This is a genomic window from Ferrovibrio sp. (assembly GCF_046297595.1).
GTDB lineage: Bacteria > Pseudomonadota > Alphaproteobacteria > Ferrovibrionales > Ferrovibrionaceae > Ferrovibrio.
Genome location: NZ_JBKBHT010000004.1, coordinates 223,413 through 336,913, shown reverse-complemented (window position 1 = coordinate 336,913; position 113,501 = coordinate 223,413). Strand labels below are relative to the sequence as shown.

General features: G+C 64.6%; 100 protein-coding genes, 1 other RNA gene, 1 pseudogene and 1 riboswitch (2 of these 103 cut by a window edge). Of the genes and pseudogenes, 32 read left to right on the top strand and 70 right to left on the bottom strand.

What is annotated here, in order from left to right; all coding sequences use genetic code 11:
- On the top strand, positions 1-811 hold the 3' end of the coding sequence (locus ACK4FJ_RS13580; RefSeq protein WP_409767232.1) for a PHA/PHB synthase family protein. 986 nt of this gene lie to the left of the window's left edge; the window shows 811 of its 1,797 coding nt (coding positions 987-1,797); its start codon lies beyond the left edge, outside the window; the stop codon is at positions 809-811.
- Positions 812-815: 4 nt separating this feature from the next.
- Here the strand turns inward: ACK4FJ_RS13580 and ACK4FJ_RS13575 are convergent, their stop codons facing one another.
- The 9 genes and pseudogenes from ACK4FJ_RS13575 to ACK4FJ_RS13535 all read right to left on the bottom strand — a co-directional run bounded on the left by ACK4FJ_RS13575 (position 816) and on the right by ACK4FJ_RS13535 (position 9,173).
- Entirely contained in the window at positions 816-1,349 is a 534-nt protein-coding gene (locus ACK4FJ_RS13575; protein ID WP_409767231.1) for a 2,4'-dihydroxyacetophenone dioxygenase family protein, read from the bottom strand.
- Between the two features lie 33 nt (positions 1,350-1,382).
- A complete protein-coding gene (locus ACK4FJ_RS13570; RefSeq protein WP_409767230.1) occupies positions 1,383-2,147 on the bottom strand; it encodes an SDR family NAD(P)-dependent oxidoreductase in 765 nt (254 codons plus the stop codon).
- Positions 2,148-2,159: 12 nt separating this feature from the next.
- A complete protein-coding gene (locus ACK4FJ_RS13565) occupies positions 2,160-3,611 on the bottom strand; it encodes an aldehyde dehydrogenase (protein WP_409767290.1) in 1,452 nt (483 codons plus the stop codon).
- 267 nt (positions 3,612-3,878) lie between these two features.
- Positions 3,879-4,355: pseudogene (locus tag ACK4FJ_RS13560) on the bottom strand (ABC transporter ATP-binding protein); the annotation flags it as partial.
- Positions 4,348-5,082 (bottom strand): ABC transporter ATP-binding protein, encoded by a 735-nt coding sequence (locus ACK4FJ_RS13555; RefSeq protein ID WP_409767229.1) that lies wholly within the window; start codon positions 5,080-5,082, stop codon positions 4,348-4,350. The pseudogene ACK4FJ_RS13560 and the gene ACK4FJ_RS13555, both read right to left, overlap by 8 nt.
- Positions 5,079-6,032, bottom strand: coding sequence for a branched-chain amino acid ABC transporter permease (locus ACK4FJ_RS13550; RefSeq protein ID WP_409767228.1), 954 nt, complete (start codon positions 6,030-6,032; stop codon positions 5,079-5,081). The genes ACK4FJ_RS13555 and ACK4FJ_RS13550 overlap by 4 nt, the downstream gene beginning before the upstream one ends.
- Complete coding sequence (locus ACK4FJ_RS13545; RefSeq protein ID WP_409767227.1) at positions 6,029-6,901, bottom strand: branched-chain amino acid ABC transporter permease; 873 nt, start codon at positions 6,899-6,901, stop codon at positions 6,029-6,031. Before ACK4FJ_RS13545 ends, ACK4FJ_RS13550 begins: the two co-directional genes overlap by 4 nt.
- A gap of 84 nt (positions 6,902-6,985) precedes the next feature.
- Entirely contained in the window at positions 6,986-8,197 is a 1,212-nt protein-coding gene (locus ACK4FJ_RS13540) for an amino acid ABC transporter substrate-binding protein (protein ID WP_409767226.1), read from the bottom strand.
- Positions 8,198-8,444: 247 nt separating this feature from the next.
- The gene (locus ACK4FJ_RS13535) at positions 8,445-9,173 is read right to left on the bottom strand and encodes a DUF1194 domain-containing protein (RefSeq protein ID WP_409767225.1); all 729 of its coding nucleotides are present in this window, start codon (positions 9,171-9,173) and stop codon (positions 8,445-8,447) included.
- Positions 9,174-9,352: 179 nt separating this feature from the next.
- Here ACK4FJ_RS13535 and ACK4FJ_RS13530 point away from each other — a divergent pair, with 179 nt between their 5' ends.
- From ACK4FJ_RS13530 to ACK4FJ_RS13515, 4 genes are all read left to right on the top strand, one after another.
- Positions 9,353-9,652, top strand: a complete 300-nt coding sequence (locus ACK4FJ_RS13530) for a hypothetical protein (RefSeq protein ID WP_409767224.1) — start codon at positions 9,353-9,355, stop codon at positions 9,650-9,652.
- Positions 9,653-9,739: 87 nt separating this feature from the next.
- A complete protein-coding gene (locus ACK4FJ_RS13525; RefSeq protein ID WP_409767223.1) occupies positions 9,740-10,666 on the top strand; it encodes a glycosyltransferase family 2 protein in 927 nt (308 codons plus the stop codon).
- Between the two features lie 7 nt (positions 10,667-10,673).
- On the top strand, positions 10,674-11,963 hold the full coding sequence (locus ACK4FJ_RS13520) for an O-antigen ligase family protein (RefSeq protein ID WP_409767222.1): 1,290 nt from the start codon (positions 10,674-10,676) through the stop codon (positions 11,961-11,963).
- Positions 11,964-11,965: 2 nt separating this feature from the next.
- Positions 11,966-12,886: a glycosyltransferase family 9 protein gene (locus ACK4FJ_RS13515; protein WP_409767221.1), complete on the top strand. Its 921-nt coding sequence runs from the start codon at positions 11,966-11,968 to the stop codon at positions 12,884-12,886.
- 21 nt (positions 12,887-12,907) lie between these two features.
- Here ACK4FJ_RS13515 and ACK4FJ_RS13510 read toward each other — a convergent pair whose 3' ends face one another.
- The 5 genes from ACK4FJ_RS13510 to ACK4FJ_RS13490 form a co-directional block, all read right to left on the bottom strand.
- Positions 12,908-13,372 (bottom strand): HPP family protein, encoded by a 465-nt coding sequence (locus ACK4FJ_RS13510; protein WP_409767220.1) that lies wholly within the window; start codon positions 13,370-13,372, stop codon positions 12,908-12,910.
- Positions 13,369-14,388, bottom strand: a complete 1,020-nt coding sequence (locus ACK4FJ_RS13505; protein WP_409767219.1) for a lysophospholipase — start codon at positions 14,386-14,388, stop codon at positions 13,369-13,371. Before ACK4FJ_RS13505 ends, ACK4FJ_RS13510 begins: the two co-directional genes overlap by 4 nt.
- Before the next feature lie 35 nt (positions 14,389-14,423).
- Entirely contained in the window at positions 14,424-15,866 is a 1,443-nt protein-coding gene (locus tag ACK4FJ_RS13500; protein WP_409767218.1) for a sensor histidine kinase, read from the bottom strand.
- Positions 15,866-16,348 (bottom strand): molybdopterin-dependent oxidoreductase, encoded by a 483-nt coding sequence (locus tag ACK4FJ_RS13495; protein ID WP_409767217.1) that lies wholly within the window; start codon positions 16,346-16,348, stop codon positions 15,866-15,868. Before ACK4FJ_RS13495 ends, ACK4FJ_RS13500 begins: the two co-directional genes overlap by 1 nt.
- A gap of 170 nt (positions 16,349-16,518) precedes the next feature.
- A complete protein-coding gene (locus tag ACK4FJ_RS13490; protein ID WP_409767216.1) occupies positions 16,519-17,292 on the bottom strand; it encodes an SDR family oxidoreductase in 774 nt (257 codons plus the stop codon).
- A gap of 79 nt (positions 17,293-17,371) precedes the next feature.
- Here ACK4FJ_RS13490 and ACK4FJ_RS13485 point away from each other — a divergent pair, with 79 nt between their 5' ends.
- Together ACK4FJ_RS13485 and ACK4FJ_RS13480 are read left to right on the top strand one after the other, a co-directional pair.
- On the top strand, positions 17,372-18,250 hold the full coding sequence (locus ACK4FJ_RS13485) for an SDR family oxidoreductase (protein ID WP_409767215.1): 879 nt from the start codon (positions 17,372-17,374) through the stop codon (positions 18,248-18,250).
- 156 nt (positions 18,251-18,406) lie between these two features.
- Positions 18,407-19,840: an aspartate ammonia-lyase gene (locus ACK4FJ_RS13480; RefSeq protein ID WP_409767214.1), complete on the top strand. Its 1,434-nt coding sequence runs from the start codon at positions 18,407-18,409 to the stop codon at positions 19,838-19,840.
- On the opposite strand, the gene ACK4FJ_RS13475 is transcribed toward ACK4FJ_RS13480, so the two are convergent.
- Entirely contained in the window at positions 19,837-20,697 is an 861-nt protein-coding gene (locus tag ACK4FJ_RS13475) for an acyl-CoA dehydrogenase (RefSeq protein ID WP_409767213.1), read from the bottom strand. The genes ACK4FJ_RS13480 and ACK4FJ_RS13475 overlap by 4 nt on opposite strands.
- 6 nt (positions 20,698-20,703) lie before the next feature.
- Complete coding sequence (locus ACK4FJ_RS13470; protein WP_409767212.1) at positions 20,704-24,177, bottom strand: hypothetical protein; 3,474 nt, start codon at positions 24,175-24,177, stop codon at positions 20,704-20,706.
- A 562-nt stretch (positions 24,178-24,739) separates the two neighbouring features.
- Here ACK4FJ_RS13470 and ACK4FJ_RS13465 point away from each other — a divergent pair.
- Both ACK4FJ_RS13465 and ACK4FJ_RS13460 read left to right on the top strand, forming a co-directional pair.
- Positions 24,740-26,656, top strand: coding sequence for a ribonucleoside-diphosphate reductase subunit alpha (locus ACK4FJ_RS13465; protein ID WP_409767211.1), 1,917 nt, complete (start codon positions 24,740-24,742; stop codon positions 26,654-26,656).
- A 172-nt stretch (positions 26,657-26,828) separates the two neighbouring features.
- Positions 26,829-27,380, top strand: coding sequence for a PAS domain-containing protein (locus tag ACK4FJ_RS13460; RefSeq protein ID WP_409767210.1), 552 nt, complete (start codon positions 26,829-26,831; stop codon positions 27,378-27,380).
- Between the two features lie 18 nt (positions 27,381-27,398).
- On the opposite strand, the gene ACK4FJ_RS13455 is transcribed toward ACK4FJ_RS13460, so the two are convergent.
- The 4 genes from ACK4FJ_RS13455 to ACK4FJ_RS13440 all read right to left on the bottom strand — a co-directional run bounded on the left by ACK4FJ_RS13455 (position 27,399) and on the right by ACK4FJ_RS13440 (position 32,274).
- On the bottom strand, positions 27,399-27,803 hold the full coding sequence (locus ACK4FJ_RS13455; RefSeq protein WP_409767209.1) for an SPW repeat protein: 405 nt from the start codon (positions 27,801-27,803) through the stop codon (positions 27,399-27,401).
- Between the two features lie 217 nt (positions 27,804-28,020).
- A complete protein-coding gene (locus ACK4FJ_RS13450; protein WP_409767208.1) occupies positions 28,021-30,489 on the bottom strand; it encodes a TonB-dependent siderophore receptor in 2,469 nt (822 codons plus the stop codon).
- Positions 30,490-30,668: 179 nt separating this feature from the next.
- Entirely contained in the window at positions 30,669-31,688 is a 1,020-nt protein-coding gene (locus tag ACK4FJ_RS13445) for a FecR family protein (protein WP_409767207.1), read from the bottom strand.
- 88 nt (positions 31,689-31,776) lie between these two features.
- Entirely contained in the window at positions 31,777-32,274 is a 498-nt protein-coding gene (locus tag ACK4FJ_RS13440) for an RNA polymerase sigma factor (RefSeq protein WP_409767206.1), read from the bottom strand.
- Positions 32,275-32,469: 195 nt separating this feature from the next.
- On the opposite strand from ACK4FJ_RS13440, the gene ACK4FJ_RS13435 reads away from it, so the two are divergent.
- The 4 genes from ACK4FJ_RS13435 (at position 32,470) to ACK4FJ_RS13420 (ending at position 35,129) form a co-directional block, all read left to right on the top strand.
- On the top strand, positions 32,470-32,892 hold the full coding sequence (locus ACK4FJ_RS13435; RefSeq protein ID WP_409767204.1) for an organic hydroperoxide resistance protein: 423 nt from the start codon (positions 32,470-32,472) through the stop codon (positions 32,890-32,892).
- 78 nt (positions 32,893-32,970) lie between these two features.
- The gene (locus ACK4FJ_RS13430) at positions 32,971-33,432 is read left to right on the top strand and encodes a MarR family winged helix-turn-helix transcriptional regulator (RefSeq protein ID WP_409767203.1); all 462 of its coding nucleotides are present in this window, start codon (positions 32,971-32,973) and stop codon (positions 33,430-33,432) included.
- Between the two features lie 140 nt (positions 33,433-33,572).
- Positions 33,573-34,532, top strand: coding sequence for a ribonucleotide-diphosphate reductase subunit beta (locus ACK4FJ_RS13425; protein ID WP_409767201.1), 960 nt, complete (start codon positions 33,573-33,575; stop codon positions 34,530-34,532).
- Between the two features lie 78 nt (positions 34,533-34,610).
- Positions 34,611-35,129 carry a GNAT family N-acetyltransferase gene (locus ACK4FJ_RS13420; protein WP_409767200.1) on the top strand — a complete coding sequence of 173 codons (519 nt, stop codon included), beginning with the start codon at positions 34,611-34,613 and terminating at the stop codon, positions 35,127-35,129.
- On the opposite strand, the gene ACK4FJ_RS13415 is transcribed toward ACK4FJ_RS13420, so the two are convergent.
- Positions 35,130-35,363 (bottom strand): hypothetical protein, encoded by a 234-nt coding sequence (locus ACK4FJ_RS13415; RefSeq protein WP_409767199.1) that lies wholly within the window; start codon positions 35,361-35,363, stop codon positions 35,130-35,132.
- Between the two features lie 133 nt (positions 35,364-35,496).
- Between ACK4FJ_RS13415 and ACK4FJ_RS13410 the strand changes: the two genes are divergently transcribed.
- Complete coding sequence (locus ACK4FJ_RS13410; RefSeq protein ID WP_409767198.1) at positions 35,497-36,453, top strand: M14 family metallopeptidase; 957 nt, start codon at positions 35,497-35,499, stop codon at positions 36,451-36,453.
- Positions 36,450-37,511 carry an AbrB family transcriptional regulator gene (locus tag ACK4FJ_RS13405; RefSeq protein WP_409767197.1) on the top strand — a complete coding sequence of 354 codons (1,062 nt, stop codon included), beginning with the start codon at positions 36,450-36,452 and terminating at the stop codon, positions 37,509-37,511. Before ACK4FJ_RS13410 ends, ACK4FJ_RS13405 begins: the two co-directional genes overlap by 4 nt.
- Positions 37,512-37,518: 7 nt before the next feature.
- Here ACK4FJ_RS13405 and ACK4FJ_RS13400 read toward each other — a convergent pair whose 3' ends face one another.
- Together ACK4FJ_RS13400 and ACK4FJ_RS13395 are read right to left on the bottom strand one after the other, a co-directional pair.
- Positions 37,519-38,265: an LrgB family protein gene (locus ACK4FJ_RS13400; protein ID WP_409767196.1), complete on the bottom strand. Its 747-nt coding sequence runs from the start codon at positions 38,263-38,265 to the stop codon at positions 37,519-37,521.
- Positions 38,262-38,654 carry a CidA/LrgA family protein gene (locus tag ACK4FJ_RS13395; RefSeq protein WP_409767195.1) on the bottom strand — a complete coding sequence of 131 codons (393 nt, stop codon included), beginning with the start codon at positions 38,652-38,654 and terminating at the stop codon, positions 38,262-38,264. The genes ACK4FJ_RS13400 and ACK4FJ_RS13395 overlap by 4 nt, the downstream gene beginning before the upstream one ends.
- A gap of 876 nt (positions 38,655-39,530) precedes the next feature.
- Between ACK4FJ_RS13395 and ACK4FJ_RS13390 the strand changes: the two genes are divergently transcribed.
- A complete protein-coding gene (locus ACK4FJ_RS13390) occupies positions 39,531-39,815 on the top strand; it encodes a hypothetical protein (RefSeq protein WP_409767194.1) in 285 nt (94 codons plus the stop codon).
- A 15-nt stretch (positions 39,816-39,830) separates the two neighbouring features.
- On the opposite strand, the gene ACK4FJ_RS13385 is transcribed toward ACK4FJ_RS13390, so the two are convergent.
- Complete coding sequence (locus tag ACK4FJ_RS13385; RefSeq protein ID WP_409767193.1) at positions 39,831-40,613, bottom strand: methyltransferase domain-containing protein; 783 nt, start codon at positions 40,611-40,613, stop codon at positions 39,831-39,833.
- A 46-nt stretch (positions 40,614-40,659) separates the two neighbouring features.
- Here ACK4FJ_RS13385 and ACK4FJ_RS13380 point away from each other — a divergent pair, with 46 nt between their 5' ends.
- Complete coding sequence (locus ACK4FJ_RS13380; RefSeq protein ID WP_409767192.1) at positions 40,660-41,166, top strand: thioesterase family protein; 507 nt, start codon at positions 40,660-40,662, stop codon at positions 41,164-41,166.
- A 96-nt stretch (positions 41,167-41,262) separates the two neighbouring features.
- Here the strand turns inward: ACK4FJ_RS13380 and ACK4FJ_RS13375 are convergent, their stop codons facing one another.
- The 5 genes from ACK4FJ_RS13375 to ACK4FJ_RS13355 are packed head-to-tail and all read right to left on the bottom strand — an operon-like array spanning position 41,263 to position 47,025.
- A complete protein-coding gene (locus tag ACK4FJ_RS13375) occupies positions 41,263-41,559 on the bottom strand; it encodes a cupin domain-containing protein (protein WP_409767191.1) in 297 nt (98 codons plus the stop codon).
- Between the two features lie 12 nt (positions 41,560-41,571).
- The gene (locus ACK4FJ_RS13370; protein WP_409767190.1) at positions 41,572-42,399 is read right to left on the bottom strand and encodes an RNA methyltransferase; all 828 of its coding nucleotides are present in this window, start codon (positions 42,397-42,399) and stop codon (positions 41,572-41,574) included.
- 4 nt (positions 42,400-42,403) lie between these two features.
- The gene (gene cimA / locus ACK4FJ_RS13365; RefSeq protein ID WP_409767189.1) at positions 42,404-44,011 is read right to left on the bottom strand and encodes a citramalate synthase; all 1,608 of its coding nucleotides are present in this window, start codon (positions 44,009-44,011) and stop codon (positions 42,404-42,406) included.
- 18 nt (positions 44,012-44,029) lie between these two features.
- A complete protein-coding gene (gene gltX / locus ACK4FJ_RS13360) occupies positions 44,030-45,355 on the bottom strand; it encodes a glutamate--tRNA ligase (protein ID WP_409767188.1) in 1,326 nt (441 codons plus the stop codon).
- Positions 45,352-47,025 carry an NAD+ synthase gene (locus ACK4FJ_RS13355; RefSeq protein ID WP_409767187.1) on the bottom strand — a complete coding sequence of 558 codons (1,674 nt, stop codon included), beginning with the start codon at positions 47,023-47,025 and terminating at the stop codon, positions 45,352-45,354. Before ACK4FJ_RS13355 ends, gltX begins: the two co-directional genes overlap by 4 nt.
- 158 nt (positions 47,026-47,183) lie before the next feature.
- On the opposite strand from ACK4FJ_RS13355, the gene ACK4FJ_RS13350 reads away from it, so the two are divergent.
- Positions 47,184-48,167 (top strand): NADP-dependent oxidoreductase, encoded by a 984-nt coding sequence (locus tag ACK4FJ_RS13350; RefSeq protein ID WP_409767186.1) that lies wholly within the window; start codon positions 47,184-47,186, stop codon positions 48,165-48,167.
- Between the two features lie 7 nt (positions 48,168-48,174).
- Here ACK4FJ_RS13350 and ACK4FJ_RS13345 read toward each other — a convergent pair whose 3' ends face one another.
- From ACK4FJ_RS13345 to ACK4FJ_RS13325, 5 genes are all read right to left on the bottom strand, one after another.
- Positions 48,175-49,968 carry a TRAP transporter permease gene (locus ACK4FJ_RS13345; protein ID WP_409767185.1) on the bottom strand — a complete coding sequence of 598 codons (1,794 nt, stop codon included), beginning with the start codon at positions 49,966-49,968 and terminating at the stop codon, positions 48,175-48,177.
- A gap of 37 nt (positions 49,969-50,005) precedes the next feature.
- The gene (locus ACK4FJ_RS13340) at positions 50,006-50,980 is read right to left on the bottom strand and encodes a TAXI family TRAP transporter solute-binding subunit (protein ID WP_409767184.1); all 975 of its coding nucleotides are present in this window, start codon (positions 50,978-50,980) and stop codon (positions 50,006-50,008) included.
- A 53-nt stretch (positions 50,981-51,033) separates the two neighbouring features.
- Positions 51,034-52,209, bottom strand: a complete 1,176-nt coding sequence (locus ACK4FJ_RS13335; protein WP_409767183.1) for a nicotinate phosphoribosyltransferase — start codon at positions 52,207-52,209, stop codon at positions 51,034-51,036.
- Positions 52,193-53,581 (bottom strand): class II 3-deoxy-7-phosphoheptulonate synthase, encoded by a 1,389-nt coding sequence (locus ACK4FJ_RS13330; RefSeq protein WP_409767182.1) that lies wholly within the window; start codon positions 53,579-53,581, stop codon positions 52,193-52,195. Before ACK4FJ_RS13330 ends, ACK4FJ_RS13335 begins: the two co-directional genes overlap by 17 nt.
- A 169-nt stretch (positions 53,582-53,750) precedes the next feature.
- Positions 53,751-55,157, bottom strand: a complete 1,407-nt coding sequence (locus ACK4FJ_RS13325) for an FAD-binding oxidoreductase (RefSeq protein ID WP_409767181.1) — start codon at positions 55,155-55,157, stop codon at positions 53,751-53,753.
- Positions 55,158-55,292: 135 nt separating this feature from the next.
- Here ACK4FJ_RS13325 and ACK4FJ_RS13320 point away from each other — a divergent pair, with 135 nt between their 5' ends.
- Complete coding sequence (locus ACK4FJ_RS13320; protein ID WP_409767180.1) at positions 55,293-57,626, top strand: ATP-dependent helicase; 2,334 nt, start codon at positions 55,293-55,295, stop codon at positions 57,624-57,626.
- Between the two features lie 2 nt (positions 57,627-57,628).
- Positions 57,629-58,540, top strand: a complete 912-nt coding sequence (locus tag ACK4FJ_RS13315) for a 50S ribosomal protein L11 methyltransferase (RefSeq protein ID WP_409767178.1) — start codon at positions 57,629-57,631, stop codon at positions 58,538-58,540.
- Positions 58,541-58,563: 23 nt separating this feature from the next.
- Here the strand turns inward: ACK4FJ_RS13315 and ACK4FJ_RS13310 are convergent, their stop codons facing one another.
- Both ACK4FJ_RS13310 and ACK4FJ_RS13305 read right to left on the bottom strand, forming a co-directional pair.
- On the bottom strand, positions 58,564-59,064 hold the full coding sequence (locus tag ACK4FJ_RS13310; RefSeq protein WP_409767177.1) for a DUF1127 domain-containing protein: 501 nt from the start codon (positions 59,062-59,064) through the stop codon (positions 58,564-58,566).
- Positions 59,065-59,510: 446 nt separating this feature from the next.
- Positions 59,511-59,873, bottom strand: coding sequence for a DUF1127 domain-containing protein (locus ACK4FJ_RS13305; RefSeq protein ID WP_409767176.1), 363 nt, complete (start codon positions 59,871-59,873; stop codon positions 59,511-59,513).
- 194 nt (positions 59,874-60,067) lie between these two features.
- Between ACK4FJ_RS13305 and ACK4FJ_RS13300 the strand changes: the two genes are divergently transcribed.
- Positions 60,068-62,074: an aminopeptidase P family protein gene (locus ACK4FJ_RS13300; protein WP_409767175.1), complete on the top strand. Its 2,007-nt coding sequence runs from the start codon at positions 60,068-60,070 to the stop codon at positions 62,072-62,074.
- 102 nt (positions 62,075-62,176) lie between these two features.
- Positions 62,177-62,881: a ribonuclease activity regulator RraA gene (locus ACK4FJ_RS13295; RefSeq protein WP_409767174.1), complete on the top strand. Its 705-nt coding sequence runs from the start codon at positions 62,177-62,179 to the stop codon at positions 62,879-62,881.
- 4 nt (positions 62,882-62,885) lie between these two features.
- Here the strand turns inward: ACK4FJ_RS13295 and ACK4FJ_RS13290 are convergent, their stop codons facing one another.
- From ACK4FJ_RS13290 to ACK4FJ_RS13275, 4 genes are read right to left on the bottom strand one after another with little or no spacing between them, the layout of a single operon-like run.
- Positions 62,886-63,569, bottom strand: a complete 684-nt coding sequence (locus ACK4FJ_RS13290; RefSeq protein WP_409767173.1) for a 3'-5' exonuclease — start codon at positions 63,567-63,569, stop codon at positions 62,886-62,888.
- Between the two features lie 2 nt (positions 63,570-63,571).
- Positions 63,572-65,677 carry an NAD-dependent DNA ligase LigA gene (ligA, locus tag ACK4FJ_RS13285; RefSeq protein ID WP_409767172.1) on the bottom strand — a complete coding sequence of 702 codons (2,106 nt, stop codon included), beginning with the start codon at positions 65,675-65,677 and terminating at the stop codon, positions 63,572-63,574.
- Positions 65,678-65,679: 2 nt separating this feature from the next.
- Positions 65,680-67,362, bottom strand: a complete 1,683-nt coding sequence (gene recN, locus ACK4FJ_RS13280; protein ID WP_409767171.1) for a DNA repair protein RecN — start codon at positions 67,360-67,362, stop codon at positions 65,680-65,682.
- Positions 67,363-67,366: 4 nt separating this feature from the next.
- A complete protein-coding gene (locus ACK4FJ_RS13275) occupies positions 67,367-68,182 on the bottom strand; it encodes an outer membrane protein assembly factor BamD (RefSeq protein ID WP_409767170.1) in 816 nt (271 codons plus the stop codon).
- 609 nt (positions 68,183-68,791) lie between these two features.
- Between ACK4FJ_RS13275 and ACK4FJ_RS13270 the strand changes: the two genes are divergently transcribed.
- Positions 68,792-69,193: a helix-turn-helix domain-containing protein gene (locus ACK4FJ_RS13270; RefSeq protein ID WP_409767169.1), complete on the top strand. Its 402-nt coding sequence runs from the start codon at positions 68,792-68,794 to the stop codon at positions 69,191-69,193.
- An 80-nt stretch (positions 69,194-69,273) separates the two neighbouring features.
- On the opposite strand, the gene lpxC is transcribed toward ACK4FJ_RS13270, so the two are convergent.
- The 17 genes from lpxC to ACK4FJ_RS13185 form a co-directional block, all read right to left on the bottom strand.
- Positions 69,274-70,233 (bottom strand): UDP-3-O-acyl-N-acetylglucosamine deacetylase, encoded by a 960-nt coding sequence (gene lpxC, locus ACK4FJ_RS13265; protein WP_409767168.1) that lies wholly within the window; start codon positions 70,231-70,233, stop codon positions 69,274-69,276.
- 165 nt (positions 70,234-70,398) lie between these two features.
- Complete coding sequence (gene ftsZ, locus ACK4FJ_RS13260; RefSeq protein WP_409767167.1) at positions 70,399-72,126, bottom strand: cell division protein FtsZ; 1,728 nt, start codon at positions 72,124-72,126, stop codon at positions 70,399-70,401.
- A 120-nt stretch (positions 72,127-72,246) separates the two neighbouring features.
- Positions 72,247-73,488 carry a cell division protein FtsA gene (gene ftsA, locus ACK4FJ_RS13255; protein WP_409739685.1) on the bottom strand — a complete coding sequence of 414 codons (1,242 nt, stop codon included), beginning with the start codon at positions 73,486-73,488 and terminating at the stop codon, positions 72,247-72,249.
- 19 nt (positions 73,489-73,507) lie between these two features.
- Positions 73,508-74,437, bottom strand: a complete 930-nt coding sequence (locus ACK4FJ_RS13250; RefSeq protein ID WP_409767166.1) for a cell division protein FtsQ/DivIB — start codon at positions 74,435-74,437, stop codon at positions 73,508-73,510.
- Complete coding sequence (locus ACK4FJ_RS13245; RefSeq protein ID WP_409767165.1) at positions 74,425-75,339, bottom strand: D-alanine--D-alanine ligase; 915 nt, start codon at positions 75,337-75,339, stop codon at positions 74,425-74,427. Before ACK4FJ_RS13245 ends, ACK4FJ_RS13250 begins: the two co-directional genes overlap by 13 nt.
- Entirely contained in the window at positions 75,332-76,270 is a 939-nt protein-coding gene (gene murB, locus ACK4FJ_RS13240; RefSeq protein ID WP_409767289.1) for a UDP-N-acetylmuramate dehydrogenase, read from the bottom strand. The genes ACK4FJ_RS13245 and murB overlap by 8 nt, the downstream gene beginning before the upstream one ends.
- On the bottom strand, positions 76,270-77,703 hold the full coding sequence (gene murC / locus ACK4FJ_RS13235; RefSeq protein ID WP_409767164.1) for a UDP-N-acetylmuramate--L-alanine ligase: 1,434 nt from the start codon (positions 77,701-77,703) through the stop codon (positions 76,270-76,272). The genes murB and murC overlap by 1 nt, the downstream gene beginning before the upstream one ends.
- Positions 77,700-78,869 carry an undecaprenyldiphospho-muramoylpentapeptide beta-N-acetylglucosaminyltransferase gene (gene murG, locus ACK4FJ_RS13230; protein ID WP_409767163.1) on the bottom strand — a complete coding sequence of 390 codons (1,170 nt, stop codon included), beginning with the start codon at positions 78,867-78,869 and terminating at the stop codon, positions 77,700-77,702. The genes murC and murG overlap by 4 nt, the downstream gene beginning before the upstream one ends.
- Positions 78,866-79,990, bottom strand: coding sequence for a putative lipid II flippase FtsW (ftsW, locus tag ACK4FJ_RS13225; protein ID WP_409767162.1), 1,125 nt, complete (start codon positions 79,988-79,990; stop codon positions 78,866-78,868). Before ftsW ends, murG begins: the two co-directional genes overlap by 4 nt.
- Positions 79,987-81,375 carry a UDP-N-acetylmuramoyl-L-alanine--D-glutamate ligase gene (gene murD, locus ACK4FJ_RS13220; RefSeq protein ID WP_409767161.1) on the bottom strand — a complete coding sequence of 463 codons (1,389 nt, stop codon included), beginning with the start codon at positions 81,373-81,375 and terminating at the stop codon, positions 79,987-79,989. Before murD ends, ftsW begins: the two co-directional genes overlap by 4 nt.
- A gap of 7 nt (positions 81,376-81,382) precedes the next feature.
- Positions 81,383-82,471: a phospho-N-acetylmuramoyl-pentapeptide-transferase gene (mraY, locus tag ACK4FJ_RS13215; protein WP_409767160.1), complete on the bottom strand. Its 1,089-nt coding sequence runs from the start codon at positions 82,469-82,471 to the stop codon at positions 81,383-81,385.
- Between the two features lie 16 nt (positions 82,472-82,487).
- Positions 82,488-83,918 carry a UDP-N-acetylmuramoylalanyl-D-glutamyl-2,6-diaminopimelate--D-alanyl-D-alanine ligase gene (locus tag ACK4FJ_RS13210; protein WP_409767159.1) on the bottom strand — a complete coding sequence of 477 codons (1,431 nt, stop codon included), beginning with the start codon at positions 83,916-83,918 and terminating at the stop codon, positions 82,488-82,490.
- Positions 83,918-85,408, bottom strand: coding sequence for a UDP-N-acetylmuramoyl-L-alanyl-D-glutamate--2,6-diaminopimelate ligase (locus ACK4FJ_RS13205; protein WP_409767158.1), 1,491 nt, complete (start codon positions 85,406-85,408; stop codon positions 83,918-83,920). Before ACK4FJ_RS13205 ends, ACK4FJ_RS13210 begins: the two co-directional genes overlap by 1 nt.
- Positions 85,395-87,221 (bottom strand): peptidoglycan D,D-transpeptidase FtsI family protein, encoded by a 1,827-nt coding sequence (locus ACK4FJ_RS13200; RefSeq protein WP_409767156.1) that lies wholly within the window; start codon positions 87,219-87,221, stop codon positions 85,395-85,397. Before ACK4FJ_RS13200 ends, ACK4FJ_RS13205 begins: the two co-directional genes overlap by 14 nt.
- Positions 87,221-87,727 carry a hypothetical protein gene (locus ACK4FJ_RS13195; RefSeq protein ID WP_409767155.1) on the bottom strand — a complete coding sequence of 169 codons (507 nt, stop codon included), beginning with the start codon at positions 87,725-87,727 and terminating at the stop codon, positions 87,221-87,223. The genes ACK4FJ_RS13200 and ACK4FJ_RS13195 overlap by 1 nt, the downstream gene beginning before the upstream one ends.
- Positions 87,724-88,743 carry a 16S rRNA (cytosine(1402)-N(4))-methyltransferase RsmH gene (gene rsmH / locus ACK4FJ_RS13190; RefSeq protein WP_409767154.1) on the bottom strand — a complete coding sequence of 340 codons (1,020 nt, stop codon included), beginning with the start codon at positions 88,741-88,743 and terminating at the stop codon, positions 87,724-87,726. The genes ACK4FJ_RS13195 and rsmH overlap by 4 nt, the downstream gene beginning before the upstream one ends.
- Entirely contained in the window at positions 88,740-89,144 is a 405-nt protein-coding gene (locus ACK4FJ_RS13185; RefSeq protein WP_409767153.1) for a division/cell wall cluster transcriptional repressor MraZ, read from the bottom strand. Before ACK4FJ_RS13185 ends, rsmH begins: the two co-directional genes overlap by 4 nt.
- A 356-nt stretch (positions 89,145-89,500) precedes the next feature.
- Here ACK4FJ_RS13185 and ACK4FJ_RS13180 point away from each other — a divergent pair, with 356 nt between their 5' ends.
- A complete protein-coding gene (locus tag ACK4FJ_RS13180; RefSeq protein WP_409767152.1) occupies positions 89,501-90,067 on the top strand; it encodes a hypothetical protein in 567 nt (188 codons plus the stop codon).
- A 12-nt stretch (positions 90,068-90,079) separates the two neighbouring features.
- Here ACK4FJ_RS13180 and ACK4FJ_RS13175 read toward each other — a convergent pair whose 3' ends face one another.
- From ACK4FJ_RS13175 to ACK4FJ_RS13155, 5 genes are all read right to left on the bottom strand, one after another.
- Positions 90,080-91,531 (bottom strand): PepSY domain-containing protein, encoded by a 1,452-nt coding sequence (locus ACK4FJ_RS13175; RefSeq protein ID WP_409767151.1) that lies wholly within the window; start codon positions 91,529-91,531, stop codon positions 90,080-90,082.
- The gene (locus ACK4FJ_RS13170) at positions 91,531-93,666 is read right to left on the bottom strand and encodes a TonB-dependent receptor (protein WP_409767150.1); all 2,136 of its coding nucleotides are present in this window, start codon (positions 93,664-93,666) and stop codon (positions 91,531-91,533) included. Before ACK4FJ_RS13170 ends, ACK4FJ_RS13175 begins: the two co-directional genes overlap by 1 nt.
- Positions 93,667-93,960: 294 nt before the next feature.
- Positions 93,961-94,157: riboswitch (cobalamin riboswitch) on the bottom strand.
- A gap of 34 nt (positions 94,158-94,191) precedes the next feature.
- An RNA gene (gene rnpB / locus ACK4FJ_RS13165) (RNase P RNA component class A) lies at positions 94,192-94,587 on the bottom strand.
- 50 nt (positions 94,588-94,637) lie between these two features.
- On the bottom strand, positions 94,638-95,402 hold the full coding sequence (locus ACK4FJ_RS13160) for an N-acetylmuramoyl-L-alanine amidase (RefSeq protein ID WP_409767149.1): 765 nt from the start codon (positions 95,400-95,402) through the stop codon (positions 94,638-94,640).
- A gap of 6 nt (positions 95,403-95,408) precedes the next feature.
- Positions 95,409-96,329: a DMT family transporter gene (locus tag ACK4FJ_RS13155; protein ID WP_409767147.1), complete on the bottom strand. Its 921-nt coding sequence runs from the start codon at positions 96,327-96,329 to the stop codon at positions 95,409-95,411.
- Positions 96,330-96,479: 150 nt separating this feature from the next.
- Between ACK4FJ_RS13155 and ACK4FJ_RS13150 the strand changes: the two genes are divergently transcribed.
- Both ACK4FJ_RS13150 and ACK4FJ_RS13145 read left to right on the top strand, forming a co-directional pair.
- On the top strand, positions 96,480-97,043 hold the full coding sequence (locus ACK4FJ_RS13150) for a winged helix DNA-binding protein (RefSeq protein WP_409767146.1): 564 nt from the start codon (positions 96,480-96,482) through the stop codon (positions 97,041-97,043).
- 86 nt (positions 97,044-97,129) lie between these two features.
- Entirely contained in the window at positions 97,130-100,786 is a 3,657-nt protein-coding gene (locus ACK4FJ_RS13145; RefSeq protein ID WP_409767145.1) for a hydantoinase B/oxoprolinase family protein, read from the top strand.
- A gap of 20 nt (positions 100,787-100,806) precedes the next feature.
- On the opposite strand, the gene ACK4FJ_RS13140 is transcribed toward ACK4FJ_RS13145, so the two are convergent.
- Complete coding sequence (locus ACK4FJ_RS13140; RefSeq protein ID WP_409767144.1) at positions 100,807-101,472, bottom strand: methyltransferase family protein; 666 nt, start codon at positions 101,470-101,472, stop codon at positions 100,807-100,809.
- Between the two features lie 334 nt (positions 101,473-101,806).
- Here ACK4FJ_RS13140 and ACK4FJ_RS13135 point away from each other — a divergent pair, with 334 nt between their 5' ends.
- Complete coding sequence (locus ACK4FJ_RS13135) at positions 101,807-102,919, top strand: DNA alkylation repair protein (protein ID WP_409767142.1); 1,113 nt, start codon at positions 101,807-101,809, stop codon at positions 102,917-102,919.
- 3 nt (positions 102,920-102,922) lie between these two features.
- On the opposite strand, the gene ACK4FJ_RS13130 is transcribed toward ACK4FJ_RS13135, so the two are convergent.
- On the bottom strand, positions 102,923-103,468 hold the full coding sequence (locus ACK4FJ_RS13130) for an AAA family ATPase (protein ID WP_409767141.1): 546 nt from the start codon (positions 103,466-103,468) through the stop codon (positions 102,923-102,925).
- Positions 103,469-103,714: 246 nt separating this feature from the next.
- Here ACK4FJ_RS13130 and ACK4FJ_RS13125 point away from each other — a divergent pair, with 246 nt between their 5' ends.
- The 3 genes from ACK4FJ_RS13125 to ACK4FJ_RS13115 all read left to right on the top strand — a co-directional run bounded on the left by ACK4FJ_RS13125 (position 103,715) and on the right by ACK4FJ_RS13115 (position 107,016).
- A complete protein-coding gene (locus tag ACK4FJ_RS13125; protein ID WP_409767140.1) occupies positions 103,715-104,662 on the top strand; it encodes a hypothetical protein in 948 nt (315 codons plus the stop codon).
- A 63-nt stretch (positions 104,663-104,725) separates the two neighbouring features.
- Positions 104,726-105,346, top strand: coding sequence for a TetR/AcrR family transcriptional regulator (locus ACK4FJ_RS13120; protein WP_409767139.1), 621 nt, complete (start codon positions 104,726-104,728; stop codon positions 105,344-105,346).
- A gap of 17 nt (positions 105,347-105,363) precedes the next feature.
- Complete coding sequence (locus tag ACK4FJ_RS13115; RefSeq protein ID WP_409767138.1) at positions 105,364-107,016, top strand: isovaleryl-CoA dehydrogenase; 1,653 nt, start codon at positions 105,364-105,366, stop codon at positions 107,014-107,016.
- 35 nt (positions 107,017-107,051) lie between these two features.
- Here ACK4FJ_RS13115 and ACK4FJ_RS13110 read toward each other — a convergent pair whose 3' ends face one another.
- The 6 genes from ACK4FJ_RS13110 to ACK4FJ_RS13085 form a co-directional block, all read right to left on the bottom strand.
- Entirely contained in the window at positions 107,052-107,948 is an 897-nt protein-coding gene (locus tag ACK4FJ_RS13110; protein ID WP_409767137.1) for a diacylglycerol/lipid kinase family protein, read from the bottom strand.
- Positions 107,949-107,950: 2 nt separating this feature from the next.
- Positions 107,951-108,607, bottom strand: coding sequence for an exopolysaccharide biosynthesis protein (locus ACK4FJ_RS13105; protein ID WP_409767136.1), 657 nt, complete (start codon positions 108,605-108,607; stop codon positions 107,951-107,953).
- Positions 108,608-108,672: 65 nt separating this feature from the next.
- Positions 108,673-109,680 carry a TerC family protein gene (locus ACK4FJ_RS13100; RefSeq protein ID WP_409767134.1) on the bottom strand — a complete coding sequence of 336 codons (1,008 nt, stop codon included), beginning with the start codon at positions 109,678-109,680 and terminating at the stop codon, positions 108,673-108,675.
- A gap of 187 nt (positions 109,681-109,867) precedes the next feature.
- Entirely contained in the window at positions 109,868-110,665 is a 798-nt protein-coding gene (locus tag ACK4FJ_RS13095; protein WP_409767133.1) for a TerC family protein, read from the bottom strand.
- Positions 110,666-110,793: 128 nt separating this feature from the next.
- Entirely contained in the window at positions 110,794-111,462 is a 669-nt protein-coding gene (locus ACK4FJ_RS13090; RefSeq protein ID WP_409767132.1) for a cation transporter, read from the bottom strand.
- Positions 111,463-111,465: 3 nt separating this feature from the next.
- On the bottom strand, positions 111,466-111,786 hold the full coding sequence (locus tag ACK4FJ_RS13085; RefSeq protein ID WP_409767131.1) for an ArsR/SmtB family transcription factor: 321 nt from the start codon (positions 111,784-111,786) through the stop codon (positions 111,466-111,468).
- A gap of 201 nt (positions 111,787-111,987) precedes the next feature.
- Here ACK4FJ_RS13085 and ACK4FJ_RS13080 point away from each other — a divergent pair, with 201 nt between their 5' ends.
- Together ACK4FJ_RS13080 and ACK4FJ_RS13075 are read left to right on the top strand one after the other, a co-directional pair.
- Entirely contained in the window at positions 111,988-112,950 is a 963-nt protein-coding gene (locus tag ACK4FJ_RS13080; RefSeq protein WP_409767130.1) for a hypothetical protein, read from the top strand.
- Positions 112,951-112,963: 13 nt separating this feature from the next.
- On the top strand, positions 112,964-113,501 hold the 5' portion of the coding sequence (locus tag ACK4FJ_RS13075; RefSeq protein WP_409767129.1) for an SDR family oxidoreductase. Its footprint extends 143 nt past the window's final position; only the first 538 of its 681 coding nucleotides appear in the window; the start codon lies at positions 112,964-112,966; the stop codon falls past the right edge of the window.

The following is a 113,501-nucleotide window of genomic DNA, read 5'->3' as shown; positions in this document are numbered from 1 at the left end:
TTGCCTGGGCGGCACGCTGCTGTCGGTGGCCGCCGCCGCCATGGCACGCGACGGCGACGACCGCCTGGCCAGCCTGACCCTGCTGGCGGCGCAGACCGATTTCTCGGAAGCCGGCGAACTGACGCTGTTCATCGATGAGAACCAGGTGACTTTCCTGGAAGACATGATGTGGCAGCAGGGCTATCTGGATACCAAGCAGATGGCCGGCGCCTTCCAGCTGCTGCGCTCCAACGACCTGATCTGGTCGCAGATGATGCACGATTATATCGTCGGCGAACGGCGCGGCATGATCGACCTGATGGCCTGGAATGCCGACCAGACCCGCATGCCCTATCGCATGCACAGCGAATACCTGCGCCAGATGTTCCTGAACAACGACTTTGCCGAAGGACGGCTGCGGGTGGATGGCCGGCCGGTGGCGCTGACCGATATCCGCGTGCCGGTCTTTGCCGTGGGCACCGAATTCGACCATGTGGCGCCCTGGCATTCGGTGTTCAAGATCGTGCGGCTGGCCGATACGGACGTGACCTTCCTGCTCACCTCGGGCGGCCACAATGCCGGCATCGTCAGCGAGCCGGGCAGGAACAACCGGCATTACCGGCTGGCCCAGCATCCCGAGCACGCCCCTTACATCGACCCCGACCGTTGGCTGAATGACACGCCGACGCAATCCGGCTCATGGTGGCCGGCCTGGTTCGACTGGCTGGCGCAGCACAGCAGCGCCCGCATCGCGCCGCCCGCCATGGGCAACACGGCTGCCGGCTACGCACCGCTGGAGCCGGCGCCCGGCTCTTACGTGCGCCAGCCCTGAACCTTCAACGATACAGGCTGTCGATATAGGCGGCGCCGATGCCGACCTTGTCGTAATGCGCCTTGCACATGGCGATATACTGGTGCACGTCGAAATAGCCGTTCGGCTCGCCGGCTTCGTCCAGCCAGATCAGTGGCCCGGTGACGATGAAAAACACCTTCATCGGGTCCTTGTGTTCGAAAGCCACCAGGGTATGGCCCTCGCCCGGCGTTTCGTAGACGAAATCACCGGCGGTGGCCGTCCAGTCATGCTCCAGATAACCCCATTTGCCCGAGATGGTGTAGGCGAACACCTCGTGGGGATGGTAATGCCGGTTCACCAGGCCGGCGCTTTTCGCCATCAGGATGTCGCACCACTTGTTCTGCGACGGCGAGATCCATAACGGCCGCGACGATACCGTGTCGGTGAAGGGCACGTAATATTTCTCGTCGTCGGTCGGCGCGTCGGCGATATAGGCCTCGGGCAGCGCATCGGGCTGGAACACCTTCTGGATCGGCTTGAGGTCTTTCCAGAATTCGTTGGTGGCGCGTTCGGGCATGGGGTTCCTCCGATTGTTTTGGCGATTGCTTTTTTAGATATGCATGCCGCCATCGGCCATGAAGACACTGCCGGTGGAGAAGCTGCTCTGGTCGCTGGCCAGGAACAGTACCGAACGCGCGACTTCCTCAGGCAAGGCATGACGGCCGAGCGGGATGATGGAATCGAGCAGCTTGGTGGCGTCGCGGCCGATAGCAGCCGAAAGCCCGGTTTCGATGTCCTTCTGGAAGCCGTTGTCGATCGGCCCCGGCGCAATCACGTTGACGCGAATGCCGCGCGGCGCGGCTTCCTTCGCTGCCGTGCGCATCAGGCCGATCACGGCATGCTTGGAGGTGGCATAGGCGCAGATGCCGGGATCGCTGGTCACGCCCACCACGCTGGAGGTGATGATGATGCTGCCGCCGCTTGCCATCTTCGGCAGGCCGTATTTGCAGGCCAGGAACGAGGCGCGCACGTTGACGGCCATCACCGCGTCGAACACATCCTCGGGATACTCGGTGATCGGGCTGATCACGCCGCTGATCCCGGCATTGGAGAACAGCACGTCGATGCGGCCCCATTTCGCCATGGTGGCGTCGATATAGCCGCGCGTGGCCGTCGCATCGGCCACGTCGGCGGCGAACACCGCCACGCGGTCGGCCGGTGCGGCCAGTTCGCGCTGTGCCGCCTCCAGCCGGTCCTGCTTCAGGTCCACCAGCATGACGCTGGCGCCCTCGCGCAGGAAGGCGGCGGCACTGGCCAGGCCCAGACTGCCGGCCGCGCCGGTGACGATGCAGACCTTGCCGCCCAGCAATGCCATGACGCGCCCCGCTCAGATCGGATAATGACCGGGCTGGGTCTCGATGGTGATCCAGCGCAGTTCGGTGAATTCCTCGATGCCGGCCTTGCCGCCGAAGCGGCCGTAACCGGATGCCTTGGTGCCGCCGAAGGGCATCTGCGCCTCGTCATGCACGGTGGGGCCGTTGATGTGGCAGATGCCGCTTTGGATTTGCCGCGCCACGCCCATGGCGCGCGCGATGTCGCGGCTGAACACGGCGGCCGCCAAGCCGTATTCGGTGTCGTTGGCGATGCGGATGGCATCCTGCTCGTCGCGCGCGCGCACCACGCAGGTGACCGGGCCGAAGGATTCCTCGTGATAGATCTTCATCTCGGGCGTGACGTGATCCAGCACGCTGGCCGACATGATGGCCCCATCGGCCTTGCCGCCGGCCACCAGCTTGGCGCCCTTGGCCACGGCATCGTCGATCAGATGCACCACCTTCTCGGCCGCCTCTCGGCTGACCACGGCACCCAGCGGCGTGTTGCCCTGGCGCGGATCGCCGGCCACCAGCGTCTGCGCCTTGGCAGCGAACTTGGCCACAAAGGCATCGCCGATCTTCTGGTCCACCACGATGCGTTCGGTGGACATACAGATCTGGCCCTGGTTCATGAAGGCGCCGAAGGCGGCGGCCTTCACGGCTTCGTCCAGGTCGGCATCCTCCAGCACCACGAACGGCGCCTTGCCGCCCAGTTCCAGCAGCACGGGCTTGAGATACCGCGCCGCCGTCTCGGCGATGATGCGGCCGACCTTGGTCGAACCGGTGAAGTTGATGCGCCGCACCGCCGGATGGGCGATCAGTGCCTCGACCACCTTCGCGGCATCGGCCGGCGCGTTGGTCACCACATTCACCACGCCCGGCGGCAGGCCGGCATCGGCCAAGGCCTCGGCGATCAGGCGATGGGTGCCGGGGCAGATTTCGGATGCCTTCAGCACAACGGTGTTGCCGCAGGCCAGCGGCATGGCCAGCGCGCGGGTGCCGAGGATCACCGGCGCGTTCCACGGCGCGATGCCGAGGATGACGCCGACCGGCTGGCACACCGCCATGGAGATGCAGCCCGGCTTGTCGGACGGGATCACCTCGCCGCCGATCTGGGTGGTCATCGCCGCCGCCTCGCGCAGCATGCCGGAGGCCAGATGCACGTTGAAACCGGCCCAGGCCGCCGTCGCACCGGTTTCCTCGGCCATGCGGGCGATGAAATCCTTGGCCCGCGCCGCCAGCGCATCGGCTGCCTTCAGCAGATGGGCGCGGCGCGCATTCGGCCCCAGTGCCGACCAGGCGGGAAACGCCTTCGCCGCCGCATCGGCAGCCTTGATGGCATCGGCCACATCGGCGGCTGCCGCGCGGCTGGCCACGGCCCCGCTCAGCGGATTGTGGCGCTCGAAGGTACGGCCGCCGACAGCGGCGACATCCTTGCCGTCAATCAGCAAATCGATGGTGAACATGCTTGCTCTCCCTTGGACTTGAGTATGTGTGTCGGCCGCGACACCCAGATAGGCACGCTGTACGGCCGGATCGTCGCGCAATGCCGCGGCACTGCCCTGTCCCACGATGCGGCCGTTTTCGATCAGGTAGCCGCGGTCGGCGATCGCGAGGCTGCGCTTGGCATTCTGTTCCACCAGCAGCACGCCGATGCCGGCCTCGCGTACACGTTCCAGCGCGCCGAACAGCTCGCCGCACATCAGCGGCGACAGGCCCAGCGAAGGTTCGTCCAGCAGCAGGATATCGGGCGCCGACATCAGGGCACGGCCGATGGCCACCATCTGCTGCTCGCCACCGCTCATGGTGCGAGCGGCCTGGTTCATGCGTTCGGCCAGGCGCGGGAACAGCGTCAGGACGCGCTGGAGATTCTCAGTTTCTTTAGCGCGCGCGCGCTTCGCGAAGGCGCCAAGCTGCAGATTCTCGCGCACGGTCAGTTCGCCGAAGATGCCGCGCCCTTCGGGCACCAGGGCCAGGCCGGCCTCGACGATCTGGTGCGCGCCGAGCCGGCGCAGGTCCTGCCCGGCCAGTGTGATGCGGGTGTCGGCTGCCGTGGGCTGCAGGCCGCCGATGGCGCGCAGCAGAGAGGTCTTGCCGCTGCCATTGGCACCGAGGATAACGACGATTTCGCGTGCGCCGACGCTGAGGCCGACATTGTCGAGGGCGCGGTGTTTGCCGTAGCACACCGAGAGGCTGGCGATCTCAAGCATCGGCATCCCCCAGATAGGCGCGCACGACTTCCGGGTCGGCCAGTACGGCAGTGGGCGTGCCGTCGGCGATCCTGCGGCCGGCATTCATCACCACGCAGCGGTCGCAGAGCGAGCGGATGGCATCCATCACATGCTCGACCATCAGGATGGCGATGCCTTCGGAACGCAGCGACCGGATCAGGTCGATGCCCTGCAACAGTTCGGTGGGGTTGAGGCCGGCCAGCCATTCATCAAGCAACAGGAGCTGCGGCTTGAGCGCCAGCGCGCGGGCCAGTTCCAGCCGCTTCTGGTCGATATAGGTGAGTTCAGTCGTCATCGTGTCGGCGCGGCCGGCCAGTCCGACGCGGGCCAGGATATCCTCGGCCTCGCGCGCGGCGGCACTCCCCCACAGATGCCGGGTGCCGAACGCGAGGCCGGCCAGCACATTCTCGCGGCACGACAGGGAGGCGAGCACACGGACGAGCTGGAAGGTGCGGGCCACGCCAAGGCGGGCGATCCGGTGCGGCGCCAGACCATGAATGGCGGCCCCGCGCAGCTGGATCGTGCCGGCATTGGGCGCGAGCGCCCCGGAGATCATGTTCAGCACGGTGGTCTTGCCCGAGCCGTTCGGCCCGAGCAGACCAAGAATCTCGCCGTCATTCACGGCGAATTCCACGCCATCGACGGCAACCAGGCCGCCGAAGCGGCGCGTCAAGCCGGAAACCTGCAGAAGCGTCTGCCCGCTCATAGCCGCTTCTCCCCGCCCAGGCCACGCCAAGAGCCACGTATGGCGCCACGGCCCTGCTCCAGCAGGCCGACGATGCCGCGCGGAATCGCATAGACGATCAGCATGAAAGCCAGACCGATCAGGATGCTGAAATGGTTCGGGAAGTTGGCCAGCAGATATTCAAACAGCAGCGCCAGCGGCACCACACCCAGTACCGGGCCATACAGCCGATGCACGCCACCCAGCAGGGCCATGATCAGCACCTGGAAAGACGTGACCGGGTTGAAGGCGATGGCCGGGTCGATATAGGTCCAGCGCGGCGCCATCACCGCGCCCGACAGCGTCATGAACACGGCACTGAGGGCAAATAGTGCTACTTTCGCCGTGGTGGTGTTGATGCCGACATGGCGCGCCACGGTCTCGTCGTCGCCAATCACCTGCAGGGCCAGCCCGAGCCGCGAGCGCCGGATCAGCATGCCGCAGAGGAAGACCAGAACGGCCAGACCAAGAAGCTGCCAGTAGATCTGCTCGGTGGTGATGTCGATGAAGACATACCGGCCGAGCGTGCGGGTGATGTTGACTTCGTACCAAGTGACCAGCTGGCGGATCAGCTCGGCCAGGCCGAAGGTGAAGATGACGAAATAGACGCCAGACAGGCGCAGGGTGGACAGGCCCACCACCAGCGCGACGACCAGGCCGATGATCAGCGCGATCAGCAGAACCAAAGGCCAGGCCAGCACCTCGCCGAACACCGCCACGGTATAGGCGCCGATACCGAAGAAGGCGACGGTGGCCAGCGAGACATAGCGCGTGGGACCGGAGAACAAAGCCCAGGCCGTGGCCAGCACGGTATAGTTCAGGATGCTGATCGCCAGCGACAGGCCATAGCCATCGGCATGGAACGGCACCATGGCCAGAACGGCCAAAGCGATCAGGGCGAGCGGCATGCCCAGCAGAATCTGGCGGTTCATCGGCCGGCTCCGCCGAACAGGCCCTGCGGCCGCACCAGCAGGATCAGCAGGAAGATCGTGTAGGTGGCCGCCAGCGTGAGGCCGGGATCGATCCAGGTGGCCACGAAGGTTTCGGTCAGCCCCAGAATGAGCCCGGCGACCAGCGCGCCCAGCATATTGCCGACGCCACCCATGATGACGACGATGAGCGCCTTCATGGTGAAGACCACGCCGATATTGGCGTTGAAAGTGAGGAACATCGAGGTCAGCACGCCGCTGGCCGCGATCAGGGCGCCGCCGAGCGCAAAGGCAATCGCGGCGGTGGCGCGGACGTCGATGGCGACCAACTGGGCCGAGACGGGGTCGACGGCCACGGCGCGCACGGCAGTGCCGGCGCGGGTGCGGGTCAGGCCCCAATAGAGCGCCAGCCCGATCACGGCGGCAAAGCCCAGGGCCAGCAGGCGGTTGGCCGCGATGGTTGCGCCGAAAACCTGCACCGGAACGGCGAGGAAAGAATAGCTGTAATAGGCGCCGCCGAACAGCACGAGCATCACGCCCTGCACCACGAAGAGCAGGCCGAAGGTGGCGAGGATGCTGTCGACTTCCAGCGCGTCGCGCGTCTTGGCGCGGCGCACCAGCGGCACCAGCAGGACCCGATAGATGGCATAGGTGATGAGCGTGGCTGCCGGCACAATGACGAGCAGGCCGGCCAGCGGCGGCAGGCCGGCCGCGGTGAAGAACCAGAAGGCGGCAAAGGCCGAGGCGATCAGCAATTCGCCGTAGGACAGGTTCATGATCCGCGCCACGCCATACTGGAGCGTGAGCCCCATGGCGATCAGCGCATACATGCCGCCCAGCGTGACACCGGAGAGCAGGGCTTCGACAAACATCAACGACAACCTTCGATACGGACCGCGTTCAACCGCGCGGAAGGATTCCGCGGCGGGCACATGACCCGCCGCGGAATGCGAGGGTTACTGTTTCCAGGCCGGCTTCGGGATGATCATCGGGCTGATGCCCGGACCCGCCGGCGCGACGCCGGTGAAGAAGCCCTTCTGCCACTGGCCGATATAGGGGTAGAAGCCCTTCGGCGGCATGTTGTCGACCAGCTTGATCTTGCCCAGCACGGTGTCGAAGGTGCCGGTTTGCAGCTCCTTGATGATCGCCGCCCGGTCGATCTTGCCGACGCGCTCGACCGCCTGTTCCAGCATCTGCAGCGAGACATAGCCGAGCTGGCTGCCCCAGTAGTCGGGATCGCGGTTATGCATGGCAACATGCTTCTTGCGGTATTCCATGGTGCCCGCATTGTTCGGGAACCACCCGCCGAGCGTCATGATGCCTTCGACATTCTCGCCGAAACGCTGCGGGAACAGCGGGAAAGCCGTGCCGACGCCGGTGAACATCACCTTGGGGGCGAAGTTGGCGATCTTGGCCTGATCGTTGATGGCCACCGTGTCGGGCGGATAGCTGAAGGCGATGAAGGTGTCGGCGCCCGAACGCTGGGCCTCGCTGATCATCGGCGCCATGTCCTGGGTGCCGATGGGATAGCTCTTGTCGTAGATCAGCTTGAAGCCAGCCTTTTCCAGGCCGGCGCGGGCGGCCTTCGACAGGTCGATACCGAAACCGTCGGCAATGCTGATCATCGCCACATTGGCGTTGATCTTGCCGGCCTTCTGCTCCTTGGTCAGCAATTCGACGAGGGCATCGATATACTGCACGCTGGTGCCGAGGAACCAGAAGCTGTTCGGCCAGCGCTTGACCAGTTCCGGCGCGCGGTCGGTCACGGCGCTGAAGGTAATCTGCGGGTAGCCGTATTTGTTGAAAACAGGACCGACCGCGAGATTGAGGCCGGTGCCCCAGGGCGGCAGCAGCAGGTCGACCTTGTCCTGGGTGATCAGGCGTTCGACGGCGCGCACGGCTTCTTCCGAATTCGAGCGGTCATCGTATTCGACCACTTCGATGGGCACGCGCTTGCCGCCGATCATCAGGCCGCCCTTGTCATTCAGTTCCTTGAACCAGAGCTGGTAATTCGGAATCTGCGTGATGTTGGCGCCACCGGCATTCGGTCCGGTCTTGGAAATCGCGTAACCGATCTTGATCTTGTCCTGCGCCATCGCGGTCGCGGCGGCGACAGTGAGCAGGCCGGCGGCCAGAACGGCCGAAAGCACTTGCAATCGCTTTTTCATGCTTACTCCTCCCATTGATCGCCGGCTCCGGAGGATGGTCCGGGCAAGGCGTTTCCGTTTCCCGTCACGATGCAGCAGGAAATCCAGCACAGAAGTAGCGCCGTTCCGTTCCGCCATCTTGCCCCAGAGTGAACTGAAACTTATCCCGGCGCGAATATCGCTGCCGTGATCCGCACGCTGCGGCGCACATATTCATTCGTGCAAGGCCACGCTGGAAACTCCGCCCGCAGACGGATTGTCGGCCTCGTCACGCGCGGGCCGGAGCACCAGCGCCGGCGATTTCCAGCACCAGCTTGCGGCGGATCGCAGTGGCAAAATCCTCGAAATCCCGCGCCGGCATCACGAAAGCGCCCGGGCCGCCGACCACATGGTCGCGGTAATAACCATCGATATCCGGTTCCATATGCAGGATCGGCAGGCCGTTGATCACGATGCCCGCCGACGCAGCCCGGTCCCGCGCACCATCGGGCGGCGGGCCGTTGTTGCTGCGCCCGTCGCCGGAGACATCGATCACACGGCGCACGGCATCGGCAGGACTGCGCCCGAGCAATGCCTGACCGAATTCAATCGCACCGGCAGGCGAAGTGCCCCCGCTGAAGATCATCCGCTCCACACGCTCGAGCGTGGTGGCGAAGGCCGCGATCCCGGCCTCGGTCTGCAGGATCGTCCAGGGGATCAGCTGCGCCTGCAGCCCATACCCCGACCACTGGAAATACGTGACGGCAATGGCGCCATGTATCCCGGCGCGGATCGCCTTGATCACCCTGGGATCGCGGAAGGCATCGCCATAACCGCGCTGCTGCAGGGCGTAATGCTCGGCATGCACGCTGCCCGAACAGTCGGCGGCCAGCACCAGCGCCATGTCGACCGCCCGGCGTTGGGCATGCAGCAACCCCGGGCCGGCCAGAGCCAGTCCGGCCAGGCCGAAGCCGCCGGCCAGTATGCCGCGGCGCTTCAACAGGCGACGAGACGACACGATCATCCCCCCGGATTGCCGGTCATGACCGGCGCCATGACAATCATGAAGTATGTCGCCCGGGGCGGGATGGCCAAACCGGCCCGGGCGCGAACAGGAGCGCAACAACCAACCTATTGAAAGGAAATAATTAAATACGTGTCTTTGCTGTGGATAAATGATCTGGTAACCTTAATAAAATGTCTAACATCACCGACATCATCCCGTCCCTGCCCATCGAGCGCGGCACCGTGACCCTCGCCACGGGCGGCATGCCGAAGTCGCGTGCCGAGATCGTCAGCGAGGGGCAAATGCCCGGGGTGGAAACCCTGCTTCAGAAACTGCTGGAAGTGCGTGGGGAGATCGGCGGGCCTGACAAGGCCAAGGCGGAACGGGAAGCTCCGGTGCGTGAGTTCCACGGCGCTCCGATCACCTATGACGGCTTTGCCAATGTGCAGCGCCGGCCGCCCGCCGAATCGATCTTTCTTATCATCGCCTGACCCGCGCCATCCCCTGCCCCGCTTGTAAACCGAGGCGAAAGCCTTTATTCGCGGCTATCCGCTTCCTTTTCCGCCCAGCGGTTCAGCATGTCCGGCCAACCTGAAATCAGTTTCGTGATTCCGGTCTACAACAAGGCCGACATCCTGCCCCACACGCTGTCGGCGCTCGCCGGCCAGCGCCTGTCCGTGCCGGTAGAATACATTTTTGTCGACGATGCCTCGCGGGACGGTTCCGCAGATATCCTGCAGGCCCGCGCCGATGCCCTGCCGGGCACCGTCGTGATCCGCAACAGCGACAATGCCGGGCCCAGCAGGCGCCTGAACCAGGGCGCGGCACAGGCGCGTGGCCGCTATCTATGCCTGATCGATGCCGACGAACTGATCGCCCCCGATGCCGTGGCGACGATGTTGCGCCTGATGCAGGAACACCAGGCCGACATGGTGCATGGCAAGGTAAAACATGCCGCACAGGCGGCGGCCGAACTGCATCCGCCGGCCATCGGCACCGCGCCCGCCATGGAAATCAATGACCGTCCGCTGGTCACCATCCTGGACGGCCGCGGTTTCGTGCGCATGGCCTGGCTGGTGGAGACCACCCTGTTCCGCGCCGCCGGCGGCTGCGACGAGCGCCTGTTCATCCAGGATGAATCGCTGCCGTTGCGCCTGGCATTGAAAGCACGGCGATTGATCGACCTGCGTGCCTACGTGATGTGGGCGCCGCGGGCGGAATCGCATCTGTCGTCCGACAAGCGGCAGCAGCATCACGACCGCTTCTTCGCCTATTACAACCTGCTGCGCGACACTGGCGGACTGGCACCGCAGGATCGGCGCAAGATTGCCGCCATCTGCGCCTCCATCGCCTGGAAGGCCACACGCCGGAGCGGATTGCGACTTGGAACGGCATCCGCCCTTGTCAGCTATGTGGCGGCGAAGATAGGCCTAGACGTATCAGACCGCTATCTCGATCGAGCCGCAGCGGCCTTCCGCGCCATGCCCAATATACGCAAGCCCTGAGATGATCATGACCATCAGCATGATGTCCGCCCATATCGCGCCGGCCGACGACTGGACCGGCAGGCTGCGGCAGATCGCCCTCGGCCTGTTCGCGATCCTGCCCGCCATGCTGCTGTTCTCGCGCGGCGGTGCCGAAATCGTGGTCGGATTGATCAATGTCGGCTATCTTGCCGTTCTGCTGGTTCGTCGCGAATGGCGCAGCGCGCTTTTTCCACCACTGCTGACGCTCCTTGCCACATGGCTGGCGCTGAACCTGCTCGTCTCACCCTTTGCCGTGGACCCCGCCGCTTCCTTTGGTCGCAGCACGAGCTGGCTGCGCTTCATTCTCCTGTTCGCGGCGGTCACGACATGGCTAATCCAGTCGCCGCGCGACGTGAAGTTTGTCGCCATGGCCTGGGCTGCCATCATCGGTTTTGCCATCCTGGACGGCCTGCTTCAGTTGCTTCGCGGGGTTTCGCTGACCGGGCAGCCGATTACAGGGAGCGGCCGCCTGACCGGGCCGTTGGACCGGCCGAATATCGGCATGTTCGTGGCCCGCATCGGCTTTCCGCTGCTCGCCGTTGGTGCCCTCCTGCTCGCGCGTGGTTCGCGCGTATCGGTACTGCGGGCCTGTGCCATCCTTGCACTGGCCGCGACGGCGTTCGGCTTCATCCTGCTGACCGGCGAGCGGGCCGCATCGCTGCTCACGCTGATCGCCATCGCGACCAGCGCAGGCCTGGCCATCCTGCTGGCGCCGCCACCCTACCGGCTCTATGGCCTGCTGCTGCTGGTCGCGACCGCGGGGGTGCTGGCCGCCATTGTACTCAACAGTCCGCGCATCATGAGCCGCGTCGCCGGTCTGCTGAACGTGCTGAACAATTTCTGGGACTCCCCCTATGGCGAATTGTTCGCCGCCGGCCTGCATGTCTGGCGCGAATTTCCGCTGACCGGCGCCGGCATGAAGAATTTCCAGATCGCCTGCCAGATCGTGCTGGGCGACACCCTGAAGGATGGCTGCCATCCACACCCGCATAATGCCTATATCGAATGGCTGGCGGAAACCGGCATCATTGGCAGTCTGGGTTTCCTCACTTTCCTGGCGACGCTGGGTGCCTTGTGCATCGATCTGCTGCGCCGGACGCCCACCCGGATCGTGGGCGCGTTGGTGACGGGCAGTCTGATGCTGCTGCTGTTTCCATTTACGGCGAGCCAGAGTTTCTTCAGCAACTGGCCTGCCATGCTGCTCTGGACCTCTTTATCGCTGGTCATCGCAACAGCACGGCTGGCGGCACGTCCCGATGCGAAATTCGCCGGCTGATCATGACGATCCTGGTGATCAAGCACTCCGCCCTGGGAGACATGATCCTCTCCCTACCCTTGCTGCGTGCGATCCGCCGGCACCATCCGGGCGAACAAATCGTGCTGCTGACCACGGCGCCGTATGTCGATTTGATGCGCAGCTCCGGCCTGGTCGACGAGATCTGGACCGATACACGGCCCAAGCTGTGGCGCATCGGCGAAACCTGGCGTCTGATCCGCCGCATCCGCGATGCCGGCTTCAGCCGCGTTTACGACCTGCAGGGCAGCCAGCGGACGAAATGGTATTACCGGCTGTTGCACCTCTCCGGCGCGCGCCCGGAATGGGTGGGCAACGCACCGGGCTGCGCCTATCACATTCCCGATCCGACTGAACCGATGCACATCACCGAATTGCGGCGGCGGCAACTGGCGCTGGTCGGTATCCCCGATCCGGGTCTGCCCGATCTGGGATTTCTGCAGAGCGACATCGCACGCTTCGACCTGCCGCCGCGCTACATGCTGCTGGTGCCGGGCGGTGCGCCGCACCGGCCGGCGAAACGCTGGCCGGCGGATCGCTTCGCCGAACTCGGGAACCGCCTGCTGCACAAAGGCATGACGCCGGTGCTGATCGGCCGCGCCGCCGAGCGCGGTGAAATCGACATCATCAAATCGGCCTGCCCCGAAGCCATCGACCTGTGCGAGCAGACCACCATCGCCGACCTCGCCACGCTGGGCCGTCATGCGGCGCTGGCCATCGGCAACGATACCGGGCCGATGCACATCATCGCCGCCAGCGGCTGTCCCTCGCTGGTGCTGTATTCCCACGAGTCCGATCCGCGCAAGGTATCGCCGCGCGGCGACTGGGTGCGGCTGCTGCAGCGCCCGAGCCTGCAGGATTTGTCGGTTGAGGATGCCGAGGCGGCATTACCGCCCCTGCGATAATCCCGACCAGAAGCCGCCCGATCAGAGCCAGCGGAGCGGCCAGCGCGGACCTGGGCGCAGGCGGCTCCAGGCAAACACCGCCGCCAGCATGATCAGCAGGGCCGGCAGCAGCGGATAGGCCAGGAACAGCCAGCTGCTTTTGAGATTGAGCACGATCAGCGGATTGGCCCCGGCCGGCGGATGCATGATGTTGAGCAGGCGCATCGCCACGGCGATGAGGGCGACACCCGCTCCCATGGTCCAGATATTGCTGCCGAAGACCTGCAGCAGCGCGATGCCGATGGCCGCCCCCAGCAGATGCGACACCAGAACGGCAACCGGCCGCGCGCCTTCATGAGTGGGGAAACAGAACAGCAGGATCGCCGTGCTGCCCAGCGAAGTCAGCGCCAGCCCATGCTCGGCGTCGATGAGCCACAATACCCCCGCCAGAGTCGGCACAATGCCAAGAGCTGCCCAGACCATTTCCAGAAACGCCGCACGCGTCATTTGCCATCCCCCGCTTGGCCATCCACCAATGCGCCTTCCTCTGGCCTGAACAACGGCAATACCCGGCGTTCCTCTCCCGATGGCAGGGCTGCGGCCGGGTCGGCGATCCATGCCGCCGTATCGCGCCAGACCGTTTCAGCCTGCAGATCACGCAACAGCATATGCCAACCGTTGCGATACACAAGAATACGCATGTCGATATCCGGCCGCGACCTGAACCGCTCGACAAAGCGTTCGACCGGCGGCTTGGGGATGATTTCATCTTTCAATCCGTACATCAGCAGAACCGGCAACCGTTCGGGTCGCGCGGCGGCGGCTTCATCCATCAGGTTGACCAGACCATGGATGGCGTCGACGCGGGTGGCCTTGATGAACAACGGATCGCGCGACAAGCGACGCAGCATCTCGATATTGTCGGAAGCCTGCACCTTCAGGCCCTGACCCGTGAAGGTTTTCCACGGAATGGTGTAGCTGGTGGTCCACAGGGCCACGCGATACAGCAGCGGCATGCTTTCCCGGCCCCAGACGGCGGGCGCCACCAGAATGGCGCCATCGGGCCGGGCGGCGACGCGTTCTAGCGCGTGCAGCACCACCGCGCCTCCCATGCTTTCACCCAGCCAATAAAACGGCACGCCTGGATGGCGCTGGCGCAGCAGACCACTCAATTCGGCCAGATCGTCGGCCAGCCGATCCTGTCCCGGCCAGAGGCCGCGATGAGGCGCCATGCCGAACCCGCGCTGATCCGGCGCATAGGTGGCGATGCCCTGTCCGGACCACCATTCGGCAGCCTCAGCGAAGGCGTTGCTGTAATCGTTGAAACCGTGCAGCGCGAGCACCACGGCCTTCGGGCTGGACGGCCCCCAGCGGCGCAGCGGCAATTCGCGGCCATCGCCGGCCTGCCAGCCTGCATCGCCGGCCAGCAGGCGCGGCGCGACCTCGGCATCGCCCGGCGGCTGCAACCGCGGCGCGCAGGCGGCGCAGAGCAGGATCAGCAGGATGAACGGCGTCGTGCGCAACCACCGCGGCAGGCGCCACGACTGGTGTCGGATCATCACGCAGCGGCGCCGGCGGGGCTGACCCGCGCGGCCGGAAAGACCAGGGTTGCCGTCGTGCCGTTTCTTTTGCGGCTGGCCAGATGAATACGACCGTCATGCAGTTCGATCAGCCGCCGGGTGATGGGCAGGCCGAGGCCGCTGCCGCCAGCTTCGCGCGCGCGCATGGAATCGCCCTGCGAAAAGGGTTCGAACACCTTCTGCAACTGGCGGTCGCTCATGCCGATGCCGGTATCGCGCACGCGGATCGCCAGATCGCCCTCGCCCAGCAGTGCAACAGCGATCTCGACCTGGCCGCCCTCGGGCGTGAACTTGATCGCATTGCTGAGCAGGTTGAGCAGCATCTGACGCAGCAGGCGATCATCCGCGCGCAAGCATGGCAGCGATGCCGGCAGGGCGCGTTCCAGCACCACGCCCTTGCCCTGGGCCGTGACCGTCACCATGTCGAGGGCCTGGTCGATAGCCTGACCAACATCGATCCTGCTTTCCACCAGTTCGAGCCGGCCTGCCTCGATGCGCGACATATCCAGCACGTCATTGATCAGCGACAGCAGATGCTGGCCGCTTTTCACGATGCCGTCGAGATAATCCTCGTAGCGTGGATTGCCGACCGGCCCGAAAATGCCCTGCCGCATGATGTCGGCGAAACCGAGGATGGCATTCAGCGGCGTGCGCAGTTCGTGGCTCATGGTGGCCAGGAAATTCGATTTCGTGCGGCTGGCCTCCTCGGCCTGGCGGCGGGCATTCTCCAGGTCCACCGTCATCGCGCGCATTTCGGTATGGGCCGCCTCGCTGGCGCGCAATTGCCGCATCAGGGCGTAAGCGAACCCAATCACCAGAAGCCAGGTGGCAACGCCGGCGACAATCATCACATCATACAGGCCGCTGAGCCTTTCGCGAGCATCGTCAACCCGCCGGATGCCGATGGCGTTCACACCGGCGGCGAAGGCACTGAAATCAGCATCAAGCCGGCGCATCGACACGGCGAGCGCATCGCCGGCCTGGCGGTTGCCGGCGAAGAGCGCGTCCAGCTGGCCGTCCCAGTTCCGGACCACGGGATCGATCCGGGTGAGCAACATGCTGAGATCTGGGTCGGCCATGTAGGTGGCGGATGCACGGCCGACCTGCAGCATGTCGAGACGACTGTGCAGGATATCGTAACGTCGGCGCACCTCGTCTTCAGTGGCGCCCGATGTGCCGTTCAAATACTCCAGCAACGCGGCGCGGAAGGCCTGGTGTTCATTGCGGAACTGCGCGCCTTCCCAGACGATGTTCTGGAAGGAAAAGCGATTGTATTCGCGCTGCTGGACATAGAAATAGGCCGCCAGCACCAGCGAGAGCCCAACAACCGTGGCCACCAGCACCAGCACGAAGCGGCGGCCGGCGCCGGCCAGTGCCTCGGGATGAGCCGCGATCTGCTGCGGCAGGAAACGGCGTGGCATCAATGGACCTCTAGCCGGCGCAACTGCCACACCGACCGCGCATAGACGCCATCGGCCTTGAGCGAGCGGTCATGATCATAGGGATAGATGATGAAGATCGGCCCCATGTCGCGCAGGGTCAGGTCGCGGTCGTCGGCGCGCAGGGCCAGGATCACATCGTAGCGTTCGGCATCCTGCACCGGCAGGCGCGCCGTGTAATCGTTATGCGCCGTGGCCAGCAGGCTGCCGCCCTGCGCCTGAACGGCGGACAGCAGCGTGCGCAACAGCACACCCTCGAAACGCATCACCTTCGGATGCCATGGCGTCGAGGTGACCACTTCGGTCATGCCGAGCTTTTCCAGCATGGCACGGTCGAACCGGGCCTCGCCCGACTTGCTATTGCCGCGACCGATCTTGCCGGTGACTGTCAGCAGCACCTCGCCCTGTGGCGGCGGCAGCGGTTCAGCGGCATGGGCCGGCAGGCCGACAGCCAGGACGATCAAAATGACAAACGCGGCTATTGCGTGCCACACGCAGAGGCGCGGCGCCCATGCAATCCTGTTCAATATCGAACCCCCGACCCGGTCGTGGCGGCGACATTCTGTCTACGCATCATGGGTTGGGAGTGGCACCCCCGCCGCAAAAAAGCAAGCGGACAGTGGCTATTTTACGCCTAGAGCGTGCGCGTCAGGCCGCCATCGACGTCGAGAATCGCCCCCTGCAGATAGCCCGAGAGCGGCGACGCGAGAAAAGCCACCGCCCGGGCAATTTCTACGGGTTCGCCGAATCGTGCCACCCCCATGGCCTTCGGCATCTGGGTCGCGGCCTCGGCTTCGCTCAGGCCCTTTTCCTGGGCAAAGCTGCGGATTCGCACCTGCAGCCGTTCGGTGGCGATGGTGCCCGGATTGATCGCGTTGACCCGCACGCCATCCTGCACGCCGCGATCGGCCAGCACCTTGGTGAGGTTGAGGCAGGCGGCATTGACCGAACCGCCGATGGCGAATTCGGCCGCGCCCGTGCGGCCGCCGACACCGACGATGTTCACGATGGCGCCCTGGCGCCGCATCAGCGGCGGCCAGGCCGCGCGGCTGAGACGCATGGCACCGAAGAACTTCATGGCATAGCCATCGGCCCAGTCTTCGTCGCTCAAGCTCAGAAAGTCGCCGCGCTTGGTGGCGCCGGCATTGTTCACCACCAGGTCGAGGCCACCGAAGCGCTCTGCCGCTGCGGCAACCACCTGGGCCGGCACGGCGGGATCGCGCAGATCCACCGCCTGCACCAGGCATTCGGTCTTCAGACCGGCGGCAAGCTGTTCAAGCTGGTCGGCCGAACGCGCCGCCAGCACCAGCTTCATACCCTCGGCAGCGAGGAATTCGGCGATGGCACGGCCGATGCCGCGACTGGCACCGGTGACGATGGCAACCCTGCCGGCTAACTGAAGGTCCATGATCCGAGCATCCTCTCCCGATGGCGTGATTCCGACCCTTTGGCTAATCTGAACGGCAACGACAAGCAAGGGAGGCGACATGTTCCGCAGCGATCTGTTCCAGGGCAAGCGTATTCTGATCACCGGTGGCGGCACCGGCCTGGGCAAGGCCATGGCCCACCGCCTGATGGAACTGGGCGCCGAGCTGCATATCTGTGGCCGCCGCGAGGGCGTGCTGCAGGAAGCCGCACAGGAACTGGCCGCCGCCACCGGCGGCAAGATCTTCTGCCATCCCTGCGACATCCGCGTGGCCCAGGCGGTGGACGAGATGGTGCAGGCGATCTGGCAGCAGCATGGCCCGCTGGACGGCCTGGTGAACAATGCCGCCGGCAACTTCATCGCCCGCAGCGAGGAGCTGAGCCCGCGCGGCTTCGATGCCATCGCCAACATCGTGCTGCATGGCAGCTTCTACGTGACGCAGGCCGTGGGCAAACGCTGGATCGCCGAGAAGCGCGGCGGCAGCATCGTTTCCATCGTCACCACCTGGGTCTGGACCGGCTCGGCCTTCGTGGTGCCGTCGGCCATGTCGAAGGCGGGCATCGCCGCGATGACACAGTCGCTGGCCGTGGAATGGGGGCCGAAGGGTATCCGGCTCAATGCCATCGCGCCCGGCCCCTTCCCCACCGAAGGCATGACCAAGCGCCTGGCGCCGACGGAAAAGCTGGAGAAGCAGATGATCGGCGCCATACCGATGCGGCGCGTGGGCAAGATGTCGGAACTGGCCAACCTGGCCGCCTTCCTGCTCAGCGACGAGGTCGGCTATGTCAGCGGCGAGGTGATCGCCATCGACGGCGCGCAATGGCTGAACACCGCCGGCGGCTTCGGCGGCCTGACCGAGTTGAACGATGCCGAATGGCAGGAAATCCGCGACAACATCGCGGCCACCAATGCGAAGGACAAGGCGCAGAGAACTGTCTAACGCGTGGTACAGCCATAAGCGGCACTGATCACCGCCGATTGATTGTTTGCATGTAAAACCATAGGCATTTCAACGAAATATCATCGCCGAAAGACTTCGCATTGACGTTGCGGAAGCGCAGAATGCGGCTTCCGCAACAGCCATGGGGCAGCAGCGATGAGCAGCGATACCGCAACCCGTCTGGAACATGACAGCCTGGGCGACATGGAAATCCCGGCCGCCGCCTATTTCGGCATCCAGACCCAGCGCGCGCTCGACAACTTCCACATCTCCGGTATCGGCATCAACCACTACCCCAACCTGATCCGCGCCTTCGGCATGGTGAAGAAGGCCTGCGCCTCGGCAAACAAGAAGCTGGGCTACCTGGAGCCGGAGAAATACAAGGCCATCGCCCAGGCCTGCGACGAACTGATCGACGGCAAGCTGCATCAATGGTTCACCATCGACGTCTTTCAGGGCGGCGCCGGCACCTCGACAAACATGAACGTCAACGAGGTGATCGCCAATCGCGGGCTGGAGCTGATGGGCTTCCACAAGGGCGAATACGGCCACCTGCATCCCAACGACGACGTCAACCTGTCGCAGTCGACCAACGACGTCTATCCCTCCGCCGTGCGCTTAAGCGTGATCCTGAGCCATGCCGAACTGATGAAGGCGCTGGACGGGCTGGCCTACGAGTTCCGCCAGCGCGGCGTGGAATTCGCCGACATCATCAAGCTGGGCCGCACCCAGTTGCAGGATGCCGTGCCGATGACGCTGGGCCAGGAATTCGAGGCCTTTGCTATCAACATCAAGGAAGACGTGGCGCGCGGCGACGAGATCGTGAAGCTGTTCCGCGAGATCAATCTGGGCGGCACGGCGGTGGGCACCGGCATCAACACCGAGCCGGAATATTCCAACCTGGCGATCGACGAACTGGGGCGGATCAGCGGCATCGAAATGGTGCGGGCCGCCAACCTGATCGAGGCGAGCTGGGACATGGGCGCCTTTGTGCTCTATTCCGGCATGCTGAAACGCATCGCCGTGAAGCTTTCCAAGATCGCCAACGATCTGCGGCTGCTCTCGTCGGGTCCGCGCGGCGGCCTGGGCGAAATCTCGCTGCCCCCCATGCAGCCGGGTTCGTCGATCATGCCCGGCAAGGTCAACCCGGTGATTCCCGAGGTGGTGAACCAGGTCTGCTTCCAGGTGATCGGCAAGGACATGGCGATCACCATGGCGGCCGAGGCCGGGCAGCTGCAGCTCAACGTGATGGAGCCGCTGATCGTCTACAACACGCTGTCGTCCATGCAGCTGCTGTCCCGCGCCGCGCGCACGCTGTCGGAGAAATGCGTTTCCGGCATCCAGGCCAATGTCGAACAGGCCAAGCGCCATGTGGAAGCCAGCGTGGGCATCGTCACGGCGCTGAACCCCTATATCGGCTACGAGAAATCGGCGGCCGTGGCCAAGGAATCGCTGAAGACCGGCCGTACCGTGCGCGAACTGGTGGTGGAGAAAGGCTGGCTGACCGAACACCAGCTCGACGACATCCTGGATGTGGCCAAGCTCACCGCGCCCAGGCGGCGCGGGCGCAAGATCGTGGCGCCAAGCTAGGCGAACCGCGCCTCGGCCGTCATCGCGAGTGCGCCGTCGATATCGGCGATCCAGAGTTTCAGCGCATCCGCGCCGTCCATGCGGCCGCAGAGGCTGAAGCGTCGACCGTCGATCACCGGGCGACGGCCGCGAAAACTGAATGACGTCAGCCGCCGGTCCGGCATCGCATCGCCGGCGAAATCGACCAGCAGGGTCGCCAGCAGCGGGCCATGCACCACGAGGCCGTCATAGCCTTCCACATGGCGGGCATAGTCGCGGTCGTAATGGATGCGGTGGCCGTTGAAGGTGAGCGCGGAATAGCGGAACAACAGCACCGGATCGGCGACGAAGCCTTCGTCCCATTGCTGGTCGGTCGGCGCCGGTTCGGGCGGCGGCAGGGCCGCGCCGGGCTTTTCCTCGCGATAGACGATGTCATGCCGGTCGGTGATGCAGAGCGCGGCGCCGTAATAAATCTCATGCCGCACGGTGACGAAGGCGAGCCGGCCGCTGCGGCCGCTTTTCTCGACCACATCCTCGACGGTGGACATGCGCCGCGCCGGCCGGCCGAGCGGCAGAGGATGATGAAACGCGATGCGGCTGCCGGCCCACATGCGCCTGGTCTGCGCGCCGTTCCATAACCGGCCGACATCGGGCAGGAACTCGCCCAGAGCCGGATGGCCGTCGCGGCCCAGCCGGGCGCGTGTGGCCATCGACCAGAAATACAGCCAGTGCCGCAACGGCGGCAGCAACGCGCCCGCGACCAGGCCGCTGTCGGCGCGATCCAGCGCGCGCGCCAGCGCGATGCAGCGTTCCGGTGAAATGAGATCGGCGGCCGTTTCCGAGCCGCCGATCCAGTCCTGCAACGATGTCTTGTCCATATGCCTTTACTGGCGGGCCTTGCCAACCGCCTCGCGCAGCAGCAGGTAGACCTTGCCGATATCGGCAGTGACGAAGGCCGAAGTGAGCAGCTCCTCGTGTTCCACGCCCTTGGCACCGGCCAGCACACGCTCGAATTCGGCGATGTAGCGGTCGGTGAAATCGCGGAACTCGCCGTCTTCCTGGTATTTGCCGCGAATCTTGTCGAGGTCGCGCTGGTCGATCAGCTTGCGGGTGAACAGGCCGCGCTCGCCCTTGTAGTAACGCCGCCACAACTCTTCCGACAGGTCGCGGTTGAGCAGGCGAGTGATGTCGATGGCCATCGAGTTGAGGTGGCCGGTGATGAAGGCCGCGGTCTTGAGGAACTGTTCGCCGCGCAGGGCCTGGGTGGCCTTGCGGAGCGCCTCGGCCTCCACACTGGCGGTGCGCGCCGCATCGGCCAGCGCCTGGGCATCGGCCTTCAGGCTGGCTTCGGCCGACGCCGCCTCGCTGGCGGCGCGGGCGGCGGCCGAGGCCAGTTCCTTGGCGCGCTGGCCCAGCGTCTCGGCCGTCTCGGCGGCGCGCGCGGTGGCGCGGTCGGTGACGGCACTGAACTCGTTGCCGGTGCGGGCGAGGCGTTCGCCGATCTCGGTCACCTTCTCGCTCAGGCGGGCAGCACGGGTATCGACCTCGTCGGCCTGGCGGCGGAAACCGTCGCTCATCCGGTCGGTCTGCTTCATCGCGTCCTCAACGATATTCGCCAGTTCGCGGGTGCGGTTGCGCAGCACCTCCGAGGCGTCGTCGATGCGGCCCGAGGCGTTGCCGACCGCCAGGTTGATCTCGCGGGCGCGGGCATCGAAGGTGGTGCCGACCTGCTCGATGCGGCTGACCGCTTCGTCGGACACGCGCGAGACCTCCTGGGCCTGGCGGCGGAAGCTGTCGCCGATATTCGCCGTCTTGAGGATGGCGGCATCGGAAGCCTCGGCCAGTTCCTGCACGCGGCCGCGGAAATTCTCGCGGATGCTCTCGGCCTGGCGGGTGAGCTCGGTGCTGAGCGCGGTGAGCGCGCCGGCCTGCTCGTGGATCGTGCTGCGCAGTTCCAGCGTGCGGTCGACCACACCTTGCGCCGCCTCGCCCAGTTCGAACGAACGGATGCGGGCGGTTTCGCCGGCAGTGTTGATGCTGCCGGTCGCCTTCTCGGCGGCGGCATTCAGGCCGTTTGCCTCGGCCTGGGCCTTTTCGCTCATCTCCACCAAAGCGGCGGTTTGCGCCGCCGCCTTCTCGGCCAGCAGGGCCATCGCCTCGGCCACGCCGAGCGAAAGATCCTGCAGGTCCTTGGCACGCGCCTGGGCCGTGCTGCCGGCCAACTGCGATTCCATCGCCGCCCGTTCGGCGGCGGCGCTGAGGGCGTGGGCCTGAGTCTGTGCGGTCTCGCTCACCTGGTGCAGGCGCTGCGAGGCGCGCTCGGCGGCCGACTGCAGCTGCACGGCATCCTGGCCTGCGCTTTCGCCGGCCGACCGCAGGCGCTGCGCAGTGCGGGCGGCGGCCTGGTCGAGGCCGTCGATCTGGTCGCGCACGCTGTCGCCGGTTTCGGTGATGCGCCGGCTGACGCCGTCGATGGTGACGACGAACTGCTCGGCATGCTGGCGCAACTGGCCGCCGGCGGCCGAAATCTGGTCGTCGGTGCGCTGCGCGGCCTGGGCCAGCAGGGCATTGGCCTGGGTCATGGTCTCCTGCACCTGGGCCGCCATGGCCAGAGCATCACGGCCAGCCTGGCCGAGGCTTTCGACGCGCTCGCGGATGCTGGCATCGGCCTCGCCGATCTTGGTCAGCGCGCGGCCCGAGGTTTCGTCCAGGATGTCGGCGCGCTGCTTCAGCTCGTCGCCGGCGCGCATGGCGCGGTCGGTGATCTGCTGCAGCGTGCTGGTCATGTTGGCGCCTTCGCGGCGCAGCGCATCGCCGGCCTGGGCCAGACGCTGGTCGGCCAGTTCGGCGGCGGCGCCAAGCTGGTCGGCCTGATGGCGCACCAGATCGCCGGTCAGCTTCAGGCGCTGTTCGGCCTGGGTAGCGGCTTCGGCGAAAGCATCGGCCTGACGGGTGGCGGACGCGCCGGCCTGTTCCAGCGCGCCGGTGCGGCCGCGCATCTCGTCGGCGGCAACACGCAGGCGCTCAGCCACACGGGCGCCCTGTTCGTCCAGCGCGCCAACTTCGGAACGCACGGTCTCGCCGATATCGCGGATGCGGCCGATGGTGGTGCCGGTGGCCTGCTCGATCTCGCGCACGCGTTCGCGCAGCACGGTGCCGGCGGCCTCGGCGCTGTCGATCACCTTCTGGCTGGCATTGCTGAACAGCTGAGTCTCGCGACCGAAGCTTTCGCCGGCGGCGGTGGCGCGGGCAACGGTGACCTCGGCGGCGGTGGTGATGGTCTGGGCGGCTTCGGCGAAGTTCATGCCGATGCGGCCCGCCTCGCCGCCGGCGCGGGTGACCGCCTGTTCCAACGCCACGATCTTCTGTTCAAGCTGGGCGGCAATCTGCTGCGCCACCTCGGCGGCGCGCTGCACCGCCTGGTCCATCAGCTCGCCATGGCGGCGCGAGAGTTCCTCGACGCGTTCGTTCTGGAACTGGATCGCCGAGGTGATGCGGGAAATCTCGGAAGCCTTGGTCTGGAAGATGCCGCGCGCGGTTTCCACCTCGCGCACGATCACATCGGCGGCCTGCAGCAGCACCTGGGCCTGGGTCGACACGGTCTGACCGATGCCGTTCACCTTGGCATTCATTTCTGTGCCAACCTTGTCGGCGGCCTCGACCAGCGCCTTGCTCTGCTCCTCGAAGCGGCCGGCCAGGCCCTTCACGGTGGCATCGAGGTCGCGGTTCACCTGTTCGGCGGCGGCCAGCAGGCCCTGCGAGGACTGGCTCAGCGTGCCGGTGATCTGCTTGGCCTGCAGGGCGACCTGTTCGCCGGCCCCGGCAGCGGCATTGATCAGCACCTGCTGCTGGCTGGCCATGGTCTCGCCCAGGGAGGCGATCTTGTCGGTAGCCGACTGGGCGGCCTCTTCCATCTCGCGGGCCTGGCGACGCAGCGCGCCGGCCAGGGCGGAAACGCGGCGTTCGGCTTCGGGCGTGGGATAGGTGAGGTCAAGCAGCACCTGGTGCAGGGCGGCGGCCTGACGCTTGATGGCACTGCCGCGCCACAGGTTGAGCAGCAGCAGCCACAGGAAAGCCAGCGGCGCGGCGATGCCGGCGATGAAGGCGCCGACCTCATGCGGCAAGGTGTGCCACAGATTCTGCCAGCCGATGGAGCTCTCGATATAAAGGGCACAGACGCCGATCCAGAGCAGGCTGACCGCCGCGCCAACCGCCACCATGATCCGGCGGCGGCGTTCCAGCGCCGGCATGCCGATCAGTTCGGCGGCTTCCGCCTCGGCGCGGTCGACCGCCACCTGGCTCGCGGCCTTGGCCGCATTCGCCGCCATGTCGGCGCGCGGATGTTTAATCAGCGTCATCGCAACCTCCCCCGCCAAGCCGGATCGTCATCCGGCCGGTCGGATCGCGTTAAGGCCCGCATTGAAACACCGATTCATGCGGGCACAAAGGCCGGTGCAGGCGAAAATCCCGCCCCGGTAGCACAACAGATAGGGGAGCAATGGTTAACACCGGCTTGCGGATGGGAGGGCCGGAATAGTTATCCACGCTATCCACAGGGCACTTTTTGCAATGCAGCGACCGTCAGCGACACGGCATAAAATCAGGGGGTTCACGCTACGATGAGTCCGTCAATAAGTTTTTTTACAGTCGTGTCACATACACTGTATTGACCCTCCCTTAACCCTGAGTACCATATGTTGTGTTCGCTGAAGCTGTTTCGGGTCGACGCTGCGCCGTCTTCGGATTCCGTTTTCCGGGTGTTTTCCGGGGTTTTCGAAGGTGCAAAGGCGGGGTGCGCAGCCGCCAGACAGTCGAAAGCGGGCCGATACTGGGATTCATAAGACACGGCCGGGCCGGCCAGCCACAAAATGTGGTGCCACGCATGTGGGGGCCGGGCCGCAAAAACGAGGGGAAGCCACCGTGCTGAACACTCTGCAAACCGAACGCGGCATCCGCATCGACGTCGACCGCAGCCGCGACCGCCTGCTGACCGATTTCGGCAAGGCCACCCTCGATGACCGTTACCTGCTGCCCGGCGAATCCTACCAGGACCTGTTCGCCCGCGTCGCCAGCCATTATGCCGACGACACCGCCCATGCGCAGCGGATGTACAGCTACATCTCGAAGCTCTGGTTCATGCCTGCCACCCCGGTGCTGTCGAATGGCGGCACCAGCCGTGGCCTGCCGATCTCGTGCTTCCTGAACGAGGCCAATGACAGCCTGGACGGCATCGTCGGCCTGTGGAACGAGAATGTCTGGCTGGCGGCCCGCGGCGGCGGCATCGGCAGTTACTGGGGCAACCTGCGCTCGATCGGCGAGAAGGTGGGCCAGAACGGCAAGACCTCGGGCATCATCCCCTTCATCCGCGTGATGGACAGCCTGACTCTTGCGATCAGCCAGGGCTCGCTGCGCCGCGGCTCGGCCGCCTGCTACCTGCCGATCGACCACCCGGAAATCGAGGAATTCATCGAGATCCGCCGCCCGACCGGCGGCGATCCGAACCGCAAGGCGCTGAACCTGCATAACGGCATCCTGATCTCGGACGCCTTCATGCGCGCGGTGGAGGCCGACGAGCAGTGGGCGCTGGTCAGCCCGCATGACGGCACCGTGCAGCGCACCGTGTCGGCCCGCGCGCTGTGGATCCGCATCCTCACCGCCCGCATCGAGACCGGCGAGCCCTATGTCGTTTATATCGACCATGTGAACCGCGCCCTGCCCGAGCATCACAAGCTGGCCGGCCTGCGGGTGAAGACCTCGAACCTGTGCAGCGAGATCACGCTGCCGACCGGCATCGACCAGCATGGCCAGCAACGTACGGCCGTCTGCTGCCTCTCCTCGCTGAACCTGGAATACTTCCATGAGTGGAAGGAGCATCCGCTGTTCATCGAGGATTGCCTGCGCTTCCTCGACAACGTGCTGCAGGACTTCATCGACAAGGCGCCCGACAGCATGGCCAAGGCGCGCTACGCCGCCCAGCGCGAGCGTTCGGTCGGCCTGGGCGTGATGGGCTTCCACTCCTTCCTGCAGGCCAATGGCGTGCCGTGGGAAAGCGTGATGGCCAAGGTGTGGAACCGCACCATCTTCAAGCATGTGAAGGACGCTTCCGACGCCGCCTCGCGCAAGCTGGCGGAAGAACGCGGCCCCTGCCCCGATGCCGCCGAATACGGCATCATGGAGCGCTTCTCGCACAAGATCGCCATCGCGCCCACCGCGTCGATCTCGATCATCGCCGGCGGCGCCTCGCCCGGCATCGAGCCGAACGTGGCCAATGCCTTCACGCACAAGACCCTGTCGGGCAGCTTCTCGGTGCGCAACCGCTATCTCGAGAAGGCGCTGGAACAGTATGGCAAGAACGATGTCGACACCTGGTCGTCGATCACCACCAATGGCGGCTCGGTGCAGCATCTGGATTTCCTGTCGGATGACGAGAAGGCCGTGTTCAAGACTGCCTTCGAGATCGACCAGCGCTGGCTGATCGACCTGGCGGCCGACCGCACGCCCTATATCTGCCAGGCGCAGAGCCTGAACATCTTCCTGCCGGCCAACGTGCACAAGCGCGACCTGCACCAGATTCACTTCCAGGCCTGGAAGAAGGGCGTGAAGAGCCTCTATTACTGCCGCTCGCTCTCCATCCAGCGCGCCGAGACAGTGTCGGGCAAGTCGGCATCGGAGACCGTCACGAACGTGGTCTCGATCCCGCTGGTCGGCAAGATCAACGAAGGCGAGCGGCCGCAGCGCGCGCCGGCGATCAACGAGCCGGAACTGCCGCTGGCCGCTGCCGCCTCGGGCGGCCCGCGCGAAGCGGTCGATTACGACGAGTGCCTGGCCTGCCAATAAAGCCAGTAGCGACCCGATGCAAAAAAGCCCGGCAATGCCGGGCTTTTTTAATGTGCGTTTCGTGGCCGTAACGTATGACCGTTGTCAAATCTTTAGTGCGTCTTACGCATTGTTAATTTCACATCCGTCTGCTGACGACGTTTGATGGGGCGTCAGACAGAAGGACGCCGTTATGATCACCATCGCTCCGATCAATCGCGAACGCAGCATTCCCGCCGATCAGTTCCTGGTCACTCATGCCGACATCAAGGGCGGCATCACCTATGCCAATGGATATTTCTGCCAGGCCCAGGCCTGCGGCGAAAAGGATCTGATCGGCCAGCCGCACAATCTGGTGCGCCACCCGGACATGCCCGCCGCCGTGTTCCACCTGATCTGGGAACGCATCCGCGAGGGGCGCGAAATCTTCGCCTATGTGAAGAACATGGCCTGCACCGGCGAATACTACTGGACGCTGTCGCACCTGACGCCGCATTTCGACGGCAATCGCCGCATCGACGGTTACCAGTGTTTCCGCCGCGCGGTATCGGCGGACAGCGTCGCGGCTGCCGACGAAGTCTACGAGGCGTTGCGGCTGATCGAACGCAACACCCGCACGCTGGAACAAGGCATCGCCGCCAGCCGTCAGCATCTTGAAGGCATCATGGCCCGCCTGGGCATGGATTATGACCAGTGGGTTCTGTCGCTGGTAATGCGCGACGAGGAAACCAGCCTGGCGGCCTGAGCTTCCCGGCAGCGTCCGTCAGTCCCGCCGGTCGCCCTGCCAGATCTCCACGCTGGCGACCGTGACGACGCAAATGCCTACGCCCAGATGGGCAATCATCGCGCCGTCATACCCTGTGAAGCCCAGCAACCAGGGCGAGGCGCCGGCCCACAGGCCCAGCATCGCGCTGATATAGGCTTCCCAGCGATCCAGCAGCGTGAGGGCCAGCGCGGACAGCGCGAAAATCAGAAAACCGACGATCACCGCATTCATCGTCGCCGCTTCCAAGCCACTGTAACCCAGAAGCCATGGCGAAGACGCGAGCAGGATGCCGAAGGCCATGTTGGCCCAGTCCTGCCAGCGCCGCGCTTCCGGCTCGTGATGCGGCTCGCGGTGGGGCCCGTGACGGGGCCCGTGGCGGCTCTCGTGACTGATATGAACCATGACGCACCTCCTCCGGGTCTCGCGGCAAAGCCGGGACCCGATCCAGGCCGGGCGCTGACTGTTCCCCCGTGCAGGCGCACGGCGTCCCTATTCAGATAGGGCGCGGCCGGCCTTTTCTCCAGAGGGGCGCAATAACGAAACAGCCGGCGCAGGCCTGAACAGGCCCGCGCCGGCTGCGACCGTAAACCGGGATACCGTGCCTTCGGTGGTGCCGGGATTACCAGCGATACCGCAACCCGGCAGTTATCGTGCGTTCATAGCCGTAAGCGCACCAGGTGCCGTAGTAGCAGGATGCGACATACTCCTTGTCGAACAGGTTTTTCACGTTCAGCGCGAGATCGACACCGGCAAACCGGTCCGACAGCGCGCCGAGATCGTAGGTCACCGCCGCATCGACAAGGGTGAAGTCTGGCACCGTGATCGAATTGTCCGGGTTTCGGGTATCACCCACATAGCGGACGCCACCGCCGATGCTCAGTCCCTTGAACTGGGTTTCGCGCGGCATGTGATACATGACCCAGGCAGCGGCCTGATGTTCCGGTACGGCGCCAAGTGTCCGGCCCACGGCCGCTGCATTGGTATCTTTCGTTACCTCGGCATCGATGTAGCTATAGGCGCCAATCAGGTCGATCTGTCTGGATAAGCTGTGACGCGCCTCGAATTCAAAGCCCTGCGACCGCGCCTCACCCGTCTGGATCGAGTAGTTCGTATTCACCGGATCGGGTGTCTTCACGTTGGTGCGCGTCACCTCGAACACCGCAGCGGTAAATATGCTGTTCGTACCCGGCGGCTGGTATTTCACACCCAGCTCATACTGCTCGCCCTCTTCCGGCTTGAACGGTTTGCCAAGACGGTCGGTACCACCCAGTGGCGTGAAGGCCTCGGAGTAGCTGATATACGGCGAGATACCGTTCTCGAACGCATAAAGCAGGCCGACCTTACTGGTCCAGGCCTGGTCCCGGCGCTTTTCCTGCGCTCCGGTATTGGCAGTCGTGGCAACCTGTTCGGCGGTATCATGCCGTCCACCCAACGTGAGCACGAAGCCACCCAGTTTCAACTGATCCTGCAGATACAAGCCATACTGTTCGGCATCGATATTGGTGCGATTGCGGGTCGGAACGGTGATCGCCGTCTGCCCATAGACCGGATTAAAGATATCCAGGGTCGGCGCGGTCCCGAAACCGACGGCATAATGGCCACGCATGGTCTGGTAATCCACGCCGCCGAGCGCCGTATGCGCGACAGGGCCGGTATCAAATCGCGCCTCGACCTGATTGTCGATCGCGTTGAATGTCGAGGCTTCGCGCGAAGTCGCGGTGCCGCGATTAAGGGTGCGGCCGTCAGACTGCACGCCATTCGCATACACGCTGTCATAGGCCATCGTAGTATGCTGCGAGCGGGCATTCGAGCGGATGCTCCACACATCACTCAGGCGCTTGTCGAATTCGTAACCCAGTGCGGTCTGGTGGCGGACGAACTTCTCGAAATTCGGATCGCCGTCGTAGAAGTCCATCGGCAGTTTACCGAAGGGGCTGCTGAACACCGTGCCCTGCGGCGGGATACCGCCATAGGAATTACCCTTCGGGTCGACCTGATAGAGGCCGAACAGCGTCAGGCTGGTATCTTCATCGGGCCGCCAGGCCAGCGACGGCGCAAGCGCGACACGCTGGTTTTCCGTCATGTTGATCTGGCCGTCCTCGGCGAGGCCGACCATGGTCATGCGGTAGAGCAGCTTGCCTTCGGCATCCACCTTGTTGGAGAAATCGGAGGTCAGGCGGTAGTGGTTGTTGGTGCCATACTCAATGCCCACTTCATTCAGCGGCGCATCAAGCGGGCGCTTGCTCACTTGATTGACGAGGCCGCCAGCCGCTGCCTGTCCATAGAGCGTGGAATTCGGACCCTTGAGGACTTCTGCGCGCTCCAGCAGATAAGGATCGAGCTGCGGCGCGATATAGTACAGATCCTGCTGCTTCAGGCCGTTCCAGTAGCGATGCGCGTCGAAGCCGCGGATGGTGAACATGTCATAGCGCGTGGCCACCGCGCCGCGCGTCTCCGGCGTGACGCCGGCGGTATAGCGCAGCACCTGGTTCAGGGTCTGCGCGTTCTGGTCTGCGATCTGGTCGCGTGGAATCACCGAGATCGACTGCGCCGTTTCCAGCAGCGGCGTATCGGTCTTGGTGCCGGTCCGCGCCCGCGCAGCCACATAACCGGCGATCGAATCCGTGGCGGTTTCCGCCTGGCCGCTGCGCGCTTCCACCGTTACCGGTGGCAGGACCGCCGCATCGCCACCGCGCGGCAGTTCGTACAGGGTGACGGTGGCCGGACCGGTGAAGCGATAGCCCATGCCGGTGCCGTTCAGCAGCCGGTCGAGCGCTTCCTGCGGCGTCAGGCTGCCGCTGACCGCCGTGCTGCGCAGCGACTGCATTCGGCTGCCATCGAACAAAATCTGTAGGGACGCGCGGTTGGCCAGCGCGAGCACGGCCCGGCTGAGATCCTGGGCCGGGATGTCGAATGTCAAACGCTGCTGCGCTGCTGCCGGCGTGGCCGGGCTCTGGACCTGAGCCTGCACGGCGGTTGTGGCGAAACCGAGACCCGCGGCCAGGGCCAGCGCGCTGACCGAAAGACTGAACAGACGACGACCGCCGAAGCACGGCCGGACAGGCCGCAGCGCCAATGTCGTATTCATGCTTGAAATCCCCCTGAGGTGACGCAACCAGATATTGCGCGAATGACAATCATTCGCGCTTTATCCCAATAGGACGCGTCACCGGAGAGTTTTGATAAAAATTTTATGCAGGGGCCGGGATTGGCAGGATGGTGCCGCCTGACGGCTTTCCGTTGCGGCGGCTATTTACCGCGCCTGCTTCAGCTGTGAACGACGACGATGAACGGCAGAGTGACAACCTGCAGGCCCAGTTCCTGGGCAATCACCTTCAGGGCGCCGTCCGGATCGCCGATGCGGAATACGCCCGAGACGACGCGGGCGGACAGGTCGTCGCTCGCCAGCAGGATCCGGCTGCGGCGATAGCGGTTGAGTTGAGCCACCACGTCACGCAGCGGCACCTGGTGGAAGACAAGATTGCCGCCCCGCCACGGCGCGATCTCCAGCGGATCGACATTGACCATGTCGGGCTCCGACCGCCGGTCGCGGCGGTAATGCAGGGCCTGCCCGGGCGACAGTACCGTCATGCGGTGATCGCCGTCCGACCGCGTCACCGCGACGCTGTGTTCGACCACGGCCACGCCATCGCCATCAGAGAGGCGCTCGACCAGGAATTGCGTGCCCAGCGCGCGGGCCGACAGCCGGCCGGTATCGACGATGAAGGGCCGGCCAGCCGCCACGTCCTGGGGCACCGCGCTGAAATAGGCGCTGCCGCCGAGAAGCTCGACCCGGCGTTCGGCAGTGCTGAAATGCAGTTTCACCGCGCTGGCCGGGCCAAGGTCCAGACGGCTGCCATCGGGCAGCGTGACGCGGCGGATTTCACCGGGTGCCGTGCTGTGGTCGGCGACCAGCGCAATGACCGGATTGCCGGTCCAGACGGTCGCCAGGCCGATCACTAGCAGCAGGCAGGCCGCAATCGCAAAAGCCGGCGCCAGCCAGCGTCGCATGGGCGGTACCGATGCCAGGCGCAGTTTTCCCTGCAATCCACGCTCATGCAAATCAGTGGTATGTCGCAGCAGATCACCCGGTGCCTGCTGCAGCACCGCTAGGGCGTCCCAGGTCTGGCGCATGTTTTCATAAGCCGCACGATGGTGCGGGCCGCGCCGCAGCCAGTTTTCGAATACCAGCGCATCGGCCGGCTCAAGCGGACCGGCCGCCTGCATGGCAAGCCATTCGATCGCTTCGCTCTCGATCTGGTCGGTTTTGTCGTCGTTGCTCGTCACGGGGCTGCTTGGCTGGTCGTCTGGCGTGGGGTCTAACCTATAAGACGTCTGAGCGGCGGGAAGTAGTAGGCCCTAATTTGTGTTCCGGCTAATGCCGCAACTTCTTCGTCAGAAAATCCATCGCCTGGTGCATGTGTTTCTGGACGGAGCTGATCGATACGTCCATCAGCAGTGCGGCATCGGCATAGGAATAACCCTCGATGCGGATCAGGATGAAAGCTTGGCGCGTGCGGGCCGGCAGCCGCTCGACAAGGCCGCGCAGCAGGACAAGACGCTCCTTCGCATCGGTTGCGTCTTCCGGCGACGGCCTGTTTTCGGGAATGGCGGCCATGCCGTCATGCGACACGGCCTGGGTCTGCTGTCGCCGCTTCATCCGCATGTGATCGATCGCCAGGTTGCGGGCGGTGCGATACAGATAGGCGCGCTCCTGCAGCACCGTGCTGGTTGCCGGCTGCTGGGCGAAGCGCAGGAAGGTTTCCTGCGTCAGGTCGGCGGCGGTTTCGATATCCTGCAGCTGGCGCACCAGATAGGCCTGGATCTCGGCCCGGTAGGCCAGGAACAACCGTTTCAAATCCTTCGGAGACACAACGCCGTTCGCCCTTCTGCTTGCCGGCGCAGTTTATTACGAGTGCGAATTATTCGCAATTAATATAGGCATTGCGGCTATTGCGGCCCTGGTCGTGATCTTCATCACGCCCTTTTTAATTGTCTAAAATTAAATTGTGTGCTATTAATTTTCTCACGACGCGCCACCCGGCCGTTGAACCCAGAGGAGCATCCCATGTCCATCACCCCGCTTTACAGCACCACCGCCACCGCCACTGGCGGCCGCGCCGGCAAGGTCACCTCTGCCGACGGCATCATCGACATGACCCTGGCCATGCCCAAGGAGCTGGGTGGACCCGGCAATGCCGCCAACCCGGAAACCTTCTTCGCCTCGGGCTATGCCGCCTGCTTCCAGGGCGCGCTGGGCCTGGTGGCCCGCAACCAGAAAATCGCCCTGCCCCAGGGCAATACGGTGAGCGTGACCATCGGCATCGGCAAGGACGAGACCAGTTTCGGCCTGAATGCCAAGATTGCGGTCGCCCTGCCCGGCATGGACAAGGCCCAGGCCGAGGCGCTGGTCGCCGCCGCCCACCAGGTCTGCCCGTATTCCAAGGCCACCCGGGGCAATATCGACGTGGCGCTGGAAACCACGGTCTGAACCGTGTCTGACCGACGCTGACAGCCTCGCGGCGCCGGATTGCCCACCAATCCGGCGCCGCCTATCCTTGGTCCGACCATGTCCGCCGACGAATCGATCAAGCTCGACCACCAGCTTTGTTTCGCGCTGTATGCCGCGTCGAATGCGATGACGCGGCTCTATCGCGACCGGCTGGAGCCGCTGGGCCTGACCTATCCGCAATACCTGACCATGCTGCTGCTGTGGGAACAGCAGCGGGCAGAGGCCGGGCCGCATACGGTAAAAAGCCTGGGCGAACGCCTGCATCTCGATTCCGGCACGCTCACCCCCATGCTCAAGCGCATGGAACAGGCCGGCCTGATCACCCGCAACCGCGCCGCGCAGGACGAACGCCAGGTCACCATCGTCCTGACCGAGCAGGGCCGCAAACTCGAGTCCGCCGTGGCCGCCGCCCAGCGGGAAATGGCCTGCCTGCTGCCGCTCAGCCTGCAGGACCTGGCCCGCCTGCGCACCGAGCTGCGCGGCCTGGCCGCCGGGCTGCAGGCCAGCGCCGGCAAATAATCCACAGGCCCGCCGCAAACAGGCGGATATCCACAGCCCGCACATCGCTCAGCCGCAACATATAGGGATAAACCCCTTGTCCCGACCACAAGATGTTGCAATATTCTCGGTCGCTGTTCGTTGTCGTGATGGGGGATTCGATGTCGCTTCTGGATGCCAAGCCGGTCTACAAGCCCTTCAAGTATCCGTGGGCCTATGAGGCCTGGATGACCCAGCAGCGCCTGCATTGGCTGCCCGAGGAAGTGCCGCTGGCCGACGACGTAAAGGACTGGCAGAAGAAGCTGACGCCCGGCGAAAAGAACCTGCTGACGCAGATTTTCCGCTTCTTCACCCAGGCCGACGTGGAAGTGAACAACTGCTACATGAAGAACTATTCGCGGGTGTTCAAGCCCACGGAAGTTCAGATGATGCTGTCGGCCTTCTCGAATATCGAGACCGTTCACATCGCCGCCTACAGCCACCTGCTCGACACCATCGGCATGCCGGAAGAGGAATATTCGGCCTTCCTCCGCTACAAGGAGATGAAGGACAAGTACGACTACATGCAGCAGTTCGGCGTGGATACCAAGGAAGACATCGCCAAGACGCTGGCCGTGTTCGGCGCCTTCACCGAAGGCCTGCAGCTGTTCGCCAGCTTCGCCATCCTGATGAACTTCCCGCGCTGGAACAAGATGAAGGGCATGGGCCAGATCGTCTCGTGGAGCGTGCGCGACGAGACACTGCACACCAACTCGATCATCAAGCTGTTCCATACCTTCCTGGAAGAGAACCCGGAAGTCTGGACCGAACAGTTCCAGCGCGACCTGTATGTCGCCTGCTCGACCATCGTAGAGCATGAAGACGCCTTCATCGACCTGGCGTTTGCCATCGACGGCGTGCAGGGCCTGACCGCGCAGGAAGTGAAGGACTATGTTCGCTGGACCGCCGATCGCCGCCTGCTGCAGCTCAAACTGCAGCCGATGTATCGCATCGAGAAGAACCCGCTGCCCTGGCTGGACGCGATCCTGAACGGTGTGGAGCACACCAATTTCTTCGAAAACCGCGCCACGGAATATTCCAAGGCCTCGACCCAGGGCAACTGGGAAGACGCCTTCGCGTAAGCAATACGCATCCCGATATGCGATGGCCGGGTCTGGAAGGAAATTTCAGGCCCGGCCATTTGCATTCATGATGCCCCAATGACCTACGCCATCCGCTCCGCCCGCCCCGATGAAGCCGGGCTGTTGCGCGAGATCGAACGCGCTGCCGCCCAGGCCTTCAGCGCTGTGGGCTATCCCGCCCTGGCAACCGGCGAACCAACGGCAGCCGAGGAATTCCGCGCGGCGGCAGCCGAGGGCATGCTGGCAGTGGCCGTGGGCAACAATGATCGCCCGGTCGGTTTCCTGCTCGCCGCCGAACTCGATGCCTGCCTCTATGTGCAGGAGCTGGATGTCCATCCCGACCATGCCGGGCATCGGCTGGCGGTGCGGCTGTTCGAGGCGGCGGATGCCATGGCGCGGCAGCGGCATCTGCGCGCCCTAACCCTCACCACCTTCCGCCATGTGCCGTGGAATGCACCCTATTACGCCCGGCTGGGCTTCGTGCCCATGACGGCTGCCGGAATCGGACCGGACCTGCGGATGGTGATCGAACGCCAGCGCGCCGCTGGCCTGGACATGGCCAACCGCGTGGCGATGCGGCGCCCCGTCAGCTCCTGATCAGGCGAGGATGTCGATAAAATAGCTCTGCTGCGCCAGGCTGGCACGCAGGGCGACGGCGTTGGCACCCTGCTGGCCCTGGGCGCCCTGCAGGATCGTGGCCGCCTGGGCCATCACATCCGGATCGAGGCTGCCGCTGCCCACGGCCTTAAGCGCAAGCTGCATGGCCTGTTCGGCCTGGCGCAGGCCATCGAGGGCGATGGCGGTGCCGCTGGAAAAGCTGATCGACGACATGGCGACAGGCTAGACCGGCGGTGAATTTTCCTCAACCCGGCATTCAACCCGCGTTGGCCGCTGGGCCGCGGCGCCGATATGAGGCTATAACGGTCATCCACAGACAGTTTCGATTCCCCATAAGCCCGGTCCGATGCCCGCCCTTCTCCCGCCCAATCCCCTGCTGCCGATCCCGATCTCTCATCACCGCGAAGGCAATACCGGCATTCCCTATGCCCACAGCTTCGATTCCGGCCTGCCCGGCCCGCATGCGGCGATCACCGCGCTGGTGCATGGCAACGAGGTCTGCGGCGCCCATGCGCTGGACCTGCTGCTGCGAGAAAAATTCCGCCCCGCGCGCGGCCGCCTGACCCTGATCTTCTGCAACGTCGCCGCCTATCTGCGCTTCGATCCAAACGAGCCGACTGCCTCGCGCTTCGTCGACGAGGACATGAACCGCGTCTGGGGCGCGGATGCGCTGGACGGCCCGCGCCGCTCCATCGAACTCGACCGCGCGCGCGAGATCGAACCGCTGATCGCCGAGGTCGACCTGCTGCTCGACCTGCATTCTATGCAGCAGCCCTCGCCGCCGCTGATGCTGTCGGGTCCGTTGGCCAAGGGCCGACGTTTCGCCGCCGAGGTAGGCGTACCCGCAACCGTGGTGGCCGATCAGGGCCACAAGGCCGGGCTGCGCATGCGCGACTATGGCGGCTTTGGCGATGCGGCCAGCGAGAAGAATGCCCTGTTGGTGGAATGCGGCCAGCATTGGGAACAGTCGAGCCGCGACGTGGCCGTCGAGACCATGCTGCGTTTCCTGCACCATACCGGCATGGCCGACGCTGCTTTCCTGGCGCGCCATGGCGTGCAGGGTGCGCCGGCGCCGCAGCGTTTCGTCGAGGTGACCGATGCCGTCACCATCGAAAGCGACAGCTTCCGCTTCGAGCAGGCCTATACCGGCCTGGAAACGATTCCGGCTTCCGGCACCGTGATCGCCCATGACGGCGCCAAGCCGATCCGCACGCCCTATGACGATTGTGTGCTGATCATGCCGACCAAACGACTCAAACCCGGCCAGACCGCCGTGCGTCTGGGCCGCTATATCGCGGCGTGAGCGCGGCGCGCGGCTTCGCCTCCTATCTGCCGGCGCTGCTGATCGGCGCCGTGGGCGGCGCGGTCTTCCTTTACTTACGCATGCCGCTGGCCTGGATGCTGGGCAGCATGGTGTTCGTGGGCATCGCCGTGCTGGCCGGGCTGAACCGCCGCCTGCCGCTGCGCGTGCACCCCCATCTGCGCGCCGCCATGATCGTGGTGATCGGCGTGATGCTGGGCAGCGCCTTCAAGCCAGACATGATCGAGCGCGCGCGCGAATGGCTCGGTCTTGTCGCGCTGATGCTGGTCTATGTGCCGGTGGCCACCGCACTGTGTTACGTGATCTTTCGCCGTTTCGCCGGCCTCGACCCAGTGACCAGCTATTTCTCGGCCACGCCAGGCGGCCTGCAGGAAATGACCCTGGTGGGCGAACATTACGGCGGCGACGGCCGCAGCATCATCCTGACCCATGCTTTGCGCATCTTCCTGGTGGTGATGACCGTGCCGGTCTATTTCCGCTTCATCGAGCGGCTGGACGTGCCGCCGATGGCCCAGGGCGCCCATCTCTGGCAGATGCTGCCGCTGGAAGGCGCGTTGCTGATCGCCTGCGGCGCGGCCGGCTGGTTCCTCGCCAGACTGCTGCGCATCCCCGCCGCCGTTCTGGTCGGCCCGATGCTGGTTTCGGCCATCGTGCACCTGCTCGGCTGGTCAAGCGCATCGCCGCCGCCCGAACTCGTCGCCGCCGCGCAGGTGGTGATGGGTGCCGCGCTCGGCTGCCGTTTTGTCGGCACGCCTTTGCGCGAGGTGGGACGTATCGCCGCCTGGGCCGCCTTCGCCACCTTCATCATGCTTGCACTGGCGCTTGGCCTGACCGTCGGTTTCGCCGAGCGGGTCGGCATCAACCGCGAGGCGTTGATCCTCGTGCTGTCGCCCGGCGGCATGGCCGAAATGAGCCTGGTGGCACTGGGCCTGGGCGTCGAGGTCGCCATCGTGTCGTCGATGCATGTCTTCCGTATCGCCGTGGTGGTGATCGCCGCACCGATGGCGTTCAGACTGCTGGGACTGAAGCGCGACTCCTGACCCTGCTTCAGCGCGGCAGCAGCAGCGACAGCAAAATCGGCACCAGGATCGCGGTGAGCAGCGCGTTGAGCCCCATGGCGATGCCGGCGAAAGTGCCGGCCAGCGGATGCACCTGGAAGGCGCGCGCCGTGCCGATGCCATGCGAGGCCAGCCCAACGGCGAAACCACGCGCCCGCCAGTCGCGGATCCTGAAGGCGTTCATCAGCGGCGTGACGATCATGGCGCCGAGGATGCCGGTCAGCATCACCAGAACGGCGGTGAGCGCAGCATCGCCGCCCAGCGTTTCGGAAATGCCCATCGCCACCGCCGCCGTCACCGATTTCGGCGCCAGCGATACCAGCACGTCATGCGGCACGCCGAAAGCCTGCGCCACCAGAACGGCGGAGGCCAGCGCCACCACCGAACCCACGACCAGCGCCGCCAGCATGGGCAGCATGGCGCGGAGCACGATCCTGCGATGCTCATAGAGCGGAAAGGCCAGCGCCACCGTCGCCGGCCCCAGCAGGAAATGCACGAATTGCGCACCTTCAAAATAGGTCTGGTACGGCGTGCCGGTCAGGTACAGCAGCGCGGCGATGGCAACAACCGAAAGCAGCACCGGGTTGACCAGCGGATGCCGGCCGGTGGCAGCCGACAGGCGGTCCATCAGCGCATAGGCGCCGAGCGTGACGGTGAGCCACAGGAGCGGCGTGCGCGAGAGGTAAACCCACAAGGCAAAATCAGTCTGGGCAAAATCGGATGCCGCCTGCGTCATGACGCACCCGCGTCTTCCTGCTCACCCAGCAGGCGGCTGACAGCGAGGAAGGTGAGCACGGTGGCCAGCAGGGCCAACAATGTAGAGACGACCAACGCCACAGCCAGGGCGACACCCCAGGCACCGAAGACATCCAGCCGCTGTACCACGCCCACGCCGGCCGGCACGAACAGCAGTGAAAGATGCGCTAGGATGCCGCGCCCGGTGGCCGGCAGGCGGTCGCTGGTCAGCTCGACCGACAGGCGGGTTGCGAAGCGGTCGCGCAGGGCCAGCAGGCCCAACATCAGGACCATGCCCAGTACGGGACCAGGCACCGGCACGGCCAGACCACACGCCAGCGCCTCGCCGGCAAGCTGGCAGAGCAGGATGACGGAAAAGGCGGCGATCATGGCATCCAAAACCTGTGGAATAGCCCTCCCAACATAAGATACACTTCAAATAGAATGGTCAATTTCGCAGTAGGCCTAGAGTAGGCCTAGGCTCACCAGTACGAACCCGTCAGTCCGTAATGTTGCTCCTTCAATGTTGCTCCTTCGCGCCGCCGTATTGTCCTTCGCCGCAGCCCTTCTCCTGATACCAAGCAGCGGTCGGGCATGTGGTGGGCACGGCCTGAGCCTTGAACAGGAAGCCAATCTGCTTGATCTAAACTGGTCAAGGCAGATGCAACTATCTTTATTTCAGCTTCAGATGAAGCGAAAATTATCAAGTTGCGACTTGGTCATTATTCGCGGTCCTATGTGGCAGAAGACAACGACCAGAGAACAGTTCCGGTATTGCTTTCAGATACCAAGCGTTGGCTCCTATACAGAACGGAACCATGGAGTATCGCTAAATATAAATTATATAATTCAGAATCCGATCAAACATTCGAATTGGATTGGAGAGTCGATCCTTTAAATTCATTTTCCTTTTCACCTGACGCCTGAGCCCTCGCTTTCCTGTCACGCCGCGCGCCCGAGCAAGCGATACACGTTCTTAACCTCGCCACGCTTACAAGCCGCAGTTTTTCCCATCCCAACGAAGATGGCTCCGGTTGGGGAATAACCTGGTCGAGCAATGGCAATGACCTGCTCGTCTCCTATGGTCGTATCCAAAACGGCAGGGCATGGGCCCTCACTCCCGAAACAGGCCGCTTTCGCACAATCGATAGCAGGCACGAATTCAGCAAGGATGATCCGACCCGTTCCGGTACTTGGTATTTTGAGGCCGGCACCGAAATTGGATTTAACTGTCCGCTTTGTTCGATTGCTCCGCCTATTCGACAAATGACGCTATCTGGATCTGTTGAAGTCATTACTGACGGCTACACACTGTCCGTTAGCAAGGCGCTTGAGGCTCCTCACATAATCTTTGAGCTTCCGAAGCCGCCGCCGCGAAATCCGAACGACCCGGTCCTCGCATGCACAACGGGCAATATCCGTCTCATTGATAAAATTGGCGACCAGTATATCCTGTTTTCGGCAAGCAATCTGATATGGATATATGGCGTCGTCGAGAACCGCAAAGGCCTGCTCAGCAGCAGCCCTGCTGCACATCTACTTCGGTGGTGATCTTTACTTTCCAGCCTAAAGCGGTTTCTGCGCGAGGATGAACAGGCGGCGGAAGGGAAACAGCGTGCGGCCGTCGTCTTCCTTTGGGTAGGCTGCCGCCACGCGCTGGCGGTAGTCGGCCTCGAAAGCGCTGCGTTCAGGTTCCTCCAGCCGGTCGAGGAACTGTTTCAGCCAGGTGCCCTTGGTGTATTCCGCCACCGGATTGGCGCCGGACAGTACCTGCATGTATTCGGTTTCCCAGATTTCCAGGCTGGCCGTGCGCTCGTGCAGCAGGCGCCAGTAGGCCTGCGGTTCGGCCACTGGGCGACGGCGCAGATGCGGCTCCAGCCGAGCCCGCCACGGACCAAGCTCGATGGCATCGACGATGCAGGTATGCGAGGGCGCGCCGAAATTGCGCGGCATCTGGATGGCGAGCCAGCCGCCGGGCTTCAAGCACTCCAGCAGGCCGGGGATCAGCGTATCGTGATCGGGCAGCCAATGCAGGGCGGCGTTGGAATAAAGCAGATCAACCGGGCTGTCTGGCCGCCATGTTGCGATGTCCGCCTGCACGAATGTCGCGGCGGGATAATCCTGTCGGGCCTTTTCCAGCATGGCGGCAGAGGAATCGACGCCGGTGAGGGCTGCCTGCGGCCAGCGCTGCTGGATCAGCGGCGAAAGGTTACCGGCACCGCAGCCTAGGTCGACCACGCGCAGCACATCATTTGGGGACGCCACCAGCGGGATGCGCGCCAGCAGGTCGACGGCGGGCCGCAGGCGTTCGCCGGCGAATTTCAGGTATTGCGTCGGGTCCCATGTCATGGAAGGAAAGGCTACCGGGAGAAACGGAAACGACAAGGGAAAAACGATGAATTCTTCTCAAGCCGCCTTGGATTTCACACAACCGCTGCAGCTGACCGACATGCGGGTGAAGCCCGAGCATATCGATGCCAACGGGCATATGAATGTGGGCTATTACAACGTGATCTTCGACCAGGCACTGGACGAATTCTTCAAGCCCTTCGATCTCGACTGGAGCTACGTGCAGCGCACCAACCTCTCCACCTTCGTGCTGGAGACCCATGTCTGTTACCTGCAGGAGGTGGTGGAAGGCGACGAACTGCGCTTCACCTTCCAGCTTCTGGGCCATGACGCGAAACGCATCCATTACTTCATGGAAATGCACCACGCGACAAAAGGCTATCTCGCCGCCACCTCGGAACAGGTGCTGGTGCATGTGGACCTGAACACGCGTCGCTCCTGCCCCTTCCCGCCCGAACACCAGGCCCTGTTCACGCGCATGATGGACGGGCATGGCCGGCTGCCGAAACCGGCGCAGGCGGGACGGAGTATTGGATTGGGGAAGAAGGCTTAAGCCCTCTGCACCTCATACTGTCATGCTCGGGCTTGGCCCGAGCATCCACGATTTCTTTTAAGACGTGGATCCCCGGGACAAGCCCGGGGACGGCGGCTACGAATTAGCCGCCGGCTTGATCTCGACTTCCACGAAAGCCATCGGGGCGCTGCCCGCGTTGATCACGTCATGGGCCACGCCCTTGGGCCGCGAATAGCTGCCGCCGGCCTTCATCTCGATAATGCTTTCCTTGCCGTCCTTGTCGATCAGCCTCATCGTCGCGTCGGTGAGGTAGGTCACCGCGTAGGGGTATTCGTGAACATGGAAACCCGTTGATGCCCCGGGAGCAAAATCCCACCGGGTGATGCGTACGCGTTCGTCGTCGGCTTGCTGGGTCGGTACGGCCTGGGTCACGGCTGGTCTCCTTCAGTCTGCGGGGGGCTTTTTATGACGCTGGGAATAGGGCGCACGACGGGGGCGGCCCTGCGCAATCGCCTTCAGCATGCCGCGGAAGGTATGCACTTCCTGGCTGGCCAGCGGCACGCGCTGCAGCAGGCTGCGCAGGTTGCGCAGGATGGTGTTCCGCTTGGCTTCCACATTGTGGAAGAAACCGGATTCATCCAGCTCGGACGTCAGATGCTCGAACAGGCCATGCAACTCGTCCTGCGTCGCAAAGCCGCCGCGCACGGTTTCCATGCGGCTGGGCGGCGTATCGTCATTGGCGGTGAACCATTCATACCCGAGCAGCAGAACGGCCTGGGCCAGGTTAAGCGAGGAAAAACCGGGGTTGAGCGGCACGGTGATGCCGATATGGGCCAGCGCCACATCCTCGTTGTCGAGCCCGGTGCGTTCGCGGCCGAACAGGATGCCGACGCGGTGACCCTCACCTTCCTCCGCCCGCATGCGCCGCGCGGCCTCGCGCGGCGTGACGACCTCTTTCATCATGTCGCGATGGCGCGCCGTGGTGGCATAGACACGATGCAGGTCGGCCACGGCCTCGGCGGTGGACTTGAACACACTCACCGCGTCGAGCACCGGATCGGCCTTGCTGGCCAGCACATAGGCAGCGGGGTTTGGCCAACCGTCGCGTGGATTGACCAGGCGCAGTTCGGTGATGCCGCAATTGAGCATGGCACGCGCCGCCGCGCCGATATTCTCGCCCAGTTGCGGCTCGACCAGCACAATCACCGGCCCGCGACGGAGCGGCCCCGGCGGGGCGTATTTGCCGAGTTTGGGTCGATTGGTGCCGCTCATCGGATTACTTCGAGGGCTGGGCGCCGTCGCGCAGCAGCTTCCACTGGATCGAATCCATCAGCGCCACGAAAGCAGCGTCGATGATGTTGGGCGACACGCCCACGGTGAACCAGCGATTGCCCTGCCCGTCGGCGCTCTCGATCATCACGCGCGTGGTGGCTTCGGTGCCGCCGTTGAGGATACGCACCTTGAAATCCACCAGCCGCAGGTCGTCGATATAGGCCTGGTAGCGGCCGAGGTCCTTGCGCAAGGCATGATCCAGCGCGTTGACCGGGCCGTTGCCCTCAGCCACCGAAAACAGCGTCTCGCCATCCACGTTCAGCTTCACCGTGGCTTCCGAGATCGTCACCAGTTCGCCCCTGGCGTTGAAGCGGCGTTCGACCATCACGCGGAAGCTGCGGATCTTGAAGAATTCCGGCATCTGGCCCAGCGTGCGGCGGGCCAGCACTTCGAAACTCGCCTCGGCGCCGTCGTAGGAATAGCCCTCGGCCTCACGCTGCTTCACATCCTCTAATAGCAGGTTCAGCCGGCTGTCGTTCGGATCGTATTTGATGCCGGCCTCGGTCAGCCGGACCAGCAGGTTGGAGCGGCCGGCCTGATCCGAGATCAGGATCTTGCGGGTATTGCCCACGCTTTCCGGCGGCACATGCTCGTAGGTGCGCGGGTCCTTCATTACCGCCGAGACATGCAGCCCGCCCTTATGGGCAAAGGCCGAGGCGCCGACATAGGCAGCATGGCGGTTGGGCGCGCGGTTGAGCAGTTCGTCCAGCGTGCGCGAGGTGGCGGTCAGGTGTGTCAGGTCCTGCTCGCTCATGCCGATATCGACATGGTCGCGGAACCAGGGCTTGAGCATCAGCGAGGGGATCAGCGCGATCAGGTTGGCATTGCCGCAGCGCTCGCCCAGGCCGTTCAGCGTACCCTGCACCTGGCGCACGCCGGCCTTCACCGCCATCAGCGAGTTGGCCACGGCATTTTCGGTGTCGTTATGGGTATGGATGCCAAGCCGGTCGCCCGAGCCGAGCTTTGCGACCAGTTCGCCGACGATGCGCTCCACCTCGTCGGGCATGGTGCCGCCATTGGTGTCGCACAGCACGGCCCAGCGCGCGCCGGCATCCAGCGCCGCCTTCACGCATTGCGTGGCGAAATCCGGATTGGCCTTGTAGCCGTCGAAGAAATGCTCGGCGTCGAACATCGCCTCGCCGAAACGCTTATGCGCGGCGACGATGCTGTCGGCGATCAGCTCGATATTCTCCGCTTTGGTGATGCCAAGTGCCACATCGACCTGGAAGTCCCAGCTCTTGCCGACCAGGCAGGCGGCATCGGCCTTGGCATCCAGAATGGCGGCAAGGCCCGGATCGTTGGCGGCCGAACGGCCCGGCCGCTTGGTCATACCGAAAGCGACGAATTTGGCGCGCTTCAGGGCCGGCTTCTCGGAGAAGAATTCGCTGTCGGTGGGATTGGCGCCGGGCCAGCCGCCTTCGATATAGGCCACGCCGAGCTTGTCGAGCGCGCGCGCGATCAGGCGCTTGTCCTCGACCGAAAAGTCGACGCCCTGGGTCTGCGCGCCGTCGCGCAGGGTGGTATCGAACAGATATACGCGGTCCTTCGCCATGATGCTCACGCCTAACGCCTAGTGTCCCTGCAGGCGGGTCAGCACCCGCTCCCGCCCGATCAGGGGCAGCAGGGGCGCCATTTCGGGCCCCTTGTCGCGCCCGGTCAAGGCCAAACGCAGGGGATGGAACAAAGCCTTGCCCTTCGCGCCGGTCTTCGCCGATACCGCCTGGCTCCAGGCCTTCCAGGTCATGCTGTCCCAGGGCTCGGGCGGCAGGGTTTCGATGGCGGCCTGTACCAGCACGGCATCCTCGATGACGGGGCTGATCGAACCGGCCACCACCGGCCACCATTCGGCGGCCTCGGCCAGCCTGCCAATATTGCCGCGGATGGCGAGCCAGAAGGCTTCTGTTGCACCTGCCGGCAGACGGTCGCACACGGCCGCGAACGGCGTGACATGCAGGATGCGAGCATTGAGCAGGTCCAGTTCATGCGGATCGAGCCGGGCCGGCGCGTGGCTGAACCGGCCGAGGTCGAATCCCGCCACCAGTTCGGCCGGCGTGAAATGCGGCTCGACCGGATCGGCGGAGCCCAGCCGCGCCAGCAGGGAATTCAGCGCCATCGGCTCGTAACCCTGCTCGCGCAGATCGGCCAGCGACAACGAACCGATGCGTTTCGACAGGCCGGCGCCCTCGGCATCGAGCAGCCAGGAGAAATGCCCGAAGGTCGGCACGGCACAGCCCAGCGCCTGGAACAGCTGGATCTGTGCCGCCGTGTTGGTGACGTGGTCCTCGCCGCGGATCACATGGCTGATGCCAAATTCGCCATCGTCGACCACGGAGGAGAGCGTGTAGAGCGGATAGCCGTCGGAGCGCACCAGAACCGGATCGCTCAAACTCGCCATGTCGATCTCGGTATGGCCATGAATCAGGTCGTCCCAGGCAACATTGCCGGGCTCCAGCCTGAAGCGCCAATGCGGCTTGCGGCCCTCGGCCTCCAGTTTCGCGCGGTCGGCATCGGTCAGCTTCAGCGCGGCACGGTCATAGACTGGTGGTTTTCTCTGGCTGAGCTGGATCTTGCGGCGCAGTTCCAGTTCTTCGGGCGTCTCGTAGCAGGGATAGAGCCGACCGGCAGCTTTGAGTTTCTCGGTAGCGGTGCGATACAGATCAAAACGGTCGGACTGCCTGGCGAACCTGTCCCAGTCCAGGCCGAGCCAGCGCAGATCGGCCTCGATGCCGGCGGCGAATTCCGCCGTGGAGCGGCCGGTATCAGTATCGTCCAGACGCAAAAGAAACGTGCCACCATGCTTGCGGGCATAGAGCCAGTTCAGCAGGGCGGCGCGCGCGTTGCCGACATGCAGCCGACCGGTGGGGCTCGGCGCGAAACGAACGGCGACGCTGCTCATGCCTTCACATCCCGGAAAGCGTTGGTGATCGGATAGCGGCGGTCGCGGCCGAAATTGCGTGCGGTGATCTTCACGCCTGGCGGCGCCTGGCGGCGCTTGTATTCTGCCACATAGAGCATGTGCTGGATGCGGCGCACTACATCCTCTGGCTGGCCGGTCGCCACGATGTCGCGCACCGGCATTTCCTTCTCGATCAGCATTTCCAAGATGGCATCGAGCTGCTCGTAAGGCGGCAGGCTGTCCTGATCCAGCTGGTTCTCGCGCAGCTCGGCCGTGGGCGGGCGCACGATGATGCTGTCCGGGATCACCTCGCCGGCAGGCCCGAGGCCGCCGGCCGGCACATGAGCGTTACGCCAGCGCGACAGTGCAAAGACCGTCGTCTTGTAGACGTCCTTCAGCACGGAATAGCCGCCACACATGTCGCCATAGAGCGTGGCGTAGCCGACCGACATTTCCGACTTGTTGCCGGTGGTAAGCACCATATGGCCGAACTTATTGCTGAGCGCCATCACGGTGACGCCGCGCACACGAGCCTGGATATTCTCTTCCGTCGCGTCGGGCGCGCGGCCGGCAAAGGCCGGCGCCAGCATGCCGGCAAAAGCCTGCACGGCGGGTTCGATCGGGATCGTCTCATAACTCACGCCCAGCGCATCGGCACACGCGGCGGCATCGTCCAGGCTCTGCTGCGAGGTATAGCGCGAGGGCATCATGACGCAACGGACCTTGTCGGCACCCAGCGCATCCACCGCCACGGCGGCCGACAGCGCGGAATCGATGCCGCCCGAAAGGCCCAGCACTACACCGGGGAAACGGTTGCGCGTGACGTAATCGCGCAGGCCGACCACCATGGCCTGGTAAATGGCCGTGAGGCGGTCGAGCGGCTCCACGACCGGGCCGGGCTCGCAGCGCCAGCCGTCGTTGCCACGCCGCCATTCGGTGATCTGCAGATGCTCGACGAAATCGGGCTGGCGCACCACCATGCGGCGGTCGGCATTCAGCACGAAGCCGCCACCGTCGAACACCAGCTCGTCCTGCCCGCCGATATAGTTCACATACAACAGCGGCAGTCCTGTCTCGACCACGCGGGCGACGCCAAGATTAAGGCGGACATCCCATTTGCCGGCCTCGAACGGCGAGCCGTTCGGCACAACGAGCATCTCTGCTCCCGTCTCGGCCAGGCATTCGGCCACGTCGGGCAGCCACATATCCTCGCAGACCATCACGCCCAGCCGCACGCCGCGGAACGCCACCGGGCCGGGCAGCGGACCCGCACTGAATACGCGCTTCTCATCGAACACGCCGTAATTGGGCAGCTCGTGCTTGAAGCGTGTGGCGGCGATGGCACCGCCATCCAATAACAGCGCGGCGTTGTAGAGTTTGCCGTCGTCGCGCCAGGGCGCGCCGACCAGCAGGGCCGGACCACCATCGGCGGTGAGTGCCGCCAGCCCGTGCACAGCCGCCTCGCAGGCTTCCTGCACCGAGGGGCGCAGCACGAGGTCTTCCGGCGGATAGCCCACCACGCAGAGTTCGGGGAATACCACCAGATCGGCGCCGGCCGCGGCCGCGCGGACGCGGGCAGCCTCGATCAGCCGGCGGTTGCCGGCGATATCGCCCATCACGGGGCTGATCTGGGCCATGGCGATCTTGAGGCGGTCGGGGGCGGCGGACATCTTCGGACGGGTCTGATCTGGGTTCGGGGCGCAAGAGTTAACCCTACGGCAGGTTTCTCTCAATGCCATTCGCAGTTTACATTGCCCAACGGCACGTTAGATAGCCCCGCAGCGGGCAAAGGGAGGGCCAAATGGCCGGGAAAAATACTCAAGTCCTGATGAAACAGCACCCCAAGGGCTGGGTGACCGAAGAGGATTTCGAGATCGTCGAGCGCGACATCCCGAAGCCCGGCCCGGACCAGGTGCTGGTGCGCAATATCTACCTCTCACTCGATCCCTACATGCGCGGCCGCATGGACCCCGTGCGCTCCTATGCCGCCCACCTCAAGCCCGGCGACATGATGGGCGGCGGCACCGTGGGCCAGGTGGTGGAAAGCAACGTTTCTGCCCTGCCGGTCGGCACCTATGTGAACGGCATGCTGGGCTGGCAGGCATATGCCGTGGCCAAGGCCAACGAACTGCGCATGCTGGACCCCAAGGTGGCGCCGATCTCCACCTCGCTGGGCGTGCTGGGCATGCCGGGCGTCACCGGCCATTACGGCCTGATGGAAATCGGCCAACCCAAGGCAGGCGAAACCGTCGTGGTCTCGGCCGCCTCGGGCGCGGTGGGTTCGGTGGTGGGCCAGATCGCCAAGATCAAGGGCTGCCGCGTGGTGGGCATCGCCGGCGGCCAGGAGAAATGCGACTACGTGGTGAAGGGACTGGGCTTCGACGCCTGCATCGACTACAAGGCGCCCGACATGCAGAGCGCCTTCAAGGCCGCCACGCCCGACCGCGTCGACGTTTATTTCGAGAATGTCGGCGGCGAGATCATGGAGATGGTGTTCGGTCGGCTGAACAGCTTCGCCCGCGTGCCGCTCTGCGGCATCATCAGCCAGTATAACGGCCAGCCCTATCCCTTCACCGGCATGCGCCACATCCTGGTCAACCGCGCCAAGGTGCAGGGCTTCATCATCTCCGAGCATATGGGCTACTGGCCCGGCGCCATCATGGAGATGGCCGGCTGGATCAAGGCCGGCAAACTGAAATACCGCGAGGATATCGCCGAGGGCCTGCACAGCGCGCCGCAGGCCTTCATCGGCCTGCTGAAGGGCAGGAATTTCGGCAAGCAGCTGGTGCGGATCGCGCCTGAGACCGTCTGAGCGAAAACTAGACGCCGTAAGCGAAGACTAGCACGGCGCCGGCGAGTCCGGCGCCGATGCCGACCAGCCAGTGTTTCGCACCGCCGATCAGGGCATAGGACAGCAGCGTGAGCCCGGCACCGATCTTGGCGGCGGCCAGCAGCGCCAGCCACGGCGTTTCCGCCAGATGCATCAGAGCGGGATTGGCGACGAAACCGAGCGGGATGATGAACAGCCCCAGCCCGATGCGCATGGCCATGCCGGCCACCGGCATCCAGGGCGTGCCGGCAATGGACGCGGCGACGAATACCGTGCCGCAGACCGGCGGCGTGATCGTGCAGAGCAGCGCATACCAGAACACGAACATATGGGCATGCAGTTCGGGCAGGCCCAGCTTGACCAGCGCCGGGCCGGCGACCGCCACGCAGATTAGGTAGGCGGCCGTGGTGGGCAGCTCCATGCCCAGGATGATGCAGGCCAGCGCGGTGAGCGCCAGCGCGGCCCATAACTTGCCACCGGAGAGATCGAGAATCAGGCCGGTGATCTTCACGCCCAGGCCGGTGGCATGGAAAACGCCTACGATCAGGCCGGAGCAGATGATGATGGCCGCGATCAGGGCGATCTGCCGTGCCGCGTCGACCAGCCCGATCATGAAGCGGCTGGCAAACAGGCTGGCCGATACCTGCCGGCGCGAACCATCCCACAGCAGCATCACGACCGTGACGGCGGTGGCCATCATCGCCGAATAGGCCGGCGAATAAGCCAGCACCAGCAGCATCACGATCAGCACCACCAGCGGGGCGGCAAAAAACGGCGCGGTCGCCGAGGCCTGGCGCCAGCCGGGCAGCTGGTCGGCCGGCAGGGCCTTCAGCCCGAAACGCAGGGCAAAATAATGCACGCCGATCCAAGCGACGAAAAAGAACAACACCGCAGGCAGGATCGAGGCGACGGCGATATCGGCATAGGGCTTGCGGATCAGCTCGGCCATGATGAAGGCGGCCGAGCCCATCACCGGCGGCATGATCTGGCCACCGGTGGAGGCCACGGCCTCGACGGCAGCCGATAACGGCCGCGGATAGCCCATGCGGATCATGCCGGGAATGGTAATGGCGCCGACCGAGGCCACGTTGGCCGAGGCCGAGCCGGAAATCGTGCCATAGAGCGCCGAGGCCAGCACCGAGACCTTGGCAGCGCCGGCGCGATAGCCGCCGGCCAGCTGGGTCGCCAGCGCCATGAAGCCCCTGCCCGCCTCGCCGGCCGACACGGCGGCACCCAGGATCATGAAGGGCACGATCAGGTCGATGGATATGCCGGTGAGCTGGCCCCAGAGGCCGCCTTCGGCCAGCACGAGGCTGCCGAGGAAATAATCGATCGGCAGGCCGGGATGGCCCAGGCTGCCGGGCAGATGTTCACCGTAGAAACCGTAGAGCAAGCAGAGCACGGCCACGGCGGGCAGCACCGGCTGCACGGCGCGGCGCGCCGCCTCCAGCGCCACGGCGATCAGGCCGAAGGCCAGCACGACCTGCCACAGGCTGCCATCCAGCGAACCATACTGGTCCAGGATCGCCTTGCGGCCGAGGGTCAGATAGGCCACGCCGAACAGGCCGAAACCGCAGGCGGCATAGCCGATCCAGCGTTCGACCCGGTTACGGTATGGAACGAAGAGGAAAATCCAGGGCAGCGCGGCCGCAAAATGCAGCGGCCGGCTGACCAGGTTGGGCACCAGTCCGGTGAAGATCAGCCAGATATGGATGCCGACGGTGATCGCGGTGCAGACAATGAGAATCCAACCCGGCCGCGCGCCGGCATCCTGTACCTGCATGACTAACCCTGACTATGCCCCGGCAATGGCCGGCGCGTTACTGCATCGTGGCCGGCACGGTGACGCCGGCTTCCTTGTAATACTTCAGCGCACCCGGATGCAGCTTGGTATTGCCCAGCGCGCCAATCAAGTCGGGCTTCACCGCCGCCCACCACGGATTGGTCTTGGCCATCTCGTCCTTCTTGGCCCAGAAGGCCTTCACGATGGCATAGGCGGTGGCATCGTCCATGCGCGTGGTGGCATAGGCGCCGACCGGCACGCCCACCGTGGGAACATCCACATCGACCCCCTTGTAGGTGCCCTTGGCGATGGTGATCGGGCTGGAGGACGGATCGTTCTTGGCCAGCGTCTCAGCCTGCTGGGCGCTGATCGGCAGGATGCGGATCGCGGTGGTGGTGGCCAGCTCCTGCAACTGCGGCGTGGGATGCGACGAGCAGGTGGCATAACCGGTGATCTTGCGGTTCTTCAGCGCGTTGTCGGCCGAGGCCAATTCGACATCGACGAAGTTCACCTTGTCCTCAAGGCCAAGCAGCTTGAAGATCGTGCGGGTGCGGCCATCGCAGAAGGTGCCGCGACCGCCGGAGATGAAATCCTTGCCGGCCAGATCGGCGATCTGCTTCACGCCGCTATCCTCGCGCACCACAAAATGCACCGTCACATAGGGCATCACGAACAGGGTGCGGATATCGTCGTAGCCGGTCTCGCCCTCGAAGGGCTTCTTGCCCTCGCGGGCACTGGCGATCAGGCTGGGCGGCGTGGTGAAGACGAAATTGCCCGGCCGCTTGGCGGCTTCCTTCACGTTCTGCACCGAACCCTGGCTTTCCTCGACGGTAGCCTGAATCTGGCCCTTGGTCTCGCCGCGCAGCACTTCGCCCAACTGCACCATCATCACGTAATAGGACGACGACGCGGTGGCGGATTTCAGCGTGACGCGGGTCTGCGCGATGGCAGGCGCGGCCGCAACGGCGGCAAGGGCAGTGGCAATAGCAAGGCGTGCGACCAGACGGCGCATGATGATTCCTCCCCAGGAATTCGGATGTAGACGAACAGTGTTGCCGACGCGGCCTATTTGCGCAACAGGAATTCGCGACCGACCTTCACGCTCGGCACGCCGTCATAGGCGACGATATCGGCGGTGGCATAGGTTTCAGTCCAGCTGTCGGGCAGATAGGAACCGGTGCCGACGATATCGATGGGCGCCGAGACGCTGGCCATCACCTTGCACTTGGCGGCGTTGAAACCCGAGGACGCCACGATCTTCACATTCGGGAAGCCGGCGCTGTCGAGCGTGGCGCGCATGTGATAGATCGCCGCCGCCGATACACCGGTGCCGACCAGCCAGCGCAATTCCTGCTCGGTGCGGTATTGCCGGATCGCGTTGGGCACATGGCGTTCCAGCACGGCATAGGATGCCTGCGGGTCCAGCCCCTCGATATAGCGGCCGCCATGAGTGTCGAGCCGCACCGCCAGCCGGCCTTCCTCGGCGGCGTCGGGGAAGCGGTTGCACACGGCCAAGGCATCGGTCACTTCCTGGCCGTAGTAATCGACCAACACGGTGAGCTGTTCGCCGGTGAAGGTCTCGGCATACAGCTCGGCGGCGCGCAGAGTCGAGCCGGCATAGCCGATCAGGGCATGCGGCATGGTGCCGAAACCCTTGTCGTTGCCGAAATAATGCGCTGTGGCATCGGTAGCGTTGCCGATGAAGCCGGCGGCGCCGACATCACGCCGCGCCGCCTTGCCGCCCACACTGGCGGCATAGGCCATCATCTCGGCCATCTCGGCGCCGGCGCAATGGCGGGCATCCATCGCCAGGAAGCGCGCATTCGGCATGTCGCAGCACATAGAATAGGCGTTGTAGGCGGCGACGCAGGCCGGCCCGAGCTTCTGCAGGTACAGCGTTTCGAGGTCGACGAGCTGCGACATCGGACCGGTGATGTAGAGCAGCGGCTCGCCGGCACCGACCCAGGTGCCCTCTTCATGCAGCAGATCGATCCGGATGCTGACGCCGCGCGCGGCAGCCACCTTCTCGATCCATTCCACCATCAGGCGCGGGCAGAGGATCACCGGGCGACGCATGAAGACGGCATAGGTGACCGTCTTGTCGCCGTGGCGCTGGACGATTTCCTTGGTCTTCTTGAAATAGGTATCGGTATGCGTCGCGATCTGGCGCTCCAGCTCGGCCGCCTGGGCGGGCGGCACGAGTGGAGTTACAGACTTGCCGTTCTCAGGCTTGGGCTGCATGGCGCTGGCTGCCGCGGTTCATGCGCTCGAGCTTGAGCATCTCAGCGATCAGGAAAGCCAGCTCCAGCGACTGCGAGGCGTTCAGCCGCGGGTCGCAATGGGTGTGATACCGGCTGGACAGGTCGTCGTCGCCGATAGCCTGGGCTCCGCCCATGCATTCGGTGACGTCCTGGCCGGTCAGTTCCAGGTGGATGCCGCCGGCATGGGTGCCTTCGGCCAGATGTACCTCGAAGAATTGCCGCACTTCCGACAGGATGCGGTCGAACGGCCGGGTCTTGAAACCCGAGGCCGAGGTGAGCGTGTTGCCATGCATCGGGTCGCAGGACCACACCACGCTGCGGCCTTCCTGCGCCACCTTGCGCACCAGCGCCGGCAGATGCTTCTGCACCTTGTCGTGGCCCATGCGGGCGATCAGCGTCAGGCGACCGGGCTTGTTCTGCGGGTTGAGGATGTCGATCAGGCGGATCAGTTCGTCCGGATCGGTGGTCGGGCCACATTTCAGGCCCAGCGGATTCAGCACGCCGCGCAGAAATTCGACATGGGCGCCATCGGGCTGGCGCGTGCGGTCGCCGATCCACAGCATATGCGCCGAGGTATCGACCCACTCGCCCGAGGTGGAATCCACGCGGGTCATCGCCTGCTCATAACCGAGCAGCAGGGCCTCGTGGCTGGTGTAGAAATCCACCGTGCGCATTTCCGGCGTGCGTTCCGGGCTGATGCCGCAGGCTTCCATGAAGTCCAGCGCCTCGGTGATGCGGGCTGCCACATCCTGCCAGCGTTCGGCCTCCGGGCTTTTCGCCACGAAGCCGAGATTCCAGCCATGCACGCGATGCAGGTCGGCATAACCGCCCGAGGCGAAGGCGCGCAGCAGGTTCAGCGTCGCCGCCGCCTGGCTGTAGGCCTGCAGCAGGCGGCCCGGATCGGGCTGACGGCCGGCGGCATCGAAATCCATGCCGTTGATGATGTCGCCGCGATAGCTCGGCAGCTCGACATCGCCACGCTTTTCGGTCGGCGCCGAACGCGGCTTGGCAAACTGGCCGGCCAGACGCCCGACCTTCACCACCGGCAGGGCCGCGCCGAAAGTGAGGACAACGGCCATCTGCAGCAGCACGCGGAAGGTGTCGCGGATGTTGTTGGCGCTGAATTCGGCAAAGCTCTCGGCGCAGTCGCCACCCTGCAGTAGGAAGGCGCGGCCCTCGGCCACCTTGCCGAGCGATGCCGTCAGGTTGCGGGCCTCGCCGGCGAAGACCAGCGGCGGGTATTTCGACAGCTTCTCCTCGGCCGCCGCCAGGGCAGCCTCGTCGGGATAATCCGGCACCTGCTTGATCGGTTTGCCGCGCCAGCTATCGGGGGACCATTTCCGCGCACTCATCGCCTTCGTCCTAACTGCTTGTAGACTTACAGGTTTTCAGGAATTGCAAATAATAGGTCCTGAACGGGCGGTTTTCCAGCGGCACCTGAGACCGAGCCCCACCTGAGCAGATTTTGGCAGCCTTCGGATCAGAAAAGCCAAACCGGCCAGTGTTTTGGCCGGATTTGCTTCAGATACTAAATATCTTGCCCGGGTTCATCAGGTTGTCGGGATCCAGCGCCTTCTTGATCGCGCGCATCACCGCCACCGCCTCGCCATGCTCGGCGGTCAGGTACTTCATCTTGCCGCGGCCGATGCCGTGTTCGCCGGTGCAGGTGCCGTCCATGCGCAGCGCGCGATGCACCAGGCGCTCGTTGAAGGCCTCGATGGTTTCGATCTCGGCCGGATTGTTGCGGTCGAGCACGATGGCGAGGTGGAAATTGCCGTCGCCGACATGGCCGACCAGCGGCGCGGTGAGGCCGGTCTTCACCACATCCTCCTTGGTCTCAAGGATGCATTCGGCCAAACGCGAGATCGGCACGCAGACATCGGTGGCCCAGACCTCGCAGCCCTTGCGCAAAGCCTTCGAAGCATAGGCCGCATCATGGCGCGCCTGCCACAGCTTGGCGCGTTCCTCGGGCTTGGTGGTCCACTGGAAATTGTTGCCGCCATGGTCGGAAGCGATGGACTGCACCATCTCGGCCTGCTCGGCAACCGCGGCCTCGGTGCCGTGGAATTCCAGCATCAGCAGGTTCTGCACCGGCATGTCGAGTTTTGAATATTTGTTGATCGCATCGACCTGCACGTCGTCGAGCAGTTCGATGCGCGCCACCGGGATGCCGGCCTGAATCGTCTGGATCACGGTGTTCACCGCACCTTCCAGGGTGGCAAACGAGCAGATCGCCGAGGACATCGCCTCGGGGATGCCATAGAGCTTCAGGGTGATTTCGGTGATGATGCCGAGCGTGCCTTCCGAGCCGGTGAACAGGCGGGTCAGGTCGTAGCCGGCCGCCGACTTCTTGGCGCGTTTGGAGGTGCGGATGATGCGGCCATCGGCCATCACCACGGTCAGCGCCAGCACGTTTTCGCGCATGGTGCCGTAGCGCACGGCATTGGTGCCACTGGCTCGCGTGGAGACCATGCCGCCGATCGAGGCATTGGCGCCGGGATCGATCGGGAAGAACAGGCCAGTATCGCGCAGGTATTCGTTGAGCTGCTTGCGGGTGACGCCGGGCTGGCAGACCACGTCGAGGTCTTCGGCATTCACCTGCAGCACCTTGTTCATCTGCATCAGGTCGATGCTGATGCCGCCCTGCAGCGCGGTGACATGGCCTTCCAGCGAGGTGCCGGCGCCATAGGGGATGATCGGCAGGCCATGGGCGGCGCAGATCTTCACGATTTCCGAGACTTCCTCGGTGGAATGGGGAAAGGCCACGGCATCGGGCGGGAATGGCGGGTTCCAGGATTCATCGCGGCCATGCTGGTCGCGCACCGCCTGAGCCGTGGTGAGCCGGTCGCCCAGCAGCTGCTTCAGCGCGGCAAGCGCCGTCTCGGTGGCGGCAGGGGTCAGGCGGGGCTGGACGGCGACGGGGGCCATGGCGTTTCTCTCCTTGGAATACCAATAGAGGTAACGCGTTGGCGCAGGCAGGGCAATCGGCAGTGCCTACCGGACATGCTCTGGAGTGAGGCTGTGCGGGTGGCCAGCCCTGCCCCATTGGGCTATGTAGACCCCATGTCCGCCGACCCTTTCGACCTGTCCGGATTCGAGCCGGAAAATAGTCCTCCCGCCGACCCGGCCACGGCTGCGAACCTGCCGCCGCCGGACTGGCTGACGCGGCTGAACGAGGCGCAGGGCGCGGCGGTGAACCAGCTGGACGGCCCGCTGCTGGTGCTGGCCGGCGCCGGCACCGGCAAGACCCGCGTGCTGGTGTCGCGGCTGGCGCATATTCTCTACCGCCGGCTGGCCTGGCCGAGCCAGATTTTGGCCGTCACCTTCACCAACAAGGCGGCGCGCGAGATGCGCGAACGCGTGGAGAAGCTGGTCGGCAACGCGGTCGATGGCCTGTGGCTGGGCACCTTCCACGGCATCGCCAACCGCATCCTGCGCCGCCATGCCGAACTGGTCGGCCTGAAACCGAATTTCACCATCCTGGACGACGACGACCAGCTGCGCCTGATCAAGCAGTTGATCGAGGCGGAGGGCCTGGACGAGAAGCAGGTGCCGCCGCGCCTGCTGAAAGCGCAGTTCGACCGCTGGAAGGATCGCGGCCTCGGGCCGAAAAAAGTCCCCGACAGCGAAAGCGGCTTCGCCGAGGGCAAGGGCGCCGGCCTGTATCGCCAGTATTGCGAACGCCTGCTTCAGCTCAATGCCTGCGATTTCGGCGACCTGCTGCTGCATAACCTGACGCTGTTCAGCGAGCATGCACAGGTGCTGCAGAAATACCAGCACCAGTTCCGCTATATCCTGGTGGACGAATACCAGGACACCAACGTGGCGCAGTATCTGTGGCTTCGGCTGCTGGCACAGACCCATCGCAACATCTGCTGCGTGGGCGACGACGACCAGTCGATCTATGGCTGGCGCGGCGCAGAGGTGGGCAACATCCTGCGCTTCGAGCAGGACTTCCCCGGCGCCAAGATCGTGCGGCTGGAACGCAACTATCGCTCCACGCCGCATATCCTGGGCGCCGCCTCCGGCCTGATCGCCCATAACGAAAGCCGGCTGGGCAAGACGCTGTGGACCGACCTGAACGAGGGCGACAAGGTCATCGTGCAGGGTGTGTGGGACGGCGACGAGGAAGCCCGGCTGGTGGGCGAGGAAATCGAGGCACTGGAGCGCGAGAAGATTTCGCCCAACGAGGTTGCCATCCTGGTGCGCGCCGGCCACCAGACCCGCGCCTTCGAGGAACGCTTCCTTACCATCGGCGTGAAATACCGCGTGGTGGGCGGCCTGCGTTTCTATGAACGCCGGGAAATCCGCGATGCCATCGCCTATTTCCGCGTGCTGATGCAGCCCGATGACGACCTGGCCTTCGAGCGTATCGTCAACGTGCCCAAGCGTGGCCTTGGCGAAAGCACGCTGCAAATGCTGCATAAGGCGGCGCGTGCCGCCGGCAAGTCACTCACGGCCACTCTGCTTCACCTTCTGCAGACCGACGAGATCAAGCCGAAACAGCGCAACACGCTGAAGAAACTGATGGGCGATTTCGAACGCTGGCGCGGCCAGGCGGCCGAACTGCCGCATATGGAAGTGGCCGAGATCATCCTGGAGGAATCCGGCTACATGCAGATGTGGCAGGACGACAAGTCGCCCGAGGCGCCAGGCCGGCTGGAGAACCTGAAGGAACTGATCGGCGCGCTCGCCGAGTTCGAAAATTTCGCCGGCTTCCTCGACCACATCGCCTTGGTGATGGATACCGAGAACAGCGAAGACGCCGAGATGGTTAGCCTGATGACCCTGCATGCGGCGAAGGGCCTGGAATTCGACTATGTGTTCTTGCCCGGCTGGGAAGAAGAGTTGTTTCCCAGTCGCCGCTCGCTGGAAAGCAATGGCACGGCAGGCCTGGAGGAAGAACGACGACTGGCCTATGTGGGCCTGACCCGGGCGCGCAAACGCGCGCATGTCACCTTTGCCGCCAACCGTCGCATCTACAACCAGTGGACATCGGCGATCCCTTCGCGCTTCCTGGATGAACTGCCTGCCGAGCATGTGGAGGTACGCGCGCAGCCCGGCCTGTATCGCGGCAACCAGCGCACCGGCTATATCGGCGGCGGCTTCAGCGAAAACGCGGCCGGCAGTGGCGGCTATCAGGGCACGAGTTGGGATTTCTCGCCGCAATACCCGCGCAGCAAAAGCGGCCTGATCGAGGGCCGTGCCCGCCGCGTGGACGACGACGATATCGTGCAGCGCAGCCCCGACGATGCCGCATTCAATCTCGGCGACCGCGTGTTCCACCTGAAATTCGGTTATGGGAAAATCCGCGCCATCGAGGGCAACAAGCTGCTGATCGGCTTCGAGAAGGCCGGCGAGAAACGCGTGATCGCCTCTTTCGTTGAGAAAGCTTGAGTATGCCGCTCTCCCCCGAATTCTGGTCGGTCGAACTGGATGTGCCGGTCGACCTGGTGCCCGCTGCCGAAGAGATGCTGGGCGACGAGGCTCTGGCGGTCACATCCTATGAAGTGCTGAAACCCGGCGTGGCGGTCAGCCCCGACTGGCGCGTGCAGGTGCTGTTCGATGCGCCGCCGGATCAGAAGCTGTGGCGCAAGCGGCTGGGGGAAATCGCCGATGCCCTGGGCATTCCCGCCGCGATCCGTTTCGACCACCTGCCGGCACAGGATTGGGTGCGCCACACCAACAAGCTGAATGCGCCGATCCACGCCGGACGGTTTTTCCTTTACGGCGCCCATGATGCCGACGCGATTCCGCCGGGCAGTTTAAGCCTGCTGCTGGATGCCGGTCTGGCCTTCGGCACCGGGCGTGCGCCATCGACCTATGGCTGCCTGCTGGCGATCGACGATCTTTGCCGCGTCCGTGCACCGCGCCGCATGCTCGACATGGGCACCGGCTCGGGCGTGCTGGCCATGGCGGCGGCAAAGGCCGGCGCGCGGCAGGTGCTGGCCGCCGATATCGATCCCGTGGCCGTCGCCGTGACGCGCGATAACATCCGGCTGAACGGGTTGAGCGACCGCATCAAAGCGCTGACCGCGAGCCGGCCGGACGATCCGCGGCTGAAGGCCTGCGGCCCCTATGATCTGGTGGTGGCGAATATCCTGGCCGAGCCGCTCTGCCGCATGGCGACAGGCCTGAGCCATCTGGTGGCGCCCGGCGGACATCTGGTGCTGTCGGGCCTGCTGGCGCGCGAGGAGCGCCTCATCGTCGCCCGTTACCGGGCGACGGGACAACACGCTGGCGGGCTCAGCGTCGCGCGGCGCATTCCGCGCGAAGGCTGGCATACCCTGATCTTCCACCGCCGCGGATAACCGCAGCGGGAGGTGCCGTCGCCTCAGGCGGCGACGACTTCCTTCTGCCTCAGCACCTGCACCTTGGCTTCGCCGGCATTCTCGTTAGACGGCTGGCCCGGGCGATAGATATCGCCGGCCACCGCTGCCGGAATGTCGGAACGGCTCAGGCCCATGTCGTGCAGGGTGCGGTCATCCAGGTTGCGCAGTTCGGCTTCCGCCGAGGCGCGCTGAATCGTGGCAGCTACTCGCTTCAGGCCGGCCGCGATCAGATTGCCCAGCGACTGGCCGAACAGGGCGACGCGCAGATCCTTGCGCGGCACGCCCATGGCGATCAGGTCGTCGGCGGTGAAATCGGCCACCTTGCTGGGCGCCGGCTGCGGACCGATCAGGGCCTTGAAGCCGCGCGTCAGGTAAGACGCGATCAGGCGCGCACGGGCACGGCGCGCTTCCATTTCGAGCTGCACGTAATCGGTCAGGCCCAGATAGTGATAGGCCGGGCTGTCGAGGGTGGAGGGCATCTTGTTCAAGCGCGGGGTTTGCATGGCTATCTCCTTACGTTGGATAAGCCGCCCCGGGTGTTCCTCAGCGAGACTGCGTCACTTATGACGCCACCTGTGAACTACGTCAGTATCGCTGCCACATATATTGCGTCGCACCATTTATTTTTGCAAGAGCGAAATGATTAAATTTTTGAGTAATTTCAAAGATGTATAAAAAATAACCCGCTGCCTAATTTTTCCGCCTGCTGATTAATCAAGGCGTTATACGGTGACTTGCGCCGACTCGAAAGCAGCCATGTTACTAACGCATGACGGCGCGGCGCATGCCGGTTTCAGAGGCGGACATAAAAAAACGCGCGGCCTGAGGGCAATGCCCTGGGCCGCGCGTTCTTGTCGGTGACCGGTGCGTCGTCTCCGCTCAGGGGGAGGAGACTTTGGAGACGGACGCGATACTCAGCCGGTACCGGCGGGGAGGAACTCTTGCCGCTTTAGGCCGCTTCGCGCGGCACCAGACGGGTCACCTTGGCGGTGGCGACGTTCTCGTTCACATGGGCGACCGGGGCCGGACGCTCGATCAGGCCTGCCACGGCGGCCGGAATCTGCGAGCGGCTGAGGCCGATATCGCGCAGCATGGTGTCGTCGAGGTTGTTCAACTCTTCCATGGCGCGACGCTGGTCGAGATGGGCCTTCACGCGGGCGGCGACGCCCTTCAGGGCGGTCCAGCCACCGACGATCAGGTTGGCAAGGGCTTCGGCGCGGATACGACGCGCATAGGCCTCGATCTCGGCGGCGCTCATGGGCGCCAGGTTGGCCGGGATGGCAAAAGCGGTCTGGGTGCGCAGGGTGTTCATGGTAGTCTCCGTTCTGTGGTCCGGGCTTCTCTGTGCATCGCGGCCACGGGCAGAATATTGCACTGCACCTATGAAAAAACAATGACTTACCCATGATTGTTTGCTTACGCAGTATTGCAGAAACTGCATAGCTTGGTCTGGACGAACGCCCCGCGCCGCCCCATAATTTCAAAGACACAGCAACGGGTTATCCCATGACACTGCATCAGCCAGGCCCGCTATCCGCCCTCACCGCCGGTCTGCCGCCCGTGCTTACAAATTGGTTACGTGGAATCGCCGCAGCGCCGCGGATCTTCGACGGCTTTCCCGGCCTCGCCCTGCTGCCGGCCGATGCCGCCCTGCCCGCCGACAAGGCCGCGGCCCTGGTGGCCGAACTGGCTGCACGCTTTGCGGCCGCCATCGAAGACCGTACCGCCGTGGCCGGCCGTCTGGCGAGTTTACGCGCCGAACTGGCCAAGCGCGGGCTGGCGGGTGTGATCGTGCCGCTGACCGACGAATACCAGAGCGAATATGTGCCGCTGCGCGCCCAGCGCCTGAGCTGGCTGACCGGCTTCACCGGTTCGGCGGGGCTGGCCATCGTGCTGGCCGAGAAGGCAGCGATCTGGAGCGACGGCCGCTATACCCTGCAGCTCAGCCAGCAGGTGGATGGCGCGCTGTTCGAGCGCCTGCACAGCATCGACAATCCGCCGGCCGACTGGGTGAAGGCCAACATGAAGGCCGGTGAAAAACTGGCTTACGATCCCTGGCTGCATGTCGAAGACGGCGTGAAGCGTTTCGCCGCCGCCTGTGAAACGGCCGGAGCCACCTTGGTGGCAGCCGAGGGCAATCCCATCGACGCGGTCTGGGCCGACCAGCCGCCGCCCCCGCTGGGCCCGGTGGCGATCCAGCCGACCGACCTGGCCGGTCGCAGCGCCGCCGAGAAACGCGCCGAGATCGCCGCCGCCATCAAAGCGCGCGGCGCAGATGCCGTGGTACTGACCCTGCCGGAATCGATTGCCTGGTTGCTGAACATCCGTGGCAGCGACGTGCCGCATACCCCTCTGCCACTCTCCATGGCCGTGCTGGATGCGACTGGCGGCGTCGATCTCTATATCGATGACCGCAAGCTGGACGATGCCGTGCGCCGGCATTTAAGCGATGTGCGGCTGCATGGACCGGATGATTTCCCCGCCGCGCTCGCAGCCCTTGGCCGCGGCAAGAAGGCCGTGCAGGTCGACCCGGCCACCAGCGGCATCTTTGTGCTGCAGGCACTGGAACAGGCGGGCGCGAAACTGATCCGCGCCGAGGATCCCTGCCTGCTGCCGAAAGCCTGCAAGACGCAGGCTGAACTGGATGGCACTCGCGCCGCCCATCGCCGCGACGGCGCCGCCATCACGCGGTTCCTCGCCTGGCTGGACCGGCAGACGGCGAAAGGCGTTGTGGTCGACGAGATCGGCGCGGCAGACAAACTGCAGAGTTTCCGCCGGCTGGATAACGGCCTGCGCGACCTGTCGTTCAGCACCATTTCCGGGGCTGGACCCAACGGTGCCATCGTGCATTACCGCGTCACCAAGGCCACCAATCGCAACCTGGAAAGCGGCAGCCTCTATCTGGTCGATTCCGGCGGTCAGTATCCCGATGGCACCACCGACATCACCCGCACGGTCGCCATCGGCACGCCGACGGAGGAGATGCGCGACCGTTTCACCCGCGTCCTCAAAGGCCATATCGCCATCGCGACGGCGAAATTCCCCGAAGGCACCGCCGGCCAGCAGCTCGATGCCCTGGCACGCAAACCGCTATGGGAAATCGGGCTGGACTACGACCACGGCACCGGCCATGGCGTCGGCAGCTTCCTGTCGGTGCATGAAGGCCCGCAGCGCATCGCCAAGGCCGGCAGCGCGGTGCCGCTGAAGCCCGGCATGATCGTTTCCAACGAGCCGGGTTATTACAAGACCGGGGCCTATGGCATACGCATCGAGAATCTGGTCGCCGTGCGCGTCGAGACCGAGAAGGCGGAAAATGGCAAACGCTGGCTCGGCTTCGAGACACTGACCCGCGCACCCATCGACCGCCGCCTGATCGACCTCGGCCTGCTGACACCGGCCGAGGTGGCCTGGATGGATGCCTATCATGCGCTGGTCTGGCACGACATCGCGCCGCTGCTGGACGACGAGACGCGCGCCTGGCTGAAACAGGCGACGGCTCCATTGGGGGCCTGAAGGTTTGATTCAGCGCAAGCGGGCCCGGAAAATTCCATCCGCCTGCTTGCCAGTCCTGCCCCGCCCTGCCTAGCCTGTCGTCCCCTGCAAGGAGAGACGACGATGCTGGATGCGCGGATCAAGGCGGCCCTGGAACTGGTCACGACGGCGACGCTGACCACCGTTCTGCTCAAGAAGGGCCTGCGGAACGTCTGGCTGCGCGGCGCCAAGCCGCTGACGCAGCAGGACAGGCGCATCGTCGGCGAAGCCTTCACGCTGCGCTTCGTGCCGGCGCGCGAAGACCTCGCCACACCGGCCAGTTGGGCCTCCCCGCGCAGCACGCGCGGCGCCATCGAGGATATGCCGGAAGGCTGCATCGCCGTGGTGGATGCCATGGGCATCAAGGATGCCGGCATCTTCGGCGACATTCTCTGCGCCCGCATGCAGAAACGCGGCGTGGCTGCCCTGGTCACCGATGGCGTGGTGCGCGACGGCGCCGGCGTGATCGGCACGGGCCTACCAGTCTGGTGCGATGGCGTGGCGGCGCCGCCCAGCGTGGCCGGGCTGACGTTCGTGAACTGGCAGGAACCGATCGGCTGCGGCGGCGTGGCGGTATTTCCCGGCGACGTGATCGTGCTGGATGGCGACGGCGCGGTGCTGATCCCGCAGGCTCTCGTGACCGAGGTGACAGCGGAAGCCGTGGAGCAGGAAAAGCTGGAAACCTGGATCATGGGCGAAGTCGATAAAGGCACGCCGCTGCCCGGCCTCTATCCGCCCAATGCCGAAACCAAGGCCCGCTATGAGGCCGAGATGAAGAAGGGCGGCTGAACTTTCACCGCAACCACGGTGGCGGGCGGTGACGACGGAAGGCTGAACGCCGTTCCGCCGCTGACGAACAGGCTTCGTGGTATCCCGGCTCCAGCCGGCCGGGCCTGATTCCAAAACGCGTCAGCAGGTCCGTCAGGTCGGCGCTGCCTGCCTCCTGCATGGCGCGCAGGGCAATGCCGGCGCAGGCCGCCGCGTCGCTGTCGGCCGTATGATGCTGCAGGTCGAGGCCAAGGTGCGCGGCCATGTTGCCGAGCCCGTGGCTCGACAGATCAGGCCAGGCCGCGCGCGCGATCTTCACCGTGCAGAGATAAGAAAGAGTCGGCTGCGCCAGATCGTAATGCTTCAGCGCCGCGCGCAACACACCAATGTCGAATGGCGCGTTATGGGCCAGCAGCAATGGCGTGGCTTCCAGATGCGGCAGCAATTCCTCCCACACGGAAGGGAATTCCGGCTCGAATTCCACGTCATGGGGCTGGATGCCGTGGATGCTGACATGCCAGGGATCGAAGCGCATGTCATGCGGCCGGATCAGGCGATGGGCGGTATGGGTCACCCGCCCACCGGCGACCCAGGCCAGGCCGATCGAGCAGATGCTGCCCGGACTATGGCTCGCGGTTTCGAAATCCAGCGCGATGGCGGAAGCGCCGGCAACGACATCAAGAGACGGAATCGCCTGCTGCACCAGCATGATCAGCCGCCGATCAGCGCAAGCCACTCGTCTTCGGTGAGCACCGCAACGCCATGTTTCTGCGCCTCGGCCAGTTTGCTACCCGCACCGGGGCCGGCCACCACGTAGTCGGTCTTTTTCGAAACCGAGCCGGCCACCTTGGCACCCAGGCTGAGTGCGCGCGCCTTGGCTTCGTCGCGGGTGAAACGTTCCAGCGAGCCGGTGAACACCACGGTTTTGCCGGCCACCGGCGAATCCTGCGCCGGCTTTTCCGGTGGCACGACTTCGGTCAGCTCTTTCAGCAGATGGTCGATCACCGCGCGGCTATGTCGGCGGGTGGCGAAGGTGACGATGGCATCGGCCACCACGTCGCCCATCTTGTCGATGCTGTTGAGATCGCCCCAGGCCTCGCCCTCGCGGTCCTTCGCCGCATCCATCGCCTCCAGCCAGGCCTGCGGCGTGCCGTAATGCATCGCCACCAGCCGGGCGCGTTCCTGCCCGACATGGCGGATGCCCAGGGCATGCACGAAACGGTCGAAACCGATCACCCGGCGCTGCTCGATGGCCACCATCAGTTTGGCCACCGATGTTTCGCCGAATCCTTCCTTGCGCTGCAGGTCGTTTGCATGGCGGTGCAGGCGGAAGATGTCGGCCGGTTCCTTCAGCCAGCCCCATTCGAAAAAGGCGGCGATCTGCTTCTCGCCCAGTCCCTCGATATCGAAGGCGTTGCGCGACACGAAATGCCGCAGGCTTTCCACCGCCTGGGCCGGACAGCTGATGCTGCCGGTGCAGCGGCGCACCGCGTCCTCCACGCCCGATTTCGGATCGGCTTCGCGTTCGGCCGGCGCGCCGCAGACGGGACAGTGGGTGGGAAACTCGAACGGCGCGGCTTCCTTGGGGCGACGCTCCAGCACCACGGCGACGATCTGCGGAATCACGTCGCCGGCGCGCTGCACGATCACGGTGTCGCCGATGCGCACGTCCTTGCGGGCGATCTCGTCCTCATTATGGAGCGTGGCATTCGAGACCAACACGCCCCCGACATTCACGGGCCTGAGCTTGGCCACCGGTGTGAGCGCGCCGGTACGGCCGACCTGGATGTCGATATTCTCCAGGATGGTCTGGGCCTGCTCGGCCGGGAATTTATGGGCGATGGCCCAGCGGGGCGAACGGCTGATGAAGCCCAGCCGCTCCTGCCAGTCCAGCCGGTCCACCTTGTAGACCACGCCGTCGATATCGAAAGCCATGGTAGCGCGCTGGGCAGCGACCTTGCGGTAATAGGCTATCAGCTCCTCGAAGCTGTGACAGGCCTGCACCGGATCGTTCAGCGTGAAGCCCCAGTCGGCCAGCCTCGCGCGCGCTTCCTGCATCGTCTTGCCGAGCGGCGCGGAAACCTCGCCCCAGTAATAGCCAAAGAATCGCAGCGGTCGCTGGGCGCTGATCCTGGCATCAAGCTGGCGCAGGCTGCCGGCGGCGGCATTGCGCGGATTGGCGAAGATCTTGGCGCCGGCCTTTTCCTGCGCTTCGTTCAACGCCAGGAAATCCTGGCGCGTCATATAGACTTCGCCGCGCACCTCCAGCACATCGGGCCAGCCCTTGCCATGCAGTTTGTGCGGCACGCCATGCTTGAGCGTCAGGATATTGGCGGTGACGTCCTCGCCTTCCTGGCCATCGCCGCGCGTCGCCGCCCGCACCAGCTCGCCATTCTCGTAGCGCAGGCTGGCTGACAGGCCATCGATCTTCGGTTCGGCGATCAGGGTGAGGTCGTCGTTGGTTTTCAGGTTGAGGAAGCGGCGGATACGACCGAGGAAATCGGCAACGTCTTCCTCGGCGAAGGCATTGTCGAGCGACAGCATCGGCTTGGCATGGCGCACCTTGGCAAAACCCGCCGCTGGCGCGGCGCCGACCCGGCTGGATACGCCGCCCAGCGTGGCGAGATCGGGAAACTGTGCCTCGATCTCCAGCAGGCGACGCTTCATCGCGTCGTAATCGGCATCCGAGATGACCGGCGCATCCTGCTGATGATAGCGCTTGTCGTGCTCGGCGATTTCCTGTTCCAACCGGGCATGCTCCAGCCTGGCCTGGCGCGGCCCCAGCTCTGCCACCGGCTTGGCGCGCTGGCGGCTCATGGTCAGCCCTCCTGCCCAGCCAGCAGGCTGTCGGCCGCGGCGCGGGCCGCGTCGGTGACCGTCGCGCCGGCCAGCATGCGGGCGATTTCCTCGCGCCGTTCGGAGGCCTGCAGCGGTGCGACCTCGGTGAGCGTCGTACGGTTCTTCGCCGCGCCGGTCTCGCGCTTGGCGATGCGCCAGTGATGGCTGCCCTTGGCGGCCACCTGCGGCGAATGGGTGACCACCAGCACCTGGACGCGCTCGGCCAGGCGGGCCAGACGCTGGCCCACGGCGGCGGCCGTCGCACCGCCGACACCGCGATCCACCTCGTCGAAGATCAGCGTGCCGGCCGAACCGCGGCCGGCCAGCACGACTCGCAGGGCCAGCATGAAGCGGCTGAGTTCACCGCCCGAGGCGATCTTGGCCAATGAGCCCGGCGCGGTGCCCTGGTTGGTACTGGCCAGGAACTGCACGCGGTCGGCGCCTTCGGCGCTCCATTGCTCGGGCGGCAGCGCCTCGACCGATGTGGAGAATTTGGCGGCGCCGAGTTTCAAGGGGGCGAGTTCCGCCGCCACCGCCTTGTCGAGCTTGGCGGCCGCCTTGCGGCGTGCGGCAGAGATGGTCTCGGCTTTCGCCTGATATGCTGTCTTGGCGGCGGCGGCGGCCTTTTCCAGTTTACCCAGGCTGGCCGCCTGGTTGTCGATCAGCGCCAGACGTTCGGCGAAGCGGTCGGCCATGGCAGCCAGATCATCGACCGCGACATTATGTTTACGCGCGGCGGCGCGCAGGGCGAACAGCCGCTCTTCCACCTTGTCGAGCCGCTGCGGGTCAAGATCGAGGTCGCGTGCCGTACGATCCAGCGCCGAGGCCAGTTCGCCGGCCTGCAGCAGCACCTGATCGGCCTGGGCGATCACGGCATCCAGCTTGCCGCCCGCCTTCTCGGCCACGCGTTCCAGCGCCCGCAGGCAGGCACGCAGGCGCGCATCCACGCCGCCGCCCTGTTCCAGCGCGCCCTGTGCCTCCTGCATGGCCGCGGCCAGTTTCTCGCCAGCCTGCAGCATGCTGCGCTGCTGCGCCAGTTCCTGCTCCTCGCCCGGTTTAGGCGACAACTCCTGCAGTTCGTTCACCACATGGCGCAGGAAATCCTCTTCGCGTCGCGCCTGTTCGGCGGTCTGCGCCGCATCAATCAGGGCCTTCTCGGCATCGCGCATCGCCTGATAGGCATCGCGCAGGCCGCTTACGTCCTTTTCCAGCCCGGCATATTCATCCAGCAGGGCGCGATGGATGGTGGCATCCGTCAGGCCCTGTTCGTCATTCTGGCCGTGGATTTCCACCAGCGTATCGCCCAGGCGGCGCAGCAGGGCGACACTGATGGGCTGGTCGTTCACGAAGGCGCGGCTCTTGCCGTCGGCGCCGACCACACGGCGCAGCACCAGTTCGTCGGCGGCATCGAGGCCCTGTTCGGTCAGGATGGCGTGGGCGGGATGTTTGGCGGGCAGGTCGAACACGGCCGAGACCACACCCTGGCCTGCGCCATTGCGTACCAGGCCGGCATCGGCGCGGCGGCCAAGCGCGAGACCAAGAGCATCGAGCAGAATGGATTTGCCGGCGCCGGTTTCGCCGGTCAGCACGCCGAGGCCGTCGCCACAGGCCAGATCGAGCCGCTCGATCAGCACGATGTCGCGGACGCTCAGGCCGGTCAGCATGGCGTCAGAAAATCGAATTCCAGGTGCGGCTGAACCAGCCCTTGTCGTCACCTTCGGCCGACTTGGCGCCGGGCACGGTCTGCCCTGTCACCAGGGTATAGGTGTCGACATACCATTCGCTGCCCGGATAATTGTAACCAAGCACGGCGGCCACATTCTGCGCCTCGTCCAGCACGCCGAGCGACATATACGCCTCGGCCAAGCGATGCAGCGCTTCCGGCACATGGGTGGTGGTCTGGTATTTCTCGACCACCGCACGGAAGCGGTTGATCGCAGCGATCTGCTGACCTGAACGCAGGTAATACCGACCGATGGTCATTTCCTTGCCCGCGAGGTGATCGCGTGTCAGGTCGATTTTCAGGCGGGCGTCGCGCGCATATTCGCTGTTCGGATAGCGGCGCACCACTTCTTCCAGCGCGCTCAGCGCCTGCTGGGTAATCTTCTGGTCGCGGCCGACATCGGTGATCTGTTCATAATAACAGATCGCCAGCAGATAATATGCGTAGGGCGTTTCCTTGCTGCCGGGATGCAACTGGATGAAGCGGTCGGCCGCCGAAATCGCATCGGTATAGGCATTCCTCTGGTAGTAGGAATAAGCCGCCATCAGCTGGGCCTTGGTCGCCCAGACTGAATAGGGATGCTGCCGTTCGACCTCATCGAAACCCCGGGCCGCCGCCTCCCATTCCCCCGCTGCCATGGCATCCATGGCAACGTTGTAGAGTTCCTCGACCGGGCGCTCGACATAGGGTGGATCCTTGGCTCCGCCGCAGGCCGACAGGACCAGCACGAGAACAAAGGGCAGAAGCAGTTTGGCCGCCATGCTTTTCCGATCCGGTGTCCGGTTCGGGACCGGGGCGGCAAGATCGCGGCGCGCGGAAGGCACAACCCGCGACGAATCCAATCGGCGAAGCATCGGCATGGCGGAATTCTGTCGCATGGGGGCCTGTGAAAATCAAGGTTGCCGCCTGATTCGGCCACCTGCTTCGGGATAACTCCCTGCCAGGCTACGCCTTTGGGATAGCCCTCAAGGCTTCCGCCGCCTATGTATGCAATATTCCTGAAGTTTTTTCCGGGCAATACAACCTATACTTCTGAACGATTTCCACTATCTGTAAATTCTCGTATTAGAGGTATCACACCCGGTTTCGGACAGTTTCCATATAGGTTTAATCGCGCGCCGCGAGTAGCGCCGGCCCGAAAGACGGCTAGAATAGGCCAAGCGTTCAATCAGGGTACGGATGGGTCTACCTCCTCCCCCTGACCGCCACAACCGGCGGGCTGGATCGTTGTCCAGTAAGACAGTAATCCAGTGATACAGTCGTCATGTGACGGATGTCGCCTGACGAAGGTTAAAGAGCACAGGGCGCCGGCTTTGGCCGGCCTACAGTATCCAAGGCCGGTTCGCCCGGCCCCGCCATGAGGTGAGACTATGGGCAAGATCGCAACGCGTGTTGATGAATATGTCGGCGAGCGGATTCGCGCCCGCCGTACGGAACTCGGCCTGACCCAGGAAGAACTTGCGAACTCGCTGAAGATTTCCTATCAGCAGGTTCAGAAATACGAAACCGGCGCCAATCGCGTCAGCGCCGGCCGTCTGTTCGAGATCGCCCAGCGCCTGCAGGTCGATATGGCCTATTTCTTCGAGGGCCTGGAAGCCAAGCTGGAAAGCAAGCCACTGGAACATGGCGGCAAGAACCGCTCGACCATCGAACTGGTCCGCAATTTCAGCGATATCGAGGACACCACGATCCGCTCGGCGGTGGCTGGCCTGATCAAGAGCATCGCCAGCCGCTACAAGGACGAGGAAGAGGCAGCCACCGCTGCCGACTGAAGCCTGACCATTATCGAGACATGAAAAAGCCCCGCATAAGCGGGGCTTTTTTTTGTGGCCGGTTTTTTGGTTGCCGGATATCAGAGCGCGGCTTCTGCGACCGCCGCAGGACGCTGGCGCAGGCCGGAATCCACAGCCGGCATCAGGCGCGCGGTATCGCGGCCCTTGGCATGGGTCGTCCAGGCATAGGCGCTTTGATCGGCGAACAGCGTCTTGAGCAGCTTGTTGTTCAGCGCGTGGCCGGAGCGGCGGCCTTCGTAGCGGCCGATGATCGGCGCGCCGGCCAGATAGAGATCGCCCAGCGCATCGAGAATCTTGTGGCGCACGAATTCGTCGTCGTAGCGCAAGCCATCGTCGTTCAGGATACGGTCGTGGCCGAGTACCACGGCATTCTCCAGCGAACCGCCACGGGCGAGGCCCATGGAACGCAGCTGCTCGACTTCCTGTACGAAACCGAAGGTGCGCGCGCGGGCGATATCGGCCTTGAAACGGCCCGGTTCCAGCTGGAACTCGGCACTCTGGCGACCGATCATCTGATTGGCGAATTCGATCTCGAAATCGATGGTGAAGCCGTCATCGGCATGGAGCGCGGCGCTGGCGTTGCCCTCGCTCACCCGGATGCTCTTCAGCACCTTCAGGTAACGGCGCGCCGCCACCTGCTCGATCACGTCGGCACATTCGATCAGGAACACGAAGGGCGCCGAGGAGCCATCCATAACAGGAACTTCAGGACCATCGATGTCGATCAGCACATTGTCGACGCCCATGCCCGAAAGGGCGGCCATCAGATGCTCGACGGTGCCGACCGACACACCTTCGCCAGCGGCAACGGTGGTGCACATGCGCAGATCGGTGACCTGGTCGAAACGGGCGCGGATCAGCGGCTGGCCGGGCAGATCGGTACGGCGGAACACCACACCGGTATCCGGCGCCGCCGGATTCAGCACCATATGGACCCTGGCGCCGCTATGCAGGCCGATACCCGAGCACTTGATGCGGTTCTTCAGCGTCTTCTGGGCGATTTTACCAGCGGTGAGCACGCATCGAACTCCTTGAACCGAAATGGCGAATCGGGTGACCCGCGCAAAAACAAAACCGGGGATGGTTGTACCAACCACCCCCGGCAACAACAAATCACTCTGTGTTTCGAACTGTAACGCCGCCGATACCTATTAAATCATTGTATCAGCTGTACTTTTTAACCCTCAATTGGCCTGTCGGCGCAGGAAGGCCGGAATGTCCAGCAGATCATCCTGCGGTCGGCTTTGAACCGGACGTTCGGCGGTCGCCATCAGGCCCAGGTCGGCCTGGCGCGGTGCCTCGGTGCGGGTGACGGTCGGCGTCGCAACAGCCGGAGCGGCCGGAGCCTGCGGCGTCGGAGCCTGAACGCGGGTGAACTGCGGTTCGGCCTGGCGCATCGGGGCCGGTTCGGCATCGGCGGCGCGGCCACGGGCCACACCGGTGATGCGGTCGAACAGGCTGGCCTTTTTCTTCGGCTCGGCCGGCTTGTTGACCATGTCAGCTTCAGCGAAGGGGTCGGGCTGACGCATCGCTTCCGGCGCGCGGGTCGGCAGCGGCTGGGCCGCCGGCGGCACGAATTGCGGTGCCGCAGCCTGCGCGTCGGCCAACTGGGCGGCAAACGGCCGCGCGGCCGGCTCGACAGCCGGCGTGGCGGCGACCGCAGCAGCGGGCTGGGCCACCGGCTGGGCAACAGGCGCGAACTGCACTTCCGGCAGCTCGGCCGGTGCCGGCAGCTCGATGCTGGCTTCCATCGCGGCGGGCGCGGCTTCCGGCATGGCCAGTGCCGTGGCGCCGGCCGTCATCGGCTGGGTCGCCATGGTGGCGGCAGGCTGCATGGCCGGTGCCTGGGCCGGGCGCGGCATGGCGCCGAAAGCGATCGGCTTGGCCTGCGGCGGCGTCACCAGACGCAGCGAGGGGCTGGTCTGCGGCTGCGGCATCTGCTGCGCGGCGGCATCGATGCCGGTGGCAACCACCGAAACCCGCATCTTGCCCTGCATGTTCTGGTCCAGCGTCGAGCCGACGATAATATTGGCCTCGGGATCGACTTCCTCGCGGATGCGGTTGGCGGCTTCGTCCACCTCGAACAGGGTGAGGTCCGGCCCGCCGGTGATGTTGATCAGCACGCCGCGAGCGCCCTTCATCGAGATGTCGTCCAGCAGCGGGTTGGCAATCGCCCGCTCCGCCGCCTCGATGGCACGATGCTCACCATCGGCCTCGCCGGTTCCCATCATCGCCTTGCCCATCTCGCTCATCACCGAGCGGACATCGGCGAAATCGAGGTTGATCAGGCCAGGCATGACCATCAGGTCGGTGATGCCGCGCACGCCCGACTGCAGGACATTGTCGGCCATCTTGAAGGCATCGGCAAACGTGGTCTTCTCGTTGGCCACCCGGAACAGGTTCTGGTTCGGGATGATGATCAGGGTATCGACATACTGCTGCAGTTCGCGGATGCCGGCCTCGGCCAGTTTCATGCGCTGGCTGCCCTCGAACGAGAAGGGCTTGGTCACCACGCCAACAGTCAGGATGCCCATTTCCTTGGCCGCCCGGGCGATGACAGGGGCGGCCCCGGTGCCAGTGCCACCGCCCATGCCGGCGGCGACGAAGGCCATGTGGCTGCCCTGCATGTGTTCCAGGATCTGGTCGAGCGATTCTTCAGCAGCACCCCGGCCCACATCAGGCTTGGCACCGCAGCCCAGGCCCTGGGTCAGCGACACGCCCAGCTGGATCCGGCGCTCGGTGAGCGACATGTTCAGCGCCTGCGCGTCGGTATTGGCGGCGACGAATTCGACACCCTCGAGCTGGGCGGCGATCATGTTGTTGACGGCATTGCCGCCGGCGCCGCCAACGCCGAAAACGACGATGCGGGGCTTCAGCTCCCGCGTGGCCGGCATGGTGAGATTGATACCCATGTTCTCCTCCAGGGTTAACTGTTGCAATGACCAAAGTCGCGTTGCGATGCAAGCGACAATGCAAAAACCGCGTGGATGCTGGTTGTTTTGAATGCTGTGTTCATCGTCTTTGCCACTCGGTTAGAAATTGGCCCGCAACCAGCGGCCGATTCGTGAAATCGCGCCGTTGGGTGCGGGCTCTGGTTCGGGCAGGCGGATGGTGCGTTCAGCCGCCTGCTGTTGCGCATAAGAGAGAAGGCCGGCGCAGGCCGAGAAGGCCGGACCGCCGGTTGCTTCGGCCAGGCCGCCGACTCGGATCGGCCGGCCCAGTCGCACCTGCTTGTCGAGAATACGGGCCGCGAGTTCGCGAACGCCCTGCAGCTGGCTGGCACCGCCGGTCAGCACGACGCGGCGCCCGGCCAGCTTCTCGAATCCCGATTGCGCGAGTCGCTCGCGCACCTGTTCCAGCGTCTCTTCCAGACGCGGCTTGATGATGCCGGTGAGAATCGAACGCGGCACCTGGTTATGGGCGTGGTCGTCGGTCTCGCCCACCTGCGGCACATCTATGGTTTCGGTATCGTCGGAGGGGCTGGGCAGAACCGTGCCGTAAAGCGTCTTGAGCCGCTCGGCATGGGCCAGCGGCGTGGAAAGCCCGCGCGCGATGTCGTTGGTGACATGGCCGCCGCCCAGCGGGACGACATCCACATGGACCAACTGGCCGTCATAGAACACCGCCAGGCTGGTGGTACCGCCGCCCATATCGAGCAGGGTGACGCCGAGATCCATCTCGTCCTCGACCAGGCAGGCCAGGCCGGAGGCGAATGGCGCGACGATGCGGCCGGCGATGCGCAGATGACCACGGGCGACGCAGGTGGCCAAGTTGCGCAGCGGACCGGAACCGGCAGTGATGACATGCATGTTCACGCCCAGCCGCTCGCAGGCCATGCCGCGCGGATCCTTGATGCCGCGCGAACCGTCGATGGTGTAGCCGACCGGGATGGAATGGACGATCTCGCGGTCGCCGGGATGTTCGTGCCGGCGACCCTGGTCGAGCACGAGAGCTACGTCATGCTCGGTCACCTCGTGGCCCGCCAGGTCGACCTCGACGCCGACGCTGTGCGACTGCGGATTGCCGGCATTCACGCTGACATAGACGTCGCGGATGGTTTCGCCGCACATGCGCTCGGCGGTTTCGACCGCGGCACGGATCGATTGCTCGGCGCCATCCATGTCGATCACGTTGCCGTTGCGCAGGCCGCGCGAGAGCTGGTGCCCGATGCCGATCACCCGCAGGGTGCCGCCATCGGCGCGGGCGATGAAGCAGCAGACCTTGGACGACCCCACATCCAGGGCAGCGATCAATCCATTACGCGACACAGCCATGGCTTACTTCCCCTCGCGCCTATGTACGTTTGCCGGCGGGCTTCTTGCCTGGCGCCACCTGCGGCACCGGCGATTCCGCCTCCGGGTTGAGCTGAACGGTCAGACGGTCTTCCAGACGAAGATCGACCGCCTTGATATCCCGACGCAGCAGGCCGTATTGCCGCTCCAGCTCGGTCAGGCGGAGCCATGCCTGCGCCGGATTGTCTTCCGGCAGGCGAGCGACGATGCCGTTGTCGAATTCGATATCCCAGCGGCGGTTGCGGATGCGGATGGCGTTCACCACGCGGCCGGCCAGCGTCGGCTCGGTCTGCAGCATGGCCAGCAGGTCATGCGCCTTGTCGGACGCCCCAGCGCCCACCAGCAGAAACAGATGATGGAATTCGGCGCGGTCGCCCTCTTCCAGCACCTTGCCTTCGGCGTCGATCAGGTAGACGCGGCCGTCGATCTGCCAGCGCGCGAAAGCCTCGCGTTCGACGATCTCGATATGCAGCGTATCGGGCAACTGGCGCCATACCGTGGCCTGCCGAACCCAGCCGATCGCCTCGACGCGCCGGCGGATGGCATCCAGATCGAGCGAGAGCATCGGATCACCGCGCTCCACGGCCACGGCCTCGGCCAGAGCTTCCAGCGGCGCATGCACCCGCCCCTGCAGGTTCACGTCGCCCAGCCGCATGTCGACCGTGGCGCCGGCCTCGCCAGCGAATTCCTGGACGGCGAGCTGGGCCTGCGCCGGCAGATCGGTGCGGAACCAGACATAACCGGCGCTGCCCGACAGGCCGATCACCACGGCGCCGAGCAAGGCCCATTTCAGCCGACGCCACAGCACCGATTTCGGCTTGCGACGCGCTGGCGGCAGCGGCCGGCAATATCCTTTCGGCCGTGCCGGCGGCAGGCTCGGCGCACAGGGCGCGCAGGGACGATCATCGGGCAGCACGACTAGCGACCGCATGAGGCATCCTCCACCATCCAGCGCACGAGCTGACCGAACGAGATGCCATGGTGCCCGGCGATTTCCGGCACCAGCGACAGCGGCGTCATGCCCGGCTGGGTGTTGATCTCAAGCAGGTAGAATTTGCCGGGCTCGCCAGCGGTGTCGTCATAGCGCCAGTCGGAGCGCGTCACGCCACGGCAGCCCAGCACCTGATGCGCCTTCAGCGCCAGCGCGCAGACTTCTTCATAGGCCGATTTCAGGATCGGCGCCGGCATTAGATGCGTGGCCTTGCCGTCGGTATACTTGGCCTCGTAATCGTAGAAGCGGCCATGGGCGCGGATCTCGATGGCGCCCAGCACGCGATCGCCCATCACCGCCACCTGGATCTCGCGGCCGGGGATATAACGCTCGACCAGTACATGTTCGCCGAAATACCAGCCGGCATCATCCTGCGGCTGATAATTGTCGCCGTTCATGACGATATGCACGCCGACCGAGGAACCCTCGTTCAGCGGCTTGATCACGTAAGGATGCGGCATCACCGCGCCACCGGTGAAGGCCGAGCGGTGCACCACCTTGCCTTCGGCCATCGGCAGACCATGGGCGCGCCAGACATCCTTGGCCATCGGCTTGCTCATCGCCAGCGCCGAGGCCAGCACGCCTGAATGGGTGTAAGGAATACCCATGATCTCGAGCAGGCCCTGCACCGTGCCATCCTCGCCATAGGGGCCATGCATGGCATTGAAGGCCACGTCGGGTTTGATCTGCGCCAACTGCTCGGCCAGGTCGCGGCCGACATCGACCTCGGTGACTTTGAAGCCTTCCTCGCGCAGGGCCTTGGCGCAGGCACGGCCGGAGGTGAGCGAAACCTCGCGTTCCGACGACCAGCCGCCCATCAGGACCGCAACATGCTTAGCCATGCGCGGACTCCTTCGTCTTGCCGATACGCTTGATCTCCCAGCGCAGCTCGATGCCGCTAGTCTCTTTCACCCGGCGACGCACCGTTTCGCCCAGAGTCTCGAGATCGGCGGCCGTGGCGCTACCGCGGTTGATCAGAAAGTTGCAATGCTGCTCGGAAACCTGCGCATCGCCCACGACCAGGCCACGGCAGCCGGCGGCATCGATCAGTTGCCAGGCCTTATACCCTTCCGGATTGGCAAAGGTGGAGCCGCCGGTGCGCGAACGGATCGGCTGGCTGCCTTCACGCGCCGCCTGGATCTCGTCCATGCGCGCCTGGATCGCGACCTTGTCGCCCGGTTTGCCCTTCAGGCGGCAACCCAGGAAAATCCAGTCCTCTGGCACGCCGCAATTGCGATAGCCGAATTGCATCTCAGCCGGCGTCAGGCGGTGCAGGTTGCCCTGTGTATCCACCGCCTCGGCCCAGACCAGCACATCCTTGAACTCGGTGCCGTAGGCGCCGGCATTCATGCGCAGGCCACCGCCCACGGTGCCGGGAATGCCGCGCAGGAATTCCAGCCCGGCGATGCCATGCATCTGCGCGGTCTGCGCAACATTCACATCCAGCGCGCCTGCGCCGGCTTCGATTTCGTGATTGTCGCGGGCGGCGATACCGGCGAAATCGCGACCCAGGCGGATGACCACGCCTTTCACACCGCCATCGCGGACCAGCGTGTTGGAGCCAACGCCCAGCACGATGACCGGTACATCGGCGGGCTTGCCCTTCAGGAAGGCTACCAGGTCGTCGCGGTCGGCCGGACGGAACATCGCATCCGCCGGGCCGCCGACGCGGAACCAGGTGATATCGGCAAGGCCGGCCTGCGCCGACAGCCGACCGCGCACGGCGGGCAGCCGCGCGATCAGGTCGTCATGCCGGAGTTGTTCGGCCGTCATCATGCCCGCTCCTTCGCCTGCAGGGCCTGCAATTCGGCCGGCAGGGCATTGGCCCAGGTGGTGATGCTGCCGGCGCCGAGGCAGACCACGAGGTCGCCCGATACCGCTTCCTGTTTGATGATGCCGGCAAGCTGTTCCGGCGCCGGCAGCGGCAGCACGCGGCGATGGCCGCGATTGCGCAGGCCTTCCACCAGGGCGTCGCGACTGACACCCTCGATCGGGCTTTCGCCGGCGGCATAGACATCGGCCACGATCACCGTGTCGGCGTCGTTGAAGCAGGCGCAGAAATCCTCGAACAGGTCGCGCAGGCGGGTGTAGCGATGCGGCTGCACCACGGCGATCACCTTGGCCTCGGGGCGGTCGCCCACCGCCAGCCGCGCCGCTGCCAGCACGGCCGAGATTTCCACCGGATGGTGACCATAATCGTCCACCACGGTGATGCCACCCGCTTCACCGGTGATGGTGAAGCGGCGCTTCACGCCACGGAAACCGCCCAGCGCGCGCTTGATCACGTCGGCGCCAAAGCCCATCTCGCGGGCAATGGCGGCAACGACCAGCGAATTCTGCACATTGTGGCGGCCGAACATCGGCAGATGCACGCCAGCCACGATGTCGCTTTCGCCACGGGCACGATCAGCCATCAGGATGTCGTAATGGGCACCGCGGTTGTCAAACCGCACATTCACGGCACGCACATCGGCCTGCGGCGAGAAACCGTAGGTGACGACACGGCGGTCGGTGATGCGGCCGATCATCGCCTGCACTTCCGGATGATCGATGCACAAAGTGGCGAAACCGTAGAACGGGATGCTCTCGACGAACTGCTTGAAGCCCTCGCGTACGCGGTCAAAGGTGCCGTAATGATCGAGATGCTCGGGGTCGATATTGGTGACCACGGCAATGGTGGCCGGCAGTTTCAGGAAGGTGCCGTCGCTTTCATCGGCTTCCACCACCATCCATTCGCCAGCGCCCAGGCGGGCATTGGTGCCATAGGCGTTGATGATGCCGCCGTTGATCACGGTGGGGTCCATGCCGGCGGCTTCCAGCAGGGCGGCGACCAGCGAAGTCGTGGTGGTCTTGCCATGGGTGCCGGCGATGGCAATGGCCCATTTCAGGCGCATCAGCTCGCCCAGCATCTCGGCGCGGCGCACCACCGGGATCAGGCGAGCACGGGCCGCCTTCACTTCCGGATTGTCGGGCTTCACGGCCGAGGAAATCACCAGCACTTCGGCCTTGGCGACATTCTCCTCGCGATGCCCCTCGAACACCGTGATGCCGAGATCGCGCAGGCGCTTGACGTTGTAATTGGCCGACAGGTCGGAACCCTGCACCTGGTAGCCCAGATTATGCATCACCTCGGCGATGCCCGACATGCCGATGCCGCCGATGCCGACGAAATGGATGATACCGATATCGAGCGGCAACGCTCTCATGCCGCGGTCCTTTTCACTGACGGGGTCGTTGACTGGTCTTTGGCAACAGCCGGCCTCGGCTGTTGATTGTGCTGTTCGGCCACGGCGCGCTCGACCAGATCGGCCAGCGCCTGGGTGGCGAGCGGCCGGCCGACGCTGCGGGCATGGGCGGCCATGGCGGCAAGCTGGGCCGGATCGGCCAGAAGATCGGCGAAGGCAGCCGAGACGCGCTCAACAGTGAACTTGTCCTGCGCGATCACCACGGCACCGCCGGCCAGGGCCAGGGCCTGGGCATTGGCGGTCTGATGGTCGTCGGTGGCATGGGCATAAGGCACCAGCAGCGAAGGCCGGCCAACTACGGCGATCTCGGCCGTGCTGCTGGCGCCGGAACGGCTGACCACCAGATGCGCAGCGGCCAAGCGTTCGGCCACATCGCTGAAGAAGCTTGCCGTCTCGGCGGCGATGCCGGCAGCGCCATAGGTTTCGCGCACGCGCTCCAGATCTTCCGGGCGGCATTGCTGCTGCACACGCAGGCGGCGCTTCACCTCGGCCGGCAATTGCGCCAGCGCGGCCGGCACCACATCGGACAGCACGCGCGCCCCCTGGCTGCCACCCATCACCAGCAGGCGCAGATTCTGATCGGGCGTTGCATATGGCACATCGGCCGCCGCCAGGATCGCTGGCCGCACCGGATTGCCGGTGACGGTGACTACCGCCTGGGCCGGCAGGAAATGTGTGGCGGGAAATGACGTGGCAATGCGCGCCGCCCGTTTCGCCACCAGGCGGTTGACGCGGCCCAGCACGGCATTCTGTTCGTGGATCAGGATCGGAATCTTTTTCAGCCGCGCGGCCAGCAGCAGCGGCAGCGAGGGGTAGCCGCCGAAACCGACCACGGCGGCCGGCCGGGTGAGCGCCAGCAGCGACAGAGCCGCCAGCACGCCCTGCGCGATCTCCACGACGCTCAGCAACTTGCCCATGATGCCGCGGCCGCTCGGCGTGCCGGCCGGAATGCGATACAGCGGCAATTCGGGCAGCGACTGGCCGAAGCCCTTGCCGCGCGTGTCGGTGACCAGACCGACGCGATGGCCGCGGCGCAGCAATTCGGCCGCCAGCGCCTCGGCCGGAAACACATGGCCGCCGGTGCCGCCCGCAGCCAGCAGGATCGTGGTTTCGGAGGCCGCCGTCATCGCACCGCTCCGCTATCGGGCCGCCAGCGGGTCAGCGCCAGCAGCATGCCCATGGCGAAGGCCAGCGCCAGCAGCGACGAGCCGCCATAGGAGATGAAGGGCAGCGTCATGCCCTTGGTGGGCAGCAGATGCAGGTTCACGCCAATGTTGATCACCGCCTGCAGTCCAAACTGCGTGGTAAGTCCGGCGGCAGCCAGCAGCACGAACAGGTTGCTTTCGGTCATCAGGCGCGAGAAGCAGCGCAGCACAATGAAGGCGAAGACGCCGACGATGAACAAGCAGGCGAACAGGCCGAATTCCTCGCCCGCCACCGCGAAAATGAAATCAGTATGGGCATCGGGCAGCACGCTTTTCACCGCGCCTTCGCCCGGGCCACGGCCCCAGATGCCGCCGGTGGCGAAGGCCTCCATGGCGCGCTCGATCTGGTAATTCTCCTTGTTCGCCGGATCGATGAACTTGTCGATGCGGCTGGCGACATGAGGGAAGATCAGATAGGCGCCAAAGATGCCGGCCAGTCCCAGTCCGCCCAATGCCAGCACGAACACGATCGGCAGGCCGGCAATGAAGAACTGCGCCAGCCACACGGCGCAGACCACCACCGCCATGCCGAGGTCGGGCTGCATCAGCAGTAGGCCGACGACCAGGGCGCAGAGCGCGGTCGAGATCGCCCAGCCTGGGAAGCCGGTGCCCTTGCGCCATTCGGAAAACAACCAGGCGGCCACCACGGCGAAAGCCGGCTTGACGAATTCCGATGGCTGCAGCGAGAGGCCGCCGAAGGAAATCCAACGATGGGCACCCTTCACTTCAATGCCCATGAAGAAGGTGAGCATCACACCCAGCAGCGCGCCTATGAAAACGATGGTGGCCACGCGGCGCACCCCAACCGGATCGAGCAGCGAGGTGCCCATCATGATCAGCAGGGCCGGCACCAGGAATACCAGCTGGCGCTGCACGAAATGGAAGTTGGCGAGGCCGATGCGATTGGCCACGGCCGGCGACGCAGCCAGCGTGAGGACGGTGCCCACGGCGATCAGTACGGCGACGGCGACCAGCAGCCAGCGGTCGACCGTCCACCACCAGCGGCCGAGTACGGAGGTGTCAGTGCGGGAGAAGGTGATCATGCCGCCGCCCCTTGTTCGTTGAGGCCGCCGCGCTCGCCCACCAGCCGGATGAATTCATCGCCGCGATACTCGAAGCTCTTGAACTGGTCGAAGGAGGCGCAGGCCGGCGACAGCAGCACCACCGCGCCTTTCAGCTTCTCGCGCCGCGCCACCGCCAGTGCATCGTCCAGCGCCTTGTCCAGCGTGCCGCACAGCGTATGCGATACGGCATCGCCCAGCGTGACGGCGAAATCCTTTGCCGCTTCGCCGATCAGACTGGCATGGCGGATGCGCGGGAAGAACGGCCGCAGGCTGGCAATGCCGCCTTCCTTGGCCTTGCCGCCGGCGATCCAGTAGATCGTCTCGAAGGAGGCCAGCGCCTTGGCCGTGGAATCGGCGTTGGTGGCCTTGGAGTCGTTGATGCAGGGAATGCCGTCGACCATGCCGACGCGCTGCAGGCGATGCTTCAGACCGAGGAAAGACGCAATGCCGGCTCGGATCGTGGCGACATCCAGCCCGGCAGCACGGGCCGCGGCATAGACGCAGGCGATGTTCTGGCCGTTATGGGCGCCGGGCAGGGCCGGAAAATCGAGCGCAAAGACCTCGCGGCCGTTATCGTATACCTTGCCGTCCACTGCACTGACGCCATCGTTCAGGATACGCGCGATGGAAACCGGCACGATCTTGCGGCCAGTATTCTTGCGTACCAGTTCGGCATGGATGGCGCGGCAGTGATCGTCATCGACGCCGATCACGGCAGTATCGCCGCTGCCCTGGCCCGCGAAGATCCGCGCCTTGATGGCGGCGTAGTTTTCCAGCGTGCCATGGCGGTCGAGATGGTCGGGCGTGATGTTGAGCAGGATCGCGATCTTCGCCTGCCAGCCGGGCGTCAGGTCGAGCTGGTAGGACGACATCTCCAGCACATAGACGCCCTCGCCGGCAGCGTGGCGCGGCAGGGCCAGAACCGGCGTGCCGATGTTGCCGCCGAGCGCGATATTCCGGCCGGTGGCGGAGAGCACATGCGCCAGCAAGGCCGTGGTGGTGGATTTTCCATTGGTGCCGGTCACGCCGTAAACCACCGGCTTCAGCTCGCGCAGCAGCAGTTCGATATCGCCGAGTACCGGCACGCCGGCACGATGCGCATTAGCGACCACCTGATGCGGCATCGGATGGGTCAGCGGCACGCCCGGCGCCAATGCCAGACCGGCACAGCCGGCCAAAGCCGCATCGTCCAGCGGCGTGGCGCGAAAGCCGGCTGCCTCTGCCGCAGCGCGTGAGGCCTCGTTATCATCCCACAGGCGCACCTCCGCACCGCCGGCGACAAGCGCCTGCGCTGTGGCCAGCCCGCTGCGTGCGAGGCCAAACACCGCCCAGGTCTGTCCGCGAGTATGCGTGAGTGCGATCATGCCAGTGTCACCGCAGCTTCAATGTGGATAGGCCGGCCAGCGCCAGGATCACCGCGATGATCCAGAAGCGGATCACGATGGTCGGCTCCTTCCAGCCCTTCTTCTCGAAATGGTGATGCAGCGGCGCCATGCGGAAGACGCGCTTGCCGGTGAGCTTGAAGCTTGCCACCTGCACCATCACCGACACGGTTTCCAGCACGAAGAGACCGCCGATGATGGCCAGCACCAGCTCATGCTTCACGATCACACTGACAGTGCCGAGCGCGCCGCCGAGGCTGAGCGAGCCGGTATCACCCATGAACACCATCGCCGGCGGGGCGTTGAACCACAGGAACCCGATACCCGCACCGACCAGCGCGCCGCAGAACACCGCCAATTCGCCCGCGCCCGCCACGTTATGGATCTGCAGGTAATTGGCGAACACCACGTTGCCGACGAGGTAGCAGATCAGGCCGAAGCTCGCGGCCGCGATCATCACCGGCACGATGGCGAGGCCATCCAGGCCATCGGTGAGGTTCACGGCGTTGGAGGCGCCGATCATCACGAAGGCGGCGAAGGGCATCATGAACCAGCCGAGATTCAGCAGCACATCCTTCAGGAACGGTACGGCCAGGCTGGTATTCAGCGGTGCGGCGGTGATCTGGTTGATCCACACCGCAGCAACGCCGGCGATGATGATCTGCAGGCCGAGCTTCAGCTTACCCGGCACGCCTTTCGGATTCTGCTTGGTGACCTTGAGATAGTCATCATAGAAGCCGATCAGGCCAAAACCGAAGGTGACCAGCAGCACGACCCACACATACCGGTTGGTCAGATCCGCCCACAGCAGCGTGCCCGCCCCGATGCCCAGCAGGATCAGGAAGCCGCCCATGGTGGGCGTGCCGCGCTTGGTGATGAGGTGGCCTTCCGGGCCATCCTCGCGGATCGGCTGCCCCTTGCCCTGCTTGGTGCGCAGCCAGTTGATCAGCGGCTCGCCGATCACAAACGCCAGCACCATGGCGGTGAGGATCGCGCCGCCGGTGCGGAAGGTGATGTAGCGGAACAGGTTCAGGATGTTGAACTCGTCCGCCAGGGGATACAGCAGGTGATACAGCATTCTACAGGTGTCCTTGTCACCAGCCGTTGGCGGCGCGCGGCTGCGGCGCCGGAGTCAGAAGATCGTCGACGATGAGGCGCATGCGGCTGCCCAGCGAACCCTTCACCAGCAGCACGTCGCCGCTGCGGATGGCACGGCGCAAAGGCTGGACCAGTTCGGCCGAATTGGCGGCATGGTGGCCGCGCATCTGTGGCGGCAGGGCATCATAGAGCGCGCGCATCAGCGGCCCGCTGGCAAAAACCAGATCGATCTGTCCGGCCACGAGGTCGGCGGCAAGACCGGCATGGGCGGCCTCGGCATCGGGGCCGAGTTCCAGCATATCGCCCAGCACGGCGATGCGCCGGCCACGCGAAGCACCCGGCTTGGCCATGGCCAGCACCGAAAAGGCCGCGCGCATGCTGGGCGGGCTGGCATTGTAGCTGTCGTCGATCAGGTCGATGCTGCCGCCGTCGCGCCAGTCGATGGTGTGTCGCTCGCCGCGGCCCTTCGGTGCGGTCACGCCGGCCAGCGCCATGCCGGCCTCGGCCAGATCGGCGCCGGCCAGTTCGGCAGCCGCCAGCACGGCCAGTGCGTTCAGCACCCAGTGCCGCCCCGGCGCGCCGATCTTGAAGGTCATCGGATGACCGAGGATATCGGCGGCGACACAGGAGCAGGAGGTATGCGGTGCGTATTTCACCAGCTTAGCCTGCGCCTGCGGATGCTCGCCGAAGCCGATCACTTCGGATGCGCCCGCCGCCTTTGCTGCGGCGGCGACGCGCTCGAAATGCGGGTTGTCGCGATTCATGATGGCGATGCCACCCGGCTCCAGGCCGGCGAAGATTTCCGCCTTGGCATCGGCGATGCCCTCGATGCTGTCGAAATTCTCCAGATGCACGCCTTCCACCGCCGTGATGATGGCGATATGCGGCCGCGCCAGCAGCGACAGCGGGCGGATTTCGCCGGCATGGTTCATGCCCATCTCGATCACGGCGAAACGGCTGTCGACCGGCATGCGCGCCAGCGTCAGCGGCACGCCCCAGTGATTGTTCAGGTTGCCGGTGGTGGCATGGGTGGCGCCCTGCTCGGCCAGCACATGGCGCAGCATTTCCTTGGTCGAGGTCTTGCCGACGCTGCCGGTGACACCGATCACCTTCGCCGCGCAGCGCTGGCGCGCCGCCGCCGCCAGATCGTTGAGTCCCTGGAAGGTATCCTTCACGCGCAGCAGGTTGGCGCCGGGCTGCAGCGTTTCCGGATCACGATCCACCATCGCCGCGGCGGCTCCTTTAGCCAGCGCATCTGCAACGAAGACATGGCCATCGAAATTCGGGCCGCGCAGGGCGATGAAGAGATCACCGAAGGTTACGCTACGGCTGTCGATCGAGACACCGCTTGCGGTCCAGAAGCCGTCGCTGTTGCCATGGGTGGCGGAGGCGGCTTCGGCGGAGGTCCAGAGCGCGAAAGCTTCCATTAATATTTACCCCCGTATGGTGCGCTGCCCGAAGCAGACCCTGCATCCGCCGCAGACACGGCTTCGCGTGCAACAGAGAGGTCGTCGAAGGGGCGCGTTTCACCGCCCACGATCTGGCCCTGCTCGTGGCCCTTGCCGGCAACCAGCAGCAGATCGCCACTGTCGAGTTCATTCACAGCGGCGAAGATCGCGGCGCGACGGTCGCCGATTTCGGTGGCGCCTTTTGCCGTCGCCATGATCGCAGCGCGAATGGTTTCAGGCTGTTCGCTGCGCGGATTGTCGTCGGTGACATAGACGCGGTCGGCCAGGCGCGTTGCGATTTCGCCCATCAGCGGGCGTTTGCCGCGATCGCGGTCGCCGCCGCAGCCAAACACCACCACCAGCCGCTTCGCCGCATGCGGCCGCACGGCTTTCAGCACCGTCTCCAGCGCATCGGGCGTGTGGGCATAATCGACATAGATGCTGGCGCCATTGGCGCGACGCGCGGCCTGCTGCATGCGACCCGGCACGCCCTGCAGGCCGGCAAGGGTTTCCCAGGTCGCGGCCGGATGGGCACCGCAGCCGACCACGAGGCCATAGGCAGCCAGCACGTTGCCGGCCTGAAAACCGCCGATCAGCGGCAGATCGACCGAGCGACGCACACCAAAAACTTCCGCCTCAACATGCAGGCCGCCGGCATGCGGCAAAGCTGAGAGCAGCCTCAGCTCGCTGCCCAGCAGGCCATAGCGGATCAGGCGGTGGCCGCGCCGCAGACAGATCTCTTCCACCTGCTTGCCGAATTCGCTGTCCATGTTGATCACCGCCGCGCCCTTCTCGGGCAGCAGCATGTCGAACAGCCGCAGCTTGGCGGCAAAATAGGCTTCGACCGTCGGATGGTAATCCATGTGGTCGCGGGTCAGGTTGGTGAAGGCCGCCGCCTCCACCGTCACGCCGTCGAGCCGGAACTGGTCGAGACCGTGACTGGAGGCTTCCAGCGCCAGATGCTCAACACCGGCCTGGCTCGCGATGCTGAGCAGTTCATGCAGCCGCACGGGATCGGGCGTGGTATGCGCAACGGATTCAGCCAGGCCTGCGCCATGCAGGCCCAGCGTGCCGAGGCTGGCGCTCTTCAGGCCGAGGCGCTGCCAGATCTGGGCGGTGAAATTGGCCACCGAGGTCTTGCCGTTGGTGCCGGTGACGGCGGCGATATGCCGGGGCTGGTCGTTGAAGAAGGCGGCCGCCATCAGGGCCAGACGACGGCGCGGATTGGCATCGGTTACGAAGGCGATCTGGTCGGCGAAGGCCGGATCGACATGATCGCTCAGCACCGCCACGGCACCCTTGGCACGCGCATCGGGGATAAAGCGGTGGCCATCGGCCTGCGTGCCCTTCAGGGCGGCGAACACATAGCCGGGACGCACCGCGCGGCTGTCGGCCGTCAGGCCGGCGACGTCGAGCGAGGCGGCGCGTGGGTCGAGGTTAAGGTCGGCGCAGAGATCACTGAGACGCAAGTTTCTTCTCCTGCGTCCGGCCGGTGACAGTGGCATTCGGGTTATTGAAATTGGGTATCGGCTGGCCCGGGATGGGCACGTACATCGCCTGCTTCAGCGCCGGCGATGCCTCGTCCACCGGCGGCACGCCAAGCAGCGGCGCGACACGGCTGATGATTCGGCCGGCGGCCGGAGCCGCAGTCCAGCCGGCAGAGGCGAAGCCGTAGGTGCTCTTATTGCCCTTCGGCTCGTCGATCATCACCTGCACGATGTAGCGCGGATTGTGCATCGGAAAGCCAGCGACGAAGGTATTAAATAAAGCCTTCTTGTTGTAACCGCCGCGTTCGTTGACCTTTTCCGATGTACCGGTCTTGCCGCCGACCAGATAGCCGTCCACCTCGGCCTTCTTGCCGGTGCCGTCTTCCACGACCAGCAGCATCAGCTTGCGCATCACGTCGCTGACCTCGCGGCGGATCACCTGGCGGCCGGGTGCCGGCAGGCCGGGCGGACGCTTGATCAACGTCGGCGGATGCAGCACCCCGCCATTGACGATGGCGGCCGTGGCGGAGGCAAGCTGCAGCGGCGTGACCGACAGGCCGTGACCGAACGAGATCGTCATGGTCTCGACGGTCTTCCAGTTGCGCGGGATGAGAGGCCCGCCCACTTCCGGCAGTTCGATGGTCGGCTTGTTGAGCATGCCCATGCGCTGCATGAATTCGCGCTGGCGCTCGGGCCCGACATCGACGGCCATCTTGGCCGAACCGATGTTGGAGGAATACATGAAGATTTCCGGCACGCTGAGCCAGCGCTTTTTCGGATGATCGTCCTTGATGGTGAAGCGCGAAATCTGGATCGGATGCGTGGCGTCGTAGCCGCCGCTCAGCTTGACGGTGCCGTAATCCAGGGCCATCGCCGTGTTCAGCGTCTTCATGGTCGAACCCATTTCATAGACGCCCAGCGTGATGCGGTTGAACCGCGACTCCTTGCTGGCGCTGCCGGGTTCGGCCGGATCGAAATCCGGCAGGCTGACCATGGCGATCACTTCGCCGGTATAAACATCGAGCACGATGCCGCCGCCGCCGATGGCATTGAAGAATTCGACCGCCTTGGCGATCTCGTCGCGCACCACGTGCTGCACGCGAATGTCGATGCTCAGTTCCAGCGGATCGCCGGTGCGCGACGGATCGCGCAGCTGTTCGTCGAAATGCTGCTCGACGCCGGAAATGCCCTTGCCGTCGATATCGGTGTAGCCCAGCACATGCACAGCGAGCGAACCCTGCGGATATACGCGGCGCTGCTCGCTATGGAAGTACAGGCCCGGAATGCCGAGGCGGTTCACTTCGTATTGCTCGCGCGGCGTCAGCCCGCGTTTGAGCCACACAAAGCTCTTGCCCGAAGCCAGCTTGGCCTGCACCTCGCCGGCCGGCAGTTCCGGCAGGGCCTGGGCCAGACGGGTGGCGGCCTCGATCGGGTTCTGCACCTTGCGCGGATCGGCATAAAGCGAGGCGATCTTCAGATTGGTCGCCAGGATATTGCCGTTGCGATCGACGATGGGCTGGCGCTCCATCAGCGCGGTCTTGGCGATCAGTTCCGGATTGATCCCGCGCGCCACCACCGGCTCGTTCGCACCGCGCAGCACGGTGAGTTCCACCAGACGGCCAGCCAGCACGATGAAGGCCAACGAAAACAGCCCGATACCGATCACCAGGCGCCCGCGGCTGGCCTCCAGCGCCTGCTTGGCGGCACCTTCCAGGCGCACAAGACCCGGATTGCCGGGGATGTCGGCCGGCGTGCAGGGCGGTTTCGCTTTCGGCTGGCGGCGGAACAGCGCCATTACTGGGCCCTCCGCTTGTCATTGGCCGGACGCTGCATCGCGCCCAGCACGGCCGCCACCTCGGCATCGAAATTCGCGACTGGCGCGGCGGCAGCCGGCGCTGCCTCAGGCTTGGCGGCGACCTGCATCGAAGGACCAGCCGGCGCCGGCGCAGGAATGGCTGCAACCGGCTGAGCCGGCGAGGTGCCGGGCGCCACGGCCATCGGCTGGCCCCGCTCTTGGCCGCGATCCTGACGCCAGGGCAAAGCATCGATGGCGATGATGTCGCGCGCCGTGGCAGGACGCATCTCCAGCAGGCGCTGGGCCTTGTCCTGCAGGTATTCCGGCCGGCTGAGATAACTCCATTCGGCCTGCAGCACACCGATGGTCTCGCGCTCCTGGCTGAGTGCGCGATTCATCTCGATCAGTTCTTCTTCCAGCCGCTGCACCTCGTAAGACAGCTGGTAGAGGCCGAAGGACACAACGGCGAGCAGCAGCAGGGCGATCAGCGAAAGGCCGCGACTCATGCTGCCTCCCGCATGTCGTCGTCAGGCCAGACCGGTGCCGCCGTGCGTTTGGCGGCACGCAGCTTGGCTGAACGGGCGCGCGGATTGCCCGCGATCTCGGCTTCGCCGGCGGCCAGCGCACCCTTGTGCAGCGGCGTGAAGGATGGCGCCCGCGCCTCGGTGGCCGCCTGGGGCAGATGGCGGGATGCACCGGCCTGCTTGCCGCTGCGGCGGTCGAGGAAACGCTTCACCACGCGGTCTTCCAGCGAATGGAACGACACCACGGCCAGGCGGCCTTCGGGCTTCAGCAGCGTCTCCGCCGCCACCAGACCGCGTCTCAGCTCGCCCAGTTCATCATTCACCACGATGCGCAACGCCTGGAATGTGCGGGTGGCCGGATGGATGCCGGGCACGGCACGCACCACGCGGGCCACGATCTCGGCCAACTGGCGCGTGCGGGTGATCGGGGCCTCGGCGCGGGCGGCGACAATAGCGCGCGCCACGGCGCGGGCACGACGCTCCTCACCGTAGAGGAAGATGATATCGGCCAGTTCGGCTTCGTCGCGACCGTTCACGATATCGGCGGCCGTCTCGCCCGTGGCGCCCATGCGCATGTCGAGCGGACCATCCTGCTGGAAGGAGAAACCGCGCTCGGCCTGGTCGAGCTGCATGGACGACACGCCGATATCCAGCGCCACGCCATCCACGGTCGTCACGCCGATGCCAGCAAGCAGATCGGCCATGTCGCCGAAACAGCCTTCCAGCAGACGGAAACGGTCAGGGTATTGTGCGCTGAGCCGGTCGGCATGGACGCGGACGCGCGGATCGCGGTCGATGCCGATCACCTGGCACTCCGCCGCCGCCAACAGGGCTGAACTGTAACCACCCGCACCGAACGTACCGTCCACCACCAGGTCGCCGGCACGAGGATTGAGCGCCGAGACCACTTCCGCACACATCACCGAAAGATGCGCTGTGCTTGCGGCTTTTTCGTGGCCGGTTGTCGTGGCGGTGCGGGAGCGATCCGCCGCACTCACGACTTGCCCTCCCCGCGCAAATAGGCGGCGGCCTTGGCGCGCGCCTCGGCGGCGCGGGCATCCCAGGCCTTGGGTTCCCAGATCTGGAAGGAATGGCGGCGACCGACGAACACCGCTTCGCCCGGCGCGGCCAGGCCGGCGTGATCCAGGAATTGCGGCCCAAGCTGGATGCGGCCTTCCTGGTCGAGATTCAGTTCGCTGAGGAACGGCAGCAGGCCATCGATCAGCATTTCGCGTTCGGGATGCAGGTCCGGCAGTTCATCGATGCGGCGATTGACGCCGTCGAGATAGTCACGGCCGCCAGCCACCAGGGCCGGCGCGGTGATATCGGGGCCGAGGATCAGGCCGCCTTCGGGCTGCTTGCGGGACAACAGGGCACGATACGGCGCCGGAACGGACACTCGTCCCTTCGCGTCAATCCGGTTCCGAAAGGTTGAGAGGAAGAATTCCACTCAGCCGCCCCCATGCTCCCTCCCCGGCCGTACACCCCCCTTGGGTGGCCATAGCCTGGGACAAGATGGGATAACATGGGCCTACATGGGCGTCAATGGATTTTAACGGTTTGCAATGGCGATTCCTGCCAATGATCACGGACACTTGCACTGAGTTCGATCCTATTAAATACCACTTATGTTCACTTAATATTCGCTCGATCTTTTCTTGTCTCCCGTCGCCGCTCCGTTTACACATCGATGCAGGGAGCCACCGGCAGGCAATGATCGCTCGATTGCGGCCACACAACCCAAAGAAAGCATAAATGCGGGCAATTCTCTTTTTATGTGCAGCGCTGCTGGCCATCCTGGCTGCCTCCGACAGGGCCGTTGCCCAGGGGGCGGTTAATGAGTTCCTGCCCCGCGATGTTCCGGCCCTCAAACGCTTCGCCATCGTGGCCAGCACCGCCAACAACCAGTGCTTCACCGCCCAGCTGGTGAACAACGATCCCAAGCGGATCCGCGCGGCCGCCCTGCTCTCGCCCTGCGAATTCAACATCGACAACCAGAGCCAGGGCTTTTTCATCAGCCGGCCGCTGCAGCCGGGCGGCTACCAGGTCTTCTTCGCCGCCAATCCGGCCTATTGCCTGGCCATGGAACCGCGCAGCCAGCTGCTGGTGGTGTCGGCCTGCGCCTTGAACACGGCGATGCTCGAACAGCTGCCGCAATTGTGGGACATCAAGGGCGGCGGCCTGTCGCTGCGAGGCACCGACGGCAAGAAATGGTGCCTCGACACCCGCGCCAAGCAGGGTTTCTCGGCGATCTTCGAGCCGCATTTCACCGAATGCCCGGAACAGATTCCGGATGCCTTCCTGCTGCGCGTGAACCGCTAGCCGCGATCCGGTTCACCGCTTCGCCGGCGGGAAGGACCGCGCCGCTTTCCGCCGCAGCCGCCGCCAGCCTATGACAATGCCGCTCAGCGACGCGATCAGGCCGATGACTGACATCGTCACCAGCAACACATCCCATGCCGGCCGCCAGCGCAGCAGGAATGCAAAATCGAAACTGTGCAGGCCGTTGAACAGCCATCGGTACAACCTTCGGGTTTCGCTGCTCTGCCCCAGGATATCGCCTGTCCGCGGATCGATGTGAAACCAGGTCTGGCGTTCATCATCGAAACCGATGCGTAACACGGGCAATTCCCGCCGGTGATGATGGGAATACCAGTAGGCGTCCTCTTCGTCGAGTTGTTGCGCCAGCGCCATGGGCGCGGCGGGCATCAGTTTGCGGGCGGCGGCAAATATCTGCTCGGACGATAACGCCTGATCGGCGGACAGCAGAAATCCTTCCCTGTCATACCTGATGGCGAGCGGCTGTCCGGCCAGCCAAACAAGGCGCAATTCGGAAACTTCCTTGCCGTGCGTGTCGGCCTGCAGGGGGAAATGCGGCAAGGCGTATCCTGCGTAATCCTGCAAAGCGGTTTTTGCCGGCGGCGACTGACTGAACCACTGGTTCGGATTCATCGAAAGCCAGCCGCTGAATATCCACGCCAGCAGAAACAGGCAGCCGATCAAGCCGGAAAGATGATGCCATTGCATCCAGCCGCGATACGGCGTGATGGCATTCCGTGCATATCGACGCCGCAGGCGCAGGCGCTGTATGCCGATCCAGATGCCACTGACTGCCACCACGATGGCGGGCCCGGACAGCCACAGCACAACATCGCGCCAGAGTGGCGCATCGGCGCGCAATGGCGTGAAATAGATCCAGTGCGGAATGGCGCCCAGCCAGTTCCAGAACCTTTCGATCCGTGTCGTGTCGAGCGCGATCTCCCCGCTGCGCGCGGAAACATAGACAATCGTTCCGGCTGCATCACTCAGGGCAATCAGATGGAATGGCCGCAATGGATCATACCTGGCCGTTACCGACCACTGGTCGCGATCCACCTTGCCGATCAGGTTGGCTTTTCCTTCCGTCTGCCGGATCGCGGACAGAGCCATATCGGCGGAAACGCCCTCGATGCGATTTCCGTTCAGCGCAGACACGGTATGACGGCTGCCATCCCAATCGGCGATCCGATAGACCGGTTCGGCGCCGAGCATCTCGATACGCAGATGCCGCGGATATGTTGACTGCCCCGCTGCAGCCAGCGCCTCGGCCGGCGAAACATGCAGCCTGTCGAAATCGATGGCCGGCAGAAGCCGGCGGCGCTCGATATCGCTCAGCGAGGGGAACTGGACGTACATCATCACCACGCCGGAAGCGAACCAGGCGGCGAAGAGGATGCAGCTGCCTATGCCGAGCCAGCGGTGGCTGAGATACAGCCACCGCTGGAACTGACGGGTCAACCTACGCATCAGAATTTGATGCTGGTCGAGACCATCAACGTGCGCGGTCGACCGAGCAGCCACTGGTCGCCGCCATAAGCATTCGTGGCATAGACCTCATCAAGGAGATTGAAGACCTGCAAGGCAATGCTGGCCCGCTCCACCGGCGCCCAGGCGATACCCAGATCGACTACGGCATAGGCCGGCCGCTTCTGGGTGTTGGCGTTGTTGCTGTATGTTTCGCCCACATAACGCAGACCGCCCAGTGCCTTCCACTCGGGTGCAAAGCCCCAGGTGAGCCAGAGATTGGCCAGTTGCTCCGGCACATTCGGTGGCGTATTGCCGGTACGCGAGACGGCGACACCGCCGGAGCTTTCCCTGAAATCGTCGAAGCGGGCATCCAGCAGGCTGGCATTGGCCTCAAGCCGCAAATTTTCCAGCACATCGAAAGCGAATGCCAGTTCCACGCCCTGCGAGGATTGCTGCCCCACCTGCTGCGTGACGCTCGGGTTTGCGGGATCGCGCGACAGCAGATCGTGCTTGACGATATGGTATCCGGCCAGGGTCCATTCGCCGCGCCCGTTCAGGACCGACTGCTTCACGCCGATTTCCGTCTGCTCCGCCGTCGCCAGCGTGAAGGCACGGCTGGAGACCGGCAGCGTGATGATCCCGCCGACGGGATCGACCGCCGTGGCATACTGGCCATAGACTGCGACGGTCTCGGTCAGGTCGTAAACCGTGCCGACCCGCCATGTGACATTGGCGAAAGTCTTGCTGAAACCGCTGGATGGCGTGATCAGGTCTTCGCGCGTCATGTGAACATTGTCGTACCGCAGGCCGCCGATCACCGACCAGCGGTCGGTCAGATCGATCCGATCCTCGGCATAGAGGGCATACTGCGTCGTATCGGTGTCATATTTCGGCTTGGTGACGTCCGGACTGCTGAACACTCCCGGATCGAAGCTGTATGGATCGACCGATGACGACCCGCCATAAGGCGAATTGTTGGTATGTCGGAAATCGATCCGACTCACATCGACCCCGACCGCCGTCCGGTTGCGCAGGCCGAACAGGCTGTTGTCGAGACTGACATCCGTGCGATTGCCGTATTGTTCCTGGGCATGCAGGATTTCCAAGTAATCGGCCCGGTCGATCCGTCCGGTGGCGGTGTTGTAGGTGTAGTCCTCAATGTTGCGCCAGTGCCGGTCGGAAACCAGCATATAGCTGGTATTGGCGAGCTTCAGCGCGTCGGTTGCTTCCCACTCCATCTTCAACTGGGTCCAGTTGTCGCGATATGAGATCACGCTGTCGCGCGCATTGTAATTCTTCTTGCGCAGCGATTCGTCCAGAACGCCATTCACAAGCGGCGTTCCGAAATACCGCATCGGCTCTTGATTTCCGTAGTCGTTGCGCAGAGTGACGGCGAAGCTGTCAGAGATATCGGCGCGAAGCGCCAGCGACAGAGCCAGGCTTTCGGACTCGCCGCGGTCGATCCAGCCATCAGACTCACGTCTTGAAATATCGGCCCGGTACGACAACTTATCGCTGATCGGGCCGCCACTCCCGGCTGCGGCATGCCAGGTCATGTCAGCGCCAAAGGCGAGTGCCGCTTCATGCTCGAAACGCGTCCGGTTCGGTGACTTAGGAATCACATTCACGGCGCCACCAACCGCGCCGGCGCCATACATCACCGAGGCGGGGCCATGCAGGACCTCGATACGATCCAGCGTCCAGGAGTCGAAGGGAAAAGTGACCGTGCCGGCGCCCACGGCAAATTGGGTGCCGTCATAAAGCTGCACGACCGAACTGTGGCCGCTGAAGCCGCGCGCCGACAATGCGGTACCGCCATTGCCGGGCGAAGCCGCCGAACTGAAACCCACGGCCCGCGATGCGGCATCGTTCACCGACAAGGCACCGCGTTCACGGATCGCGTCGCCAGGTATGATTTCCACACTGGCCGGCGTTTCCATCGGCGTCAGACCGAGACGGCTGCCGGTGCTGGCTGGCACGGTGAGGCCGAGGCCCTCCTGCGTTTCCTCGGATGGCTTCTCGGCGGAAACCGTAATGGCCGGCAACTGGGTTGTCGGTTCTTGGGCAACCGCGGGAAAAACAGCAGACAGCACTGCAGCCCCGCCGATCACGGCGGGGAGTTGACGGATTTTCATTTCGAACCCCCAAAGCGAAGTTATTGATCTTTCGGTCTGAAAATATGTTATGTTATAACATAACATATTTAGTATTCAGCAACCCCTTTCATGGGATCGCCGCCCGGGATCGCCTGAAGGCAGATGACGAAAAGACCATCGGCATATCTGCCGATTTCAAATGCATGAGACATGACATGGGATGAACCCCTGGCAACGTGGTGGCACGTCACCGCGAACACGGCTCAGTCCGTCGGGCCTTGATCGCCCGCACAGAAACATCCGCCCACCGAGACACCCCGCCCGATGCATTCGCGTGTGACCACGACTGACGGCAGGTCTCCTGGCTCGCGGATCGATGCCTTCCGTCGCCTTCCCGGTCCATCCAGGGCCAGTGGCTGTGTGACGGATGGCTAGCCGCTTACAGTTGCGGGGGCAGCCACGGCATTGAGCAGAGCTCGCACCGCGTTCCCTATTAAGCCCGTTGGGGCACCATCATCGACGAACGTGGCGAAGAAGGTGAGGCCTGTCAACATGCAAAGAAAAAGCGCCAGACGGCCTATAAGCCGGGTTCTGTCCCCCTACTTGCGCAGGATGGACGGCCATTCCTCTGGGATGCCCGTTGCCGGACACCTCGCGCGACCGACCCGGATGGCGAGCCGAAAACCGCCCCGCAGGCTTGCGCCTGCCGCCATCCCTATTTGGTCTTGCTCCCGGTGGGGTTTGCCGTGCCGCTTCCGTTACCGGTCGCGCGGTGCGCTCTTACCGCACCCTTTCACCCTTACCATGAGATCCGGAGATGTCATGGCGATCTGCTCTCTGTGGCACTGTCCCTGGGGTCGCCCCCGCCGGGCGTTACCCGGCACCGTGTTTCCGTGGAGCCCGGACTTTCCTCGACATCTTGCCCAGAAGGGCAGATGCCGCAGCCGTCCAGCCGTCTGGCACGGCGCAGAGGTAGGCTCAGCCAACCCCGCCGTCAAGGCGAAAGCGCGTCAGGCGTTCTTTTCCGAACAGGATCGCCGCATGCTGACCAGGGTCGAGATATGGTGGATCAGGCTGGTGGTTTCCGGATCGCTGACCCCGTCCACCTGAGACTGCCGGTAATGCCGCTGGAAGGCGCGCACCACCGCCTCGGTAAGCGGATCGTAGACGCCGCTGCCCTCGATGCCATAGCCGATGCGGTCCAGTGCCACCTGCAGTTCCAGCACGGCGCCGCCGCGATCGCCAGGCTGCAGGGCCGGGGCATGCTGCGACACGGTGAAATCCCAGGCCGGCCAGCGGCCGAATCCGGCTGCCGCCAGCCGATGCCAGGGGAACAGCTCACCCGGATCTTCCTTGCGCTGCGGCGCGATATCGGAATGGCCGACATAATTGCCCGGCATCACCTCGTGCCGGGCAGCGATATCGTGCAGCAACTCGAGCAGTGCATCGATCTGCACGGCCGGGAATTCGCGATACCCGAATTCATGGCCGGGATTGACCAGTTCGATGCCGATCGAACGCGCATTCACATCCCGTATACCGCGCCAGAACGACACGCCGGCATGCCAGGCGCGTTTATCTTCCGGCACGAGACGGTAGGTGCTGCCGTCCTCGTCGATCATGTAATGGGCGCTCACCTTGGCCTCGGGATCGCTCAACCGCTGCAAGGCCACAGCCGCGCTCGGCATCCCGGTGTAATGCAGAACCACCATGTTGACTGGGCGCCGCCCCGTGCGCTCGTCAAAATTTGGCGAAGGATGATCGATCATACGCATAACCAACTACTCGCCCGCTATCTTGCCAATGGCCTTGTCAGGCGCTTCCGCCGGGGTCAGGCCACGTGCTTCCGCGACCTTGGCTTCGCGCAATGTCACAATGAGAACGCCGGCTATGGTCATGGCCGATCCGATCAGCACACGAAAGCTCAGGCTCTCGTCCAGGAAGACGATACCCGAAACGATGCCGAGGATCGGCGCCAGCGTGAAACCGGGATTGACGACGCTGACCGGATAGCGTCGCAGCAGAAAATAGGCGCCACCATGACCAACCAGCGAAACGCCCAGCACCGCGTAGCCTACGGTGGCCCAGCCCACCCAGTCGGCCTCCAGCGCGCTCTGCACCTGACCGCTTTCCGCCACGAAGGAGATCAGCAGCAGGCTCGGCGCGCTGACCATGCCAACCCAGGCCTGCATGGAGAAGGTATCGACATCACGGATTCGGCGCACCAGGATCTGGCCATAAGACATCACCAGCACACTGCCGATGCAGAACAGGATGGCGCCCTGATAGCCCATCACTTTCGGATCGAAACTGATCACCATGGTGCCCAGGAAAGCCAGGGCGATGCCGGCACCGCGTTTCCAGCGTACCCGTTCGCCCAGCATGGCCCATGCCATCAGGGTTGAGATCGGCACCCCAAGCTGGACCACCACGGCCACCACCGCCACATCGTCGGCCAGGGCGATGCCGTTGAACATCAGCGCGAAATGCAGGGTGCCCATGAACAGCGCGGCCGGCAGGACCAGGTGCATCTGCCCCTTCTGCCACTTCAGCCAGGGCGCCATCAGCAGGGCGAGCCCCAGGAAGCGCAGTCCGGTGAAAAAGACAGGCGGGAACTGCGACACCGCGATCTTCGAGGCGACGAAATTGTAGCCCCAGATGGCGCATATCAGCAGCATCAGGGCAAGGTGCTGGGGCTTCATGGGCGGGGACCCTAGCAAACCCGACCGGTCAGGGGCTACGCTTCTTTCCGATATGGTTATGCGCCGGATGCAAGGGGGGTATGCGCGGGCTTTCCCGCCGACGCGCGTTGCCCGCCTTTGCGGCAGTGCAGAACAGCAAACAGGCAAGATATGACGAAAAGCAGAGCACCCGCTAAACCAGCCAGGACCGGTACCAAGCCGCAACAACGCCGCCCTATCGTCTCCTCCGCCCATCTGGCCAGCGAGAAGCTGACCGCCCTGAGCGAGTTTGAATTCGCCCTGATGATGAGCGGCAATGCCTTCGCGCGCTGGATCGTGCGCTGCATGACGGCGGCCGGCCAGCCCGATCTGGCGGCGCTGGATGTCATGGTATTGCACAGCGTGAATCACCGCGACCGCCCGAAACGGCTGGCCGATCTATGCCTCGTGCTGAATGTCGAGGACAGCCACACGGTGAATTACGGCCTTAAGAAAATGGCACGCCTGGGCCTGGTCAGCGGCGAGCGCCGCGGCAAGGAGATCTTCTATTCCACCACCGCCAAAGGCCGGGCGTTGTGCCTGGAATACCGCAAGATCCGCGAGGAACTGCTGGGCGAAGCCTATGCCCTGCTCGGCCAGCCCCAGAGCCAGGCCGACCTGTCCAGGATCGCCGACCTGATGCGGATTCTGTCCGGCATGTATGACCAGGCCAGTCGCGCGGCCGCGTCGCTGTGACTCCCCTCGAATACGTTGACAATTTATCAACGTTTTGTAAGCGTGTGGCCCTGCCCTAATCTCGGGCGAGCCTTCCGGAGCCTTTCATGAGCCAGCCCTCGACGTCCCCCGCCTCCACCAACGGCCAGTGGGAATTCTGGATCGACCGCGGCGGCACCTTCACCGACATCGTCGGCCGCAAACCCGATGGCGGCATCGTCACGCACAAACTGCTGTCGGAAAATCCGGAGCGATACAAGGATGCCGCCGTGCAGGGCATCCGCGACCTGCTGGGCCTGAAGGCCGGCGATCCGCTGCCCAAAGGCAAAATCGCTGCGGTGAAGATGGGCACCACGGTGGCGACCAATGCGCTGCTGGAGCGCAAGGGCGACCGCGTGCTGCTGCTGGTCTCGGAAGGCTTCGCCGACCAGTTGCGCATCGGCTACCAGACCCGGCCCAAACTGTTCGCCCTGCATATCGTGCTGCCCGAGATGCTCTACGAGCACGTGGTGGAAGTGCCAGAGCGCGTACGCAACGATGGCAGTATCGAAACGCCGCTGGATCTGGCTGCGGCCGAGAAAGCGCTGAAGACCGCCTATGCCGATGGCATCCGCAGCGTGGCGATCCTGTTCATGCATGGCTACCGCTATACCGCCCATGAGGCGAAAGTGGCCGAACTAGCGAAGAAGCTGGGTTTCACCCAGGTCTCGGCCAGCCACCAGGTCTCGCCACTGATCAAATTCGTCAGCCGTGGCGACACCACGGTGGTGGATGCCTATGTTTCACCGATCCTGCGCCGCTACGTGAACCAGGTGGCCGACGAACTGGATGCCGCCAACACGGCCCTGCGGCTGATGTTCATGCAGTCGAATGGCGGCCTGGCCGATGCGCATTTTTTCCAGGGCAAGGATAGCATCTTGTCCGGTCCGGCCGGCGGTGTGGTCGGTCTGGTCGAGACCTCGACACGGGCCGGCTTCGACAAGGTGATCGGTTTCGACATGGGTGGCACGTCGACAGACGTGAGCCACTATGCCGGCGAATACGAGCGCGCCTTCGAGACCATGGTGGCCGGCGTGCGCATGCGTGCGCCGATGATGATGATCAACACCGTGGCGGCTGGCGGCGGATCGATCCTGCATTTCGATGGGGCACGCTATCGCGTCGGGCCTGACTCGGCCGGCGCCAATCCCGGCCCGGCCTGCTACCGCCGTGGCGGGCCTCTTGCCGTGACCGACTGCAACGTGGTGCTGGGCAAGCTGCAGCCCGATTTCTTCCCCGCCGTGTTCGGCCCCAATGGCGACCAGCCGCTGGATGCCGAGGTGGTGAAACGGAAATTCACCGAACTGCAGGCACGCGTGAAAGCCGAAAGCGGCGATACACGCAGCATCGAGGAAATGGCGGAAGGCTTCCTTGCCATCGCCGTCGAGAACATGGCCAACGCGATCAAGAAGATCTCGGTGGCGCGCGGCTATGACGTGACGAAATACGTGCTGTCGAGCTTCGGCGGCGCCGGCGGCCAGCATGCCTGCCTGGTGGCCGATGCGCTCGGCATGACCGAAGTGCTGCTGCATCCGCTGGCCGGCGTACTGTCGGCCTATGGCATGGGCCTGGCCGACCAGCGTGTGCTGAAGGAGAAATCGGCCGAGGTGACGCTGGAACCCGCCGCCCTGCCCGATCTGGCAAAGGAACTGGATACGCTGGCAGACGAGTCGCGCAACGACATGCTGAAACAGGGCGTGCCGGCCGAGAAGATCACGGTGATCCGCAAGCTGCATGTGCGCTATGGCGGTTCGGACTCCGCGCTGGAGGTCGAATTCGGCGACATGGCCGCGATCAAGACTGCCTTCGATGCGGCGCATCGCCAGCGCTTCGGTTTCATTAGCCCGGAAAAAGCATTGATCGCCGCTTCCGTGGCCGTCGAGGTGGTGGGCCAGGGCGAACGCGCCCCGGATGCCGTGGAGACGATCACCGATCCACGCCCGCAGACCGCGATCCCCACGTTGGCCAGCCGCAAGGCCTATATGGCCGGCGCCTGGCGCGACACGCCGGTTTACGATCGCGCCGCGCTGCGCCCCGGCGAGACGATCAAGGGCCCGGCCATCGTGATCGAGCCGACCAGCACCATCGTGCTCGAACCCGGCTGGCAGGCCCGCCTGACCGAACGCCGCGATCTGGTACTGAAGCGCATCGAGGCCCTGCCGGCACGCAAGGCGATCGGCACCGACGTTGATCCGGTGATGCTGGAGATTTTCAATAATCTGTTCATGTCGATCGCCGAACAGATGGGTTCCGTGCTGGAAAAGACCGCCTATTCGGTGAATATCAAGGAACGGCTGGATTTCTCCTGCGCCATCTTCGACCTGGACGGCGAACTGATCGCCAACGCCCCGCACATGCCGGTTCATCTGGGGTCGATGTCGGAGAGTATCAAGACCATCATGCGCAAACGCGCCGGCCAGATGAAGCCTGGCGACGTGTACATGCTGAACGCGCCTTACGCGGGCGGCACGCATCTGCCCGACGTCACCGTCATCACGCCAGTTTTCGACAAGGCCGGCAGTGACGTGCTGTTCTATCTGGGCAGCCGCGGCCACCACGCCGATATCGGCGGCACCACCCCGGGCTCGATGCCGCCCGACAGCAAGACGGTGGAAGACGAGGGCGTGCTGCTGGATAACGTGCTGCTGGTGGATGGCGGAAAATTCCTGGAAGCCGAGACCATCGCCATCCTGAAATCGGGCAAGTATCCCTCGCGCAACCCGGCCCAAAACATCGCCGACCTGAAGGCGCAGATCGCCTCCTGCGAAAAGGGTGCGCAGGAATTGCGCAAGATGGTGGACCAGTTCAGCCTGGATGTCGTGCGCGCCTATATGCGCCACGTGCAGGACAATGCCGAGGAATCCGTGCGCCGGGTGATCAGCCGCCTGAAGGACGGCGAATTCACCTACCCGATGGACGACGGCTTCGAGATCAAGGTGAAGGTGACGGTCAATCACAAGGACCGCACGGCGAAGATCGACTTCACCGGTACCTCGGGCCAGCATCCGACCAACTACAACGCGCCCAAGGCCGTCTGCGTGGCGGCCGTGTTGTATGCCTTCCGCTGCCTGGTGGATGCAGACATCCCGCTGAATGGCGGCTGCCTCAAGCCGTTGGAGATCGTCATCCCCGAAGGCTCGATGCTCGATCCGGTCTATCCGGCCGCCACGGTGGCCGGCAATGTCGAGACCAGCCAGTGCATCACCGACACGATGTTCGGCGCACTGGGCGTGATGGCGGCAGCCCAGGGCACGATGAACAACTTCACCTTCGGCAATAACGACTACCAGTATTACGAGACGATCTGCGGCGGCAGCGGCGCCGGCCCGGATTTCGACGGCTGCGACGCCGTGCATACCCACATGACCAATGCGCGCCTGACCGATCCGGAAGTGCTGGAATTCCGCTTCCCCGTGCTGCTGGAAAGCTTCCGCATCCGGCGCGGCTCGGGCGGCAAGGGCAAACACAGGGGTGGCGACGGCACCATCCGGCGCATGCGCTTCCTCACCGACATGGTGGCCACGCTGCTTTCATCCCATCGCGCGGTGCCGCCCTTCGGCCTCGAAGGCGGTGGCAACGGCGAGACCGGCCGGCAATGGGTGGAGCGCGCCGCGACCGGCGCCAAGGAGCCAATGGAAGGCCGCTGCTCGACGCCGATGCAGCCGGGCGATGTCTTCGTGATCTCCACGCCTTCAGGCGGTGGTTTCGGCAGGGCAGCGGAGTAATCCGTCGCCCGCCTTAGGCCTCAGGGCAGCTGCAGCAGGACCGGAAGCCAGCCGGATTCCTGGAGCAGCTCAATGCCTTCCAGCAGCGGGATCGCCAGCAGAAACCACAGGGCATCGCGGAAGGTGACCAGCACCAGCCGGGGACGGATCATCACCTCGGGCGCATCGCGCCAGGCCGAGAAGCGCGGGCCCCAGCGCGGCACCGCCGCCGCATAAGAATTGAATTCGGCCGGGAAGCGGTCGCGCAGGAAAACCTCTTCCTGCGCAATCACCACGGAAAACAGCGCGAAGACGAACAGGCCGAGCACCAGCCCGGTGATCAGGCTGCCGGCCTGGAAGCCCACGCCGGCGGCGCCCAGCACCGAGAAGAGATACAGCGGATTGCGGCTCAGGGAGTATGGCCCCTGTTGCACCAGGATCTGCTTCTTGCGGCCGCCGATATAAAGCGAACACCAGGTGCGCCCCACGATGCAGGCCAGGATCAGGGCATAACCCACCCACTCGAATCCTTCATGCGCCATCGTGTCGGGTGACCAGACGGACTGCGTGAACAGCAGCACGAACAGCATCAGCACGCCGCTGCCGCCCGCGAACTGCTTCCGGCGGCGCTGGACATGGCTGAGGTTGTCGTGCTGCCCGGCGGCGCCTGTCGCGACCGGCGCCATGGTGGCCTGAGGCTGGCTCATGGGAATACTCCAATGTTTGATCCAGCATATATGGAAACCGTTGCCGTCTCGCGACCAGGCCTGCGGCGCGTTGCCGCAATAACAAGACGGATGCCCGAAATGATATCAATGATATCGCTGATATCATTTCGACCCTTTTGCGTCGGTTTTCGACGCGTTTGGGCATTCCTGGGCAGTTGCCGGCGAAAGCCGCCGCTTGCCGTCTCGCATGATCCGTTTTCCATCAAATTGTGTCGTTTTGCAGGATTTTCGCCTACCAGCATCAAAGCCGCTGGACAGGCCACAATGGAACATATATGGAACTTTACCCGCCCTGATCAACCCGGATCGAGTGATGGCCGACGCCCTAAAGGATTTCTATAACGCCGCCGTCGTGGGAGGCATCGCCGAACGGGTGACCATGGCGCATCCAGGCTTCCCCACCGACCGTTTCCGCAAGGCCGTGATGGCCACCCTGCCGCCGCTGTCGCTGATGCAGCGGGCGCGGGCCATCGCCAATGCCCTGCACCATCACCTGCCGCCACACTATCCCGAGGCGCTGGAAATCTTGCTGAACAGCCTGGGCCCCGACGACAGCAAGGGCGGTATCGACGGCATGGGCGGTTTCCGCCACCTGCCGCTGCTGAATTTCGTCGGCGCCTACGGGCTGGAGCATCCCGAGCTGTCGCTGAACGCCCTGCGCGACATGACCAAACATTTCAGCGCGGAATTCGACATACGCTATTTCATCGAGCGGCATTACGACCTGACCATGGCGACCGTGCAAAGCTGGACCAGCGACCCGCACTGGGCGGTGCGCCGGCTGTGTTCGGAGGGGCTGCGGCCGCGCCTGCCCTGGGGCCTGCGCCTGAAGCGTTTCATCGCCGATCCCGCGCCGGTGCTGGAGATCATCGAACGCCTGCGCGCCGATCCGCATGATTCGGTGCGGCGCTCGGTGGCCAACAACCTGAACGACATCGCCAAGGACAATCCGGACGCCGTGATCGCCACGATGCGACGCTGGCAGGCCGAGGATCGCGACGGTACGGCCGACGCCGTGCGCCATGGCCTGCGCACGCTAGTGAAAAAAGGCGACCGCCGGGCGCTGACCCTGCTGGGTTTTGACCACAAGGCGCCGGTGACTGCATTGGATTTCGCCATCACCAAACAGCGCTATCGCGTGGGCGACCGGCTGGCCTTCCATGTCAGCCTTCGCCATGACGGCAAGAAGCCGGCGAAGCTGTCAGTAGATTATGCCATCCACTGGCGGAATGCCCGCGGCGGGTGGCAAGCCAAGGTGTTCAAGCTGGCCAAGCCGCAACTGGGCGCTGGTGAAACCGTGATGCTGGAAAAAGCCCATTCGCTGAAACCCATCACCACGCGGCGCTACTATGCCGGCGAGCACAAGGTGGAAATCCTGGTGAACGGGCAGAGCGTGGCGGACGGCAAATTCCACCTCGCCCTCTAAGCTTCAGCCTGCCAGACGCGGCAGGCTCAGGCCCTTGGCGATCTGCAAAGCAGCCTCGGCCGGTTTGAGCTTGGCGGTATCGATGGTCAGGTCGGCCTTGGGCATATGGGCGGTGCTGAACACATTGGCCGCTTCCAGCTTTTCGTATTCCTCGTGCGAGGTAAGTTTTCCGGTATTGCGGCGCGACTTGTTGTCGATGCGGCGGTAGACCTCCTTCATCGGACAGGTCAGTTCGACGAAATGCACCCGGCTGCCGGCGCCGGCAATGGTGTCGATGGCGCGGTCGACGAAATTCTTCCGCACGGTGGTTTCTGGGGCAAAGGTGAAGATCAGGCCGGGCAGCCTGGCCTTGGCGGCCTGCTCGAAGACGGACAGCCAGATTTTTTCGCGCAATTCCACAAAAGGCGGACTGCCGAACTCGAAGACGGACAACAGCATGTCGACGGTCTGGTGATTGTGAAACAGCTTGTAGCCGGTCAGCGCCGCCAGTTCGCGGGCGACGGTGAGTTTGCCGGTGGCCGGCTTGCCGTAGATGAATACCAGTTTCATGGCCCTGTCATGCTTCGCTCTTGGCTGCCGCGTCCTGCCTGGCTGCGGCGCCGCAATCTTGCCACAAGACTCTGCAAAATCGGAACCCTTCGAATATGAGGGGGAATTGTCCTGGTCCGCGGTTCGGGAATCATCGCTCTGATCCTCGCATTCGCCGCCAGCGATGCGGGCGCACAAACCGCCCTGCCCGATTGTCCGCTTTTCATCAACGCAGCCGCACCGGCCTATTGCAGTGTCGAGCCGACATTGCCCCCGCCAATATCCGATCTGGCCCCATCTGATCTGGCCCTGGTCACGGCTTTTTCGCCGCTGAGCTTCGATCCCGATGTCGGCCTGCGTCTCCTGACCCGGCGACCGATTTTCGGCCCCGGCGATATCGCCCGGCTGGCCAGTCCGCAGCCCTTCTATAACCGCGATCCCGACGGCGACCTGAAACTGCGCGTCTACAGCGAGGACCTGGCGGCGCTGCAGCCCGGCGCGATTACCGCCGATTACGATCTGCCGTTTTTCGACGGCCTGCACCTCACCAATACCAGTGCACTGAGCGAAGGCGAGACTGGCAATGAAGCCGACACGGCGTCATTCAACAGCCGCTTCGGGCTGGCCTATGAGGAATATGGCGTCCGTTTCAGGGTGAACCCCACAGCGGCCCTCAACTGGGGTGAACTGGCCGGCAGCGCCAGTCGCCGGGTTGGCATCGACAACCAGGCCTCCACGACGCTGGCGCAGGACCTGACTCTGACGCTGTCGTCGGGTTACGACGCGCAGTTCCATACCGGCAACCCAACCGCCGACAACAGCACCGAGCGCCATCGCATCGCGCTGGCCCGGCATTTCGCCAGTGGCTGGCGCCTGGGCACTTCCGTGCAGCGGCGTACCGAATACAGCTATCAGCAGGAAAAGGACCTCAACATCCTCGGCCTGCTGGTGGGTGTGCCACTCGGTGAGGATATCGTGCTGACCGCCAGCCATGAATTCGGCCTGACCGAGAAACGCGATCTCAGCACCGACAGCGCCCTGCCCATCGCCGGCAGCCGCCAGAGCCTGGATCTGCAGTTGCACTGGACACCAGCGGCGCTGGCCAGCCGCGCCATGACCCTGATGGCAGGCTACAGCCTGAGCCAGGAAGCCGCCGACGGTGTGGCCGATCCCTACCTGACCCAGGCGCGGATCAATCTGGCGATGAAGTTCTGAGTTTTCGGCCTTGATCAAAGAAGTGAAACGTGTTTCACTTCTTTGCCGGAGGAGACACAGGGCATGGCCTATCGCCGTACCGAGACCGTGGTGGCGCGCCTGGCGGAAACGCGGGAGCGCATCGTTGCCGCCGCGCTGAAGCTGGTGGCGAAGGAAGGCTATGGCGGCGCGGGCATTCCGGCGATTGCTGCCGAGGCGGGCCTGAGCACCGGAGCGCTGTATCGCTATTTCCCCTCCAAGGCCGAGTTGTTCGACGAGGTGTTCCGTCGCGGATCGCAGCGCGAGATCGACGTCTGCGCAGCCGCCGCCGGCCAGCCCGGCCCGGCCCGGCAGCGGCTAGCCCGCGTGGTCGAGGTGTTCGCCCGCCGCGCCCTGAAAGGCCGGCGGCTGGCTTATGCCCTGCTGGCCGAGCCGGTCGATCCGCTGATCGAGGCCGAGCGCCTGCGCTATCGCCTGCCCTATCGCGACATCTTCATCGGCATCATCGAGGATGGCATGCGCGAAGGCGAGATCGCCGAGCAGGACGCGCTGCTGACCGCCTCGGCCATCGTCGGCGCCCTGAACGAAGCCCTGATCGGCCCGCTGGCGCCGCAGGCGAAGAAGACCGACCAGGAGAAACTGATCAACGGCCTGGCGCTGTTCTGCGTGCAGGCTTTAGGGCCGATGCCGGGCCGAAAATTATAAGAATGAAAGGAAACGCCATGAGTACCGCCGCCTACGAGACTCACGAGGTGCTGAACCAGCCGCCCGCGCTGGAGAATTACAACCTCTTCACCAGCGACCGCGCGCTGATGGACGCGGCCGAACGCGACGGCGCTGCCTGGGCGAAGGATCGCCTGACGGTTTACGGCAGCCGGCTGGGCGATGCCGAAACCATCGAGATGGGCCGGCTGGCGCATAAATTCCCGCCGCAACTGAAACTGTTCGACCGCTTCGGCCATCGTCGCGACGAAGTGGAATTCCATCCTGCCTGGCACGGCATCATGAGCCTGATCATCGGCGAGGGTCTGCATTCCGCGCCTTGGGCCGAGCCGAAAGCCGGCGCCCATGTGGCGCGGGCGGCCGCCTATATCATGCATGCGCAGATCGAACCGGGCAGCCAATGCCCCACCACGATGACCTATGGCTGCGTGCCCGCGATCAAACGCGATGCGGCGATTGCCGCCGAATGGCTGCCCAAGATCTATTCGCGGCAATACGATCCGGCCAACAAACCGGTGGCGCAGAAGAGCAATGCCCTGATCGGCATGGGCATGACCGAGAAGCAGGGCGGCTCGGATGTGCGCGCCAACACCACGAAGGCCACCCCCGTCGGTACCGGCGGGCCGGGCGCGGAATACATCATCAGCGGGCATAAATGGTTTTTCTCTTGTCCGCAGATCGACGCGCATCTGGTGCTGGCGCAGTCGCCGGGGGGATTAAGCTGCTTCTTCGTGCCGCGCTGGCTGCCCGATGGATCCAAGAATGCCATCCATATCCAGCGCCTGAAGGAAAAGGTCGGCAACAAGTCGAATGCATCGTCGGAAGTGGAATTCCACAACGCCCATGGCTGGCTGCTGGGCGAGGAAGGCCGCGGCGTGCCCACCATCATTGAGATGGGCACCTATACGCGGCTGGACTGCGCGCTGGGCTCGGCCGGCCTGCTGCGCGGCGCGGTTGCTCAGGCGCTGCATCACGTGTTCCATCGCCGCGCCTTCCAGCGCCACCTGATCGACCAGCCGCTGATGACCAACGTGGTGGCCGACCTGGCGGTGGAGTCGGAAGCCGCCACGGCTTTGGCCATGCGGCTGGCCCGCGCGTTTGATCGCGCCGAGCATGATGCGCAGGAGGCCGCCTTCCGCCGGCTGTGCACGCCGGCGGTGAAATACTGGGTTTGCAAACGCGCACCCAATGCCGTGGTGGAAGCCATGGAGGTACATGGCGGCAACGGCTATGTCGACGAGGGCCCGCTGGGCATGCTGTACAAGGAAATCCCGCTCAACTCGATCTGGGAGGGTTCGGGCAACGTGATGTGCCTGGACGTGCTGCGCGCCCTGCAGAAAAATCAGGACGGGCTGGATGCCTATTTCACCGAGCTGACTTCGGCCCGTGGCGGCGACCGCCGGCTGGACGCGGCCATCGCCGGCGTGCAGGCCGAGTTCGCCGACCTGCAGGAGATCGAGCATCGTGCCCGCCGCGTGGTGGAAAAGATGATGGTGACCCTGCAGGCCGCCCTGCTGGTGCAGCATTCCACACCGGCCGTGGCCGACGCCTTCTGCGCCAGCCGCCTGGGCGGCGACTGGGGCCAGGCCTTCGGCACCCTGCCCAAGGGCGTGGATGCACGCGCCATCTCCGAGCGGGCCAGGCCGGTCTAATTCGGCCGGGCTGATTCAGGCCGGTGTGATTTGATTCAGTCCGCGACCTCGCCGGGCATGCGGACCTTAAGCGCGCGGGGCGCCACGCTGTAGCTGATCGGGCCAGGCAGCATTTCCACCTCGCCGTCGCTGGCCACCGGCTTCACGCGGTCGAAGCCGATGCGCAGGCTATGCGCCTTGATCATTTCAAGCGCGGGATCGCCGTCCAGCGTGCCGAGGAAAAGCCGCGCCAGCTGACCGGCGGAACCGAACCAGCGTTTCTCGTGGCTGACATAGACGGTGAGTTCGCCGCTCTGCAGATCGGGCCGGCCGAACAGGCGCGCGGTGCGGAATTCATATTCCCCCACTGCCACCACGATGGCCGGCGAGACGATCTCGCGGGTCTGTCCGCCATAATCCAGGGTGATTTCCATCAGGCGGTGCCGGCGCAACGCGCGCCAGGCCGATTTCATCATCGCCGGCCATTTGGCCAAGCCGAACAGGCGGCGGCGTTCGCGGTCGACGATCATCTCGGGATAAAGGCCGAGCGCCGATTTGTTGAGGAAGATGCCGCGGTTGACCCGGCCGACGTCGATGGCAACGATATCGGCCTGTGCCAGGGCGCATACCGCCGCGTCCACTTCCAGCGGGATGTTCAGGTCGCGCGCCAGCAGGTTCATGGTGCCCAGCGGCAACACGCCCAGCACACCATCGCGCCGCTGCATCAGTTCGGCGGCCGAGCGCAGCGTGCCGTCGCCGCCACCGACCCAGATCTCGTCACTGTTTTCCGCCGCCTGAACCAGCGCCTGGGGCAACAGCTTCGGCGGCACCACCTGCACATCGACAGCGCCCAGTCCGGCACCGGCGGCAGAATCCGCAATCAGGTCATGCAGCGCCTCTGCACCATGCTGGCGTGCTGTGCCCGAAGCCGCGTTGATCACCACCGACAGCATTTCTACCAGGGCAGCATGGCGGTCAGCGAACCGCCGGCATTCACCGCGCCCACGCCCAGCAACACGAAACCGGCAGTGCTGGCCAAGCCGATGACATGACCGGCCAGGGCACCCAGCCCATCGCCGGTGAGCAGGCCGAGGGAAATCAGCACGATGCCAAACGCGAACGGCAGGTTGCCGAACGGCAGAGGCAGCGCCAGGCCAATGCCCTGCACGATGATCACTGCCGCCGCCACCACAAGTCCGACGCCGCTGACCAGGCAGGACAGGCGCGGCCGGAATCTCCGTTCCAGGCGACGCACGAAAGGAATGGCAAAGGCCATGAACCGGTTCAGCAGGTCGGGCGACAGCCGGCGCCGGCCGAGGCTGCGCGGGATCATCGGCTGCCGTGGCCGCAGCAGCATGCCGATGGCCACGCTGATCACCAGGGTTCCGGTGATCATGCCCAGCGGCAGCCCGGGCGACGGCACCAGCCCCAGCAGTCCGAGAAACAGCAGTATCAGCGGCGTGGAGCGGTCGGCCAGGGACTGCGCGACCTCGTGCAGCGTCAGGCCATCGACGCGACCGAGGCGGCGCAGGCGCGACAGATCGCGGGCGATACTGGCCGAGGGCAGTGGGCGCGGCGCGGAAAACGGCATGCCGGGGAACTCGCTATTCATGCGCGGACCCTGCCGGAGGAATACGGCGAAAGCGCGGCGACCATATTGCCGCCGCGCAACCGCCTTTATCCAGCCTGCTGACCGGATTCCCGCTTTTCCGCCGTCAGCACCAGCGATGCGACAATACCCGCCGCAATCAGGCCCAGCGTGACACCCAGCGAGATGCCGGCGGGAATCTTGCCGATGATATTGACCAGGAAGATCTTGCCGCCGATGAAGACCAGCACCGCCGCCAGGGCGTATTTCAGGTAATGGAAGCGATGAATCATCGCCGCCAGCGCGAAATACAGCGCGCGCAGGCCCAGTATGGCGAAGATGTTGCTGGTATAGACGATGAAGGGATCCTGGGTGATGGCGAAGATCGCCGGCACGGAATCGACCGCGAAGACCAGGTCGGCGGCTTCCACCAGCATCAGCGCGAGGAACAGCGGCGTGGCCCACAGCACCGGCTTGCCGCCAGGAACCTTCGGCTGGCGCACGAAGAATTTCTGGCCATGCAACTCCGGCGTCACGCGCATGCGGCGTTTGAGCAATTTCAGCAGCCAGTTGTCGCCCAGATCCTTCGGCTGGTCGGAGGCGAACAGCATCTTGATGCCGGTCAGCACCAGGAAGGCGCCGAAGACATAAAGAATCCAGTCGAACTCGGCGACCAGGGCGGCGCCAAGGCCGATCATGATGCCGCGCAGCACGATGACGCCGAGGATGCCCCAGAACAGCACACGATGCTGGTATTTCCGCGGCACGGCGAAATAGCCGAAGATCAGCGCGATGACGAAGACGTTGTCGAGCGACAGGCTCTTCTCGACGAAGAAGCCGGTATACCAGTCCATGCCGGCGGTGGCGCCGAACTGCCACCAGACCCAGCCGCCGAACAGGCAGGCCATGGCGATATAGCCGGCGCTGAGCATCAGGCTTTCGCCCACCTCGATCTCGCGCTGCTTGCGATGCAGGACACCCAGGTCAAAAGCAAGCAGGGTCGCGACCAGCACCATGAAGGCGGTCCAGACCCAGAGCGGTTTGGCGAGGAATTCGGTTGACAGGAACGCGGTCCAGGCCGCGAGGAGCATGTCCATGCTGGTTCTCCGTACCCGGAATATGGCGGCGACGGCATTCGACATCGCTGCCGTCCGGATACGGCAACCAGAGGGGCCCGAATGCAGCCATCGATCTAGGAAGCCGGCCGCCGCCGTCAAGGCCGTCTGAGCAAAAAAAGAGGCGGGTCAGACCCGCCTCTTTTCATTTGCCTGTAATGGCAAGATTTCAGTCGGCTTCCGAGCGCCCTTCGGGATCGCGGATACCGCGGAAGGTGCGGCTGAGCTGGGCGCGGCGCGACAGCATGTTGAGTGCCTCGACAGCCACCGAGAAGCCCATGGCGCCGTAGATCATGATCTTGGGGATCTCGACGTCGAAGCCCTCGGCCACCAATGCCATGCCGATCATCACCAGGAACGACAGCGCCAGCATCACCACGTTGGGATTTTTATTGACGAAGCGGGCCAGCGGTTCGGCCAGCGCCACCATGATGGCGACCGACAGCAGCACCGCCACCACCATAATCTCGATCTGGCGCGACAGGCCTATCGCGGTGATCACGCTATCAAGCGAGAAGACGATGTCGAGCACGGCGATCTGGCCGATCACAGCCCAGAAGGCCGGGTATTTCTTTTTCGCCGGCTCACCCGCGCCAGTCCCTTCGTCTTCCATCTCGTCGGCCGATTTCGGCGTGACACGCTCATGGATTTCCATGGTTGCCTTCCAGATCAGGAACAGGCCACCGAGGATCAGCACCAGGTCGCGGCCGGAAATCTCGACGCCGAACACGGTGAACCACGGCGCGGTGAGCGTGATCAGCCAGGCGGCCGAGAGCAGCAGCATGATGCGGGTGATCACCGCGCCGAGCAGGCCGAGGCGGCGGCCCATCTTCTGCTGTTCGGGCGGCAGGCGCCCGGTGAGGATGGTGATGAAGATCAGGTTGTCGACGGCAAGGACGAGTTCAAGCGCGACGAGGCCGGCCAAAGCCAGCAGGGCCGCCGGTTCGAGGAAAACCGAGAGATCCATATTAATTATCCTGGGCGGGGCTTTTTTTAAGGAAGCCGTCCGACATCACTGCCATCCCGTTCATGGCAGCCAGAGGGGCCCGGACGTGGCGGCAATCTACCCCGGATTATGCGGATTTCAAGCCCGAATCAGTCCGCCGCACCAATAGCGGCCGCCGACTGGCGCAATTCGCTCCATGCATGGCGCAGCACTTGAACCGAACCCCAGAGTGCGAGAGCGGCCATGAAGACGGCGACAGCGAGGTCAGGCCAGGCCGTGCCGGTGGCGAATACGCCGCTGGCCGCCAGCAGCACGGCGAGATTGCTCAGGGCGTCGTTGCGGCTGCAGATCCAGACTGCGCGCAGATTGCTGTCGCCAGTACGGAAACGATAGAGCAGCAGCGCGACGAGCACATTCACCGCCAGGGCGGCAAAACCAACCACGCCCATGGTGAAGGGTTCGGGCACCGTGCCGGCGATCAGGTGGCGCAGCACCATGGCCGCGACCCACAGCCCGAACAGGCCCATCGCGATGCCTTTCAGCAGTGCGACGCGGGCCCGCCAGACCAGCGCCATCGACAATACCGCCAGCGCCAGGGCGTAGTTCACCGCATCGCCCAGGAAATCCACGGAATCGGCAAGCAGCGCGGTGGAACCGGCAGCCAGGCCGGCGCCGATCTCGACCACGAACATCGCGGCATTCAGAACAAGTGCAATCCACAGCACGGCGCGCGGACTGCCGGCGCCGTGATCGTGGTCATGCCCACCATGACGACCGTGATGGCCATGATCGTCGTGATGGCAGCAAGAGGCGCCCATGCTTCAGTTCCTTTCCTCGTGATGCGGTTCGCTGACATGCGCCACCATGTCGGCCAGCATGTGACGCACATGGTCGTCGGCGATGTCGTAGTGAATCTCCCGGCCCTTGCGCATCGCCCGCACCAGCCGCGCCGCCTTCAGCAGCCGCAGGTGATGACTGGCGAGTTGCGGCGACAGGCCGGCCTTGACCGCAGCAGCCGTGGCGGCGCTCGGCCCCTGGCAGAGGATCAGCACCAGTTTCAGCCGGCTGGGATCGCCCAGCAGGCGGAACATATCGGCGAGCAGGTCGGCGCGGTGGTCAGCGATAGGCTCTGAAGCTAACATTTAAACATCTATTTAAATATTTTCAGATGCCGTGTCAATCAGGGCTACGCTCTGTATCGGGACAATCGGGACAATCGGGACAATTGCCGCCTCGCCCGCCCCCCACATCCGGACTATGCTACGGTTCCAAAACGATAAACCGGTCGATCCGCCAATGCCCCAGCCCATCTTTCCCGACCTCCTTACCCTGAGCCCGGCTACATGATCCAGGCGCTGCTGCTCGCACCGCTGGATTATGTCGGTCGCCACGCCACCAAATTCCTGTTCGGCGGTGTGCTGGTCGGTTTGGCCGTGCCGCCGCTGGCCGCTTTGCTGCGGCCCGGCCTGGTGGTCTTCCTGCTGCTGCCGCTGACCATGGCGCTGATGCGGCTGGACTGGAGCGCCTTCCACGCCTATGCGCGCCGGCCGCTGCTGGTATTGCCGATGGTGATATTCCTGCTGCTGGCGTGTCCGTTGGCGGTCTTCGCCGTGCTGGAGCCGCTCGGCCTGCCACGCCCGCTGATGGAAGCCATCGTGCTGATGGCCGCCGCGCCGCCGATCACCGGCACGGTGGCGATCTCGCTGATCCTGGGCCTGGATGCCGCCCTGGCCGTGATCGTGATGGTGATCGCCACGGCCCTGGTGCCCTTCACCCTGCCGCCGCTGGCGCTGATGCTGCTCGATATCGAGATCCAGATGTCGCTGCTCGAATTCATGGGCCGGCTGGCGCTGATGGTGGGCGTCGCCTTCGGCGGCGCGCTACTGGTGCGTTGGCGCGTGAAACCCGAATGGCTGCGCGCGAACAGCCGGCTGATCGATGGCTGCTCGGTGGTGGCTTTGGTGCTGTTTGCCATCGCCATCATGGACGGTGTCGCCACAAAGCTGATGGCGCAACCCGGTTATGTCATCCTTGCCACCGCCTCGGCTTTCATCGCCAACCTGTTGCTGCAGGCCCTTGGCTATATGGTGGGCCGTCATATCTTCCGCCTCGGCCAGGCAGCGGCGCTTACGCTCGGCATCCTCACCGGCAACTGCAACATGGGCCTGGTGATGGTGTCGCTGGCGGACCGCGCCGTGTTCGACATGGTGGTATTCTTCGCCATGGGCCAGTTGCCGATGTACATGCTGCCCGGTCTGCTGCAGCCGGTCTATCGTAAGCTGGCCATACGGCCGGTAAGACGCTGAAGAGGAGAGCCTCATGCCCACCCTGCTGATTACCGGCGCCAATCGCGGCATCGGGCTGGAGTTCGTCAGGCGGTATGCCGCTGATGGCTGGCGGGTGATCGCCTGTTGTCGCGATCCGCAGTCCGCCTCCACCCTGCAGGCCGTGCCGGGCAAAGTGGTGATGGAAAAACTGGACGTGGCCGACTATGTCGCCGTCGACAGGCTGGCCAAGGCCTATGCCGATACCGCCATCGACCTGCTGCTGAACAATGCAGGCATCTATGGCAATCGCGACGGCGCCCTGAACATCAGCGATTTCGATGCCTATCTGAAAGTGCTGCAGGTGAACAGCGTGGCACCGATGAAGCTGGCGCTCGCCACGCTGCCATCCCTCAAAAAAGCCAAAGCCGCGAAGATCGCCACCATCTCCAGCCGCATGGGCTCGATCACCCACGGCGCGGGCGGGTCTTATGTCTACCGTGCCTCGAAGGCCGCCATCAACGCGGCCATGCATAACCTGGCACTGGACCTCAAACCGGCCGGCATCACCTGCATCGTTCTTCATCCAGGCT

What these genes read in the sequence shown, in the direction of transcription:
- gltX (WP_409767188.1), bottom strand. Translation starts at nt 45,355, where the DNA reads ATGAGCAGCGTCGCCGTTCGTTTCGCGCCGAGCCCCACCGGTCGGCTG.
- ACK4FJ_RS13550 (WP_409767228.1), bottom strand. Translation starts at nt 6,032, where the DNA reads ATGAACCGCCAGATTCTGCTGGGCATGCCGCTCGCCCTGATCGCTTTG.
- ACK4FJ_RS13155 (WP_409767147.1), bottom strand. Translation starts at nt 96,329, where the DNA reads ATGAAGCCCCAGCACCTTGCCCTGATGCTGCTGATATGCGCCATCTGG.
- ACK4FJ_RS13470 (WP_409767212.1), bottom strand. Translation starts at nt 24,177, where the DNA reads ATGACGCTGATTAAACATCCGCGCGCCGACATGGCGGCGAATGCGGCC.
- ACK4FJ_RS13490 (WP_409767216.1), bottom strand. Translation starts at nt 17,292, where the DNA reads ATGGACCTTCAGTTAGCCGGCAGGGTTGCCATCGTCACCGGTGCCAGT.
- ACK4FJ_RS13410 (WP_409767198.1), top strand. Translation starts at nt 35,497, where the DNA reads ATGCCCGCCCTTCTCCCGCCCAATCCCCTGCTGCCGATCCCGATCTCT.
- ACK4FJ_RS13425 (WP_409767201.1), top strand. Translation starts at nt 33,573, where the DNA reads ATGTCGCTTCTGGATGCCAAGCCGGTCTACAAGCCCTTCAAGTATCCG.
- ACK4FJ_RS13380 (WP_409767192.1), top strand. Translation starts at nt 40,660, where the DNA reads ATGAATTCTTCTCAAGCCGCCTTGGATTTCACACAACCGCTGCAGCTG.
- ACK4FJ_RS13530 (WP_409767224.1), top strand. Translation starts at nt 9,353, where the DNA reads ATGTCTAACATCACCGACATCATCCCGTCCCTGCCCATCGAGCGCGGC.
- ACK4FJ_RS13435 (WP_409767204.1), top strand. Translation starts at nt 32,470, where the DNA reads ATGTCCATCACCCCGCTTTACAGCACCACCGCCACCGCCACTGGCGGC.
- ACK4FJ_RS13305 (WP_409767176.1), bottom strand. Translation starts at nt 59,873, where the DNA reads ATGAACACCCTGCGCACCCAGACCGCTTTTGCCATCCCGGCCAACCTG.
- ACK4FJ_RS13385 (WP_409767193.1), bottom strand. Translation starts at nt 40,613, where the DNA reads ATGACATGGGACCCGACGCAATACCTGAAATTCGCCGGCGAACGCCTG.
- ACK4FJ_RS13390 (WP_409767194.1), top strand. Translation starts at nt 39,531, where the DNA reads ATGACGCTATCTGGATCTGTTGAAGTCATTACTGACGGCTACACACTG.
- ACK4FJ_RS13170 (WP_409767150.1), bottom strand. Translation starts at nt 93,666, where the DNA reads ATGAAAATCCGTCAACTCCCCGCCGTGATCGGCGGGGCTGCAGTGCTG.
- ACK4FJ_RS13345 (WP_409767185.1), bottom strand. Translation starts at nt 49,968, where the DNA reads ATGCAGGTACAGGATGCCGGCGCGCGGCCGGGTTGGATTCTCATTGTC.
- ACK4FJ_RS13355 (WP_409767187.1), bottom strand. Translation starts at nt 47,025, where the DNA reads ATGTCCGCCGCCCCCGACCGCCTCAAGATCGCCATGGCCCAGATCAGC.
- ACK4FJ_RS13115 (WP_409767138.1), top strand. Translation starts at nt 105,364, where the DNA reads ATGAGTACCGCCGCCTACGAGACTCACGAGGTGCTGAACCAGCCGCCC.
- ACK4FJ_RS13575 (WP_409767231.1), bottom strand. Translation starts at nt 1,349, where the DNA reads ATGCCCGAACGCGCCACCAACGAATTCTGGAAAGACCTCAAGCCGATC.
- ACK4FJ_RS13565 (WP_409767290.1), bottom strand. Translation starts at nt 3,611, where the DNA reads ATGTTCACCATCGATTTGCTGATTGACGGCAAGGATGTCGCCGCTGTC.
- ACK4FJ_RS13080 (WP_409767130.1), top strand. Translation starts at nt 111,988, where the DNA reads ATGATCCAGGCGCTGCTGCTCGCACCGCTGGATTATGTCGGTCGCCAC.
- ftsZ (WP_409767167.1), bottom strand. Translation starts at nt 72,126, where the DNA reads ATGGGTATCAATCTCACCATGCCGGCCACGCGGGAGCTGAAGCCCCGC.
- ACK4FJ_RS13510 (WP_409767220.1), bottom strand. Translation starts at nt 13,372, where the DNA reads ATGACGCGTGCGGCGTTTCTGGAAATGGTCTGGGCAGCTCTTGGCATT.
- ACK4FJ_RS13310 (WP_409767177.1), bottom strand. Translation starts at nt 59,064, where the DNA reads ATGCAAACCCCGCGCTTGAACAAGATGCCCTCCACCCTCGACAGCCCG.
- ACK4FJ_RS13455 (WP_409767209.1), bottom strand. Translation starts at nt 27,803, where the DNA reads ATGGTTCATATCAGTCACGAGAGCCGCCACGGGCCCCGTCACGGGCCC.
- murB (WP_409767289.1), bottom strand. Translation starts at nt 76,270, where the DNA reads ATGACGGCCGAACAACTCCGGCATGACGACCTGATCGCGCGGCTGCCC.
- ACK4FJ_RS13150 (WP_409767146.1), top strand. Translation starts at nt 96,480, where the DNA reads ATGACGAAAAGCAGAGCACCCGCTAAACCAGCCAGGACCGGTACCAAG.
- ACK4FJ_RS13420 (WP_409767200.1), top strand. Translation starts at nt 34,611, where the DNA reads ATGACCTACGCCATCCGCTCCGCCCGCCCCGATGAAGCCGGGCTGTTG.
- ftsA (WP_409739685.1), bottom strand. Translation starts at nt 73,488, where the DNA reads ATGGCTGTGTCGCGTAATGGATTGATCGCTGCCCTGGATGTGGGGTCG.
- ACK4FJ_RS13195 (WP_409767155.1), bottom strand. Translation starts at nt 87,727, where the DNA reads ATGAGTCGCGGCCTTTCGCTGATCGCCCTGCTGCTGCTCGCCGTTGTG.
- ACK4FJ_RS13395 (WP_409767195.1), bottom strand. Translation starts at nt 38,654, where the DNA reads ATGATCGCCGCCTTTTCCGTCATCCTGCTCTGCCAGCTTGCCGGCGAG.
- ACK4FJ_RS13340 (WP_409767184.1), bottom strand. Translation starts at nt 50,980, where the DNA reads ATGCGCCGTCTGGTCGCACGCCTTGCTATTGCCACTGCCCTTGCCGCC.
- ACK4FJ_RS13100 (WP_409767134.1), bottom strand. Translation starts at nt 109,680, where the DNA reads ATGGACATGCTCCTCGCGGCCTGGACCGCGTTCCTGTCAACCGAATTC.
- ACK4FJ_RS13135 (WP_409767142.1), top strand. Translation starts at nt 101,807, where the DNA reads ATGGCCGACGCCCTAAAGGATTTCTATAACGCCGCCGTCGTGGGAGGC.
- murG (WP_409767163.1), bottom strand. Translation starts at nt 78,869, where the DNA reads ATGACGGCGGCCTCCGAAACCACGATCCTGCTGGCTGCGGGCGGCACC.
- ACK4FJ_RS13515 (WP_409767221.1), top strand. Translation starts at nt 11,966, where the DNA reads ATGACGATCCTGGTGATCAAGCACTCCGCCCTGGGAGACATGATCCTC.
- cimA (WP_409767189.1), bottom strand. Translation starts at nt 44,011, where the DNA reads ATGGCGAAGGACCGCGTATATCTGTTCGATACCACCCTGCGCGACGGC.
- ACK4FJ_RS13200 (WP_409767156.1), bottom strand. Translation starts at nt 87,221, where the DNA reads ATGGCGCTGTTCCGCCGCCAGCCGAAAGCGAAACCGCCCTGCACGCCG.
- ACK4FJ_RS13095 (WP_409767133.1), bottom strand. Translation starts at nt 110,665, where the DNA reads ATGGATCTCTCGGTTTTCCTCGAACCGGCGGCCCTGCTGGCTTTGGCC.
- ACK4FJ_RS13330 (WP_409767182.1), bottom strand. Translation starts at nt 53,581, where the DNA reads ATGAGTGCGCGGAAATGGTCCCCCGATAGCTGGCGCGGCAAACCGATC.
- ACK4FJ_RS13270 (WP_409767169.1), top strand. Translation starts at nt 68,792, where the DNA reads ATGGGCAAGATCGCAACGCGTGTTGATGAATATGTCGGCGAGCGGATT.
- ACK4FJ_RS13315 (WP_409767178.1), top strand. Translation starts at nt 57,629, where the DNA reads ATGCCGCTCTCCCCCGAATTCTGGTCGGTCGAACTGGATGTGCCGGTC.
- ACK4FJ_RS13335 (WP_409767183.1), bottom strand. Translation starts at nt 52,209, where the DNA reads ATGCAGCCCAAGCCTGAGAACGGCAAGTCTGTAACTCCACTCGTGCCG.
- ACK4FJ_RS13245 (WP_409767165.1), bottom strand. Translation starts at nt 75,339, where the DNA reads ATGGCTAAGCATGTTGCGGTCCTGATGGGCGGCTGGTCGTCGGAACGC.
- ACK4FJ_RS13140 (WP_409767144.1), bottom strand. Translation starts at nt 101,472, where the DNA reads ATGAGCCAGCCTCAGGCCACCATGGCGCCGGTCGCGACAGGCGCCGCC.
- ACK4FJ_RS13450 (WP_409767208.1), bottom strand. Translation starts at nt 30,489, where the DNA reads ATGAATACGACATTGGCGCTGCGGCCTGTCCGGCCGTGCTTCGGCGGT.
- murC (WP_409767164.1), bottom strand. Translation starts at nt 77,703, where the DNA reads ATGAGAGCGTTGCCGCTCGATATCGGTATCATCCATTTCGTCGGCATC.
- ACK4FJ_RS13430 (WP_409767203.1), top strand. Translation starts at nt 32,971, where the DNA reads ATGTCCGCCGACGAATCGATCAAGCTCGACCACCAGCTTTGTTTCGCG.
- ACK4FJ_RS13415 (WP_409767199.1), bottom strand. Translation starts at nt 35,363, where the DNA reads ATGTCGTCGATCAGCTTTTCCAGCGGCACCGCCATCGCCCTCGATGGC.
- ACK4FJ_RS13485 (WP_409767215.1), top strand. Translation starts at nt 17,372, where the DNA reads ATGTTCCGCAGCGATCTGTTCCAGGGCAAGCGTATTCTGATCACCGGT.
- ACK4FJ_RS13520 (WP_409767222.1), top strand. Translation starts at nt 10,674, where the DNA reads ATGACCATCAGCATGATGTCCGCCCATATCGCGCCGGCCGACGACTGG.
- ACK4FJ_RS13500 (WP_409767218.1), bottom strand. Translation starts at nt 15,866, where the DNA reads ATGCCACGCCGTTTCCTGCCGCAGCAGATCGCGGCTCATCCCGAGGCA.
- ACK4FJ_RS13460 (WP_409767210.1), top strand. Translation starts at nt 26,829, where the DNA reads ATGATCACCATCGCTCCGATCAATCGCGAACGCAGCATTCCCGCCGAT.
- ACK4FJ_RS13180 (WP_409767152.1), top strand. Translation starts at nt 89,501, where the DNA reads ATGCGGGCAATTCTCTTTTTATGTGCAGCGCTGCTGGCCATCCTGGCT.
- ACK4FJ_RS13400 (WP_409767196.1), bottom strand. Translation starts at nt 38,265, where the DNA reads ATGACGCAGGCGGCATCCGATTTTGCCCAGACTGATTTTGCCTTGTGG.
- ACK4FJ_RS13480 (WP_409767214.1), top strand. Translation starts at nt 18,407, where the DNA reads ATGAGCAGCGATACCGCAACCCGTCTGGAACATGACAGCCTGGGCGAC.
- ACK4FJ_RS13105 (WP_409767136.1), bottom strand. Translation starts at nt 108,607, where the DNA reads ATGAATAGCGAGTTCCCCGGCATGCCGTTTTCCGCGCCGCGCCCACTG.
- ACK4FJ_RS13210 (WP_409767159.1), bottom strand. Translation starts at nt 83,918, where the DNA reads ATGGAAGCTTTCGCGCTCTGGACCTCCGCCGAAGCCGCCTCCGCCACC.
- ftsW (WP_409767162.1), bottom strand. Translation starts at nt 79,990, where the DNA reads ATGATCACCTTCTCCCGCACTGACACCTCCGTACTCGGCCGCTGGTGG.
- ACK4FJ_RS13320 (WP_409767180.1), top strand. Translation starts at nt 55,293, where the DNA reads ATGTCCGCCGACCCTTTCGACCTGTCCGGATTCGAGCCGGAAAATAGT.
- ACK4FJ_RS13350 (WP_409767186.1), top strand. Translation starts at nt 47,184, where the DNA reads ATGAAACAGCACCCCAAGGGCTGGGTGACCGAAGAGGATTTCGAGATC.
- ACK4FJ_RS13540 (WP_409767226.1), bottom strand. Translation starts at nt 8,197, where the DNA reads ATGAAAAAGCGATTGCAAGTGCTTTCGGCCGTTCTGGCCGCCGGCCTG.
- ACK4FJ_RS13475 (WP_409767213.1), bottom strand. Translation starts at nt 20,697, where the DNA reads ATGGACAAGACATCGTTGCAGGACTGGATCGGCGGCTCGGAAACGGCC.
- ACK4FJ_RS13545 (WP_409767227.1), bottom strand. Translation starts at nt 6,901, where the DNA reads ATGTTTGTCGAAGCCCTGCTCTCCGGTGTCACGCTGGGCGGCATGTAT.
- ACK4FJ_RS13300 (WP_409767175.1), top strand. Translation starts at nt 60,068, where the DNA reads ATGACACTGCATCAGCCAGGCCCGCTATCCGCCCTCACCGCCGGTCTG.
- recN (WP_409767171.1), bottom strand. Translation starts at nt 67,362, where the DNA reads ATGCTGACCGGCCTGAGCGTCCGCGACATCGTGCTGATCGAGCGGCTC.
- ACK4FJ_RS13325 (WP_409767181.1), bottom strand. Translation starts at nt 55,157, where the DNA reads ATGGCCCCCGTCGCCGTCCAGCCCCGCCTGACCCCTGCCGCCACCGAG.
- ACK4FJ_RS13110 (WP_409767137.1), bottom strand. Translation starts at nt 107,948, where the DNA reads ATGCTGTCGGTGGTGATCAACGCGGCTTCGGGCACAGCACGCCAGCAT.
- ACK4FJ_RS13250 (WP_409767166.1), bottom strand. Translation starts at nt 74,437, where the DNA reads ATGCGGTCGCTAGTCGTGCTGCCCGATGATCGTCCCTGCGCGCCCTGT.
- ACK4FJ_RS13290 (WP_409767173.1), bottom strand. Translation starts at nt 63,569, where the DNA reads ATGCTGGTGCAGCAGGCGATTCCGTCTCTTGATGTCGTTGCCGGCGCT.
- ACK4FJ_RS13090 (WP_409767132.1), bottom strand. Translation starts at nt 111,462, where the DNA reads ATGGGCGCCTCTTGCTGCCATCACGACGATCATGGCCATCACGGTCGT.
- ACK4FJ_RS13295 (WP_409767174.1), top strand. Translation starts at nt 62,177, where the DNA reads ATGCTGGATGCGCGGATCAAGGCGGCCCTGGAACTGGTCACGACGGCG.
- ACK4FJ_RS13130 (WP_409767141.1), bottom strand. Translation starts at nt 103,468, where the DNA reads ATGAAACTGGTATTCATCTACGGCAAGCCGGCCACCGGCAAACTCACC.
- ACK4FJ_RS13370 (WP_409767190.1), bottom strand. Translation starts at nt 42,399, where the DNA reads ATGAGCGGCACCAATCGACCCAAACTCGGCAAATACGCCCCGCCGGGG.
- ACK4FJ_RS13145 (WP_409767145.1), top strand. Translation starts at nt 97,130, where the DNA reads ATGAGCCAGCCCTCGACGTCCCCCGCCTCCACCAACGGCCAGTGGGAA.
- ACK4FJ_RS13085 (WP_409767131.1), bottom strand. Translation starts at nt 111,786, where the DNA reads ATGTTAGCTTCAGAGCCTATCGCTGACCACCGCGCCGACCTGCTCGCC.
- ACK4FJ_RS13555 (WP_409767229.1), bottom strand. Translation starts at nt 5,082, where the DNA reads ATGAGCGGGCAGACGCTTCTGCAGGTTTCCGGCTTGACGCGCCGCTTC.
- ligA (WP_409767172.1), bottom strand. Translation starts at nt 65,677, where the DNA reads ATGAGCCGCCAGCGCGCCAAGCCGGTGGCAGAGCTGGGGCCGCGCCAG.
- ACK4FJ_RS13525 (WP_409767223.1), top strand. Translation starts at nt 9,740, where the DNA reads ATGTCCGGCCAACCTGAAATCAGTTTCGTGATTCCGGTCTACAACAAG.
- ACK4FJ_RS13160 (WP_409767149.1), bottom strand. Translation starts at nt 95,402, where the DNA reads ATGCGTATGATCGATCATCCTTCGCCAAATTTTGACGAGCGCACGGGG.
- mraY (WP_409767160.1), bottom strand. Translation starts at nt 82,471, where the DNA reads ATGCTGTATCACCTGCTGTATCCCCTGGCGGACGAGTTCAACATCCTG.
- ACK4FJ_RS13120 (WP_409767139.1), top strand. Translation starts at nt 104,726, where the DNA reads ATGGCCTATCGCCGTACCGAGACCGTGGTGGCGCGCCTGGCGGAAACG.
- ACK4FJ_RS13570 (WP_409767230.1), bottom strand. Translation starts at nt 2,147, where the DNA reads ATGGCATTGCTGGGCGGCAAGGTCTGCATCGTCACCGGCGCGGCCGGC.
- ACK4FJ_RS13175 (WP_409767151.1), bottom strand. Translation starts at nt 91,531, where the DNA reads ATGCGTAGGTTGACCCGTCAGTTCCAGCGGTGGCTGTATCTCAGCCAC.
- murD (WP_409767161.1), bottom strand. Translation starts at nt 81,375, where the DNA reads ATGATCGCACTCACGCATACTCGCGGACAGACCTGGGCGGTGTTTGGC.
- ACK4FJ_RS13275 (WP_409767170.1), bottom strand. Translation starts at nt 68,182, where the DNA reads ATGGCGGCCAAACTGCTTCTGCCCTTTGTTCTCGTGCTGGTCCTGTCG.